This window comes from Pantoea sp. X-Soil-TKNS-1211 (assembly GCF_059730495.1).
Map to the genome: position 1 here is coordinate 2,462,280 of NZ_AP035953.1, position 114,772 is coordinate 2,577,051.

113 protein-coding genes, 2 tRNA genes and 1 pseudogene (2 of these 116 only partly in view) are annotated in these 114,772 nt (G+C 53.1%); 55 read left to right on the forward strand and 61 right to left on the reverse strand.

Going from position 1 to position 114,772, the window contains the following annotated elements; all coding sequences use genetic code 11:
* Both rssB and rssA read right to left on the reverse strand, forming a co-directional pair.
* Positions 1-134 carry the beginning of a two-component system response regulator RssB gene (gene rssB, locus AC6I8W_RS11775; RefSeq protein WP_497835160.1) on the reverse strand. It extends 883 nt beyond the left edge of the window, so 134 of the gene's 1,017 nt are visible here — the first part of the coding sequence; it begins with the start codon at positions 132-134; its stop codon lies off the left edge, out of view.
* A 102-nt stretch (positions 135-236) separates the two neighbouring features.
* Positions 237-1,142: a patatin-like phospholipase RssA gene (gene rssA, locus AC6I8W_RS11780; RefSeq protein WP_497835161.1), complete on the reverse strand. Its 906-nt coding sequence runs from the start codon at positions 1,140-1,142 to the stop codon at positions 237-239.
* A 94-nt stretch (positions 1,143-1,236) separates the two neighbouring features.
* Between rssA and AC6I8W_RS11785 the strand changes: the two genes are divergently transcribed.
* From AC6I8W_RS11785 to AC6I8W_RS11800, 4 genes are all read left to right on the forward strand, one after another.
* Entirely contained in the window at positions 1,237-1,692 is a 456-nt protein-coding gene (locus tag AC6I8W_RS11785; RefSeq protein ID WP_497835162.1) for a YchJ family protein, read from the forward strand.
* A gap of 57 nt (positions 1,693-1,749) precedes the next feature.
* Positions 1,750-2,598, forward strand: coding sequence for a formyltetrahydrofolate deformylase (purU, locus tag AC6I8W_RS11790; RefSeq protein ID WP_013509355.1), 849 nt, complete (start codon positions 1,750-1,752; stop codon positions 2,596-2,598).
* A gap of 144 nt (positions 2,599-2,742) precedes the next feature.
* A tRNA-Tyr gene (locus tag AC6I8W_RS11795) sits at positions 2,743-2,827 on the forward strand.
* A 42-nt stretch (positions 2,828-2,869) separates the two neighbouring features.
* Positions 2,870-2,954, forward strand: a tRNA-Tyr gene (locus tag AC6I8W_RS11800).
* Between the two features lie 14 nt (positions 2,955-2,968).
* Here the strand turns inward: AC6I8W_RS11800 and AC6I8W_RS11805 are convergent.
* A complete protein-coding gene (locus AC6I8W_RS11805; protein WP_497838173.1) occupies positions 2,969-3,862 on the reverse strand; it encodes a LysR substrate-binding domain-containing protein in 894 nt (297 codons plus the stop codon).
* Between the two features lie 105 nt (positions 3,863-3,967).
* Here AC6I8W_RS11805 and AC6I8W_RS11810 point away from each other — a divergent pair, with 105 nt between their 5' ends.
* Both AC6I8W_RS11810 and xthA read left to right on the forward strand, forming a co-directional pair.
* Positions 3,968-4,597, forward strand: coding sequence for an NADPH-dependent F420 reductase (locus tag AC6I8W_RS11810; protein WP_497835163.1), 630 nt, complete (start codon positions 3,968-3,970; stop codon positions 4,595-4,597).
* A 113-nt stretch (positions 4,598-4,710) separates the two neighbouring features.
* Positions 4,711-5,517 carry an exodeoxyribonuclease III gene (xthA, locus tag AC6I8W_RS11815; protein WP_497835164.1) on the forward strand — a complete coding sequence of 269 codons (807 nt, stop codon included), beginning with the start codon at positions 4,711-4,713 and terminating at the stop codon, positions 5,515-5,517.
* A gap of 33 nt (positions 5,518-5,550) precedes the next feature.
* Here xthA and AC6I8W_RS11820 read toward each other — a convergent pair whose 3' ends face one another.
* From AC6I8W_RS11820 to AC6I8W_RS11835, 4 genes are all read right to left on the reverse strand, one after another.
* On the reverse strand, positions 5,551-5,850 hold the full coding sequence (locus tag AC6I8W_RS11820; RefSeq protein ID WP_497835165.1) for a YnjH family protein: 300 nt from the start codon (positions 5,848-5,850) through the stop codon (positions 5,551-5,553).
* Positions 5,850-7,778 (reverse strand): DNA topoisomerase III, encoded by a 1,929-nt coding sequence (locus tag AC6I8W_RS11825; protein WP_497835166.1) that lies wholly within the window; start codon positions 7,776-7,778, stop codon positions 5,850-5,852. The genes AC6I8W_RS11820 and AC6I8W_RS11825 overlap by 1 nt, the downstream gene beginning before the upstream one ends.
* Before the next feature lie 22 nt (positions 7,779-7,800).
* Positions 7,801-8,844, reverse strand: a complete 1,044-nt coding sequence (selD, locus tag AC6I8W_RS11830) for a selenide, water dikinase SelD (protein WP_497835167.1) — start codon at positions 8,842-8,844, stop codon at positions 7,801-7,803.
* A gap of 152 nt (positions 8,845-8,996) precedes the next feature.
* On the reverse strand, positions 8,997-9,548 hold the full coding sequence (locus AC6I8W_RS11835; protein WP_497835168.1) for an NAD(P)H nitroreductase: 552 nt from the start codon (positions 9,546-9,548) through the stop codon (positions 8,997-8,999).
* Positions 9,549-9,717: 169 nt separating this feature from the next.
* Between AC6I8W_RS11835 and sppA the strand changes: the two genes are divergently transcribed.
* The 3 genes from sppA (at position 9,718) to pncA (ending at position 13,423) form a co-directional block, all read left to right on the forward strand.
* Entirely contained in the window at positions 9,718-11,580 is a 1,863-nt protein-coding gene (gene sppA, locus AC6I8W_RS11840) for a signal peptide peptidase SppA (protein ID WP_497835169.1), read from the forward strand.
* 204 nt (positions 11,581-11,784) lie between these two features.
* Positions 11,785-12,798: an asparaginase gene (gene ansA / locus AC6I8W_RS11845; protein WP_497835170.1), complete on the forward strand. Its 1,014-nt coding sequence runs from the start codon at positions 11,785-11,787 to the stop codon at positions 12,796-12,798.
* 16 nt (positions 12,799-12,814) lie between these two features.
* On the forward strand, positions 12,815-13,423 hold the full coding sequence (gene pncA, locus AC6I8W_RS11850) for a bifunctional nicotinamidase/pyrazinamidase (protein ID WP_497838174.1): 609 nt from the start codon (positions 12,815-12,817) through the stop codon (positions 13,421-13,423).
* Positions 13,424-13,459: 36 nt separating this feature from the next.
* Here pncA and AC6I8W_RS11855 read toward each other — a convergent pair whose 3' ends face one another.
* Both AC6I8W_RS11855 and msrB read right to left on the reverse strand, forming a co-directional pair.
* Complete coding sequence (locus tag AC6I8W_RS11855; protein WP_497835171.1) at positions 13,460-13,741, reverse strand: YeaC family protein; 282 nt, start codon at positions 13,739-13,741, stop codon at positions 13,460-13,462.
* A gap of 2 nt (positions 13,742-13,743) precedes the next feature.
* Complete coding sequence (msrB, locus tag AC6I8W_RS11860) at positions 13,744-14,154, reverse strand: peptide-methionine (R)-S-oxide reductase MsrB (protein WP_497835172.1); 411 nt, start codon at positions 14,152-14,154, stop codon at positions 13,744-13,746.
* Positions 14,155-14,493: 339 nt separating this feature from the next.
* Between msrB and gapA the strand changes: the two genes are divergently transcribed.
* Both gapA and AC6I8W_RS11870 read left to right on the forward strand, forming a co-directional pair.
* Positions 14,494-15,492 (forward strand): glyceraldehyde-3-phosphate dehydrogenase, encoded by a 999-nt coding sequence (gapA, locus tag AC6I8W_RS11865; RefSeq protein ID WP_480364031.1) that lies wholly within the window; start codon positions 14,494-14,496, stop codon positions 15,490-15,492.
* Between the two features lie 83 nt (positions 15,493-15,575).
* Positions 15,576-16,451 carry a D-hexose-6-phosphate mutarotase gene (locus AC6I8W_RS11870; RefSeq protein WP_497835173.1) on the forward strand — a complete coding sequence of 292 codons (876 nt, stop codon included), beginning with the start codon at positions 15,576-15,578 and terminating at the stop codon, positions 16,449-16,451.
* A gap of 22 nt (positions 16,452-16,473) precedes the next feature.
* On the opposite strand, the gene AC6I8W_RS11875 is transcribed toward AC6I8W_RS11870, so the two are convergent.
* Together AC6I8W_RS11875 and AC6I8W_RS11880 are read right to left on the reverse strand one after the other, a co-directional pair.
* A complete protein-coding gene (locus tag AC6I8W_RS11875) occupies positions 16,474-17,325 on the reverse strand; it encodes an aldo/keto reductase (protein ID WP_497835174.1) in 852 nt (283 codons plus the stop codon).
* A gap of 86 nt (positions 17,326-17,411) precedes the next feature.
* A complete protein-coding gene (locus AC6I8W_RS11880) occupies positions 17,412-18,161 on the reverse strand; it encodes a MipA/OmpV family protein (protein ID WP_497835175.1) in 750 nt (249 codons plus the stop codon).
* A gap of 409 nt (positions 18,162-18,570) precedes the next feature.
* Here AC6I8W_RS11880 and yeaG point away from each other — a divergent pair, with 409 nt between their 5' ends.
* From yeaG to AC6I8W_RS11910, 6 genes are all read left to right on the forward strand, one after another.
* A complete protein-coding gene (yeaG, locus tag AC6I8W_RS11885) occupies positions 18,571-20,505 on the forward strand; it encodes a protein kinase YeaG (RefSeq protein WP_013509371.1) in 1,935 nt (644 codons plus the stop codon).
* 91 nt (positions 20,506-20,596) lie between these two features.
* The gene (locus AC6I8W_RS11890) at positions 20,597-21,874 is read left to right on the forward strand and encodes a YeaH/YhbH family protein (protein WP_497835176.1); all 1,278 of its coding nucleotides are present in this window, start codon (positions 20,597-20,599) and stop codon (positions 21,872-21,874) included.
* A gap of 230 nt (positions 21,875-22,104) precedes the next feature.
* A complete protein-coding gene (locus AC6I8W_RS11895) occupies positions 22,105-23,832 on the forward strand; it encodes a potassium/proton antiporter (RefSeq protein ID WP_497835177.1) in 1,728 nt (575 codons plus the stop codon).
* 77 nt (positions 23,833-23,909) lie between these two features.
* The gene (locus AC6I8W_RS11900; protein WP_497835178.1) at positions 23,910-24,143 is read left to right on the forward strand and encodes a DUF1480 family protein; all 234 of its coding nucleotides are present in this window, start codon (positions 23,910-23,912) and stop codon (positions 24,141-24,143) included.
* Between the two features lie 378 nt (positions 24,144-24,521).
* Positions 24,522-25,988 (forward strand): undecaprenyl-phosphate galactose phosphotransferase WbaP, encoded by a 1,467-nt coding sequence (gene wbaP, locus AC6I8W_RS11905; protein ID WP_497835179.1) that lies wholly within the window; start codon positions 24,522-24,524, stop codon positions 25,986-25,988.
* A 116-nt stretch (positions 25,989-26,104) separates the two neighbouring features.
* Positions 26,105-27,298, forward strand: coding sequence for a multidrug effflux MFS transporter (locus AC6I8W_RS11910; protein WP_497838175.1), 1,194 nt, complete (start codon positions 26,105-26,107; stop codon positions 27,296-27,298).
* On the opposite strand, the gene dadX is transcribed toward AC6I8W_RS11910, so the two are convergent.
* Complete coding sequence (dadX, locus tag AC6I8W_RS11915; RefSeq protein WP_497835180.1) at positions 27,291-28,361, reverse strand: catabolic alanine racemase DadX; 1,071 nt, start codon at positions 28,359-28,361, stop codon at positions 27,291-27,293. The two genes, AC6I8W_RS11910 and dadX, sit on opposite strands and share 8 nt — an antisense overlap.
* 21 nt (positions 28,362-28,382) lie before the next feature.
* Positions 28,383-29,684: a D-amino acid dehydrogenase gene (locus AC6I8W_RS11920; protein WP_497835181.1), complete on the reverse strand. Its 1,302-nt coding sequence runs from the start codon at positions 29,682-29,684 to the stop codon at positions 28,383-28,385.
* Between the two features lie 503 nt (positions 29,685-30,187).
* Between AC6I8W_RS11920 and AC6I8W_RS11925 the strand changes: the two genes are divergently transcribed.
* Entirely contained in the window at positions 30,188-31,723 is a 1,536-nt protein-coding gene (locus AC6I8W_RS11925) for a SpoVR family protein (RefSeq protein WP_497835182.1), read from the forward strand.
* 63 nt (positions 31,724-31,786) lie between these two features.
* Here the strand turns inward: AC6I8W_RS11925 and fadR are convergent, their stop codons facing one another.
* The gene (fadR, locus tag AC6I8W_RS11930) at positions 31,787-32,506 is read right to left on the reverse strand and encodes a fatty acid metabolism transcriptional regulator FadR (RefSeq protein ID WP_497835183.1); all 720 of its coding nucleotides are present in this window, start codon (positions 32,504-32,506) and stop codon (positions 31,787-31,789) included.
* Between the two features lie 210 nt (positions 32,507-32,716).
* Here fadR and nhaB point away from each other — a divergent pair, with 210 nt between their 5' ends.
* Positions 32,717-34,246 (forward strand): sodium/proton antiporter NhaB, encoded by a 1,530-nt coding sequence (gene nhaB, locus AC6I8W_RS11935; protein WP_497835184.1) that lies wholly within the window; start codon positions 32,717-32,719, stop codon positions 34,244-34,246.
* A 120-nt stretch (positions 34,247-34,366) separates the two neighbouring features.
* The gene (gene dsbB, locus AC6I8W_RS11940) at positions 34,367-34,897 is read left to right on the forward strand and encodes a disulfide bond formation protein DsbB (protein ID WP_497835185.1); all 531 of its coding nucleotides are present in this window, start codon (positions 34,367-34,369) and stop codon (positions 34,895-34,897) included.
* Between the two features lie 35 nt (positions 34,898-34,932).
* On the opposite strand, the gene ycgN is transcribed toward dsbB, so the two are convergent.
* The 3 genes from ycgN to AC6I8W_RS11955 form a co-directional block, all read right to left on the reverse strand.
* Complete coding sequence (gene ycgN / locus AC6I8W_RS11945; RefSeq protein WP_497838176.1) at positions 34,933-35,379, reverse strand: cysteine cluster protein YcgN; 447 nt, start codon at positions 35,377-35,379, stop codon at positions 34,933-34,935.
* Positions 35,380-35,443: 64 nt separating this feature from the next.
* A complete protein-coding gene (locus AC6I8W_RS11950) occupies positions 35,444-36,103 on the reverse strand; it encodes a fumarylacetoacetate hydrolase family protein (RefSeq protein WP_497835186.1) in 660 nt (219 codons plus the stop codon).
* 249 nt (positions 36,104-36,352) lie between these two features.
* Complete coding sequence (locus tag AC6I8W_RS11955) at positions 36,353-36,628, reverse strand: YcgL domain-containing protein (RefSeq protein WP_021183021.1); 276 nt, start codon at positions 36,626-36,628, stop codon at positions 36,353-36,355.
* 153 nt (positions 36,629-36,781) lie between these two features.
* Here AC6I8W_RS11955 and minC point away from each other — a divergent pair, with 153 nt between their 5' ends.
* The 3 genes from minC to minE are packed head-to-tail and all read left to right on the forward strand — an operon-like array spanning position 36,782 to position 38,605.
* A complete protein-coding gene (gene minC, locus AC6I8W_RS11960) occupies positions 36,782-37,486 on the forward strand; it encodes a septum site-determining protein MinC (protein ID WP_497835187.1) in 705 nt (234 codons plus the stop codon).
* 33 nt (positions 37,487-37,519) lie between these two features.
* Positions 37,520-38,332, forward strand: a complete 813-nt coding sequence (gene minD, locus AC6I8W_RS11965; protein ID WP_013509388.1) for a septum site-determining protein MinD — start codon at positions 37,520-37,522, stop codon at positions 38,330-38,332.
* A 3-nt stretch (positions 38,333-38,335) separates the two neighbouring features.
* Positions 38,336-38,605, forward strand: coding sequence for a cell division topological specificity factor MinE (gene minE, locus AC6I8W_RS11970; protein WP_013509389.1), 270 nt, complete (start codon positions 38,336-38,338; stop codon positions 38,603-38,605).
* 54 nt (positions 38,606-38,659) lie between these two features.
* On the opposite strand, the gene rnd is transcribed toward minE, so the two are convergent.
* The 5 genes from rnd to yoaA all read right to left on the reverse strand — a co-directional run bounded on the left by rnd (position 38,660) and on the right by yoaA (position 45,085).
* On the reverse strand, positions 38,660-39,781 hold the full coding sequence (rnd, locus tag AC6I8W_RS11975) for a ribonuclease D (protein WP_497835188.1): 1,122 nt from the start codon (positions 39,779-39,781) through the stop codon (positions 38,660-38,662).
* Positions 39,782-39,882: 101 nt separating this feature from the next.
* Positions 39,883-41,556 carry a long-chain-fatty-acid--CoA ligase FadD gene (gene fadD, locus AC6I8W_RS11980; protein WP_497835189.1) on the reverse strand — a complete coding sequence of 558 codons (1,674 nt, stop codon included), beginning with the start codon at positions 41,554-41,556 and terminating at the stop codon, positions 39,883-39,885.
* 211 nt (positions 41,557-41,767) lie between these two features.
* Positions 41,768-42,361: a Slp family lipoprotein gene (locus tag AC6I8W_RS11985; protein ID WP_497835190.1), complete on the reverse strand. Its 594-nt coding sequence runs from the start codon at positions 42,359-42,361 to the stop codon at positions 41,768-41,770.
* 61 nt (positions 42,362-42,422) lie between these two features.
* Positions 42,423-43,121: a tRNA (adenosine(37)-N6)-threonylcarbamoyltransferase complex dimerization subunit type 1 TsaB gene (tsaB, locus tag AC6I8W_RS11990; protein ID WP_497835191.1), complete on the reverse strand. Its 699-nt coding sequence runs from the start codon at positions 43,119-43,121 to the stop codon at positions 42,423-42,425.
* A gap of 53 nt (positions 43,122-43,174) precedes the next feature.
* Positions 43,175-45,085, reverse strand: a complete 1,911-nt coding sequence (gene yoaA / locus AC6I8W_RS11995) for a DNA repair helicase YoaA (protein ID WP_497835192.1) — start codon at positions 45,083-45,085, stop codon at positions 43,175-43,177.
* A 123-nt stretch (positions 45,086-45,208) separates the two neighbouring features.
* Between yoaA and AC6I8W_RS12000 the strand changes: the two genes are divergently transcribed.
* Complete coding sequence (locus AC6I8W_RS12000) at positions 45,209-45,553, forward strand: RidA family protein (RefSeq protein ID WP_497838177.1); 345 nt, start codon at positions 45,209-45,211, stop codon at positions 45,551-45,553.
* 13 nt (positions 45,554-45,566) lie between these two features.
* Here AC6I8W_RS12000 and AC6I8W_RS12005 read toward each other — a convergent pair whose 3' ends face one another.
* Positions 45,567-45,752, reverse strand: coding sequence for a YoaH family protein (locus AC6I8W_RS12005; protein WP_480364055.1), 186 nt, complete (start codon positions 45,750-45,752; stop codon positions 45,567-45,569).
* Between the two features lie 111 nt (positions 45,753-45,863).
* Between AC6I8W_RS12005 and pabB the strand changes: the two genes are divergently transcribed.
* From pabB to pdeD, 4 genes are all read left to right on the forward strand, one after another.
* Positions 45,864-47,222: an aminodeoxychorismate synthase component 1 gene (pabB, locus tag AC6I8W_RS12010; protein WP_497835193.1), complete on the forward strand. Its 1,359-nt coding sequence runs from the start codon at positions 45,864-45,866 to the stop codon at positions 47,220-47,222.
* A gap of 1 nt (position 47,223) precedes the next feature.
* A complete protein-coding gene (locus tag AC6I8W_RS12015) occupies positions 47,224-47,802 on the forward strand; it encodes a CoA pyrophosphatase (RefSeq protein WP_497835194.1) in 579 nt (192 codons plus the stop codon).
* A gap of 185 nt (positions 47,803-47,987) precedes the next feature.
* Positions 47,988-49,352, forward strand: coding sequence for an L-serine ammonia-lyase (locus AC6I8W_RS12020; protein WP_497835195.1), 1,365 nt, complete (start codon positions 47,988-47,990; stop codon positions 49,350-49,352).
* Positions 49,353-49,590: 238 nt separating this feature from the next.
* Positions 49,591-51,153 carry a cyclic di-3',5'-guanosine monophosphate phosphodiesterase PdeD gene (gene pdeD / locus AC6I8W_RS12025; protein WP_497835196.1) on the forward strand — a complete coding sequence of 521 codons (1,563 nt, stop codon included), beginning with the start codon at positions 49,591-49,593 and terminating at the stop codon, positions 51,151-51,153.
* Between the two features lie 108 nt (positions 51,154-51,261).
* On the opposite strand, the gene AC6I8W_RS12030 is transcribed toward pdeD, so the two are convergent.
* Positions 51,262-52,821, reverse strand: coding sequence for a TerC family protein (locus tag AC6I8W_RS12030; RefSeq protein ID WP_497835197.1), 1,560 nt, complete (start codon positions 52,819-52,821; stop codon positions 51,262-51,264).
* Between the two features lie 2 nt (positions 52,822-52,823).
* On the opposite strand from AC6I8W_RS12030, the gene AC6I8W_RS12035 reads away from it, so the two are divergent.
* From AC6I8W_RS12035 to AC6I8W_RS12055, 5 genes are all read left to right on the forward strand, one after another.
* The gene (locus AC6I8W_RS12035; RefSeq protein ID WP_497835198.1) at positions 52,824-53,009 is read left to right on the forward strand and encodes a hypothetical protein; all 186 of its coding nucleotides are present in this window, start codon (positions 52,824-52,826) and stop codon (positions 53,007-53,009) included.
* A 322-nt stretch (positions 53,010-53,331) separates the two neighbouring features.
* Positions 53,332-54,294, forward strand: coding sequence for a PTS mannose transporter subunit IIAB (gene manX / locus AC6I8W_RS12040; RefSeq protein WP_497835199.1), 963 nt, complete (start codon positions 53,332-53,334; stop codon positions 54,292-54,294).
* A 62-nt stretch (positions 54,295-54,356) separates the two neighbouring features.
* Positions 54,357-55,154, forward strand: a complete 798-nt coding sequence (locus tag AC6I8W_RS12045) for a PTS mannose/fructose/sorbose transporter subunit IIC (protein WP_497835200.1) — start codon at positions 54,357-54,359, stop codon at positions 55,152-55,154.
* A gap of 15 nt (positions 55,155-55,169) precedes the next feature.
* On the forward strand, positions 55,170-56,015 hold the full coding sequence (locus AC6I8W_RS12050; RefSeq protein ID WP_497835201.1) for a PTS mannose transporter subunit IID: 846 nt from the start codon (positions 55,170-55,172) through the stop codon (positions 56,013-56,015).
* An 87-nt stretch (positions 56,016-56,102) separates the two neighbouring features.
* On the forward strand, positions 56,103-56,561 hold the full coding sequence (locus AC6I8W_RS12055; RefSeq protein WP_497835202.1) for a DUF986 family protein: 459 nt from the start codon (positions 56,103-56,105) through the stop codon (positions 56,559-56,561).
* Here the strand turns inward: AC6I8W_RS12055 and rlmA are convergent.
* The 5 genes from rlmA to AC6I8W_RS12080 form a co-directional block, all read right to left on the reverse strand.
* Complete coding sequence (gene rlmA / locus AC6I8W_RS12060; RefSeq protein ID WP_497835203.1) at positions 56,558-57,364, reverse strand: 23S rRNA (guanine(745)-N(1))-methyltransferase; 807 nt, start codon at positions 57,362-57,364, stop codon at positions 56,558-56,560. The genes AC6I8W_RS12055 and rlmA overlap by 4 nt on opposite strands.
* A 139-nt stretch (positions 57,365-57,503) precedes the next feature.
* On the reverse strand, positions 57,504-57,713 hold the full coding sequence (gene cspE, locus AC6I8W_RS12065) for a transcription antiterminator/RNA stability regulator CspE (protein ID WP_001062678.1): 210 nt from the start codon (positions 57,711-57,713) through the stop codon (positions 57,504-57,506).
* A 77-nt stretch (positions 57,714-57,790) separates the two neighbouring features.
* Positions 57,791-57,871, reverse strand: coding sequence for a DUF2627 domain-containing protein (locus AC6I8W_RS12070; RefSeq protein ID WP_139810977.1), 81 nt, complete (start codon positions 57,869-57,871; stop codon positions 57,791-57,793).
* 529 nt (positions 57,872-58,400) lie between these two features.
* Positions 58,401-59,411 (reverse strand): MBL fold metallo-hydrolase, encoded by a 1,011-nt coding sequence (locus AC6I8W_RS12075; RefSeq protein WP_497835204.1) that lies wholly within the window; start codon positions 59,409-59,411, stop codon positions 58,401-58,403.
* Positions 59,412-59,429: 18 nt separating this feature from the next.
* Complete coding sequence (locus AC6I8W_RS12080; RefSeq protein WP_480364064.1) at positions 59,430-59,702, reverse strand: YebO family protein; 273 nt, start codon at positions 59,700-59,702, stop codon at positions 59,430-59,432.
* A 210-nt stretch (positions 59,703-59,912) separates the two neighbouring features.
* Between AC6I8W_RS12080 and AC6I8W_RS12085 the strand changes: the two genes are divergently transcribed.
* A complete protein-coding gene (locus AC6I8W_RS12085) occupies positions 59,913-60,149 on the forward strand; it encodes a YobH family protein (protein ID WP_013509409.1) in 237 nt (78 codons plus the stop codon).
* A 42-nt stretch (positions 60,150-60,191) separates the two neighbouring features.
* On the opposite strand, the gene kdgR is transcribed toward AC6I8W_RS12085, so the two are convergent.
* The gene (kdgR, locus tag AC6I8W_RS12090; RefSeq protein ID WP_497835205.1) at positions 60,192-60,983 is read right to left on the reverse strand and encodes a DNA-binding transcriptional regulator KdgR; all 792 of its coding nucleotides are present in this window, start codon (positions 60,981-60,983) and stop codon (positions 60,192-60,194) included.
* A 190-nt stretch (positions 60,984-61,173) separates the two neighbouring features.
* Between kdgR and AC6I8W_RS12095 the strand changes: the two genes are divergently transcribed.
* Complete coding sequence (locus AC6I8W_RS12095; protein ID WP_497835206.1) at positions 61,174-62,556, forward strand: MFS transporter; 1,383 nt, start codon at positions 61,174-61,176, stop codon at positions 62,554-62,556.
* A 78-nt stretch (positions 62,557-62,634) separates the two neighbouring features.
* On the opposite strand, the gene htpX is transcribed toward AC6I8W_RS12095, so the two are convergent.
* From htpX to AC6I8W_RS12115, 4 genes are all read right to left on the reverse strand, one after another.
* On the reverse strand, positions 62,635-63,516 hold the full coding sequence (gene htpX / locus AC6I8W_RS12100) for a protease HtpX (protein ID WP_480364067.1): 882 nt from the start codon (positions 63,514-63,516) through the stop codon (positions 62,635-62,637).
* A gap of 222 nt (positions 63,517-63,738) precedes the next feature.
* Positions 63,739-65,778, reverse strand: coding sequence for a carboxy terminal-processing peptidase (gene prc, locus AC6I8W_RS12105; protein WP_497835207.1), 2,040 nt, complete (start codon positions 65,776-65,778; stop codon positions 63,739-63,741).
* Between the two features lie 19 nt (positions 65,779-65,797).
* Positions 65,798-66,481: an RNA chaperone ProQ gene (proQ, locus tag AC6I8W_RS12110; RefSeq protein WP_497835208.1), complete on the reverse strand. Its 684-nt coding sequence runs from the start codon at positions 66,479-66,481 to the stop codon at positions 65,798-65,800.
* 96 nt (positions 66,482-66,577) lie between these two features.
* Positions 66,578-67,078 (reverse strand): GAF domain-containing protein, encoded by a 501-nt coding sequence (locus AC6I8W_RS12115; protein ID WP_497835209.1) that lies wholly within the window; start codon positions 67,076-67,078, stop codon positions 66,578-66,580.
* Between the two features lie 215 nt (positions 67,079-67,293).
* Between AC6I8W_RS12115 and yebS the strand changes: the two genes are divergently transcribed.
* From yebS to rsmF, 3 genes are all read left to right on the forward strand, one after another.
* Complete coding sequence (gene yebS / locus AC6I8W_RS12120; RefSeq protein WP_497835210.1) at positions 67,294-68,538, forward strand: membrane integrity lipid transport subunit YebS; 1,245 nt, start codon at positions 67,294-67,296, stop codon at positions 68,536-68,538.
* Positions 68,507-71,146, forward strand: a complete 2,640-nt coding sequence (locus tag AC6I8W_RS12125) for a PqiB family protein (RefSeq protein ID WP_497838178.1) — start codon at positions 68,507-68,509, stop codon at positions 71,144-71,146. Before yebS ends, AC6I8W_RS12125 begins: the two co-directional genes overlap by 32 nt.
* 80 nt (positions 71,147-71,226) lie before the next feature.
* On the forward strand, positions 71,227-72,645 hold the full coding sequence (gene rsmF, locus AC6I8W_RS12130; protein ID WP_497835211.1) for a 16S rRNA (cytosine(1407)-C(5))-methyltransferase RsmF: 1,419 nt from the start codon (positions 71,227-71,229) through the stop codon (positions 72,643-72,645).
* A gap of 3 nt (positions 72,646-72,648) precedes the next feature.
* On the opposite strand, the gene AC6I8W_RS12135 is transcribed toward rsmF, so the two are convergent.
* Positions 72,649-73,296, reverse strand: coding sequence for a metallophosphoesterase (locus AC6I8W_RS12135; protein ID WP_497835212.1), 648 nt, complete (start codon positions 73,294-73,296; stop codon positions 72,649-72,651).
* 534 nt (positions 73,297-73,830) lie between these two features.
* On the opposite strand from AC6I8W_RS12135, the gene AC6I8W_RS12140 reads away from it, so the two are divergent.
* Positions 73,831-74,109: a hypothetical protein gene (locus tag AC6I8W_RS12140; RefSeq protein ID WP_497835213.1), complete on the forward strand. Its 279-nt coding sequence runs from the start codon at positions 73,831-73,833 to the stop codon at positions 74,107-74,109.
* Positions 74,110-74,155: 46 nt separating this feature from the next.
* Here the strand turns inward: AC6I8W_RS12140 and AC6I8W_RS12145 are convergent, their stop codons facing one another.
* The 6 genes and pseudogenes from AC6I8W_RS12145 to copC all read right to left on the reverse strand — a co-directional run bounded on the left by AC6I8W_RS12145 (position 74,156) and on the right by copC (position 76,759).
* The gene (locus AC6I8W_RS12145; RefSeq protein ID WP_497835214.1) at positions 74,156-74,323 is read right to left on the reverse strand and encodes a hypothetical protein; all 168 of its coding nucleotides are present in this window, start codon (positions 74,321-74,323) and stop codon (positions 74,156-74,158) included.
* Between the two features lie 82 nt (positions 74,324-74,405).
* Positions 74,406-74,591: a hypothetical protein gene (locus tag AC6I8W_RS12150; protein WP_497838246.1), complete on the reverse strand. Its 186-nt coding sequence runs from the start codon at positions 74,589-74,591 to the stop codon at positions 74,406-74,408.
* A gap of 6 nt (positions 74,592-74,597) precedes the next feature.
* Positions 74,598-74,693: pseudogene (locus AC6I8W_RS12155) on the reverse strand (integrase); the annotation flags it as partial.
* Positions 74,694-75,119: 426 nt separating this feature from the next.
* Positions 75,120-75,467 (reverse strand): YebY family protein, encoded by a 348-nt coding sequence (locus tag AC6I8W_RS12160; RefSeq protein ID WP_497838179.1) that lies wholly within the window; start codon positions 75,465-75,467, stop codon positions 75,120-75,122.
* A 33-nt stretch (positions 75,468-75,500) separates the two neighbouring features.
* Entirely contained in the window at positions 75,501-76,382 is an 882-nt protein-coding gene (gene copD, locus AC6I8W_RS12165) for a copper homeostasis membrane protein CopD (RefSeq protein WP_497835215.1), read from the reverse strand.
* Positions 76,382-76,759 (reverse strand): copper homeostasis periplasmic binding protein CopC, encoded by a 378-nt coding sequence (gene copC / locus AC6I8W_RS12170; RefSeq protein WP_497835216.1) that lies wholly within the window; start codon positions 76,757-76,759, stop codon positions 76,382-76,384. Before copC ends, copD begins: the two co-directional genes overlap by 1 nt.
* 152 nt (positions 76,760-76,911) lie before the next feature.
* On the opposite strand from copC, the gene AC6I8W_RS12175 reads away from it, so the two are divergent.
* Together AC6I8W_RS12175 and exoX are read left to right on the forward strand one after the other, a co-directional pair.
* Positions 76,912-77,142, forward strand: coding sequence for a DNA polymerase III subunit theta (locus AC6I8W_RS12175; protein ID WP_480364082.1), 231 nt, complete (start codon positions 76,912-76,914; stop codon positions 77,140-77,142).
* Positions 77,143-77,145: 3 nt separating this feature from the next.
* Complete coding sequence (gene exoX, locus AC6I8W_RS12180; RefSeq protein WP_497835217.1) at positions 77,146-77,814, forward strand: exodeoxyribonuclease X; 669 nt, start codon at positions 77,146-77,148, stop codon at positions 77,812-77,814.
* Here the strand turns inward: exoX and AC6I8W_RS12185 are convergent.
* Positions 77,808-79,865: a S9 family peptidase gene (locus AC6I8W_RS12185; protein WP_497835218.1), complete on the reverse strand. Its 2,058-nt coding sequence runs from the start codon at positions 79,863-79,865 to the stop codon at positions 77,808-77,810. The two genes, exoX and AC6I8W_RS12185, sit on opposite strands and share 7 nt — an antisense overlap.
* A 120-nt stretch (positions 79,866-79,985) precedes the next feature.
* Positions 79,986-80,639 (reverse strand): tellurite resistance TerB family protein, encoded by a 654-nt coding sequence (locus AC6I8W_RS12190; protein ID WP_497835219.1) that lies wholly within the window; start codon positions 80,637-80,639, stop codon positions 79,986-79,988.
* Between the two features lie 162 nt (positions 80,640-80,801).
* Here AC6I8W_RS12190 and purT point away from each other — a divergent pair, with 162 nt between their 5' ends.
* The gene (purT, locus tag AC6I8W_RS12195) at positions 80,802-81,980 is read left to right on the forward strand and encodes a formate-dependent phosphoribosylglycinamide formyltransferase (protein ID WP_497835220.1); all 1,179 of its coding nucleotides are present in this window, start codon (positions 80,802-80,804) and stop codon (positions 81,978-81,980) included.
* Between the two features lie 38 nt (positions 81,981-82,018).
* Here purT and AC6I8W_RS12200 read toward each other — a convergent pair whose 3' ends face one another.
* From AC6I8W_RS12200 to AC6I8W_RS12220, 5 genes are all read right to left on the reverse strand, one after another.
* Positions 82,019-82,657, reverse strand: a complete 639-nt coding sequence (locus AC6I8W_RS12200; RefSeq protein WP_013509450.1) for a bifunctional 4-hydroxy-2-oxoglutarate aldolase/2-dehydro-3-deoxy-phosphogluconate aldolase — start codon at positions 82,655-82,657, stop codon at positions 82,019-82,021.
* Positions 82,658-82,815: 158 nt separating this feature from the next.
* Positions 82,816-84,246, reverse strand: coding sequence for a dihydroxyacetone kinase phosphoryl donor subunit DhaM (gene dhaM / locus AC6I8W_RS12205; protein WP_497835221.1), 1,431 nt, complete (start codon positions 84,244-84,246; stop codon positions 82,816-82,818).
* A 31-nt stretch (positions 84,247-84,277) separates the two neighbouring features.
* On the reverse strand, positions 84,278-84,901 hold the full coding sequence (gene dhaL, locus AC6I8W_RS12210) for a dihydroxyacetone kinase subunit DhaL (RefSeq protein ID WP_497835222.1): 624 nt from the start codon (positions 84,899-84,901) through the stop codon (positions 84,278-84,280).
* 73 nt (positions 84,902-84,974) lie between these two features.
* Positions 84,975-86,039, reverse strand: a complete 1,065-nt coding sequence (dhaK, locus tag AC6I8W_RS12215) for a dihydroxyacetone kinase subunit DhaK (protein ID WP_480364090.1) — start codon at positions 86,037-86,039, stop codon at positions 84,975-84,977.
* A 51-nt stretch (positions 86,040-86,090) separates the two neighbouring features.
* A complete protein-coding gene (locus AC6I8W_RS12220; RefSeq protein ID WP_497835223.1) occupies positions 86,091-86,819 on the reverse strand; it encodes an MIP/aquaporin family protein in 729 nt (242 codons plus the stop codon).
* Positions 86,820-87,268: 449 nt separating this feature from the next.
* Between AC6I8W_RS12220 and dhaR the strand changes: the two genes are divergently transcribed.
* Entirely contained in the window at positions 87,269-89,254 is a 1,986-nt protein-coding gene (gene dhaR, locus AC6I8W_RS12225; protein ID WP_497835224.1) for a dihydroxyacetone kinase operon transcriptional regulator DhaR, read from the forward strand.
* 118 nt (positions 89,255-89,372) lie between these two features.
* Here the strand turns inward: dhaR and zwf are convergent, their stop codons facing one another.
* A complete protein-coding gene (zwf, locus tag AC6I8W_RS12230; RefSeq protein ID WP_497835225.1) occupies positions 89,373-90,848 on the reverse strand; it encodes a glucose-6-phosphate dehydrogenase in 1,476 nt (491 codons plus the stop codon).
* 364 nt (positions 90,849-91,212) lie between these two features.
* Here zwf and AC6I8W_RS12235 point away from each other — a divergent pair, with 364 nt between their 5' ends.
* The 4 genes from AC6I8W_RS12235 (at position 91,213) to AC6I8W_RS12250 (ending at position 96,402) form a co-directional block, all read left to right on the forward strand.
* The gene (locus tag AC6I8W_RS12235) at positions 91,213-92,091 is read left to right on the forward strand and encodes a MurR/RpiR family transcriptional regulator (protein ID WP_497838180.1); all 879 of its coding nucleotides are present in this window, start codon (positions 91,213-91,215) and stop codon (positions 92,089-92,091) included.
* A gap of 106 nt (positions 92,092-92,197) precedes the next feature.
* A complete protein-coding gene (pyk, locus tag AC6I8W_RS12240; RefSeq protein WP_480364095.1) occupies positions 92,198-93,640 on the forward strand; it encodes a pyruvate kinase in 1,443 nt (480 codons plus the stop codon).
* A gap of 86 nt (positions 93,641-93,726) precedes the next feature.
* Positions 93,727-94,959 (forward strand): MFS transporter, encoded by a 1,233-nt coding sequence (locus tag AC6I8W_RS12245; RefSeq protein ID WP_497835226.1) that lies wholly within the window; start codon positions 93,727-93,729, stop codon positions 94,957-94,959.
* 504 nt (positions 94,960-95,463) lie between these two features.
* Positions 95,464-96,402, forward strand: coding sequence for an omptin family outer membrane protease (locus tag AC6I8W_RS12250; RefSeq protein ID WP_497835227.1), 939 nt, complete (start codon positions 95,464-95,466; stop codon positions 96,400-96,402).
* Between the two features lie 55 nt (positions 96,403-96,457).
* On the opposite strand, the gene lpxM is transcribed toward AC6I8W_RS12250, so the two are convergent.
* From lpxM to znuA, 3 genes are all read right to left on the reverse strand, one after another.
* A complete protein-coding gene (gene lpxM, locus AC6I8W_RS12255) occupies positions 96,458-97,432 on the reverse strand; it encodes a lauroyl-Kdo(2)-lipid IV(A) myristoyltransferase (RefSeq protein WP_497835228.1) in 975 nt (324 codons plus the stop codon).
* Between the two features lie 126 nt (positions 97,433-97,558).
* A complete protein-coding gene (gene mepM / locus AC6I8W_RS12260) occupies positions 97,559-98,893 on the reverse strand; it encodes a murein DD-endopeptidase MepM (RefSeq protein ID WP_497835229.1) in 1,335 nt (444 codons plus the stop codon).
* A 14-nt stretch (positions 98,894-98,907) separates the two neighbouring features.
* Entirely contained in the window at positions 98,908-99,876 is a 969-nt protein-coding gene (gene znuA / locus AC6I8W_RS12265; protein WP_497835230.1) for a zinc ABC transporter substrate-binding protein ZnuA, read from the reverse strand.
* A 77-nt stretch (positions 99,877-99,953) separates the two neighbouring features.
* On the opposite strand from znuA, the gene znuC reads away from it, so the two are divergent.
* Together znuC and znuB are read left to right on the forward strand one after the other, a co-directional pair.
* A complete protein-coding gene (gene znuC / locus AC6I8W_RS12270; RefSeq protein WP_497835231.1) occupies positions 99,954-100,709 on the forward strand; it encodes a zinc ABC transporter ATP-binding protein ZnuC in 756 nt (251 codons plus the stop codon).
* On the forward strand, positions 100,706-101,527 hold the full coding sequence (gene znuB / locus AC6I8W_RS12275) for a zinc ABC transporter permease subunit ZnuB (protein ID WP_497835232.1): 822 nt from the start codon (positions 100,706-100,708) through the stop codon (positions 101,525-101,527). Before znuC ends, znuB begins: the two co-directional genes overlap by 4 nt.
* Here the strand turns inward: znuB and ruvB are convergent.
* The 6 genes from ruvB to aspS form a co-directional block, all read right to left on the reverse strand.
* The gene (gene ruvB, locus AC6I8W_RS12280) at positions 101,500-102,504 is read right to left on the reverse strand and encodes a Holliday junction branch migration DNA helicase RuvB (RefSeq protein ID WP_497835233.1); all 1,005 of its coding nucleotides are present in this window, start codon (positions 102,502-102,504) and stop codon (positions 101,500-101,502) included. The two genes, znuB and ruvB, sit on opposite strands and share 28 nt — an antisense overlap.
* Before the next feature lie 8 nt (positions 102,505-102,512).
* Positions 102,513-103,127 (reverse strand): Holliday junction branch migration protein RuvA, encoded by a 615-nt coding sequence (gene ruvA / locus AC6I8W_RS12285; protein WP_013509467.1) that lies wholly within the window; start codon positions 103,125-103,127, stop codon positions 102,513-102,515.
* 90 nt (positions 103,128-103,217) lie between these two features.
* The gene (ruvC, locus tag AC6I8W_RS12290; RefSeq protein ID WP_084875399.1) at positions 103,218-103,745 is read right to left on the reverse strand and encodes a crossover junction endodeoxyribonuclease RuvC; all 528 of its coding nucleotides are present in this window, start codon (positions 103,743-103,745) and stop codon (positions 103,218-103,220) included.
* Positions 103,746-103,782: 37 nt separating this feature from the next.
* Positions 103,783-104,526, reverse strand: coding sequence for a YebC/PmpR family DNA-binding transcriptional regulator (locus AC6I8W_RS12295; RefSeq protein ID WP_497835234.1), 744 nt, complete (start codon positions 104,524-104,526; stop codon positions 103,783-103,785).
* Between the two features lie 145 nt (positions 104,527-104,671).
* Entirely contained in the window at positions 104,672-105,103 is a 432-nt protein-coding gene (nudB, locus tag AC6I8W_RS12300; protein WP_480364105.1) for a dihydroneopterin triphosphate diphosphatase, read from the reverse strand.
* Positions 105,103-106,884, reverse strand: a complete 1,782-nt coding sequence (aspS, locus tag AC6I8W_RS12305; RefSeq protein ID WP_497835235.1) for an aspartate--tRNA ligase — start codon at positions 106,882-106,884, stop codon at positions 105,103-105,105. Before aspS ends, nudB begins: the two co-directional genes overlap by 1 nt.
* 221 nt (positions 106,885-107,105) lie before the next feature.
* Here aspS and AC6I8W_RS12310 point away from each other — a divergent pair, with 221 nt between their 5' ends.
* The 3 genes from AC6I8W_RS12310 (at position 107,106) to cmoB (ending at position 109,713) form a co-directional block, all read left to right on the forward strand.
* Positions 107,106-107,927 carry a DUF72 domain-containing protein gene (locus AC6I8W_RS12310; protein ID WP_497835236.1) on the forward strand — a complete coding sequence of 274 codons (822 nt, stop codon included), beginning with the start codon at positions 107,106-107,108 and terminating at the stop codon, positions 107,925-107,927.
* A gap of 92 nt (positions 107,928-108,019) precedes the next feature.
* Positions 108,020-108,748: a carboxy-S-adenosyl-L-methionine synthase CmoA gene (cmoA, locus tag AC6I8W_RS12315; protein WP_497835237.1), complete on the forward strand. Its 729-nt coding sequence runs from the start codon at positions 108,020-108,022 to the stop codon at positions 108,746-108,748.
* Positions 108,745-109,713 carry a tRNA 5-methoxyuridine(34)/uridine 5-oxyacetic acid(34) synthase CmoB gene (cmoB, locus tag AC6I8W_RS12320; protein ID WP_497835238.1) on the forward strand — a complete coding sequence of 323 codons (969 nt, stop codon included), beginning with the start codon at positions 108,745-108,747 and terminating at the stop codon, positions 109,711-109,713. Before cmoA ends, cmoB begins: the two co-directional genes overlap by 4 nt.
* A 3-nt stretch (positions 109,714-109,716) precedes the next feature.
* Here the strand turns inward: cmoB and AC6I8W_RS12325 are convergent, their stop codons facing one another.
* Positions 109,717-110,337, reverse strand: a complete 621-nt coding sequence (locus tag AC6I8W_RS12325; protein ID WP_497835239.1) for a LysE family translocator — start codon at positions 110,335-110,337, stop codon at positions 109,717-109,719.
* A 175-nt stretch (positions 110,338-110,512) separates the two neighbouring features.
* Between AC6I8W_RS12325 and AC6I8W_RS12330 the strand changes: the two genes are divergently transcribed.
* Positions 110,513-111,610 carry a glycerol dehydrogenase gene (locus AC6I8W_RS12330; protein WP_497835240.1) on the forward strand — a complete coding sequence of 366 codons (1,098 nt, stop codon included), beginning with the start codon at positions 110,513-110,515 and terminating at the stop codon, positions 111,608-111,610.
* An 82-nt stretch (positions 111,611-111,692) separates the two neighbouring features.
* Here the strand turns inward: AC6I8W_RS12330 and AC6I8W_RS12335 are convergent, their stop codons facing one another.
* The gene (locus AC6I8W_RS12335; protein ID WP_497835241.1) at positions 111,693-112,541 is read right to left on the reverse strand and encodes a hypothetical protein; all 849 of its coding nucleotides are present in this window, start codon (positions 112,539-112,541) and stop codon (positions 111,693-111,695) included.
* Between the two features lie 493 nt (positions 112,542-113,034).
* Here AC6I8W_RS12335 and AC6I8W_RS12340 point away from each other — a divergent pair, with 493 nt between their 5' ends.
* Complete coding sequence (locus AC6I8W_RS12340) at positions 113,035-113,223, forward strand: ribbon-helix-helix protein, CopG family (protein WP_480364113.1); 189 nt, start codon at positions 113,035-113,037, stop codon at positions 113,221-113,223.
* Positions 113,224-113,314: 91 nt separating this feature from the next.
* On the opposite strand, the gene cutC is transcribed toward AC6I8W_RS12340, so the two are convergent.
* Positions 113,315-114,067 carry a copper homeostasis protein CutC gene (cutC, locus tag AC6I8W_RS12345; protein WP_497835242.1) on the reverse strand — a complete coding sequence of 251 codons (753 nt, stop codon included), beginning with the start codon at positions 114,065-114,067 and terminating at the stop codon, positions 113,315-113,317.
* Positions 114,068-114,153: 86 nt separating this feature from the next.
* Here cutC and AC6I8W_RS12350 point away from each other — a divergent pair, with 86 nt between their 5' ends.
* Positions 114,154-114,772, forward strand: the 5' portion of a protein-coding gene (locus AC6I8W_RS12350; RefSeq protein WP_497835243.1) for a MalY/PatB family protein. It continues 527 nt past the right edge of the window; only the first 619 of its 1,146 coding nucleotides appear in the window; the start codon lies at positions 114,154-114,156; its stop codon lies off the right edge, out of view.

The following is a 114,772-nucleotide window of genomic DNA, read 5'->3' on the forward strand; positions in this document are numbered from 1 at the left end:
GTCAGTCCATCGAGACCGTCTCCGGCCTGCATGGTTTGTGCGCCGAGACTGATTAAGAAGTTATCAAGCAATGAACGGAAAACGACCTCATCTTCGACAATGAGTATCTTTTTGCCGATTAGCGGTTTTTCCATTCTCTCCCCCTGCGTACCAGACATTTCAATAGTGGTTCATAAAACGCAGTTGTGCCTTTCAGAATTAACCGAAGTCACAACACCTGTGAATGAACAACCTGACTATCTGCTACGGACCAGCGGCAATAGTTCATCCATTTTCTTCTCGACGGCGGCCTTGCCTGCCGCAATGGCCTCTTCAGCCCGGTGAAAGTCCAGCGTAGAAATTTGCGGACAGAAGGGTTGAATCAGCACATCCGGCGGATCGCCTGCCATACGATTACGTTTCAGGCGATTTTCCAGCACCTGGATGGAGGTCGACATAATCTCCATGGCACCAGGCGTTTGATTTGCACGACGCTGGGCTAATCCCAGTAGTCGCTGGCGTAGTTTTTTGCCCCAGCTTAATGCCTCTGCTGCTGCCTGTTCTTCCCCGCTTTGCGGCGTCACTGATAATAAATCCTGCTGCATCAGATGCGCATCATGCTGAAGATCGACAGCAATCACGATGTCAGCACCCAGCGCGCGCGTCAGAGAAATCGGCACCGGGTTGACCACCGCACCATCAACCAGCCAGTACCCATTGTAGCCAACGGGTGGTAATAAGCCTGGCATACTGCACGACGCACGTACCGCCTGATGGAGATCACCTTCGGTCAACCACAATTCACGACCGGTACTAAGATTGGTCGCCACCACCCCAAAAGGCTTATCGCATTGCTCAATAAACTCATTGGGTATCAGCTGCCGAACATGACTGAATACCCGGTCGCCACGCAGCAGCCCACCGCGTTGCCAGGAAAGGTCCATCAGACGAATGACGTCCCAGTAGCGAAATGCGCTGACCCAGCGCTCCATCATGCCGAGACGACCATTGACATACGCCGACCCTACCAGCGCACCAACCGAACAGCCTGCTACCACATCAATCTCGACCCCGGCTTTTTCTAATGCATTGATGACACCAATATGCGACCAGCCTTTGGCGGCACCTGAACCCAGGGCCAACCCGATCCTTACCTTTCTCATCTCACCTCGGGATTAACCTGGTACGTAGCTTCGCATCGGACAGTCAGCTACCATAGCGCACAATCTTTAACTTTAATCACTTTGTGGAGATGACGTGTCCGAAACGTGCCCCTGCTGTAGCGGAAAGCAGTATAGCCTATGTTGCCAACCCTTTCTGACCGGGCAGGCCAATCCCGTAAGCGCCGAACAGTTGATGCGTTCACGCTACACAGCTTACGTAGAGAAAAACGCGGCGTGGCTGGTCGCAACCTGGCACCCCAGCCAACGAGTGGCCGAACTGGAGACGTTATTATCTGAAAGTTTTTCCAGCACCGAATGGCTGGGCCTGAATGTAACCCGTTGTAATAACGGAAGCCATCAGAATGAAGCATTTGTGACGTTTTTTGCGCGATACCTCGAAAAAGGACGTGTATCGGCCATCTATGAATGTTCACGCTTTCTTCGTGAGGATCAACGCTGGTACTATGTAGACGGAACAACGCCTCCGTTGGGGCGAAACGATCGCTGTCCTTGTGGCTCCGATAAAAAATACAAAAAATGTTGTGGCTGATGTGGATATCTGCCCAACAGCATTACCATTCATCGCTTTGACAGGACTCCTTCCGAGATGCAAGCGCAAACCATGCAACGAAAAGTTTTACGTACCATTTGCCCCGATGCGAAAGGTCTGATCGCCAAAATCACCAACATTTGTTACAAGCACGAACTCAACATCGTGCAAAACAACGAGTTTGTCGATCACCGTACCGGGCGCTTTTTTATGCGCACAGAGCTTGAAGGGATTTTCAACGACAACACCCTGCTTGCGGATCTCGACAGCGCCTTACCGGTGGGGTCGGTTCGTGAACTAAATAGCGCCGGTCGTCGCCGTGTGGTGATTCTGGTGACCAAAGAGGCGCACTGCCTTGGCGACCTGCTGATGAAAAGTGCCTTTGGTGGTCTCGATATGGAGATCGCTGCGGTGATTGGCAACCACGAAACGCTGCGTTCACTGGTTGAACGCTTCGATATTCCGTTTGTGCTGGTCAGCCACGAAGGTCTGACGCGTGAAGAACACGACAACCGCATGGCGGACGAGATCGACCGTTATCAGCCTGATTATGTGGTACTGGCGAAATATATGCGAGTCCTGACGCCCGCATTCGTGCAGCGCTACCCGAATCAGATTATCAACATTCACCACTCCTTCCTGCCGGCATTTATCGGTGCACGTCCATACCATCAGGCCTATGAGCGTGGCGTGAAAATCATTGGTGCCACCGCGCATTATGTCAATGATAATCTCGATGAAGGTCCGATCATTATGCAGGATGTGATCAATGTGGATCACAGCTACACCGCTGAAGAGATGATGCGCGCCGGTCGCGACGTTGAGAAGAATGTGTTGAGCCGCGCATTGTATAAAGTGTTGGGTCAACGCGTATTTGTCTACGGCAACCGCACGATCATTCTTTAACCATCCGGACGCTGAACTGAGCAAGGCTTCAGCGTCACGGGCAAAAAGTGGGCAGTCGATTCATAAATTTAGCGTGGGCGCTTTACAGACTGAACGCATTTGGTATTATGCGCCCCGCTTTCAGGCGTATTGATTCAGGCCAGTGGTGGGATTCCCGAGCGGCCAAAGGGAGCAGACTGTAAATCTGCCGTCACAGACTTCGAAGGTTCGAATCCTTCTCCCACCACCATTTGAATCGCCGCGACCTGTTGCCACAATATGCCTTATCCCTGGTGGGATTCCCGAGCGGCCAAAGGGAGCAGACTGTAAATCTGCCGTCACAGACTTCGAAGGTTCGAATCCTTCTCCCACCACCATCAAGTACCTTCCCTTATTTATTTGCAAACTCTTTCCTCACTGCATCAACAAAACAACGTATCTTCGTCGTTTGTTTACGCGCCGACGGCACCAGCACATGCATCGGGCGTGACGGACCACTGTAATCCGGCAGCACCCGCACCAGACGCCCTTTATTGATTTCCTCTTTCAGTACATCTTCCGGCCCCAGAGTCACACCATAACCTTCAAGTGCAGCATGCATCAGCGCTTTCCAGTCATTGGATCGTAACCGCCCTTCCGGTCTGACTTCTTCAATCTTTCCCGCTCTATGAAATATCCAGCGGCAGGGCATGGCGGATGACCAGTAGCCATAGACCAGGCAGGCGTGGTGTTGCAGTTCTGCCGGCGTTCGTGGCATACCATGCAGCGCAATGTAAGACGGGGCCGCGCAGGCAATCAAGCGATAGGGTGCCAGCGGCCAGGCTACCATAGTACTGTCTGCCAACTCGCCAATACGGATCAAAACCTCCGCCTCTTCCTCCGCAGCATTGATGATTCTGTCACTCAACGTCAATTCGACCTGTACTTGCGGCCAGGCGGCGAGGTAGCGGGTGATAAAGGGAGAAAGTGTATATGCACCAAAGGTCACAGGCGCATTCACCCGGATAATGCCGGAAGGCGTGGCCTGCATATTCAGTACCACCGCATCCGCCTCCTCAACTTCGCTCAGCACGACACGGCAACGTTCATAGTAGCGGCGTCCGATATCGGTCAGATGCTGGCGTCGTGTCGTACGATTGATCAGCGCGGTACCTAAGCGAGCCTCCAGCGCAGCAATATGTTTGGCAACCATCTGTGGTGACATCTCCAGCGCATCAGCGACAGCAGCAAATGACCCCAACTCTGCGGCTTTGACGAATACCTTCATCCCGGCCAATTTATCCATCATTCCCTCCTTTCAGTTGTTTTTAAAACAACATGAATACGATTTATCTTCTTATGGGAGGGAATCATAGTACAACTCACGACTGAAAACCTGATGGAGTGAGAAATGAAGATAGGAATTATTGGTGCCGGCTTCGTTGGCCGGGCGATAGCTAAATTAGCGATTCAGGCCGGGCATCAGGCGATGCTCAGCAACTCTCGCGGTCCACAGACCCTGTTTAGCCTGCGGCCGATGATCGGTTGTGAAATCGGAACAGCCAGCGAAGCAGCACACTTTGGCGATATTATTATTATCGCGGTGCCTCAAACCGCGATTGATACCCTTCCGGCGGCTGAAATCGGCAACAAACCCGTACTGGATGCCGTTAACTACTATCCCGAACGTGACGGTGACATCGCCGTCCTGACTTCGCGTGAAACAACCACCAGCGAGTTACTGGCCCGTTATCTACCAGAGGCCCGTGTTACCAAAGCCTTTAACGCAATACCCATGACCCAACTGGAGAGTGATGGCCAGGCGGCTGCCACACCCGGACGCCGTGCCTTACCCGTGGCTGGTGACGATGCGGAGGGTAAAGCACTGGCCGTGGCGCTATACGACGCATTTGGTTTCGATGCCGTTGATGCCGGGCCGTTAGCTGAAGGGTGGCGTTTTGAGCGTGGCATGCCGTCTTACTGCGTGCGTATGAATCAGCAACAACTGATAACCGCGCTGGCGCAGGCATCCAGAGTTTGAAGCACAACGGCGTGATTTATCGCGCCGTTACACAATGGCGAATCTGACCATGACATTTCACGCAAAACTCGCTACCATCCCGCCATACTTTAGCGGATAAAAATGGCAGCGAAATGAAATTTGTCTCATTTAACATCAATGGCTTGCGTGCTCGCCCTCATCAACTTGAGGCGCTGGTGGAACAGCATCAGCCGGACGTTATTGGCCTGCAGGAAACCAAGGTCCATGACGACATGTTCCCGCTCGAAGAGGTCAGTAAACTCGGTTACCACGTGTTTTATCACGGGCAAAAAGGCCACTACGGCGTCGCGCTTCTGACCAAAGCTGCACCGGTCGCGGTGCATCGCGGTTTCCCAGGTGATGGCGAAGACGCACAGCGCCGTCTGATTATGGCTGAAGTCCCCAGCCCGATTGGCGATATCACGGTGATCAACGGTTACTTCCCACAAGGCGAAAGCCGTGACCATCCGATCAAGTTTCCGGCAAAAGAGAAGTTTTACCGGGATCTGCAAAGCTATCTGCAAACCCAGTTGGCCGTGGATAAACCGGTGCTGATTATGGGCGACATGAATATCAGCAGCACCGATCTCGACATCGGTATCGGTGAAGAGAACCGCAAACGCTGGCTGCGCACCGGTAAATGTTCGTTCCTACCGGAAGAACGTGAGTGGATGGACCGTCTGTTGAACTGGGGGCTGGTGGATACCTGGCGTGCTCAATACCCCGAAACTGCTGACCGCTTCTCCTGGTTTGATTACCGCTCCAAAGGCTTCGATGATAACCGCGGTCTGCGTATCGACCTGCTGCTTGCCAGCCAGCCGTTGGCGTCGCGCTGTATCGCCAGCGGTATCGATTATGATATCCGCAGTATGGAAAAACCGTCCGATCACGCGCCAGTGTGGTCAACGTTTGAACTGTGATGAGATGGCGTGGCCTGTGTCAGGCCGCGCCCTTTATTTGATGATCTTCCAGATTAATGGATTGGTACCCATCACTTTCTCATCACGTGAACATTGCAATAGCACACCCTCGGCCTTAACCACCGCACCTTCAGAATAGCTGCGATTTTCATAGGTACAGCACTGCAAGCAGTTGCTTTGCTGATTATTTTGCCCCTGCGTCCAGACTTCTGGCGGCATATCTACCACCACGTCAGTATTGCCGATATTACGGCCCGTATCAGGGGTACGATTCGCCTGCGCCGCGCTGCTAAACAGCAATACGCCGCTTAGCAACACCATCAAATAACGCATCACTCGGTCTCCTTCATTTTGCGCCGCGCGGGTTTGCGGCTGCGTTTTTTCTCACTCGCGCTTCCGCTCGCGGCAATGCCTCGAAATGCCTGTAGCGATGGTTGCTGGCGCGCCTGACCAATCAGGCCAATCAAGGTACTCACCAACGGCTGCATAAACTCATCGTAGCGACAGGATTTTTCACTAATACGGGTGAGCGTCGACTCCCAGTGGGCCGTCATATCAGGCCGTGCCGCCATTTCCGGCAGTGCGTGGATCAATGCCCTGCCCGCCTGCGTCGAATGAATATAGCGGCCCTTTTTCACCAGGAAGGTGCGCCGGAACAGCAATTCAATAATGCCGGCGCGCGTCGCTTCCGTTCCTAAACCATCGGTCGCACGCAGCACTTTCTTTAGATCTTTATCCTGCACAAAACGGGCGATACCGGTCATGGCCGAAAGCAAGGTTGCGTCAGTGAACGGACGGGGTGGCTGTGTCTGCTTAGCCAGTACTTCACCGCGCTCGCACAGCAATTCGTCACCTTTACTCACCACCGGTAACGGTGTGCCGTCGTTCTCTTCATCGCGTTCCTTGCTACCGAGCAGCGCTCGCCAGCCCGCTTCCGCCAGAAAGCGCGCTTTGGCTACGAATTTGCCACCGGCAATGTCGAGATCGATAACGCACTTGCGAAACACCGCGTCGGGACAGAACTGCATCAGATACTGGCGCGCAATCAGGCCATAAATATTGGCTTCGTTTTCACTGAGGTTAACCTTGCTGGCACGCGCGGTCGGGATAATGGCATGGTGGGCATCGACTTTTTTGTCGTCCCAGCAACGGTTGCGCTGTTCCGGGTTGAAATCCGTCGGTGGCGTCATATCCGGCTGATGGGCCTGAATAGCGTTCAACACCGCATGACGTCCGGCAAAATGTTCTTCCGGCAAGTAGCGGGAGTCCGAACGTGGATAGGTGATCAGCTTGTGGGTTTCATACAGCCGCTGGCAGCAGTCGAGCACGTTTTGTGCACTAAGGCCAAAACGTTTTGCGGCCTCGATTTGTAGCGCCGATAGCGAGAATGGCAGCGGCGCGATTTCTGATTCCCGTTTATCGTTATACGCGGTGACCAGCGCAGGTTGGCCGTTGATGCGCTCCAGCACATGATCCGCCAACGGGCGATGCAGCAAGCGTCCCTCTTCATCCTGCCAGGGTTCACAGGCATCACTGGGCACCCAACTGGCGACAAAGCGTTCATCCTTGGGCGTGACAATATGCGCTTTGACTTCGAAGTAGTCCTTGGGGATAAAGTTCTCGATCTCTTCATCACGCCGCACTACCAACCCCAGCACCGGGGTCTGTACCCGACCAACCGACAATACACCGTCATAGCCCGCGTTACGTCCCAGCAGCGTCCAGGCACGGGTCATATTGATGCCATATAACCAGTCGGCCCGGGCGCGTGCCAGCGCCGAAACGCACAGCGGAATAAACTCACGATTTTCGCGCAGACGGCCAACCGCGCGCTCCACCGCCTGCGGATTGAGATCGTTGATTAAACAACGCTGCACTTTCTGGCGTTTTTCCGCGGGCAATTGCAGGTAATCAATCACCTCGTCTACCAGCAATTGTCCTTCGCGATCCGGGTCTCCGGCGTGCACCACTTCGCTCGCCTGCGCCAACAAGCCTTCTATCACTTTGAGTTGTTTCGCCACTGAGGGGCGCGGTTGGAGCCGCCACTTCTCAGGGATAATCGGTAAGTCGGCGAGATTCCAGCGCGCATAGCGGCTGTCGTAGCTGTCGGGTTGAGCTTGTTCCAGCAAATGCCCGACACACCAGGTGACGACCTGGTCATTGCCGCACGCGATATAACCATCGCCACGTCGATGGGGTTTAGGCAACACGTCGGCGATGGCACGTCCGAGGCTCGGTTTTTCTGCAATAAACAAACGCATGAATGGCGTCGATCCTTAAACGTCAGTTGACTACGGTAATCAAGGGATAATCAGGTTCGGCGTCATACAGCGCACCAATGGCGGTGGGCGTCACGCCGGCCAGGGTAGCACAGCGATGAAAGGCTTCGATTTCAGAAGGCTGTACCGCCACCAGCAAACCGCCCGAGGTTTGCGGATCACACAGTAACGCGCGTGTCGCGTCATCCATCGGCGAAACATGCTGGCCGTAGCTGGCGAAGTTACGACTGGTGCCACCGGGAACCGCACCGGCGACGATATACTCATCCACGCCGGGCAGACGCGGCACCTGTGCAGCGATGACTTCGGCGCGTAAAGCGGAGCCATGACAGATTTCACTTAAATGCCCCAACAGACCAAAACCAGTGACATCGGTCATCGCCGTGACCCCGGCGAGATGAGCAAACTCCGCACCCACTTTGTTGAGCTGACACATCACTTCCGCAGCCAGCGTGTGATGTTCCGGTCGCAGCAGGCCTTTTTTCTCAGCGGTGGTCAGGATACCAATGCCGAGAGGTTTCGTCAGGAACAACTGGCAACCTGCCTGAGCCGCGCTATTTTTCTTCAAACGCGCCACATCGACGATACCCGTCACCGCGAGGCCAAAAATCGGCTCCGGTGAATCAATTGAATGCCCTCCCGCCAGGGCGATACCCGCCGCCTGACACGCCGCACGTCCCCCTTCAACTACCTGCTGCGCTACCTCCGGGCTGAGCACATTCACCGGCCAGCCAAGAATGGCGATCGCCATGATCGGCTTACCGCCCATGGCATAAATATCGCTGATGGCATTGGTGGCAGCGATACGGCCAAAGGTGTGGGGATCGTCAACGATCGGCATAAAAAAGTCAGTGGTGCTGACGACAGCGCTGCCGTTACCCAAATCATAAACGGCGGCATCGTCACGGGTTTCATTTCCCACCAATAAATGGGGATCGTGGAAGGTGCCCAGTTCACTACGCAGGATGGTTTCCAGCACCTGGGGCGAAATTTTGCAGCCACAGCCAGCACCGTGGCTGTATTGGGTCAGGCGAACAGGTTCATTCATAGCGGGTTCCTTATGCACTGGCAGATAGCGCTATGTTAGCCTGGCTGCCAGCCGGTGGTAAGGGGCGCGCGGTCACAGCTCGATCAATCGCACACGCGATGTGCAATTTTTGCAACGCCGCTCAGCCTGCCGCAGAAACCCGTCAGTGTCTGTCAGAAATAACTGACAAATTCCGCCGTGTCAGGGGGCAGAACCGTCGTGCTGGATTTTAGCTGCGGGGTCCCGAGATACAGGAAACCGACAATGGCATCCTGTTCACGGCAGCCGAACGCTTCACGCACCTGCGGATGATCGGTCCAGGGTCCACTTCGCCAGATGCCGTTGAAGCCTTGCGCAGCGGCGGCCATTTGCATCGCCATCACTGCACAGCCTGCTGAAATCAACTGTTCCCAGCGTGGCACTTTCGGGTGTTGTTCACAACGCGCGACCACCGTGATGATCATCGGCGCACGGAACGGTGACGAGCTGGCTTTTTCAATGGCCTTGTCATCCATTTCGCTGGCACGCGCAGCTTGCTCCAGCAGTTTGCTCAGACGATCACGCCCCTCTTTCTCAACAATGATGAAACGCCAGGGTTGCAGAGAACCGTGATCCGGCGCGCGCATCCCGGCGTGCAGGATGTTTTCCAGCACCTCACCAGCCGGTGCAGGGTCAGCCAAACGTGACGCTGAACGGCGATTAACTAATAAATCAAGTGCATCCATTTTCTTCTCCCTTGAAATAAAACGATGTCTAATCCTGGCATACCACGATCTTTTGTAACAGTCTGGCGCGATTTCCTGCTGACTTTTCACACGCTGCTCTTTAGGATGTGGTCGATATCGAGGCGGCTGGCGTGCTGGCTGTCTTCGGCTACGTGAATATGGAGAGTCTATGCGCACATTGTGGCGAATTATTGCTGGCCTGTTCCGCTGGGGCTGGCGGGTGCTGAATTTTATTCGGGAATTTATTCTTAATTTATTTCTGATTGTGTTGATCCTCGCCGGTGTGGGGATCTGGTTACAAGTGAGTGGTTCCGGCAGCAGTGAGCCAGTCCAGCAGGGTGCATTGAAAGTCGATCTGACCGGGGTGTTGGTGGATAAACCGTCCGTCAGCAACCGTCTGAGTCGGATTGGCCGTCAGTTACTGGGTACCAGCAGTGACCGCCTCCAGGAAAACTCGCTGTTTGATGTGGTTGATGCGATTCGCCAGGCGAAAGGCGACAAAAACATTACCGGTATCGTGCTGGATCTGCGTGATTTTGCCGGGGGCGATCAGCCATCACTACAATATGTCGGCAAAGCGCTGCGTGAATTCCGCGACAGTGGCAAACCGGTCTACGCGATTGGTGATAGCTACAGCCAGGCACAATATTATCTGGCCAGTTATGCCAACAAAGTTTATCTCTCGCCACAAGGCACCGTTGATCTGCACGGTTTCGCTACTAACGGCCTGTACTACAAAACGTTGCTCGACAAGCTGAAAGTGAACTCACATGTGTTCCGCGTCGGCACCTATAAATCGGCGGTGGAGCCTTTCCTGCGTGATGATATGTCGCCGGAAGCTCGCGATGCCGATAGCCGCTGGATCGGTCAGCTGTGGCAAAACTATCTGAACACCGTCTCCGCTAACCGTCAGATTACCCCGGAGCAGTTGTTCCCCGGTGCCGCGGGCATCATCAGTGGTTTGCAGGCGGTACAGGGCGATACAGCCAAATACGCCCTGAACAGCAAACTGGTGGATGCCCTGGAGAGCCGTGCCACTGCCGATCAGGAACTGATCAAAACCTTCGGCTGGGATAAGCAGAACAACGATTATCGTAACGTCAGCATTTACGATTACACCGTTAAGCAACCCACGCAGCAGGACGGCAATATCGCTGTGGTGATGGCGAGCGGCGCAATCATGGACGGTGAAGAGACCGCCGGAAACGTTGGCGGCGATACCACTGCCGGGCAGATCCGCGATGCACGTCTGGATCCGAAGATCAAAGCGATCATTCTGCGCGTCAATAGTCCTGGTGGCAGCGTGACCGCGTCAGAAGCGATCCGCGAAGAACTCGCTGCTGCCCATGCGGCAGGTAAACCGGTGGTGGTGTCGATGGGCGGTATGGCAGCATCTGGCGGGTACTGGATCTCCACCCCGGCGGATTACATTGTGGCGAACCCCAGCACTCTGACCGGCTCGATCGGTATCTTTGGGGTGATCAATACCGTGGAGAACAGCCTGAGCACTATTGGTGTGCATACCGATGGCGTTGCCACCTCACCGCTGGCTGATGTTGCTACCACCAAAGCGTTACCGCCGGAAGTGCAGCAATTGATGCAACTGACTATCGAGAACGGCTATCGCAACTTCGTTGGTTTAGTAGCAGCCTCGCGGCATAAAACGCCGGAGCAGATCAATGAGATTGCCCAGGGTCATGTCTGGACCGGAAGCGATGCCAAAGCCAACGGTCTGGTGGATGCGCTGGGTGACTTTGATGACGCGGTCAACAAAGCTGCTGAACTGGCGAAAGTCACCACCCCGCAATTGAGCTGGTATCAGGATGATCCGGGTATGCTGGATCTGTTGCTGAATCAGATGAGCGCCTCAGCCAGCGCCATCATGCCGGAGGCGTTGAAAGTGTGGCTGCCTGCGCCGATGCTGGATGTGATGAGCGCGATGAAAAAACAGCCTGGACTGTTTGATAACCTTAACGATCCACAAAATCGTTACGCTTTCTGCCTGAACTGCGGCGACACAGACCCTAAATAATTCGTGTTGCAGGAAGGCGGCACGCGAGTGAATCCCCAGGAGCTTACTCAGGTAAGTGACTGGGGTGAATGAGCACGGCCAACGCACCTGCAGCGCGAAGTATGACGGGTGTGAGATAATCTTTACAGCCCGACCGCTGGTCGGGCTGCTTTTCCCCGGTAATCCCCTTATACTGCGCGTTTTACGGCAAGTCTGAGTTCATTCATGCAAAAGAAAAATATCTATGTAGCCTACACGGGCGGAACCATCGGTATGCAGCGTTCGGCACACGGCTACATTCCGGTTTCTGGCCATTTACAGCAGCAGCTGGCAAATATGCCCGAATTTCATCGTGCGGAGATGCCCGATTTCACCATCCACGAATACCAGCCGTTGATGGATTCTTCCGACATGACGCCAGAAGACTGGCAGTCCATCGCGAATGACATCCAACAGAATTACGATCAATACGACGGCTTTGTCATTCTGCATGGCACCGACACCATGGCGTTCACCGCCTCGGCCCTCTCCTTCATGCTGGAGAACCTTGCGAAACCGGTGATTGTGACCGGCTCGCAGATTCCGCTGGCAGAATTACGCTCAGACGGTCAGCAAAACCTGCTTAACTCGTTGTATGTGGCGGCGAATTATCCGATCAATGAAGTCGCGCTATTCTTTAATAACACGTTGTTCCGTGGCAACCGCACCACCAAAGCACACGCCGATGGCTTCAATGCATTTGCTTCGCCGAACCTGTCGCCGTTACTGGAAGCCGGTATCCATATTCGCCGCCTGAATACGCCACCCGCCCCCAAAGGCACAGGTGAGCTGATAGTTCATCCGATCACCCCGCAACCGATTGGCGTAGTGACGATTTATCCGGGCATTTCTGCTGAGGTGGTGCGTAACTTCCTGCGTCAGCCGGTAAAAGCCCTGATCCTGCGCTCTTACGGCGTCGGTAACGCACCGCAAAATGCGGAGTTTCTGGCTGAACTGCAACAGGCCAGCGAGCGTGGCATTGTGGTGGTAAACCTGACGCAGTGTATGTCCGGTAAGGTGAATATGGGGGGGTATGCCACCGGCAATGCGCTGGAGCACGCTGGGGTGATCAGTGGCTTTGATCTCACGGTGGAAGCAACATTAACAAAACTTCACTTTTTACTGAGTCAAAACCTCACCAGTGCGGAAATTCGTGCCAAAATGCAACAGAATTTACGTGGCGAACTGACTGAAGACTGATACGGAGCGAGATGTGATGAAGCGGGCATTGATAATCATCGATATACAGAACGATTTTTGCCCCGGCGGCCCCATGGCCGTGCGTGAAGGTGACTTAACCGTTGCCGTTGCGAATCGCTACGCACGTGAGTTTCGTGCTCGGGGCGAGTGTGTAGTGGCATTGCAGGACTGGCATCCGGATAATCATGGCAGCTTTGCCTCGGTATCAGGCGAACCGGTCTATACCTTAGGGGAACTGAACGGCCTGGCGCAGATCTGGTGGCCGGATCACGGCATTCAGGGATCGGCTGGCGCTGATTTTCACCCTGATCTGGATCGCACGTTGATTGATGCAGTATTCCATAAAGGCGAAGATGTTGACGTCGACAGCTACAGCGCCTTTTTCGATAACGGCCACCGGCGTAAAACTGAGCTGGACAGCTGGTTGCGCGAGCGCGACATCAGCCATCTGGTGGTGCTGGGGTTAGCAACCGATTATTGCGTCAAATATAGCGTGCTGGATGCGCTGGAGCTGGGTTATCAGGTTGAGGTGGTGGAAGAAGGCTGTCGTGGGGTTAATCTCAACCCTGAGGATAGCGCCATTGCCATCGAGCAAATGCGTAACCAGGGTGCGGTCATTATCTGAAAAATCAGGGCTGGTTAACCAGCCCTGCCAGGGTGATCAGTGCAGGTTTATGCGGGTCACATCCGTCTCAATACCGAACTCTTCTTTCAGTTCTTTTTTCGACTTCATCACCATCTCACCGCCTTTGCCAACAGTCATGTGCTGCGGCGCATCATTGTGACGCGCCTGCCATAGCATCACCAGTTGCAGGCAGTTTTCACGCTGTTCGGGCGTCAGCGCTACGCCATCTGGCCACTTGCCGGTTTCCACCGCCGTAGCCAGACGCTGGTAAACTTCTGGCGTCATCGCCGCCAACATCGCTTCCAGTTCCTGTTTCATGCTTACCCCTGTTGTTGATTGCCCTGCTCATCGGTAAAGTTGAGCGAAGCCGAGTTCACACAGTAGCGCTCACCCGTCGGCTGTGGCCCATCCGGGAATACATGCCCGAGATGTGCATCGCAGTTGCCACAGCGGATTTCAACGCGGTGCATACCGTGCGAATCATCTTCCAGGTAACGGATAGCGTCATCCTTAACCGGCTGATAGAAGCTCGGCCAGCCGCAGCCAGAATCATACTTGCTTTCAGAGAGAAACAGCGGCGCGTTACAAACCAGGCAGTGGTAGATGCCCTCCTGCTTGTTATGCAGCAGAGCACCGGTAAAAGGGGGTTCGGTTCCACGCTGCTGGGTTACATAGCGCTGCATTTCCGACAACTGCGCGATTTTTTCCGCGGATGCGGTGTCTTTAGCCATTTTGGGATTCCGGAGTGTCATTCTGAAAAAATCGACTAGTATTCTAACAAATGAATAACATCATCCGGGTCTTTTTTCGTGCGAACACATCCGTCCTGTGGATGACAACACGGATTTGTGATGCCGATCACCCTTTAGAACACACATCCCTTTATAGTCGGCGATCGGCAAATCTGGCTTTGGAATAACCCCTGTTGCGCAAGCGTTTGCGCAACGAATAATTCCTGTAAGTGGAATTGACCTGTCGCAACAATTGACACGATTCCGCTTGACGCCTGGTAAGGTTTTTGTAATTTTACAGCCAACCTTTTATTCACTAACAAATAGCTGGTGGAATATATGACTATCAAAGTAGGTATCAACGGTTTTGGCCGTATCGGTCGCATCGTTTTCCGTGCTGCGCAGCAGCGTTCTGACATCGAAATCGTCGCGATCAACGACCTGCTGGACGCCGATTACATGGCTTACATGCTGAAGTATGACTCTACGCACGGTCGTTTTGACGGCACCGTAGAAGTTAAAGACGGCGCGCTGATTGTTAACGGTAAAAAAATCCGTGTTACCGCTGAGAAAGACCCGGCTAACCTGAAATGGGACGAAGTGGGCGTTGACGTAGTTGCAGAAGCAACCGGTATCTTCCTGACCGACGAAACCGCACGCAAACACATCGCAGCCGGTGCCAAGAAAGTGGTTCTGACTGGCCCGTCTAAAGATGACACCCCGATGTTTGTTCGTGGTGCTAACTTCGACAAATATGCTGGCCAGGATATCGTTTCTAACGCTTCCTGCACCACTAACTGCCTGGCACCGCTGGCAAAAGTGATCAACGACAAGTTCGGTATCGTTGAAGGTCTGATGACCACTGTTCACGCCACCACTGCTACCCAGAAAACCGTTGATGGCCCGTCTCACAAAGACTGGCGCGGCGGCCGTGGCGCTTCTCAGAACATCATCCCGTCTTCTACCGGTGCGGCTAAAGCAGTAGGTAAAGTTCTGCCAGAACTGAACGGCAAACTGACCGGTATGGCGTTCCGTGTTCCGACCCCGAACGTCTCTGTGGTTGACCTGACCGTTCGTCTGGAAAAAGCGGCTTCTTACAAAGAAATTTGTTCAGCAATCAAAGCCGCTGCTGAAGGCGAAATGAAAGGCGTTCTGGGCTATGTTGAAGACGACGTGGTTTCTACCGATTTCAACGGTGAAATCCTGACTTCAGTATTCGATGCTAAAGCCGGTATCGCGCTGAATGACAACTTTGTGAAACTGGTTTCCTGGTACGATAACGAAACCGGTTACTCCAACAAGGTTCTCGATCTGATTGCTCTGGTTTCTGCTAAGTAAGCTAACCAGCACAACCGATAGATCAAACAAGGGGCGACTTAGGTCGCCCTTTTTATTTGGCTAGCTTAAGAGAAGGATTTTGTATGCAAGAGTCGCTTTTTTCGCTACCCGTAGTGCAGCAGATCACCCCTTATCTGTCTCAGCGTCAAATTGGTGAACTGCCCGTTATTATTGTCAGCCATCCCCGCGTGCGCGCAGCCATTACCTTGCAAGGTGCACATCTCCTCGCCTGGCAACCCAGTGGACAACAGCCGGTCCTCTGGCTCAGCGAGAAGACGCCGTTTGCCACCGGTAAAGCCATTCGTGGTGGTGTACCGATCTGCTGGCCGTGGTTTGGCCCGGCCGGCGAACCCGCGCACGGTTTTGCCCGTAATCAACCCTGGAAGCTATCCGCGCATGACGAGAATGAAGACGGCGTCATTCTGACCTTTGTGCTGGAAAGTAATGCACAAACCTTAAAACTCTGGCCGCACGAATTTACTCTGCTCGCGCGCTTCCGTATTGGTGCCCATTGCGAGATTGAGCTGGAAGCGCATGGCGATTTTGAGGCGACTGCGGCGCTGCACAGCTATTTCGAGGTCACTGATATTGCTCAGACCGAGGTTAGCGGGCTGGGTAACCGCTTCGTTGATAAAGTGAATGATAGTGCGGTCGGCGAATCGGATGGTAAGCAGACCTATCCGGGCCGTATTGACCGTGTTTTCACCGCGCCAGAAGATTACAGCGTCATTCATGATAAAGCGGGTAATCGGCAGATTGAGGTTTATCACCACTACCAAAGTGACGTTGTCACGTGGAATCCAGGTCCGGAGTTGTCGTGTAGTATGGCTGACATGGCGAATGACGGTTACAAAACCATGGTGTGCGTAGAAACGGCACGCATTAATCAGCCGTTAGTGAGCGCCGGTGAATCCCCTGCCCGTCTCGCTACCACTTTCCGGCTGCGCAGCAAAGCCTGATGAGAGCGGCGCACCTGCGCCGCTAAACCACATCCAGCGGCAGTTTATCCTGCGGCGGTGGGAATGCCTGATTTAAGATCGCCAGCTGTTCGCCACTCAATACCAGGTTAAGCGCTGCCGCATTTTCCTGCACATGGGCCACACTGCTGGCTTTCGGGATAGCGATCACCCCTTCTTTGCGGATTACCCATGCCAGTAACAGTTGCGCTACGCTAATGCCCTGCTGTTGTGCAATCTGCTGCACGCGCGGGTCACTGAACAGCGCCTGACGCAGGCGTCCGGCCTGGGCCAGCGGGCAATACGCCATTATTGGTACATCCCGCAGCTGGCATTCAGGCAGTAAATCATACTCAATACCACGGGACGCCAGATGATAAAGTACCTGATTGGTCACGCAAGCTTCCCCACCCGGCTCTCCCCACAGTTCCTGCATATCCTCAGTGTCAAAGTTTGAGACTCCCCAGCGGCGAATCTTGCCCTGTTGTTGCAACGTTTCCATGGCACGAATGGTTTCTTCCAACGGGATATTGCCGCGCCAGTGCAACAGATAAAGATCCAGATAATCCGTCTGTAAACGGCGCAGGCTACGCTCGCAGGCGTCGATCGCATCGACTTCACCCGCATTCCACGGATAGACCTTCGATACCAGCCAGGCCTGATCGCGTCGCCCTTTTAGCGCCTCGCCTACCACAATTTCGGCCCCCCCTTCGGCATACATTTCTGCGGTATCAATCAGTTTAAGCCCCAGGTCGAGGCCCGCCTGCAACGCGGCGACTTCCTGCTGGTGTGTTGCCGGATTTTCCCCCATGTACCAGGTTCCCTGGCCAATCGCCGGAAGGGGCGATTCTCCTTTGAACTGAACTGTCTTCGTCATAGAACCTCCAAATGAACCATAATGGTGCGCCACATTGGTGCAAAACAATAAAAATGCCCCACTCAAGGGCATTTCATCGTAACCAATCAGAAGCTGTAACTGATACCTGTCCAGAGCGTGACTTGTCCGCTCTTATTCACCATTGGACTGTCTTTGATATCGCTGCCAAATTGGGTGTAACGGCCGGACACCGTGGCGTTCCAGCTCTGGCTAATCTGGTAGCTGGCGTTCATTTCCAGGTAGGGCGACCAGCTGTCATCCGGCTGATAACGCGCAATGCCAGTGCGGGCGCTTTCCTGTGATGAGACGCCATAGTAGTAGCGGTTTTGGTTGGCGCTGTTCCACAAGGCACCGATGCCCGGTGTCAGGCTGAACGCACCAAAATCGAAACGATATAACCAGGTCAAATCCCACATCACACCGTTGCTGTTGTTGAGGACATCCCCTAACAGCGCGGTGCGTAAGATGCCCCATTGTGAGATATGACGATAGCTGGCACCCGCCATCAACGTCATGCGACGCTTGTCCAGCCGCTTCATATCGCTCAGATCATTGTCTTTCGGGTCATACTGCTGCGGCGAACCGAGAACCGTTAATGACAGTTGGTCCTGCGGATCCTTCCACAAGTAGTAACCGGCCTGCAGGCTGTGGAACCAGAAATTATCTCCTTCATAATTTATCACCGGCACCGGTATATAACGGTCCTGCCCTCCGCGGTAGGGGGATTCGGCGTAAATAACCGATGCCCCGAGAGATAAGGGATCGGCATACGTGCTGAAAGCCGCAAAATAGCAGGGTGAGAGCAGAGCAAGCGCTTTAAGTTTGAAATGGTTCACAATTTATTCAGTCCATAAATATAACAATCACACGCAGAGTCTAACCAATTTCTCCACATGGTTTAACTTTTAATGAGGGTTGTTGTTCACCGCAGCAGAATTGTCTGAAACCATCAAGACCGCTGCGATTTAAGAGGTTAGACACTTAAGCCTTATGAGACTTTGTTATTGATATATCGCTAAATAAGGAGAAGAAACGGAGGAAATTTCTTAAATGCCTTCTACAGTTAAAAGTAAGACGAGACTTTTTGTACGAGCAGAGTGACCATAAGAATTGTGTATCCCGATAAAAAATCGTCAGGTTGGCATAAGGGTTGCTGTACTCAATAGAGAATATCTTCCGGGAGCTGCAAGAGCATCTTAATTACGCTCCTTTACCTGTGCTAAAAACGAAAGGACGGGCATCGCTATGAATATATTCGATCACTATCGTCAGCGTTATGAAGCTGCCAAGGACGAAGAGTTCACACTGCAGGAATTCCTCGCAATTTGTAAGCAGGATCGCAGTGCATACGCCAACGCTGCAGAGCGACTATTGATGGCCATTGGTGAGCCGGTGATGGTTGATACTGCTCAGGAGCCACGCCTTTCCAGAATATTCTCGAATCGCGTCATTGGACGCTACCCTGCGTTTGAAGAGTTCTATGGCATGGAAGAAGCGATTGAACAAATCGTTTCTTACCTGAAACATGCTGCGCAAGGGTTGGAGGAGAAGAAACAGATTCTTTATCTTCTGGGTCCGGTAGGTGGCGGTAAATCATCCCTGGCTGAACGCCTTAAATCGTTGATGCAGCGCGTACCGATTTACGTGTTGAGCGCAGATGGCGAGCGTAGCCCGGTCAATGACCATCCGCTTTGCCTGTTTAACCCACAGGAAGACGCGAACATTCTCGAAAAAGAGTATGGCGTACCACGTCGTTACCTCGGCACCATTATGTCGCCGTGGGCGGCGAAGCGCCTGCACGATTTCGGCGGCGATATTACCCGCTTCAAAGTGGTTAAAGTATGGCCGTCAATCCTCGAACAGTTGGCGATTGCCAAAACTGAACCGGGTGACGAAAACAACCAGGATATCTCCGCACTGGTCGGGAAAGTGGATATCCGCAAACTGGAAAACCACGCGCAGAACGATCCCGATGCCTATGGCTACTCCGGCGCCTTGTGCCGCGCTAACCAGGGCATCATGGAATTCGTGGAGATGTTTAAAGCACCGATTAAAGTGCTGCATCCTCTGCTGACCGCCACGCAGGAAGGTAACTACAACGGTACCGAGGGTATTTCGGCGCTGCCGTTTAACGGCATCATTCTGGCGCACTCCAACGAATCAGAGTGGGTCACCTTCCGTAACAACAAAAACAACGAGGCGTTTCTTGACCGTGTTTACATCGTCAAAGTGCCTTACTGCCTGCGGGTTTCCGAAGAGATCAAAATCTACGAGAAACTGCTTAACCACAGTGAACTGGCAACCGCGCCATGCGCACCAGGTACACTGGAAACCCTGGCCCGTTTCTCCATTTTGTCGCGTTTGAAAGAGCCGGAAAACTCCAGTATCTACTCGAAAATGCGCGTCTATGATGGCGAAACGTTGAAAGATACCGATCCTAAAGCCAAATCCTGGCAGGAGTATCACGACTACGCTGGCGTGGATGAAGGGATGAACGGTCTCTCAACCCGCTTTGCCTTTAAAATTCTGTCGCGCGTGTTCAACTTCGACCATGCGGAAGTGGCCGCCAACCCGGTTCACCTGTTCTATGTGCTGGAACAGCAGATTGAACGTGAGCAGTTCCCGCAGGAGCAGGCGGAGAAATATCTGGAGCATCTGAAAGGCTACCTGATTCCGAAATATGCCGAATTTATCGGCAAAGAAATTCAGACCGCCTATCTGGAGTCCTACTCCGAATACGGTCAGAACATTTTTGATCGCTATGTCACCTACGCCGACTTCTGGATTCAGGATCAGGAATACCGAGATCCAGATACCGGACAACTGTTTGATCGCGAATCGCTGAACGCTGAGCTGGAGAAAATCGAGAAACCTGCCGGGATCAGTAACCCGAAAGATTTCCGTAACGAGATTGTCAACTTTGTACTGCGCGCCCGTGCGCATAACAGTGGACGCAATCCGAACTGGACCAGCTACGAAAAACTGCGCACGGTTATCGAGAAGAAAATGTTCTCGAATACCGAAGAGTTGCTGCCGGTGATTTCGTTCAACACTAAAACCTCAACGGACGAACAGAAAAAACACGATGATTTTGTCGACCGCATGATGGAGAAAGGTTATACCCGCAAACAGGTACGCCTGCTGTGCGAATGGTATCTCCGTGTGCGTAAATCGTCATAATTAGGTTTGTAAGCTAAACGGCGTTACGACGCCGGAAGAGGAAGGTCGGGCAAGCCCCGACCTGGCTTGCACTGTAGTTTGGGGGAATTTTATGGCCTATTTCATCGATCGGCGTCTGAACGGCAAGAATAAAAGCGCGGTCAATCGGCAGCGCTTTCTGCGCCGTTACAAGTCGCAAATCAAGCAGTCGATCTCCGAGGCCATTAATAAGCGTTCGGTTACCGACGTGGAAAGCGGCGAGTCCGTCTCCATTCCGATTGAAGACATCAACGAACCGATTTTCCATCAGGGCCGCGGCGGCAGTCGTCATCGCGTCCATCCCGGTAACGATCACTTTGTGCAGAACGACCGCGTCGAACGCCCCCAAGGTGGCGGCGGAGGCGGTGGTGGCGGCCAGGGCAATGCCAGTCAGGATGGTGAAGGCCAGGACGAGTTCGTCTTCCAGATTTCGAAAGATGAATACCTTGATCTGCTGTTTGAAGACCTTGCGCTGCCTAACCTGCGGAAGAATCAGCATCGTCAACTGAATGAATACAAAACCCATCGCGCTGGCTTCACCTCTAACGGGGTGCCTGCCAACATCAGCGTGGTGCGCTCACTGCAAAACTCACTGGCACGTCGTACCGCCATGACGGCCGGCAAACGCCGTATGCTGCATGAACTGGAAACGACGCTTAGCGAGGTGGAGAAATCCGAGCCAGCGCAGTTGCTGGAAGAGGAACGGTTGCGTAAGGAGATCGCCGAACTGCGCGCACGTATTGAACGCGTGCCGTTTATCGATACCTTCGACCTGCGTTACAAAAATTTTGAGAAACGTCCTGAACCGTCAAGCCAGGCGGTGATGTTCTGCCTGATGGACGTTTCAGGGTCAATGGACCAGGCCACCAAAGATATGGCGAAACGTTTTTATATTTTGCTCTACCTGTTCCTGAGCCGAACGTATAAAAACGTCGATGTGGTCTATATCCGCCACCACACCCAGGCGAAAGAAGTGGATGAACAGGAGTTCTTCTACTCACAGGAAACCGGGGGCACCATCGTTTCCAGCGCCCTGAAGCTGATGGATGAAGTGGTGAAAGAGCGTTATGACCCGTCACAGTGGAACATTTATGCTGCACAGGCATCGGATGGTGATAACTGGGCGGACGATTCCCCGCTGTGCCATGAGATTCTGGCGAAAAATCTCTTACCCGTGGTGCGCTATTACAGCTATATCGAGATAACGCGTCGCGCGCATCAGACCTTATGGCGTGAGTATGAGCATTTACAGGTCATGTTTGATAACTTCGCTATTCAGCACATCCGCGAGCCGGAAGATATTTATCCGGTATTTAGGGAGCTTTTCCACAAGCAAGTGGCAGAATCCTGATAAAAACAGCCGGTCACTGACCGGCTTTTTACTCTCTGCGCCCCCCTAAATCCCTCTACACCATGCAGATTTTGCTGGCAAATTTAACTACAGATGCCTCAACACCTGCCGATATTAAAAAATATGTCATTTTCCGCTGACAAGCTATTGATAAGGCATTATCTTTTGTCCTTGTCCGCGTGAAACCTACGCACGTCATCTTGATTGCCACCCGCCGCAGGAGAAAGCCGTTGAATGCCAGCATGGTTTACAGTTTGTTCATTATTGGTTCAGTGCTGGTCGCAGCAAGTATTCTGCTTAGCTCCTTCTCATCGCGCCTTGGCATACCGATTCTGGTGATCTTCCTCGCGCTGGGGATGCTGACGGGGGTTGATGGTATCGGCGGTATCGCTTTTGATAACTATCCGGTGGCCTACCTTGTTTCTAACCTGGCGCTGGCGATCATCCTGCTTGATGGTGGCATGCGCACCAAAGCCAGTTCATTCAAAGTTGCGCTCGGCCCGGCGTTATCGCTGGCGACTGTTGGGGTGATGATCACTGCCGGATTGACCGGGCTGGCCGCAGCCTGGCTGTTCCATCTCGATTTGATGCAGGGTTTTCTGATTGGTGCCATTATCGGTTCCACCGATGCTGCGGCGGTGTTCTCCCTGCTCGGCGATAAAGGATTGAACGAACGTGTCAGCGCGACGCTGGAAATCGAATCCGGCAGCAACGACCCGATGGCGGTGTTTCTGACCATCACCCTGATCGACATGATCCAGCAGGGACAAACTGGCCTGAGCTGGATGTTTATCGTGCACCTGGTGCAGCAGTTCGGTCTGGGAATTGTGCTGGGTCTGGGTGGCGGCTGGGCTTTGCAGCAGTTAATTAACCGCATCAACCTCGCGCAGGGGCTTTATCCGTTGCTGGCGCTGAGCGGTGGTATTATCGTGTTTGCCCTGACTACGGTGATGGAAGGCAGCGGGATTCTGGCGGTGTATTTATGCGGCTTCCTGTTAGGTAACAGTCCAATTCGCAACCGTCATGGCATCCTGCAAACCTTCGATGGCATGGCATGGCTGAGCCAGATTGGCATGTTTATCGTGCTGGGTCTGCTGGTGACACCGTCAGATTTGTGGCATATCGCCATTCCGGCGATGCTGCTGTCACTGTGGCTGATTCTGGTGGCACGCCCTCTGTCCATTCTGGTTGGCCTGCTGCCGTTTAAAGGCTTTACCGGACGCGAACGTATTTTTATCAGCTGGGTTGGACTACGAGGTGCCGTGCCAATCATCCTGGCGGTATTCCCGATGATGGCGGGGCTGGAGAACTCCTCGCTCTACTTCAACATTGCCTTCTTCGTGGTGCTGGTCTCGCTGATGCTCCAGGGCACATCCCTCGGTTTTGCGGCGCGCAAAGCCAAAGTGGTGGTGCCACCGACCGCCTCACCCATCAGCCGGGTCGGTCTGGATATTCATCCTGAGAACCCGTGGGAGCAATTCGTCTATCAACTTAGCGCCGATAAATGGTGTATTGGTGCCGCCCTGCGCGATTTGCAGATGCCGCGCGAAACGCGTATCGCTGCACTATTCCGTGACAACGTCTTAATGCATCCCAATGGCAGCACGCGCCTGAAGGAGGGCGACGTGTTATGTGTGATTGGTCGCGAACGCGATCTCCCTGCCCTCGGCAAAATGTTCAGTCAGTCTCCACCGGTAGCGCTCGACCAGCGTTTCTTTGGTGACTTTATTCTGGATGCCGATGCCCGCTTACGCGATGTGGCACAAATTTACGGGCTGGATCTGGATGAAGACACCAACGATCAGCAATCATTAGGCCAACTGGTGATGTCATTGCTGGGCAGTACGCCGGTGGTCGGAGACCAGGTTGAATGGAACCAGCTCACCTGGACGGTGGCGGAGAAAGAGGACAACCATATCCTGAAAATTGGTGTGCGCCCGGCGGAAGAGAAGGAATAATCCGAGCATATTCGATTCGTAAAGCGCGCAGGAGCGACTATGATCACTATTCCACCCTGCTCAAACGGGAGAATACGATGGGACATGTGGTTAAGATTGGTCGTTACGAGATCATCGATGCGGAACTGAACGCAGAAAAGCTCGACACCGTCAGCATCCCCTGCCTGACAAATCCCGGCCTGAGTTATCAGCTCGATGGCTGGGATCATGAGACCAGTGTACCGGCGTGGATTGATGGAAAGCCCGTCGATTTGGAGATCGGACACTATGACAAGCAGCAAGACCGCTGGGTATTAAAGAAACCTGCCTGAGTTAATTTATCACCGCCATGCGCTCCATATGGCGGTAATTCCTAAAAGCAGTCTTAAAATGAAGCGGTATACCCGATATTTTTTTGATTTTATCCTTTCTATTCAGATCGTTACAGCTCTTTTTTCGCAGGCAATTCTTTTCTTTTCAGACTATGTCCATATTAACGCCATCAAATATCTCCTGCATACTCATAAACGTTGCTGCAGAATTTTGTGACGACAATCACGTCACAAACGGTCCTTATCGTGCAGCGCTTATGGCAACGCTGATTTATATCTCGCTGAAATCACGCCCTTTCTTTTTTCAGCGGTCCACACCTGAGCGCGTACTTGATTCTGGTCAGGCCATCTTTTACTTAAGAAAAGAGAGCAGGTTTTATGGCAAGTACATTGGTAATAAACAATGCAGCCCGCTCATGGAGCGGCTTGCGAAAAAATATTATTGCGAAAATAGCCCTAAGCATTTCTGATTTAATTGCACTGAATCTGGCACTTTTTTTATCCGCCGCCACCATCCAGGGAATTTGGGGAGAACTGGACACCTTTATTCCACCGCAGCAAATTGAATACCGCTTCGTGGCTCAGCTCGGTCTTTCACTGCTTTGCACTTTATGGTTTTGGGTGCGCCTCCGTCATTACACCTATCGCAAGCCGTTCTGGTTCGAACTGAAAGAAATCGTCAAAACCCTGTTTGTTTTCTCCTTACTCGACCTGGCGCTGATAGCCTTCTCAAAGTGGGACTTCTCACGCATGGTCTGGCTGTTCAGCTGGAGCTATGCCCTGATACTGCTGCCGCTGATGCGTGCCGGGGTAAAACGCGCCATTAATCGCGCCGGTCAATGGCAAAAAGAGACCATCATTATCGGTTCAGGGAAAAACGCCCTCGAAGCCTATGCAGCCCTGCAAAGTGAAGAGATTCTTGGTTATAACGTGCAGGCGTTTATCGCCCTCGAAGACGACAAGCGCCCGGAACATGTCAATGGCGTGCCAGTCATTACCTGGGAAGATATTAACTGGCAAACCATGGATCGTGATAACACCCAATTTATCGTCGCCACCGAGTTCGAACAGCAGGTGGTGCGTGATAAATGGCTGAAGTTCCTCTCAAAAATGCAATGCCGTTCGGTTTCCGTCATCCCGACACTGCGCGGTGTACCGCTGTATGGCACGGATATGTCGTTTATCTTCAGTCATGAAGTGATGATCCTGCGCGTCAGCAATAATCTGGCAAAACGTTCTTCGCGTTTCCTCAAACGCAGCTTCGACATTATCGTCGCGTCATTGTTGCTGCTGTTCCTCGCACCGGTGTTTGCTCTGCTGTGCTGGATGGTGAAACGCGATGGCGGCAACGCTATCTATGGTCACGAGCGCGTGGGTTTTGAAGGCAAGAAGTTTCACTGCCTGAAATTCCGCTCAATGGTAACGAATTCACAGGAAGTGCTGCAAAACTTACTGGCGACCAGTGAAGAAGCACGTGCCGAGTGGGATCGGGACTTCAAACTGAAAAACGACCCACGCATCACCAAAATTGGCGGATTCCTGCGTAAAACCAGCCTCGATGAACTGCCGCAGCTGTGGAACGTGATCCGCGGTGAAATGAGTCTGGTGGGTCCACGTCCGGTGATTGAAGCCGAACTGGAGCGTTACGCCGGTGATGTGGATTACTACCTGATGGCGAAACCGGGGATGACCGGATTGTGGCAGGTGAGTGGACGTAACGATATCGACTACGATACCCGCGTCTACTTTGACTCCTGGTATGTGAAGAACTGGGCGCTGTGGACAGACATCGCCATTCTGTTTAAGACCGCTGGGGTGGTTCTGCGTCGCGACGGCGCCTATTGATACCCTCGACGCGATGTCTGTTGCAGTCTGGCAGACATCGCCTTTTTTAATCCTTTCCTTTTCCCGTCTTAATCATTACCCTTCCCGCTCGATTAACAGGATGTTTCTGGTTTGTGATGCAAAAATTTACCCTGCTGCTTTTAAGCCTGGTGCTGCTGGCACCGCTCGGCATTGATCTCTATCTGCCAACGTTACCGCAAATTGCCGAAGGGCTAAACAGCCCGGTGAGTCTGATCCAGACCACCATCCCACTGTTCTTACTGGTGATGGGAATCGGCCAACTGATCACCGGGCCGTTGGTTGATAACTTTGGCCGAAAACCCATTGCGTTGATTGGGCTGGCTCTCTACATCATCGGTAGCGCCGTGGCAGCCACCGCCACCGTCTGGCCGATGTTTGTCCTGGCACGCTTAATTCAGGGCTGTGCAGTGTGTTGTACGGCCGTGGTGGCCTTCAGCGGCGTACGCGACCGACTGAGCGGTGAGGCTGCGGCTCGCGCGTACGGCTTCCTCAATGGCGCACTCAATATCGTTCCCGCACTGGCACCCTTGCTGGGTGGCCTGTTGGCCGATGCCTGGGGCTGGCGTGCCCCCTTCTGGTTCCTGAGTGCCTACGCCATGGTGATTACGGCGATCGTGCTGCGGTGGCTGCCAGAAACCCGCCCTGCCAATACGCTGCGTGTTGCCGGATTGCCATTGGCACAGTATCTCGCCATCGCCCGTGAACCCCGTTTTCTTGCCTTCGCCTTTGCTAACGCTGGGGCACTCGGCATGGTGCTGACTTATGTATCGCTGGCACCCCATGTGCTGATGACCGAGGGTGGCTTAACGCCGCTCCAGTTTTCATTCGCCTTTGGTGCCAATGGATTCTGGATCATGCTGGTGAGTGCCTTTGTGAATAAAACCATTCGTAAAGCCGGACGTCCGTTCTGTCTGGCGATGGGCTTTGTCGCGATGCTGGTCGGTGCGCTGCTACTCACCGCAGGCATGACGCTGCTGCCTGCGACCTGGCAAACACATTGGTCGTTGTACATGATCCCTGTCGCCATCTCCGTCGCCGGTTTGGCGTTTACCGTCGGTCCGGCCACCAGCTATGCGCTGGAACCGTATCAGCAGCAGGCAGGTGTCGCCGCTGCATTACAGGGATTTATTCAGATGGCGTGCGGTGCAGGCGGCAGTCTGTTGGTGGTGGCGTTCCCACTGGCGGAGAAATCCGCGCTGGCGCTGATGATGCTGGCGGGTGCAGCGCTGGCGCTTATTGCCTGGCGCTGCAGTAAACGTATGCACGGTTCACTAACCGCAGTTAAATGATTTCCACCGGAACGCGTGGTGCCAGGGCGCACATCAACTCGTAGCCCACCGTTCCGGCCGCTTTTGCCACGTCATCGATTTTCACTTGTCCGCCCCACAATTCAACTTTCGAACCAATCCCCGCCTGCGGACAAGGTTCGAGATCGATCATAATCATATCCATCGAGATCGCCCCTACGGTACGCGTCAGGACCCCGTCCACGCTCACCGGCGTCCCCGTTGGTGCGTGGCGCGGATAGCCATCGGCATAGCCACAGGCCACCACACCAATGCGTTGTGCAGCGGATGCATGATAGCGATAGCCATAACCTACCCCATCACCAGCCTGTAATTGTTGAACACCGATGATTTCACTGGTCAGCGTCATCACTGGTTGGAGTCCGGTGCTGGCAATATCCTGCCAGTTGCCACTCGGCGAAGCACCATACAACACAATCCCCGGGCGAACCCAGTCGAAATGCGCTTCCGGATGCCACAGGGTAGCCGCCGAGTTCGACAACGAGCGTGGGCAGTTCAGCCCCTCCGCTGCCCGTTCAATGCGTTTCATCGGCTCGATGATTCCCTGCGGATTCTCTGCATCGGCGAAGTGCGCCATCAACGTCATCTCGCCGACATTTGGCAACGCCCGCAGCGCCTGCCAGGCGGCATTCACCTGCTCAGGGCGGAAACCGAGGCGATTCATGCCACTGTTCACTTTCACGTAAATATCGATCGGCGCAGCGAGTTGCGCCTGTGCCAGCGCCTGGATCTGCCAGTTGCTGTGCACGCTGGTCGTCAGGCGATAACGATCAATCAGTTGCAGATCTTCCGCACGGAAGAAACCTTCCAGCAGCAAAATCGGTTTTTTCCACCCCTGCTCGCGCAGCAGGATGGCTTCTTCCATGTTCAGTAGCGCGAACCCGTCGGTCTCAGCCAGGCTTTGCCAGACACGGCGGATACCGTGACCATAAGCGTTAGCCTTCACCACGGACCAGACGCGTGATGTGGGTGCCGCCTGACGAACGACGGCGAGATTATGTCGCAGCGCCTGTTGATTAATGGTGGCGACAATCGGACGTGACATGCTCTTGCTCTCCCTGAATGCTCAACGCGCTGCGTCAGCGTTACGCAACGGCGACGTGTTTGGCTCAAAACCCGGTAAATAACGCAGCACTGACAAATCGTCAGAGGCGATGGCCGGCTTCTGCCCGGAAATCAGATCGGCCAGCAACTGGCCGGAACCACAGGCCATCGTCCATCCCAGCGTACCATGTCCGGTATTAAGATAGAGATTTGAGATCGGTGTACGTCCGACAATCGGTGTACCGTCCGGCGTCATTGGACGCAAGCCGCTCCAGAACGTAGCCTGTTCAATATAACCGCCTTCAGGATAGAGATCGCTGACCACCATCTCCAGCGTTTCACGCCGTGCCGGCAACAGTTTGGTGTTAAAACCAACAATTTCCGCCATACCGCCCACGCGGATACGATCGTCAAAGCGCGTGACGGCAACTTTATAAGTTTCATCCAGAATGGTGGATACCGGGGCGGCATCCGCATTTTTAATCGGAATGGTCAGCGAATAGCCTTTCAACGGATAGACCGGAATGGTGACGATATCTTTCAGCAGCGCGGTCGAGTAAGAACCAAACGCCACCACATAAGCATCGGCTTTGATCACCTCATCGCCGTACTTCACACCGTAGATACGGTTACCTTCACGTAGCAGGTGATCCACCGGGGTATCGAAGCGGAAGGTGACGCCTGCGGCTGCGGCCAGTGCCGCCAGGCGCTGTGTAAACAACTGGCAATCGCCAGTTTCATCGTTTGGCAGGCGTAAACCGCCGGTCAGTTTATGGGCCGTCGCCGCCAGCGCCGGTTCGACACTTGCCAGTTCGTGGGACTCCAGTAGCTGGTAAGGCACCCCCGCCTCTTTCAGCACGGCAATATCTTTGCTGGCACTTTCGAATTGCTGACGAGTGCGGAACAGTTGCAACGTGCCGCCCTGACGGCCTTCGTAAGCAATGCCGGTTGATTCACGTAAGGCTTTAAGGCAGTCGCGGCTGTATTCCGCAATCCGCACCATCCGGCTTTTATTTTCCTGATAATGGCGCATATCGCAGTTGCGCAGCATGTTCCACATCCATTCCAGTTGGAAACGGCTGCCATCGAGGCGGATCGCCAATGGCGCATGACGCTGGAACATCCATTTAACCGCTTTGAGTGGCACGCCCGGAGCCGCCCAGGGAGCCGCATAGCCGGGAGAAATCTGTCCGGCATTGCCTGCACTGGTTTCCAGCGCCGCCCCGGGCTGACGATCAATGACAGTCACCTCATGTCCGGCCTGAGCCAGATACCAGGCGCTTGCGACGCCGACCACACCACTTCCCAGAATCACTACGCGCATAAGAGCCTCGCCACCATCACAAAAGCATAATTAACCACATATTAAGCCTGGCACAGCATAACCAGACAGCGGACATCACCTCACATCTGACAGTGTCATTTCACATGTTTTTTACCTTCCTGGTAACTAAAATCATGTCCTCACGACAAAATCAGGATTTTTTATGCTGAAAAGTCATAAATCAGCAATTTATGATGCAGGAATCAGTCATTTTCACTTTTTTCAGGAGAAAGCGCCGCAGTCATATATTGCTCTTATAATCAGCACTTTATGCTGCAAAGTGAACAATTAACCACATTTGAAGTTATGAAATCATTCGCGTGGATTTTTTGAATGATTTTGTGCCAAAAGAATTCGTTTGAGTTCCGGTTTCGGATAAGCGACAGTGGACTATCATTGATGTGTTCGCTCAGTTTTTTGGGCTGTCTTTCTCAGGATGAAGCCTTAAACGTTCGTGACAGGTGATATTCCGTTGCCTGCCACTCTGAAAACAGAGGTGCGCTATGACGACAATCTTTGACGAGCCAACCAGGAACAGTAAACGACTCAGTGACGGGCCTGACTGGACATTTGAGTTACTTGATGTCTATCTGGCAGAAATTGACCGCGTAGCCAAACTCTATGGGCTGGATACTTATCCGCACCAAATTGAAGTCATCACCTCCGAGCAGATGATGGACGCTTACTCCAGCGTGGGTATGCCGATCAACTATGCCCACTGGTCCTTCGGTAAGAAATTCATTGAGACCGAGCAACGTTATAAGCACGGGCAGCAAGGCCTGGCTTATGAGATCGTGATTAACTCCAATCCTTGTATCGCCTATCTGATGGAAGAGAACACCATGACGATGCAGGCGCTGGTGATGGCGCACGCCTGTTATGGTCACAACTCGTTCTTCAAAAATAATTATCTGTTCCGCAGCTGGACCGATGCCAGTTCGATTGTCGATTATCTGCTGTTTGCGCGTAATTACATCTCTGACTGCGAAGAGCGTTATGGTGTCGAAGAGGTCGAACGCTTACTGGACTCGTGCCATGCCCTGATGAATTACGGCGTGGATCGTTATAAACGCCCGCAAAAAATCTCCTTACAGGAAGAGAAAGCACGGCAAAAAAGCCGTGAAGAGTATCTGCAAAGCCAGGTTAATACGCTGTGGCGTACCCTGCCGCGTAAAGAGAAAGAGTCGGTGCAGGTTGAGGCCGCTCGTTATCCTTCTGAACCGCAGGAAAATTTACTCTATTTTATGGAGAAGAATGCGCCGTTGCTGGAACCGTGGCAGCGTGAGATGCTGCGCATCGTGCGTAAAGTTAGCCAGTATTTCTACCCACAAAAGCAAACCCAGGTGATGAATGAAGGCTGGGCAACTTTCTGGCATTACACCATCCTCAACCATATGTATGACGAGGGGAAAGTGTCGGAACGCTTTATGATGGAGTTTCTGCACAGCCATACCAACGTGGTGTTCCAGCCACCCTACAACAGCCCGTGGTATAACGGCATCAACCCGTATGCGCTCGGTTTTGCGATGTTCCAGGACATCAAACGGATTTGTCAGTCACCGACGGAGGAAGATCGTTACTGGTTCCCGGATATCGCCGGTTCCGACTGGCTGAAGACGCTGCACTTTGCCATGCGGGAATTCAAGGATGAAAGCTTTATCAGCCAGTTCCTGTCCCCCAAAGTGATGCGCGATTTCCGCCTGTTCACCGTGTTGGATGACGACCGCAACAATTATCTGGAGATTGCTGCGATTCATGATGAAGCGGGTTATCGAGCAATCCGCCAGCAACTGTCTGCGCAGTACAATCTGAGTAATCTGGAACCTAACATCCAGGTTTACAACGTTGATCTGCGCGGTGATCGCTCGCTGACGCTGCGTTACGTACCACAGCAACGTTCGCCACTGGATAAGAGCCGCCGCGAGGTACTGAAGCACGTGCACCGCCTGTGGGGCTTTGATGTCATTCTTGAGCAGCAAAATGAAGATGGCAGCGTAGAGCTGCTGGATCGCAGCCCGGCACGGGGTCCGGCGCTGTAATGACGACAAAAAAACCGCCATCATTTTGATGGCGGTTTTTTATTGTGCTAAGGCTGCGTTTAATTAACGCTTACTTCCCAAATCGTCCGGCATACTTTTCTGCATGCCGTGCCAGATTTCACCGCTACGACGTCCGTATTCACGCACACAATCCACAATCTGTTCCTGTGTCGGTTTAACCCCACAAAGATCAGCCAGTTGCTGATAGAAATTGCGCGCCGACTGACGTGCTTCCGGATTGGAGAAATAGTGGCGACCTACGCGGGTGTAAAGACCTTTCAGGCCATTGAGAATCAGACCGTAGATCGGGTTACCGGAGGCGAAAGCCAGACCACGGAACACACGATAGTCCAACTCGGTGTAAGCTTCGGCCTGATCGTCAGAACTCAGCGCGGTTTCCAACACATCGCGCGCTTTGTCAGGATGATGGCGCAATGCACGGCTGATAAAGATCGAAGCGATATTGGTACGCACCGACAGCAAATTATCAATCAGCTGCGGTACGCTGTCATGATCGAGCCTTGCCAGCGTTTCGAGAATGTTTAAGCCTGATGTTTCCCAAAAATCATTCACACGCGTGGGTTTACCGTGCTGAATAGTCAACCAGCCATCACGTGCCAGACGCTGTAAAACTTCACGCAGCGTGGTACGGGTCACCCCAATCAGTTCAGAAAGCTCACGTTCAGCAGGCAGAATCGACCCCGGCGGAAAACGACTGTTCCAGATGCTTTCAATAATATACTCTTCAGCAAATCCTGCAGGGCTTTGCGCCTTAATCACCATAGCATTTATTTCTCGTTGCTTTCTTTGTCGTAATTAGACTCATCATACCAGAGGGGCTATAGCGGATATAGCCTGGCAACGGATTAAAAGCGCGCGCTGTCGCAAAATTCTGCATTAACCAATGAACCCATTATCAACATTTGCGTATAGCGGTTGAGCGCATTACCCTTGGCAAAATTTTATAACATGGCATGACTTCAGGGAGAGCCAATGGAACTCACTTACGCGCAGGCATTTCGGCGCAATTTTCTTGGGCAGTCGCCCGATTGGTATAAGCTCGCAATCATCATTTTTCTGGTCATTAACCCACTGGTATTCTTTTTTGTTAGCCCGTTTTTAGCTGGCTGGCTATTGGTGGCAGAGTTCATCTTTACCCTGGGTATGGCATTGAAATGTCATCCGTTATTACCGGGAGGCCTGTTGGCTATTGAAGCCATCATGATTGGTATGGCCAGTGCAGAACAGGTTAAAGCGGAACTGGCTGGCAATATTGAGGTATTGCTACTGCTGATTTTTATGGTGGCAGGTATCTTCTTTATGAAGCAGCTGTTGCTGTTTGTATTTACGCGTATTCTATTGTCAGTACGCAGCAAGGCACTGTTAGGTCTGACATTTTGTTTGGCAGCGGCTTTCCTCTCCGCTTTTCTCGATGCACTCACTGTGCTGGCGGTGGTGATTAGCGTAGCGGTGGGATTTTACGATATCTATCATCGCGTGGCTTCTGCCAATCTGCCCGAACATGAAGAAGTTATTCAGCGTGAAACATTAGAAAAATTCCGCGCATTTCTGCGTAGTCTGATGATGCAAGCCGGTGTGGGTACCGCACTCGGGGGCGTGATGACGATGGTCGGTGAACCGCAGAACCTGATTATTGCTCACGCAGCAGGGTGGAACTTCACCGATTTCTTCTTACGGATGGCACCCGTCACAGTACCCGTACTACTGTGCGGTATTGTCACCAGCCTGTTGGTTGAGCATTTCCGTCTCTTTGGCTATGGCGAAACACTGCCTGACGGGGTACGCGCAATCCTGCTTGAGAGCGATAAGAAAGCCCGAGTACAGCGTACGCGTCAGGAGTCGCTGAAGCTTTTGGTACAGGCATTGATCGGGGTGTGGTTAATCATTGCTCTCGCCTTTCACCTCGCTGAGGTTGGCTTGATTGGACTGTCGGTGATTATTTTGGCCACATCACTCTGTGGGATTACCGATGAGCACACTTTAGGGCAGGCTTTTACCGAAGCCCTGCCGTTTACCGCCTTATTGGCCGTGTTCTTTGCCATCGTTGCCGTCATCATTGAACAACAGCTGTTCCAGCCATTAATTCACTTTGTGTTACTGGCTGACCCGGAGTCACAATTACGCTGGTTCTACGTCTTTAATGGCGTGCTATCGTCCATTTCGGATAATGTTTTTGTTGGTTCGGTTTACATCAATGAAGCCAAACATGCCTTGCAGAGCGGAGCCATTGACCTTCGACAATTTGAGCTACTGGCAGTTGCGACCAATACGGGTACCAACCTGCCTTCCGTTGCAACTCCCAACGGCCAGGCTGCATTTTTGTTTCTGCTGACCTCTGCACTGGCCCCGCTCATCCGCCTCTCTTATGGTCGTATGGTGTGGATGGCGCTGCCGTTCACCGTGGTACTTTCTCTGGTTGGTTTTTACTGCATTACTGAGTGGCTGGTGCCACTGACAGATTATATGATGCAGCACAATTGGATTAGCGCCACACAACTCTGAGGTTTTTTGGCCTGGATCAGGATAAGTCATTTTTATACATGATTTTTTCCTGCGTCCGGGCTGGCATGGTCACGCTTTTGGTTTACACTGCGAAACATTAATGGCTACAGGAAAGGCAATATGTTGCGATATTTGAACCAATGTTCGCGCGGACGCGGAGCCTGGTTATTGTTGGCACTGACGGCACTGGCACTCGAACTGACCGCGCTCTTTTTTCAACACGTCATGGGATTACAACCCTGTGTGATGTGTATTTATGAGCGTTGTGCGCTGTTTGGCGTGATGGGTGCGGGTATTGTCGGAGCTATTGCGCCGAAAACCCCGTTGCGCTGGGTGGCGATTGTCATCTGGCTGTACAGTGCGATTCAGGGGGTAAGACTCTCCTACGAACATACGATGATCCAGCTGCATCCGAACCCGTTTGTTACCTGTGATTTCGCTGCGCGCTTCCCGACCTGGCTGCCACTGGATAAATGGCTACCGGCAGTTTTTGTTGCCCGTGGTGACTGCGCCGCCATTGACTGGAGTTTCCTTGGCTGGAGCATGCCGCAGTGGATGATCGCCATTTTCGCGGCTTATCTGGTGGTCGGTCTGCTGGTCCTGATTGCTCAGCCCTTCAAAGCGAAACGCCGCGATCTGTTTGGCCGTTGAGCAAAATAAAACAGGCAGCTTCCGCTGCCTGTTTTTTATCCGTTGCGATCCGGTCGATCGATAATATGGTCTTCCCAATCCTGCACTTCGCTTTCGCGCACCGCGATATAACGCACCGAGATGCGCTGCGCATGCATTGCTTTCTTTGATCCCGCCACCAAAGGATGCCAGCCCGGCAACGTCTTACCTTCACCCAGCAGACGATAGGCGCAGGTACGCGGCAACCAGTTGAAGGTGGTGAGATTCTCACGCGTCAGCTTGATGCAATCTTCTTCATACTCAAACCGCCGCTCGTAGTTGCGACACTGACAGGTTTTGATGTTGAGCTGATTGCAGGCAACGTTGGTAAAATAGATTTCATCGGTATCCGCATCCTGCAATTTATTCAGGCAGCACTGACCACAGCCGTCGCACAGCGATTCCCACTCCGCGTCGTCCATTTGGTCCAGGCGTTTTGTCTGCCAGAAAGGTAAGTCTGTCATGATGGCGGTCCGAGTTAGCATAAAGACCGCACCTTATAAAGGTTCAGGTGCGGTGATGCAAGTTTTACAGCACGCGCGTGGTAATACCGTGACCGGCCAGCGAGATTTCCAGTTTGTCACCAGAACGCATCGGCCCCACCCCTTCCGGGGTACCGGTGAGCACCACATCGCCCGCGCGCAGCGTGAAATACTGGCTCATATAAGCAATCAACGGCAGGATTTTGTGGATCATATCCGAGGTTGTGCCATGCTGACGCACTTCGCCATTCACCACCAGCTTCAGCTCAATATTTTGTGGGTCGCCACTAAATTCAGCCGCCGGGATAAAACCAGACAGCGGGCAGGAATTATCAAAACCTTTGGATTTCTCCCACGGTTGGCCCGCTTTCTTCAGCCCTGCCTGCACGTCACGCAACGTCAAATCCAGCGCCACGCCATACCCGGCGATGGCTTTTGCTACATGCTCTTCATTCGCCTGCTTCAACGTAGCGCCAATCAATACCGCCAGTTCAACTTCGTGATGCACTTCACCGAAGTTACCCGGAATGGACAGTGGCTGACGCAAATCACACAGCGCAGTTTCTGGTTTGATAAACACCACCGGCTCAGTGGGCGTTGCGCTGCCCATCTCCTTAATGTGCTTAGCATAATTGCTGCCAACACAGACCACTTTACTGACCGGGTAATCCAACAAAGCGCCCTGCCAGTTACGATGCTGATACATGCTATTCCCCTGCTTTAGTTTGAGTGTGACGCCAGTCCGACTGGCGCGTTGTGTTTGCTTCAGTGCCGGAACGCGGCGGCTGAGGGTCAATATATTAAGCTGGTTTGCGACTGTGGGCTGTGCGGAAATTGTCAAAAGACGTTAATCGAACTCGCTTTATTGCCTGCAATAATGGGTTTAGCGCAGGCAAATAAATAAAACGATCTCCGCCGATGATTAAATCTGGATATATTTACAGATGAATCCGAATTAATCTTTTTTTCCCTGCTGAAGATGTATGTTCAGCAGACTTTCCGGTGGGGGTGGCAATTGTAAATAATAGCCCTGATCGCTCAACGCCTGCTTTACTTTATTGATATCCGCATTAGCCAGTTTGCCGCGTTTTTCCAGCGACAGCACCATTGCAAGCTGAGGTTTGCCGAAGCCGCGTAGCAATTCTTCCGGCACGCGGGAAAAATCGTCTTTTTTTTCAACATAAAGATAAGTTTGGTCGCGCTGCGGGCTTCTGTAGATCACACAAAACATATTTTTTACTCGAATTAACTGATGGCGTCACTTGCCTGAATATAGCAGTAACTATAACATGCTTGCTGAACTTCGAATATTGACCACGTGGTGTTAATGATGATTTTATCGGCATTCATCAGGTGGTAGTGAAAACAGGACGAGTCAGGACAGATGTCGCAAATGCCAATCGAATTCAAGGGAAGCAGTTTTACCCTGTCAGTCGTTCATCTGCACCATTCGCAACCTGAGGTGATTCGTCAGGCGTTGCAGGACAAAATCGATCAGGCGCCAGGCTTTCTGAAAAATGCGCCCGTGGTGCTGAATGTGTCGGCATTGAACGGCGACATCAACTGGAAGCAGATGCAACAGGCCGTGAGCGCGACAGGTTTACGCATCGTTGGCGTCAGTGGTTGTAAAGATGATGCGCTGAAAAAGATGATTGCGCGTGCCGGTTTGCCGGTGCTGTCTGAAGGGACCGATCGTAAGAAGCGCACTGAAACGCCGGTGGCTGCACCCGTGGCAGCTCCTGTCGTGGCTGAAACCGTCAATAAAACCCGCATCATCAATACGCCAGTACGTTCCGGCCAGCAAATCTATGCGCGCAATACTGATTTGATTGTCACCAGCAGCGTCAGTGCCGGTGCCGAGCTTGTTGCCGATGGCAACATCCATATTTATGGCATGATGCGCGGCCGCGCGCTGGCAGGAGCCAGCGGGGACCGCGACTGCCAGATTTTTTGCACCAACCTCGCCGCAGAGTTGGTCTCCATCGCCGGGGAGTACTGGATCATGGATCAGATTCCGGCAGAATTTTTTGGTAAAGCTGCGCGCCTGTGCCTCAAAGAGGGCGCGCTTACCATTCAGACACTTAATTAGGCCCCTTTTCTTTCGTTAAGGAAATCAACATTTATGGCACGCATCATTGTAGTTACATCCGGTAAAGGGGGCGTTGGCAAGACCACGTCAAGCGCGGCCATCGCCACTGGACTCGCGCAGAAAGGCAAAAAAACCGTGGTCATCGATTTTGATATCGGTCTGCGTAACCTCGACCTGATCATGGGCTGTGAACGTCGTGTCGTTTATGACTTCGTCAACGTGATTCAGGGCGATGCCACATTGAATCAGGCGCTGATTAAAGATAAGCGCACCGAGCAGCTCTACATTCTGCCTGCGTCGCAGACCCGCGACAAAGACGCCCTGACCCGTGAAGGCGTTGAGAAAGTACTGAACGACCTGGCAGCGATGGATTTTGATTTTGTGGTGTGTGATTCGCCTGCCGGTATCGAAACCGGTGCATTGATGGCGCTCTATTTCGCCGACGAAGCGATTATCACCACTAACCCGGAAGTTTCTTCTGTACGTGACTCCGACCGTATTCTTGGCATTATCGCGTCTAAGTCTCGTCGTGCAGAAAATGGCGAGGAAGCAGTGAAAGAGCACCTGCTGCTGACCCGCTACAACCCTGGCCGTGTGAGCCGTGGTGATATGTTGAGTATGGAAGACGTACTGGACATCCTGCGAATTCCGCTGGTTGGCGTAATTCCTGAAGATCAATCAGTACTGCGTGCCTCTAACCAGGGTGAACCCGTGATCCTTGACGCCACCTCAGATGCCGGTAAAGCCTATGCTGATACCGTAGACCGCCTGCTTGGCGAAGAACGCCCCTTCCGCTTTATTGAAGAAGAGAAGAAGGGTTTCCTGAAACGCCTGTTCGGGGGATAACCAATGGCATTACTTGATTTCTTTTTATCCCGTAAGAAGAACACAGCCAACATCGCCAAGGAAAGGCTGCAAATTATTGTGGCTGAACGCAGAAGGGGCGACAGTGAGCCCCATTATCTGCCGCAGCTTAAGCGCGATATTCTGGAAGTGATTTGCAAATATGTGAAGATTGACCCAGATATGGTGACCGTTCAGCTGGATCAGAAAGGGGATGATATCTCGATTCTGGAGCTGAACGTTACGCTACCGGAGACGGAAGAAGTCACCAAATGACGCGAGCGGTCTCCTGATTTTCCCCTGCGCCGTTTGCAGGGGAAAAATCTGCGTTTAATGCGTCTGCAAAATCTCGTCGATGCGCGCCTTCAGCAAATCGCCACGCCAGCCTGCGATCAATTCTGGTGTGCGTGAGGCATTTTTCAATCCCCAATGTACGCTCAACACCTGATTGATTTGACGGCGTGAAGCCAGCAGTTCCTGGCTAAAACCGCTCTCTTCGCTCACCTGCTGCACCAGCGCTTTAATGGCTTTAAAGGTTTGCTTATATTGCGGGTGATCAATCAGATTACCCAGCGGTTGTGGCAACGTGCTTTCATCCTGCACCTGCGCTTCAGCCACCATCGCGACCAACGCTTTACCGTGGAAGCGGATTTCATGACCATTCAGGCCTAAATGGTCCAGTTCACCGAGGCTGCCTGGCATAAAGCGCGCCACTTTCCACAGGTTCTCTTCGCGCACCACGAAGTTCACCGCCATATCCTTCTGTCGCGCAATATTCAACCGCCATGCGGCAAGGCGCTGTAACGCCGCCAACTGCCGGGGACGCAATTGCCAGGCATTGGTGATATCACGCCAGGCATCTTCGGGAGCCAGCACATCCAGACGACGCTGACATAAGATATCGCATTCGCTCAGCGCGGCAGCCATATTGCCGGCCGCTTCCGTTTGCGCCACCAGTTGATGGGCAATCGGCAACAGATAAGCCACATCCGCCGCTGCATATTCACACTGCCGTGCCGTCAGTGGGCGGGCCAGCCAGTCGGTACGTGCTTCGCTTTTATCCAGCTCGATTTGGTTAAAGTGCATCACCATCGCGGCAAAACCCCATGACAGAGGCTGACCGGCAAAAGCCGCCAGAATTTGGGTATCAACCATGGGGTCCGGCAGGCAGGCAAAACGATGCAAGAACACTTCGAGATCTTCACCGCCCGCGTGCAGAAATTTTGTTACCTGGGTATCACGCAGTAGCGCAACAAACGGAGTCCAGTCGCTAATGTTGAGAGGATCGATCAGAACCAATTGCTCGCCATCATACAGCTGGATCAACCCCAGTTGCGGATAGTAAGTACGGGTGCGAACAAATTCAGTATCCAACGCCACAGCAGTATGCTGACGTGCTTTGTCGCATACCGCCGCCAGTTGGTCATTTTGGTCGATCAGGGAATAATTCACGTTATGTTTTCGCTGCAGCCTGGTTCGCACAGCGCTCCATGTTAAAAGCAATAAAAACGCCGGACTGTGCCGGCGTTAACCTATGAGCGAGGTGTGCGTACCTACCCTTCCCGCTTCACCTCATCACGCAATTCACGACGTAAAATCTTGCCAACATTCGTTTTGGGCAACTCGTCGCGAAACTCGATAATCTTCGGCACTTTGTAGCCGGTGAGCTGACGACGACAGTGATCCAGCACTTCTTCTTTGGTCAAGGTGGGATCTTTTTTCACGATACACACTTTCACCGCTTCACCGGAAAGATCGCTCGGCACACCAATCGCGGCGGCCTCACGCACTTTCGCATGCTGCATCAACACATCTTCGATTTCGTTAGGATACACGTTAAAGCCCGACACCAGAATCATGTCTTTTTTACGATCGACGATGCGGATAAAGCCTTCGCTGTCCACGGTAACAATATCACCAGTATGCAGCCAGCCATTTTTTAACACTTCTGCGGTCGCGTCCGGATGTTGCCAGTAACCCACCATCACTTGTGGACCGCGTACGCACAACTCGCCAGGTTCGCCCGGCAGAACATCATGATCCTCTTCATCGACAATACGTACATCGGTAGAAGGCACCGGTAAACCGATACTGCCGGTATGACAGGTAATGTCGTACGGATTCACTGACACCAGCGGCGAACATTCCGTCAAACCGTAACCCTCCAGCAGGTAATGGCCGGTGAGTTTCTCCCAGCGTTCAGCCACGGCTTTCTGCACCGCCATACCGCCACCTGCGGACATGCGCAGGGTAGAGAAATCCAGCTTATTAAAGTTGGCATCGTTGAGCAGCGCGTTGAACAGCGTATTGACGCCAGTAATGGCGGTAAACGGGAACTTTGCCAGCTCCTTGACGAAGCCCGGAATGTCGCGTGGATTGGTGATCAACAGGTTCTGCCCACCGAGATCAAGAAACAGCAGGCAGTTCACCGTCAGCGCAAAGATATGGTACAGCGGTAGCGCGGTGACTACATTCTCCTTGCCCGGTCGCAACAGCTTGCCATAGGTGGCTTTAGCTTGTTCGAGGTTAGCCTGCATATTACCGTGCGTCAGCATCGCGCCTTTCGCCACCCCAGTTGTGCCACCGGTATATTGCAGAAACGCCAGGTCATCATTCGCCACATCAGGTCGCTGATGAACCAGTTGCTCGCCCTGCTGTAATGCCTGGCGGAAGGGAATCGCTCCCGGCAGATGGTATTTCGGCACCAACTTCTTCACGTAACGGACGACAAAGTTAACCAATGTGCCCTTAATCGGAGCCAGCTGATCCCCCATGCGGGTTAACATCACATGTTTGACTTGAGTCTCCGCCACCACTTTTTCGAGGGTGTGCGCAAAGTTCGAGACAATGACAATCGCACTGGCACCGCTGTCGTTGAGCTGATGCTTTAACTCGCGCGGCGTGTAGAGGGGATTAACGTTCACCACCACCATGCCTGCGCGTAGCACGCCAAACAGCGCCACCGGATACTGCAACAGGTTAGGCATCATCAGCGCCACCCGATCGCCCGCCTGGAGCTTCAGTCCCTGTTGCAACCAGGCGGCGAACGCCCGACTTTGCTGCTCCAGCTGGCGGTAGGTCATGGGTTGGCCCATGTTAACGAAAGCGACCTGATCGGCATAACGCGTTGCTGCATGCTCAAAAAGATCGATCAAAGAGGTATAACGGTCTGCAGTAATTTCCGCTGGTACATCCGGCGGATAGCGTTTCAGCCAAACCTTAGTCAAAGATTCACCCCGAGATTCTTGTTGCGTAGCCATCGCAGCCTCTGCCATCAGTGTTATTAACAATATTTTAACTGATTGTACCAGTTTGCCGGTGTCGACCTGTTCAGGTTGCGAGGCTCATCACTAAATTTCGCGCTTCGGTTGCGCACTCAATAAAAAGGCCCGTTCGCGTGCGCCGCGATCGGGCCGTAAGGAACTGATATAGAATAATTTATTCAGTCAGAATGGTTTCCACCTGCGCCGGACCGCTACTGTACATGCCCCAGTATGGATTAGGTCCCCAATATCCGGGATGATGGCGCGTCGGTCCGTAAAAAATCCACGGATCAATCGGTTGTGGTGGCGTCATAACCTGCTGCGTTAAATGCCAGCGTTGATAGCCTTTTACATCGATGACGACAAAATTGTAGCTGGCCTGGCCGATGGTGCCTTTTTCCGTCCCTTTGATATTGCCCAGTACGGTGACGTATTGGTTTTTCACATCAGTCGGATCGACAAATCCGTGAATGTCGGCAAAAATGCGGCCAACCGATGCCGATCCAAGACGCGGGCGGGCGCTGTCATCCAGCGGTTGGGTGGCGATTTCCAGACGCGTCAGGCCATTGAGATTGGTGACGTTCACCACTTTACCGCCAAAACGTGACTCCTGGCCGACATACAGCTGCGGCGCATTCATCACCCGTAATAAATCTTGCTGTGGAAGCTGCGAACTCCCTTTAATCGAATCTGGCACCGAAACACAACCGCTGATCAACAGCACGCAGGCTAACAGAGCGCCAGATATCCCTTTACGACTCATTGGCATAGCACTTCTCCTGTTATTTCTCAGATTAGACTGAGCGCGTAGCGATAAGTTGCGCGGCCCCTTAACGTCCCGGTAATTTTTTCCATGCCACTTCATTACGCAGGTAGACTGGCTCGGCATGTTCCACCGCCACGGTTTCACCCCGTTGCCAGGCCGCGAGCGCCAACGGCAGCATATCCTCGGCTGCAGGTAGCAATACCTCGCTGGCAACCAACTGTGCGCCCGGCGTGGTTAACAGCTGCGGATAGGCCTGCCAGCCAGTACCCACCGTGGTCCATTCCCCCTCCAGGCTGGCGATACGTGCCTGAGCGGCTTCCGGTGACAGCACAGCTTCGGTGTCTTCGCCTTGCCACTCGCCGTTGGTATCACGCTGATATTCCGCCCAATACACTTCCCCCATGCGCGCATCAATCGCTGCCAATACCCGCGTGGCACCACTCAGTCGCCACGCGCCTTGTGCCATGGTCGCTAGCGATGAGATGCCAATCATCGGCAGATTCGCCCCCAGTGCCAGGCCCTGGGCGATACCGATACCGATACGCACGCCGGTAAAACTGCCCGGTCCACGGCCAAACGCCAGCGCATCCAGTGCGGTCAGTTCGAGTTGTTGCGCCTGCAACAACGCCTGCACCAGCGGCAGAATACGTTGGGTATGGTCACGCGGGGCGATTTCGAAACGGGAATCAAGCTGTTGTTGATTCAGCAGCGCGGCAGAACAGGCTTCTGTCGCCGTGTCCAGGGCTAAAATTCGGGCGGACATAACAACCTCGGGAGATTCAAAATGGCGCGCATCTTAACACAGGCTGACACAAATTAGTGACTCTCCTGCTCGCGAACAAAACGGATGGCGCAGTCAAGATCGCGGGTACGTGGCGTGGGTGGCAAACTGTTGAGAAACAGCGCGCCATAGGGACGTGACACCAGACGCTGATCGCAAATGACCAGCACCCCACGATCGTCGGTATCACGGATCAAACGCCCCACCCCCTGTTTCAGGGTAATCACTGCATCGGGTAACTGTACGTCGTTAAACGGTTCACCACCGCGCAGACGACAATCCTCCATACGCGCTTTCAGCAACGGATCTTCCGGTGAGGTAAACGGTAGTTTATCGATAATCACCAGCGACAGCGCATCGCCCCGCACATCCACCCCTTCCCAGAAGCTGCTGGTGGCCACCAGTAAAGCATTACCCGCTTCAAGAAACTGTTTCAGCAACTGACCTTTACTGGTTTCTCCCTGCACCAATACCGGGAGGGTCATGGAGGCGCGGAATTCCGCCGCCAGTTCACGCATCATCATATGTGAGGTACATAAAAAGAAGCAGCGGCCTTTGTTGGCATCGATCAGCGGTTTCATCATCTGCGCCAATCGGCGTGCACCACCGGGGCGGTTTGGCTCAGGCAGGTTGCGCGGTACGCACAGCAACGCCTGGCGCGCATAATCGAACGGGCTATTGAGGATCAGCGTTTTCGCTTTATCCACACCCAGGCGGTGAGAGAAATGGCTCATCTGCTCATTCACCGCCAGCGTGGCGGAGGTGAAAATCCACGCAGCTTTGCGGTTATCCATGACTTCACGAAAACGCTCGGAGACAGAGAGTGGCGTCAGTGCAAGGGTGAAATGGCGGCTGGAACATTCATACCAGTAGCTGAAGCCCGGTTCATCAATGGCACGTAAGCGTTTCAGTCGGGTGCGGTAGAGGGCCGCACGCTCAAAGGCAGCATCCAGCAGCGCAGACCGCCCGAGCGACAATTTAATCACGTCGTAACAAAGTTCCAGCGCATCATCCAGCAGGGTCAACATACGCATCACATTATTGTCGCTCAGCAAGTCACGCAAGTTGCCGCGAAACCCGGGTTCTCCCAGCGTCAGACGGAAATCCTGGGTGCACTGCGCCAGACGGTCAGCAGATTTTTGCAACTGCTGCACATCACGCACTTCGGTACGGTACGCAATAATGATGTCTTTAACTAAATCGAGTAATTGGCGACTGGAGAGCTGCTGGCCGAAATACTGACTGGCGATATCCGGCAACTGATGCGCCTCATCGAAAATCATCACATCAGCCTCGGGGATTAGCTCACCAAAACCCCCTTCTTTCACCGCCAAATCAGCGAGGAAAAGATGGTGGTTCACCACCACCACATCAGCATCCATCGCCCGCTTACGGGCTTTAACCACAAAACACTCTTTATACAGCGGGCAATCACTGCCGAGGCAGTTGTCGTTGGTGCTGGTGACATAGGGCCATAGCGGGCTGTCTTCTGCTACGCCAGCACAGCTACTGATATCGCCATCCACGGTTTCCGATGACCAGCCACGCAGCGTAACCAGATCGCCCAGCGCCTGGACGCTGAGATCACCGCCGCTTTGCGTTTGCTGTTCCATACGCTCAAGGCAGAGATAGTTGGAACGCCCTTTCAGCAACGCCGTTTTGCCTTTGAACTTGAGCGCTCGTGCAATGGTGGGGAGATCGCGGTTATACAGCTGATCCTGCAACGCTTTGGAACCGGTGGAGATGATCACTTTTTTGTCAGCACGCAACGCAGGGGCGAGATAAGCATAAGTTTTGCCGGTGCCGGTGCCCGCTTCCACCACCAGTTCACCGCCGCTTTTCACTGCTTCCGCAACGGCCTGCGCCATCTCGCGCTGCGCTTCGCGGGGTTTAAAGCCAAGGATAGCCTGCGCCAACGCGCCTTCAGCTGCAAAATCGTCTGCCACACATCCTCACCGATTACTCATAAGTACTGTAATTATGTCAGGATTCTTTTGATGCGACCACAACAGATGACAGCACCCCCGCGGATATGGCAGGCTAGCGCTGCGATAAATAAGGAGAAAATGATGACCATTACGCGTATTGATCCAGAGCACCGCATGTCGGAAGCAGTGATCCATAATCAGACGGTGTACTACACCAGCGTGCCGGAGAATCTTGATGAAAATGCGGAGGCGCAAACCGCCAACGCGCTGGCAGTGATCGACGCCATTCTGACCCGCGTCGGTTCAGATAAAAGCAAAATTATCGACGCCACGATCTTCCTGGTCGATAAAGCCGATTTCCCGGCGATGAACCGTGCCTGGGATGCCTGGGTTTCACCGGACAATGCACCGGTGCGTTGCACCGTGCAGGCCGGTTTGATGAATCCGAAATATAAAGTCGAAATTAAGATCATCGCCGCGTTATAAACCCATTCGGGCGTCAGATGTCCTCTTCGTCGTCTTCAAAACGCGCCCGAATTTGCTCTCCCTGATGACTCTGGCGAATTTCGTGCGCCACCTGCGCAATCGCCTGACCACTGGCCATACCGCCTGCCATCAGTTCCTGAATGCGTTCCACCGCCTGCTGCTGCTGTTCGTGAGATAATGCCGGAAGACCTGAAAACATAACTCGCTCCTGGGAAAAAGGGGATGCATTATTCCATGCGGAACAAACAGGTGCCAGCAACAAAAAAATGTGTCAGGCTAACGTCTTTGTTGCTGTTATCTGATTTGTCTCATGATCGTAAAAACCCTCGCTCTCAATTATACGCCGGATATGCTGACACAGCTGTTTTCTCCCCTTGCTCATCAGCCGTGGGCGATGCTGCTGACCTCGGGCCTGGCCGATCATGCCGATAACCGTTTTGATATTTTAACCGCCGATCCACGCGTTACCCTGACTACCCAAGGGAGCATGACCGTAATCGACTTTCAGGACAGCATCCAAACCTCGTCGGACGATCCCCTGCGCTTGCTTCAGCAGCAGTGCGACGCACTGGGTGTGCAACCTGCGGTTGACCCTGATTTGCCTTTCCAGGGTGGCGCGCTGGGCTTATTTGGTTATGATCTGGGACGTCGTTTCGAAACCTTGCCTGAGCTGGCGCAGCGTGACCTCAACACGCCGGATATGGCTGTCGGGATTTATGACTGGGCGTTGATCGCCGACCACCAATTGCGCCGTCTGACGCTGGTGTCGCTGGATGATGCCGACGCGCGCTGGCAGTGGTTACAAGCACAAAGCGCCCCAGTGCCACAACCTTTTGCCCTGACCAGTGACTGGCAATCCAATCTGAGTTTCGCGGACTACGCCCGGCGTTTTGCCACGGTGCAGGCCTATATTCAGGCAGGCGATTGCTACCAGGTCAATTTGGCTCAGCGCTTTCAGGCCAGCTATCAGGGTGATGAGTGGCAGGCTTTCCAGCGTCTGAATGAAACCAATCGCGCCCCCTTCAGCGCCTTTCTGCGGCTGCCGCACAGTGTGATTCTTAGTCTGTCACCCGAGCGCTTTCTTTCCCTACAACAACGGGTGATTGAAACCCGACCGATTAAAGGCACGCGTCCACGCATGACAGATCCCATTGCCGATCGTCAGCAGGCGGAAGAACTGGCGCATGCAGAGAAAGATCGTGCGGAAAATTTGATGATTGTCGACCTGCTGCGCAATGATATCGGGCGCGTCGCCGAACCCGGTAGCGTTAGCGTGCCGGAGTTATTTGTCGTGGAGCCTTTCCCCGCAGTGCATCATCTGGTGAGTACCGTGCGTGCGCTGCTGCCAGCGCGGCTTGCCGCCACTGACCTGCTGCGCGCCTGTTTTCCCGGTGGCTCCATCACTGGCGCACCGAAGATCCGTGCTATGGAGATCATTGAGGAGCTTGAACCGCAGCGCCGCAATGCCTGGTGCGGCAGCATTGGTTACATCAGCCTGTGCGGCCGGATGGATACGAGCATCACCATCCGCACACTGATCGCCGAAAACCAGCGGTTATACTGCGCGGCAGGCGGTGGACTGGTGGCCGACAGCGACGTCACCGCTGAATATCAGGAGACGTTGCATAAAGTGAATCGCATTCTCCCCAGCCTGCGGGAACTGGCCTGATATGAACCACGACCTGACCCTTGAGCAATTTCTCAGCCGCTTTGTGTTACAAGCGCCCATTGCCCCGGCAAAAACCGCCATCAACGGTCGGCGCGCTGCCGTGCTTGTCCCGGTGATTAACGATATCGAACCGGGGTTGTTGCTGACGCGCCGTTCCTCCCGGTTACGTAAACATGCCGGTCAGGTGGCTTTTCCTGGGGGGATGCAGGATGCCAGCGATGGCTCACTCATCCATACCGCCCTGCGTGAAGCACAGGAGGAAGTCGGCATTCAGCCGGATCAAGTACAGGTGGTTGGCGTGCTGCCCGCAGTAACCAGTAGCACCGGCTTTGCCGTCACGCCGGTGATCGGCATCATTCCCGCCGGGCTGCCATTGGCGATTAACCCTGATGAAGTCGAAAGCGCCTTCGCCATGCCGCTGGCGGAAGCTTTACGTCTCAGTCGCTACAGCGGCCTGACACTGCGGCGTGGTCATCGTCAGCATCAGGTGTGGCTTTCCTGGTACGAAGATTATTTTATCTGGGGCATGACTGCGGGCATTATTCGCGCGCTTGGTCAGCAAATTGCCTTGCCGGGTTAATGTATTCCCTCCTTGCCATTTCTTTCTGCATTGGTTTTGCCTCCTGCAATGGATAACTATTTCTGTGCTGTATAATTAGTTTATTTCATGCGAAAAGCTGCTCCTGATACCGCGCGTGCGATTACTATTAGCCGCATAAAACGGCCTGAGCCGTAGAAAAATAAGCTTTGTGAGGAGTGTCACCGGTGATTAGTGTTTTTGACATGTTTAAAGTGGGGATCGGCCCCTCCAGTTCGCATACCGTCGGCCCAATGAAAGCGGGCAAACAGTTTGTCGATCTGCTGGCCGAACAGGGTAAGTTGCAGGACGTCACGCGGGTTGCGGTGGACGTTTACGGCTCCCTGTCGCTCACGGGTAAAGGTCATCACACTGACATCGCCATCATCATGGGTCTGGCCGGCGCAGCGCCCGCTACCGTCGATATCGACAGCATTCCCGCGTTTATCCAGGATGTTGAGCAACGCGAACGCCTGTTGCTGGCGAACGGCGCACACGAAGTCGATTTTCCGCGTGAAGGAGGCATGGTGTTCCGCAGCGAGAACTTGTCGTTGCATGAAAATGGCCTGACACTCTTTGCCTTCGCCGGTGATCTGCTGATCCTGAGCAAAACGTATTACTCGATCGGCGGCGGTTTTATCGTTGATGAAGAACATTTTGGTCAATCGGTGCTGGAGCAGGTCTCCGTACCGTATCCGTTCCACTCTGCCAAAGAGTTGCTCGGCCATTGGCGGGAGAGCGGTCTGTCGCTGTCAGGTCTGGTATTGAAGAATGAGCTGGCGCTGCACAATCGCGATGAAATCTTTAGCTATTTCGCCAACGTCTGGCAGACCATGCAGGCTTGCATTGACCGCGGCCTGAATACCGAAGGTGTGCTGCCGGGACCATTGCGTGTGCCGCGCCGTGCCGCTTCACTGCGCCGTTTGCTGGTCTCCTCTACCAAACACTCCAACGATCCGATGAACGTGATTGACTGGGTCAATATATTTGCGTTGGCGGTCAATGAAGAGAATGCTGCCGGTGGGCGCGTCGTCACCGCCCCAACCAACGGGGCCTGCGGTATCGTGCCTGCGGTGCTGGCGTACTACGATCATTTTATTGAAAGCGTCACACCTGACATTTATATCCGTTATTTCCTCGCCTCCGGTGCCATTGGCATTTTGTATAAAATGAATGCATCCATTTCCGGTGCTGAAGTGGGTTGCCAGGGGGAAGTGGGTGTAGCCTGCTCGATGGCAGCTGCCGGACTGGCTGAACTGCTGGGTGCCAGCCCGGAGCAGGTGTGTGTAGCCGCTGAAATTGGCATGGAACATAACCTCGGTCTGACCTGCGATCCGGTCGCGGGTCAGGTACAGGTGCCCTGTATCGAACGCAATGCCATTGCCTCTGTAAAAGCCATCAATGCAGCGCGCATGGCGCTTCGCCGCACCAGTGAACCGCGCGTCTCACTGGATAAGGTGATCGAGACAATGTATGAGACCGGTAAAGATATGAATGCGAAATACCGTGAGACTTCGCGCGGCGGCCTGGCCATTAAGGTACAGTGTGACTAACCCCATCGCACAGTTGCTTTATTCGGTGAGCAAAAAAACACCGATTGAACACTTTTATGCAACTGCTGCTACCTCCAACCTGCTAAACCAGATAGAGTAATTTACGCGCGGCCCTCGTTGGCCGCGCCGCTTTTTCAGTACCGCTTTTTTTCCTGAGCCGTGCTAAACCTGGCCGCCGCTATGCCGATAACCCATAAGTTCTTTGGCTTTATTCTTAGTCTTTGCAAGGTGGTTACTGATGCTCATAGCCCAGCAATTTGTTGGTCAATTTCGCCGTAAGCGATTGCTTATTGCGTTAGTGATCGCCGCGCTGGTTTTAGTTCTAACGCTGACTTTTCGCTATATTGAAGAGAAGTCACGTATTGAGCAGCAGTCTCTGGATTTTGCCTCTCGCGCCATCGAACGTTTTGATCGCATGTTTTCGCCGCTGGATGTCTCCGCCAATAACACCCTCGGTCTGGTTGGGGTAACCTGCCCACAGGTCCGTTTTCCGCTGATCGAAAAAATCGCTGCACTGCAAACCGTGCGCTCGATTTTATTGGTGGAGAATGACACGCTGTATTGCTCCAGTATTTACGGACCGCAAAATATTTCTTTTAGCCAGACGTATCCCGAGTTAGCGATTAATAATGAGCGCATGATGCTCACCACCGACGATTATCTGTTAAAAGGTTCCCCGGTATTGCTGCTGTGGACACCCAAGTCACTGGATAATCGGGAAGGTTTATTGCAGGTGATTAATATTGAGTTAATGACCAATTACCTGCTCGAACCGCAATTACCGTGGGTGGAACGTGCCATTTTTAACGTCGGTGGACAAAGCCTGGAATATGGCAATCCGCTGATTGAACCAACGGTGCCATCGGAAGATGAAGTCGCCTATGAGCAGGCCTCACTACGCTATCCCTATACCATCACGCTGTACGGCCCCTCACCGGCACGTCTGGCGTTGAGCACCCTGCCATCGCAGCTGCCGCTGGCGGTGCTGCTCAGTTTATTGATGGGCTATATCGTCTGGCTGGCGACCGCCAACCGTATGAGCCTCAGTTGGCAAATCAGTTATGGCATCACCGCCAATGAATTTATGGTTTATTGTCAGCCACTGATTAACGCCAAAAGTGGTGAGTGTGATGGTATCGAGCTGCTGCTACGCTGGCATAATCCTCGCCAGGGCTGGATCGCGCCGGACGTGTTTATTCCGCTGGCCGAGCGACAGAACCTGATTGCCCCCCTGACACGTTTCGTCATTGCTAAAGTGGTGGATGAACTACCGAATCTGCCCCACTGCCCTTCTTTCCATATCGCGATCAATGTCGCCGCCAGCCACTTTCACGATCGGGCGATTGTTGAAGATCTGCAACGTATCTGGTGGCCAGCTAACCCGTTGCCAAAACTGGTGGTGGAGTTGACCGAACGTGATGCACTACCGGTGATAGATCAGGCGGTGGTGGCCCAACTGCATGAGATTGGCGTCCGTCTGGCTATTGACGACTTTGGCACCGGGCACAGTTCCCTGGCCTATCTGAAAGATCTCAAACCGGATGTACTGAAGATCGACAAGATTTTTACCGCCGCGATTGGCACCGATGCCATTAACGCGACCGTTACCGATATGGTGATTTCACTGGCGCAACGCCTGAATATCGCGCTGGTGGCCGAGGGTGTGGAAACGGCTGAACAGGCACATTATCTACGCGAACGCGGTGTTGACCATTTGCAGGGGTATTTCTACGCGCGTCCGATGCCGATAGAAGACTTCCCTGCCTGGCTGGAGCAACATCAGGCACAGCTGAGTGCGTAGCGGCGCGATTTATCGCGCTTGTTTTGGCACACCGGGAGCAAAATACGCGCGATAAATCGCGCCGCTACAACTGAATGAAAAAAAATGGCACCCGCAGGTGCCAATTTTTTATGCTTCGTCATCCTCGTGCGGCTTGTCTTTTGTCACGCGCACCAAATCGACGCGGTAGTCTGTCGCTTCGAGAATCTGGAAATGCAGCGGCGGCAGATCAATCACCTCACCCGGCAGCGGCAACTGGCCTTTCTGGTCAATCAACAGACCGGCCAACGATGCGTGATCATCCTCAGCTTTCACCAGTTCGTGATAGTCCAGCAGCTGTTGTAATGAGTGCAGATCGGTACCGCCCTTCACCAGCCAGCCTTCACCGTCGGCAATAATATCCGGCGTTTCGTCTTCGTCAGGGAACTCACCGGCAATGGCTTCCAGCACGTCCAGCGGGGTGATCAAACCCTGTACCACGCCGAACTCGTTGGTGACAATAACAAAGCTGCCCTTCGCACGACGCAGCACGCCCAATAAATTGATCGGGTCGAGCGTTTCCGGCACCACAATCGGCGGGGTGTTAGCGGCGAAGGTGGCGACATCCATACCATGTTCCAGCGCCACCAGCAGTTCCTTAGCACGTACCACGCCGATAATCTCATCCAGCTCGCCACGACATACCGGAAACAGGCTGTGGGGCGTGTCCAGTAACTGGATGCGAATTTCATCAAGCGGACGTTCCACATCCACCCACGAGATTTCACCGCGCGGCGTCATAATGCTACGAATAGAACGTTGTGCCAGCGTCAGTACGCCGTTGATCATATAACGTTCTTCATCTTTAAAGGCTTCCTGCGGCATCGCTTCCACCAACGCCTGTTCTTCAGTCGTCGCCGCCTGTTTACGCTGACGACCGCCCATCAGACGCAGAATCGCTTCTGCGGTGCGCTCACGCATCGGACGATGTGCCTGATGGCGGATAAAGTTACGACGCGCAATCTGGTTAAACAATTCGATCAGGATCGAGAAGCCAATCGCCGCATACAGGTAGCCTTTCGGAATATGGAAGCCAAAACCTTCCGCCACCAGTGACAAACCGATCATCAGCAGGAAGCTGAGACACAACACCACCACTGTCGGGTGTGCGTTAACAAAACGGGTCAGCGGTTTGGAGGCCAGCAGCATCACGCCCATCGCGATCACTACCGCCGTCATCATCACGGGCAGATGGTTCACCATCCCCACAGCAGTGATCACCGCATCCAGCGAGAACACCGCATCCAGCACCACAATTTGCGTTACCACCGCCCAGAAACTGGCATAGCTGCGATTACCCTGATGCTCCAGATTGCGGTTCTCCAGCCGTTCATGCAGCTCCATCGTTGCCTTAAACAACAGGAATAAACCACCCGCCAGCAGGATTAAATCGCGCCCGGAAAAGCTGAAATCGCCTACGCTGAATAGGGGCCGCGTTAATGTCACCATCCATGAGATGAGCGACAACAAGCCAAGTCGCATCACCAGCGCCAGCGACAGGCCGATCAGACGCGCTTTATCACGCTGTTTTGGCGGCAGTTTGTCGGCCAGGATAGCAATAAAAACCAGGTTATCGATGCCAAGAACAATTTCCAGCACGACAAGCGTTAGCAAACCCGCCCAGATGGAGGGGTCGAAGAGAAATTCCATCAATGACTCCTTACCAGGGACGAATGCGCGCGAAAGCGGGCCTGCGCCATAAGGCGAGACAACAGATCGTTAACGAAGTGGATTACGCCGCAAGGCGTGGATGCATGCGCCAGCAGGCGCTGAGAAGAGGTGAAGCGACGTCGGTGACGGTCCATAAAGGTGAGCTAATGCCCGGTACTCCTGAATAATAAACAGAACGTTAATGTATCAGTTACATCACTGGCGTCAAAAAATTTTCTTACATTTACAAATGGTAACAGCTTGAAAAAAGGAGAGATAAAAGCACGAATTAACACCGTTGCGCTCTGAATTACTGACAAACATCACATAAATTATTTTTTCACTCACTAAAATAAATCGCGACCTTATCGCTGTGTAGCGGAAAGTTTTGGATTTTTAATCGATGTTTTTCTTCATCTTCGACCGAAACGATCCACAGGAAACAACAACGGTAATTTTCATCGATTCCCGGCGAAGCCAGAGAATCTCTCATGCGAACGGAGGTAGCAAGTGACCATTGCTATTGTAATTGGTACACATGGCTGGGCGGCAGAACAGCTACTTAAAACAGCAGAAATGCTGTTGGGTGAGCAGGAAAATGTCGGATGGATTGATTTCGTTCCCGGCGAAAATGCAGAAACGCTAATTGAAAAGTATCAGGCGCGACTGGCAACAATGGACACCTCGAAAGGTGTGTTGTTCCTGGTCGACACCTGGGGTGGCAGTCCCTTCAACGCGGCAAGCCGCATCGTGGTGGATAAACCGGATCATGATGTGATTGCGGGTGTCAACATTCCGATGCTGGTCGAAGCCCTGATGGGACGTGATGATAATCCCTCACTGGAGGAGTTAATTCACATCGCGTACGAAGCCGGTCGCGAAGGCGTCAAAGTACTGAAAACCAAAACGGCTGAACCTGAACCTGCCGTCCCCGTTGCCAAAGCAGCACCGCAACCACAAAGACCGCTGGCCCCTGGCGAGCATATGAAGATTGGTCTGGCCCGCATTGATGACCGTCTGATTCATGGTCAGGTTGCGACCCGCTGGACCAAAGAAACCAACGTCACACGCATTATTGTTGTCAGTGATGAAGTCGCCAATGACCACGTACGTAAAACGTTACTCACCCAGGTGGCGCCACCCGGTGTGACCGCACACGTGGTGGATGTGGATAAAATGATTCGCGTCTGGAATAACCCGAAATATGGCCGGGACCGCGTCATGCTGCTGTTCACCAATCCGACCGATGTGGAGCGTATCGTTGAACAGGGCGTAGACATTAAATCCGTCAATATCGGCGGGATGGCGTTCCGCCAGGGTAAAACCCAGGTCAACAACGCAGTCTCAGTCGATGAGAAGGACATCGTGGCATTCCGCAAACTGAATGACCGTGGTATCGAACTGGAAGTGCGCAAAGTTTCTAACGACCCGAAACTGAAAATGATGGACCTGATTGCGAAGGTAAATCCGTAATTCGCCATCTGTGCCTGCTCGCGCGGGCGAATACTTTGTGACCTTTGCTTAGGAGAAATGCAATGGAGATAACCTCGCTACAAATCATCTTGATATTTATTGTGGCTTGTATCGCCGGGATGGGATCGATTCTTGATGAGTTCCAGTTCCACCGTCCGTTGGTAGCTTGTACCCTGATCGGTGCCGTGTTAGGTGATATGAAGACCGGTATCATCATCGGCGGTACGCTGGAAATGATCGCCCTGGGTTGGATGAACATCGGTGCCGCAGTCGCACCCGATGCCGCCCTCGCCTCTATCATCTCTACCATTCTGGTTATTGCCGGTGGACAAAACGTCGGCGCCGGTATTGCACTAGCCATTCCGCTGGCGGCGGCCGGTCAGGTGTTAACCATCATCGTTCGTACTATCACCGTGGCCTTCCAACACGCAGCTGATAAAGCGGCAGAGAAAGGCAACTTGTCGGCAATTTCATGGATTCACGTTTCTGCCCTGCTGTTACAGGCGATGCGTATCGCCATCCCGGCATTAATCGTGGCTATCTCGGTCGGTACCAGCGCCGTTCACACCCTGCTGAACTCTATCCCGGAAGTGGTCACTAATGGCCTGAACATCGCCGGTGGCATGATCGTGGTGGTTGGTTACGCGATGGTGATCAACATGATGCGCGCGGGCTATTTGATGCCGTTCTTCTACCTCGGCTTCGTCACTGCCGCATTCACCAACTTCAACCTGGTGGCACTGGGCGTGATCGGCGTGGTCATGGCGGTACTGTACATCCAATTGGCCCCGAAATATAACCGTGTTGCGGGCGCTGCGACAGGTCCTGCGCAAAACGACCTCGACAACGAACTTGATTAAGGAACAGGTGACATCATGGTTGATACAACTAACACTCAAAAGAAACTCACTCCTGGCGATGTCCGTGGCGTGTTCCTGCGCTCCAACCTGTTCCAGGGGTCGTGGAACTTTGAACGTATGCAGGCGCTGGGCTTCTGCTTCTCGATGGTGCCGGTGATTCGCCGACTTTATCCAGAAAATAACGAGGACCGTAAACAGGCCATTAAACGCCACCTGGAATTTTTCAATACCCACCCTTATGTGGCGGCGCCGGTTCTCGGCGTGACGATGGCGATGGAAGAACAACGCGCAAATGGTGCCGCGATTGATGATGGTGCCATCAACGGCATCAAAGTCGGCCTGATGGGACCACTGGCGGGTGTCGGTGACCCGATTTTCTGGGGTACGGTACGTCCGGTGTTCGCTGCCCTCGGGGCGGGGATCGCCATGAGCGGCAGCCTGCTTGGCCCACTGCTGTTTTTCCTGTTGTTTAACATTGCGCGCTTACTGACCCGTTACTACGGCGTGGCCTATGGTTATCGTAAAGGGGTCGATATCGTTAGCGATATGGGCGGTGGTTTCCTGCAAAAACTGACCGAGGGGGCGTCAATTCTCGGCCTGTTTGTCATGGGGGCGCTGGTTAATAAGTGGACACATGTGAATGTGCCACTGGTAGTATCGCGTATCACCGACCAGACCGGCAAAACCACCGTCACTACCGTTCAGTCGATTCTCGACCAACTGATGCCAGGGCTGATCCCACTGCTGTTAACCTTTGGTTGTATGTGGCTGCTGCGCCGCAAGGTCAACGCGCTGTGGATTATCGTCGGCTTCTTTGCGATTGGTATTTTCGGTTACTGGATCGGCTTACTCGGTCTGTAAAACCTTGCCGGGGGCCATGTGCCCCCGGTTGTTTTACAGGAGTGACCTGAGCGCCAACGCTGAGGTCACTCCTGTTAAGGAATCATCATGTCACTGACTGACACCCTGATTGCACTGCTTATCGTTGGCTTGTTGTTGTTTGCAATCTACGATGAGGTCATTCTGCCCCGACGCAACGGACCAACCAAACTGCGTGTGGCGCTACGCCGTCGCCATAAAATCGACAGCGCCATCTTTATCGTATTGTTGTTGATTTTGCTGTGGAATAACGTCAGCCACCAGGGACCGCAACTCACCACAACCTTGCTCATGGTGCTGTGTTTTATGGCGTTCTGGCTGTTCTGGTTGCGCAGCCCGAAATTGTTGATGAAGAATGACGGCTTCTTTTTTGCCGGTGTCTGGATTGATTATCACCGCATTCAAAGTATGAACCTGTCCGAAGACGGCATCCTGGTGATGCAGCTTGAGCAACGTCGTTTGCTGATTGCTGTTAAACAACTCGATGATTTAGAAAAGATTTACCACACGCTGGTGGACGCGCGTTAATCGCGCTGCCAGAGCGTCAGCGTAAAGTCAGCCTCACACTCAAAGGCGGTGGCCGCTGCCAGGCTTTGCCATACGTCCTCACGCGCACGCCAGGCAAATGGCGTCATCTGCAATAAGGTGGTGGCCGCTGAGCCGCTGAGCGTCATGCTATAGCGCAGGTTTTCTTGCTCTATCTGATGAAAGCCGGCATACGCCTTCTCTTCCGTCGTATGCAGCTGCACTTCACGGTAAATCAGCGCCTTGAACTGCTCCAGATGGTGGGGACCGGGTGTGACCGTCAGCAAATAACCACCAGACTTCACCACACGACTCAGCTCCTCTTCATTGCAAGGCGCATAGATACGCACGATGCCGTCGAGTGACGCTTCAGCGAACGGCATCCGTTGGCTGGAGGCGACACAGAATTTTATTGTTCGGTAACGTTTCGCCGCCATGCGAATCGCCGCTTTTGCCACATCCAGACCATAAACCTGCGCCTCTGGCAAAGCAGCGGCCATAGCTGCGGTGTAATAGCCTTCACCACAACCGATATCCAGTAGTTGTGCTGATGCCGTTGGCAGGCGCTGTGCAAGCCATGCTGACACGCGATCACGCAGTGGTTGATAGTATCCGGCATCAAGAAATTCACGGCGCGCCAACAGCATTTCCGGGCTGTCGCCGGGCTGACGTGAGCTTTTATGCTGAACCGGCAGCAGATTGACATACCCTTCTTTGGCCAAATCAAACTGATGACCGGCATCACAGCGGTAGCTGACGCTTTGCAGCAGAAGTGGCTGATGACAAAGTGGGCAAATCAAAGACATAGATAACTCCGGGTTAGCGATTCGCGGCGCAGTGTACCCTGGTCATCTGTTAACAGAAAGGATAAAGAAAAGCCCCGGTCACAGACCGGGGCTTTAGGATTCGTTTCAGTGGTGCATGACACCGAGCCTGGTGACGAAATCAGATAGCAGTGACGTTGACTGCAGCCGGACCTTTCTGGCCGTCCTGGATTTCGAATTCAACATTTTGGCCTTCGGCCAGAGTTTTAAAACCATTGCCCTGGATTGCAGAGAAGTGTACGAACACATCTTTGCTACCGTCAGCAGGAGTGATAAAACCAAAACCTTTAGACTCGTTGAACCACTTAACCTGACCTTTAATTTTTGCCATTTTGCAAATTCCTTAGAGTGTTTATTTTGCCCGAAGGCAGACGTACAGAAAAACCAGAGACATTACTGCATGAGGCACTAATTTAAGGTTTCGGCAAGGAAGCGGTATTCAACGTCAACGTCTTTACTCGTAACTTCTTTACTGAAGATGCCATACATAAACAGAACTGTACCTCGTTTGACCCACGAATCGTTATCACATATCCGCAAATTAATGGCAAGCCATTTTTAAACGGTGATCGACTTGCCGCACATAATTGCTGGCGAAGGCACAAACTTCATCAGCCCACTCCCTTCTTTCCGTCACCAGACCTGCACAAAAAAGGGTTATTGATCAGTAGCGTTACAGCCAAAAATTGTTGTAGTTCAGTGGCTGAATTTTGTCCAATACAACGCTATTTAAATTGATAATCATACGCAAAAAATATTGCACAAATATGGCATAGATAATGAATTCCACCAAAATATTAACGTCTGGCGCAACATATGTGCATCGTGCAAATCCTGTACAATCGTTTTTATCAGGTACAGGTTATTAATAGTTTTGCACCAAAATCAGGAAAATATATTCAACCTTGCCCCAAATATACGCATCCAATCCGTTTGGCAGTTATCTCATTTTTTTCTAACATCAAAACAAATAAATGTTAAAAAAATGCCCTCACACGATGAATTTAACAAAATGCGCTTAGGACAAATCTGAATCGATATTCAGCAGGCTCCGACTTTCCCCTATTCTCCACGGCGCAAAGTCGCTACTGCTCTCGTTTGCAGCACTAAGCGCCTGAGCCAGTACCGCAGGAGGTTCATCCAGCGATTCGTCCGCCAGTTCAAAGACCCCCCAGTGTATTGGGATCGTAACCGGACGGCCGATTTGTTGCCACAATTGTACCGCCTGATCAGGATCCATGTGTTGCCCACGCATGAACCATTTTGGTGCGTAAGCCCCAATTGGCAAGGCGGCCAGATTAAAAGGCCCCAGTTTTTCTGCAATCAGACACAGGTTGTCGCTATAACCTGTGTCACCAGCGAACCAGAAATTGAGCGCTGCATAGCGTATGACCCAGCCACACCATAAGGAACGATTGCGATCGAAAAAGGTGCGCATACTCCAGTGGCGAGCGGGTACCGCAGTAAATTGCAAGCTACCCAGCTCAATACTTTGCCACCAGTCAAGTTCGGTGACATGGCGCACACCGCGACGCTGACACCATTTACCCATGCCTAACGGCACCAGAAAACGTGCCTGGGGAAATTGCCGGGCGATGTGTTTAACTGTTGGGCGGTCCAGATGATCATAATGATTGTGCGAGATCAGCACATAATCCAGATGCGGTAGCTGCGCCACACTTAATGGCGCTGGTGTTTTGCGTTGTGGTCCCGCAAAGGGTAAAGGGGATGCGCGATGTGAAAGCGCAGGATCAATCAACAGATAGCGCTGATCCAGACGCAGTAACAAGGCAGCATGACCGAGCCACCAGATGCGGTCGTCTGTGCCGGTTAAATCCACCGGCCGACACCAGTCGCTAATAAACGCCGGATAACCCGCCTGCGGCGGAAAAGGTAATCCCTGCTCTTTACGCTCACGTTGCCAGCGTTGTAGATCTCCCGGTTGCCTCAACTCTTCTTCCGGGTTACGAAAACCCTGCGGTGTATGGTGCGTTTTCGCTGCATCGTACCAGGGATTTTGCCAGGCCATTACCACTCCATCCGTCGATTAACGCTCTGGGATCAGACGAATAAAATCACGTTTTTCGTCTTCTTCCTCTGCATCTTTCGTTGCTGTGTCAGGCTGTGCATCCGCCAGGCGGCGCAACAACGCATTTTGCTTTTTCTGTTCTTCCAACAGCGTTTCCAGCAACTGTATCTGCTCGCTGGCACGCACGCTGGCCCGGTTGACAAAGAACCAGGCGATAAAGGCCACAACGATAATGATGGCCAGTACACCGTAGCTGAACAATGGACTGGAATTTGCGGCTAACTCATTCATAACTGCCTCAGATTACTGATTAACGTCAAATACTCACTTAGCGAGTGATTCTACTCTTTGCGACGGGAAAAGATAATGGGGACCGACTGAATGCAGATTTTCCTGTACAGCATCTTTCAGTTATCTCTGATCGACCCACTGAGGCAAGCTGCTACTATAGTGATGGCAGCAGCATCTGGACAGCTGCGTTATGTATCACATGGAGACTAAATGAAACTATTCATCCGGGCGATTGTAGTGATCGCCGTTATCTGGCTGGCGATGTTATTCACAGGCTATGGTGTGTTGACCGGCAGCAATAAAAACGCTGCCGGGCTGGGCCTGCAATGTAGTTATCTCACCGCACGAGGCATGATCACCGCGCAGTACCTGCATACCGATAGCGGCATTGTCGGCGTGACCGACTGCCCGATACTGAAGAAAAGTGGCGAAGTGGTCGATAATTAATTACTGAATAAACGGGCTGGCAACAGCCCGTTTATTACTGACTCAGAAAGGATATTCGTGGTAGCCCATCTGTTCTGAAACCGCGCGTGCGGCACGATGCAGCATCGCCACGTATTCGTTTTTCCCCTCTTCGGAGAACCGAATGGTGGGGAATGAGATGCTAAGACCCGCAATCACTACGCCGAATCGATCAAATACCGGCACGGCAATACAACGCAACCCCTCTTCCTGCTCTTCATTATCTTCGCCAAAACCCTGCACTTTTACCTGATCGAGCACCTTAAGCAGTGCCTCAGCGCTAACGATGGTATTGGCAGTGCTGCGACGAAATTCCACTTCACTGAGGATTTCCTGCACTTCGCTACGATCGCGCCATGCCAGCAGCACTTTACCAATCGCGGTGGTATGCAGCGGGTTACGGCGACCAATGCGTGAATACATGCGCAGATTGTAGAGCGAATCGATTTTATGGATATAAACGATACTGTCTTCTTCCAGCGCACCGAGATGGATGGTCTCTTTGGTCAACCGCGACAGTTCACGCATCTGCACATCCGCACTGCGAATCAGATCAACGTTCTGCAATGCCTTCGCACCCAATTCGAATAACTTGAGCGTTAGCGAATATTTTTCCGTTTCCCCTTCCTGAGCGACATAACCCAGCGACTTCATGGTTTGCAAGAAGCGATAAACGGTGCTTTTTGACATCATCACGCGCTGGGACAGCTCCGTAATGCCGTGGTCGCGCTCTTCGCCCAGCGCCTGCAAAATACCAAACACCTTCATCACCGATGAGACGGAATCAGGCTGCTTATCATTATCAGCGTTCGCCATCGCGTATCCTTTTTTGAGGTTGTTTCAAAAAAAACGGAACAATGGCGTCAGTATATTCGCTTCGAGCCTTCAGCGGCAATCGATAGCACTCAGCGACACATTCCCTGATACTTTTTGTCACTCTATGCGGTGCTTTCCGTTACAGAATTGATTAGCATGATGATATTCACTTCCTTCACTTATTCTCCCTATGTCCGCAAGCTCACTTCAGGATGGTTTACCCGTTCCACAGCGTTATGGCGCCATTATCACCATTGCGCTGGGTATTATGATGGCGGTACTGGATGGCGCGATTGCCAATGTCGCTCTACCTACCATTTCACGTGAATTACACGCCAGCCCGGCGGAATCGATCTGGATTGTCAACGCCTACCAGATCGCTATCGTTATCTCGTTGCTTTCACTTTCGTTTCTGGGTGACATGCTTGGCTATCGACGTGTTTATCAGGCAGGTCTGGCGCTGTTCATCGCTACGTCGCTATTCTGTGCGCTCTCTTCATCGCTAAATATGCTGACGGTGGCTCGCGTATTGCAGGGGTTTGGCGGTGCCGCGTTGATGAGCGTTAATACCGCCTTGATACGTATTATTTACCCGCAGCGTTTTCTCGGGCGTGGCATGGCGATTAACTCGCTGATTGTCGCGGTATCAACGGCAGCTGGCCCGACGGTGGCCGCAGCTATTCTCTCCGTAGCCAGCTGGAAATGGCTGTTTCTGATCAACGTACCGCTCGGTATCATTGCGCTGTGGCTAGCCCTACGTTTCCTGCCAGATAACCAGCAGAAGGCGAAGCAGCAGAAATTTGATGTGACCAGTGCAGTGATGAACGCCCTGTTTTTTGGCTTACTGATCTCGGCACTGAGCGGCTTCGCCCAGGGGCAAAGCCACTGGCTGATCCTCAGCGAATTGGTCGCGCTGCTGTTGGTAGGCGTGGTGTTTATTCGTCGTCAGTTAGCGATGCCAGTGCCGCTGTTGCCGGTGGATTTACTCCGCATCCCCATCTTCACCCTTTCGATCTGTACATCAATCTGTTCATTTTGCGCCCAGATGCTGGCAATGGTTTCGTTACCCTTCTTTCTGCAAAACGTGCTGGGACGGGATGAAGTGGCAACCGGCCTTCTGCTGACGCCCTGGCCGCTGGCGACGATGGTGATGGCACCCATTGCCGGCCGCCTGATTGAGAAGGTCCACGCGGGCTTGCTGGGTGGCCTGGGACTGGCGATGTTTGCTGCCGGATTGTTCCTGCTGGCCTTGTTGCCTGCCCAACCGGGTGATATCGATATCATCTGGCGCATGATGCTGTGTGGTGCCGGTTTTGGTCTGTTCCAGTCACCGAACAATCACACCATCATCTCTTCCGCGCCACGTAACCGTAGCGGGGGTGCCAGCGGGATGCTGGGCACGGCACGCCTGTTGGGACAAAGCAGCGGTGCCGCATTGGTGGCATTGATGTTTAACCTGTTTAGCGAGAGCGGCACGCACGCCTCGTTGATTCTGGCGGGTGCCTTCTCTACTGTCGCCGCAGTGGTGAGTATGGCGCGCATGACGCAATCGCGGGAGACGGCGGAGTCATAAAACCGTAGCGGCGTAATTTATTACGCCTTGCCGAAAAGGCACGTTTGCGCGATAGATCGCGCCGCTACAGAAACCGCGTTATTTCAGGTAGGCACCGCTACGCAGCGCTTCAATACGCTTATCCAGCGGTGGATGTGACATAAACAACTCGCTCAGCGACTTACCTTTACCATTGATACAGAACGCCATCATGCTGCTCGGCTCCTGCGGTTCATAACTGGTTTTCAGGCGCTGCAACGCGGCAATCATTTTCTCACGACCTACCAGTTTCGCTGAGCCGGCATCAGCATGGAACTCACGATGCCGTGAGAACCACATGGTAATGATGCTGGCGAGGATACCGAACACCAGTTCCAGCACGGTAGCAACCGCAAAATAGACCAGCGGGTTGCCGTTGCTACTCTCTTCACCATCGCGGTTGCCAGACAGAAAGCCTGAAGCCACCTGGGCAATGATACGCGAGATAAAGATGACGAAGGTGTTCACAATCCCCTGGATTAGCGTCATGGTGACCATGTCACCATTGGCGATATGGCTGATTTCGTGTGCCAGTACCGCTTCCGCCTCATCGCGGCTCATGTTCTGCAACAGCCCGGTTGAGACCGCAACCAGCGACGCATCACGGCGCGCGCCCGTTGCAAAGGCGTTGATATCCGGCGCGTGATAAATCGCCACCTGCGGCATCGCAATGCCAGCCTGCTGTGCCTGGCGACCAACGGTATCCATCAGCCAGCGTTCTGTCTCGTTGCGGGGTTGTGCAATCACTTCACCGCCCACCGAGCGTAACGCCATCCATTTAGACATCAGCAGTGAAACAAACGCACCGCCGAAGCCAAACAGACCTGCCATAATCATCAGACCCTGAACACTGCTTGACTGGATTCCTGTCAGACTGAGAATCAATCCGAATACCAACATCACCGCCAGGTTGGTGATCAGGAAAAGCGCAATACGCATCATAAACGTTAATCTTCCTCAGTTGTGCACGCGCTTATGCGCGGATATACATCCTAGGGTCATTACGTAGCATTTCAAGCAACCTTAATGTTTAAGTGTCTAAAAAGACATAACTTTACATTTAGTAACCCCATGCTGTCAGGCATGGCACCAGGACACTTAAGCATAAAATCACAGACAAAAAAAAGCACCGCGTTATGCGGTGCTTGTTCTCTGTCCGTTCGGTTATTTACTGCCTGCTGGTTGCGGCTGGGATTTTTCCAGCTGCGCCAAATCGTTGGCAATTTTCACCGTTTCGTCGAGGTAAGGATCCGGTTCTTTGTAATCCTTCGGCAGATCGTCAAGGCTCTTCAGCGGTGCTTTGCCTTCTGCCTGATAACGCGCATTGATACGCTCCAGACGCAGTGCATCTTCGTCATGGTTCTCTTTCTCGCGTTGGACCAGATTGAGTGACACGATATTGCGTTTATCTTTGGTCGCATTGAAGCGCGCAATATCTTTCATGATGTACTGGAATTCGCGGTCTTTCGCAATACGATCCTCATGTTCCTTGGTCAGCTGCGCCACCAATGGGGTGATATCACCGGTTTTGGTGTAGGTCGCCGCATTGATGCTGTCCCACGGTAAGGCATTGTCTTCGAACTTCTCACCGGTTTCCGCCGCTTCCACGCCAGTTGGCATCAGCAGATCCGGGGTCACCCCTTTACGCTGCGTGCTGCCGCCATTGATACGGTAGAACTTCTGAATGGTGTACTGTACCGAACCCAGTGCAGGCCATTCCGGACGCAACATCTGATCATAGATGCGGTTCAGTGAACGGTACTGCTGAACAGTGCCTTTACCGAAGGTCGGTTCACCGACAATCAGGGCGCGGCCATAGTCCTGCATGGCAGCCGCAAAGATCTCTGATGCAGAAGCACTGAAACGATCGACCAGCACCACCAACGGACCTTTGTAGTAGACAATGCCGTCGTTATCGCTGTCTTCACGTACGCGACCGTTGTTGTCACGCACCTGCACCACCGGACCGCTTGGAATAAACAAGCCGGAAAGGGATACCGCTTCAGTCAGTGCTCCGCCGCCGTTGGTACGCAGATCGATGACGATGCTATCCACATTCTGCTTTTGCAGTTTTTGCAGCTGTACTTTTACGTCATCTGTCAGGCCAACGTAGAAGCCCGGAATATCCAGTACCCCGACTTTCTCGTTACCGACAGTATGAACTGTACCTTTCACTGCGCGGTCTTCCAGACGGATCTTCTCGCGCGTCAGCGTTACGGTTCGGGTTTTGGTGCCTTTACCGGCAGGCAGGATCTCCAGGCGCACTTTGCTGCCTTTCGGTCCTTTGATCTTCGCCACGACATCATCCAGACGCCAGCCGATCACATCTTCCATCGGTTTGCCTGGCTGGCCAACACCGACGATACGATCGCCCACGCTGATCGATTTGCTCTTGGCTGCCGGACCACCGGCAACCATTGAGTTAATCACCGTGTAATCGTCATCCATCTGCAACACTGCGCCAATGCCTTCCAGCGACAGGCTCATTTCAGTGTTGAACTGCTCGGTATTACGCGGCGACAGATAATTGGTGTGCGGGTCGATTTCGTGCGCAAAGGCCGTCATCGCCAGCTGGAATACGTCTTCGCTGTTGCTTTGTGCCAGACGACGAATAGCAAAGTTGTAACGCTTGGTCAGCGTCTCACGAATCTCTTTGTCATCTTTGCCAGCCAGCTTCAGGCTCAGCTCATCGTACTTCACTTTGGCGTCCCACAACGCATTCAGCTCATCAGTGCTTTTCGGCCATGGGGATTTGCCACGATCGATATCGATGGTGTCATTGCCAGCAAAATTCATCGGGCGATTCAGCACGCTTAGCGCGTATTGATAGCGCTCAAAGCGGCGTTTCTGCGCCAGATTGTATAAATCGTAAAATACATCCAGTTTACCGCTGCGCAACTCATCGCCGAGGGTGGTCTTCTTATCAGCAAACTGCGCGATATCCGAAGCCAACAGCACGTTATGGCTGTAATCGAGCAGATTCAGGTAGCGATCAAAAATTTTCGCTGAAAAATCCTGATTCAGGTCGAACTGACGATAGTGAGAACGGGTAAAACGCGAGGTGACGCGTTCACTGACGGTGGGATGCTGTGGTTCTTCGTGCAACTGCGGAATCTGGTCAGCGCGGGTAATGTTGTCAGCGCCGAAACTGGGGCCTGCCAGCAGCAGGCCCGCGATCATACCGATCTTTAAAAAATTGTTCATGCCAGGGTCAGCCTCCGTTTCAGAACTGCAAATGTTCTGCGCGCACAATCATTGCCATGCCGGAAGCGAGCTGTACCCGAACGCCATCTTTAGTAATTTCAAGAATGGTTGCGTCCATCGCACTTTTGCCTGCTTTAACTTTAATATTCTGGCCGGGTTGCAAAGTTGAGGTATCAGTGATGGGTTTAGCTCGCGGCGGGCGAGGTGCAGCATTACGTTCAGAAGACGCGGCACGCGGTGCCTGCGGACGCGGTTTACGCGGCGCATCGCCATCTGACGCTTTACGCGGTGCTGGTTTACGCGGACGACGCGGTTCGCCAGACTCTTCGCCTGCTTCACGCTTCTTCGCTTTTTGCTGTTCGCGCTGTGCCTGCACACGTGCTTTCGCTTCTTCCAGCTGTTTGCGCGCATGTTCTACGTGTTGCTCATCCAGCACGCCACAGGCATTGCCGTCGAGATCAACACGAATGGCACCTGCTTTAATGCCGTACAGGTAACGCCAGCTTGAGGTATAAAGACGCAGAGCCGAACGCAGTTGCGTCTTGCTCAGGCCCATATCGCCCTGAACACGCTCGACCAGATCCTGAAAGATACCGATCTTGAGCGGACGCGCTTCACCTTCGGCGCTAAAGCAGTGCGGAAAACGCTCCGCCAGAAAGGCGATGACTTCTTTACTGCTATTCAACTTAGGTTGATTTTCCATGAAATTTCCTGATTACAACGGGTTTGCCGACCAGAGCAGGCATGAACAGGCGACATTATAATGACAACATCGCCAAATGCTATGTGATCCAGTCGATTAGCTGCGCGTCAGTTGAATAAATTTTTCAATATCGCTGCCCGCCAGCACTTCACAAAGCCCGTCAGTAAGGGCCACCAGCCCCGCTTCATCCTCACTGTCGAAGCGAGAATAAACCGTACTGTCGATGTCCAGCACACCGACTAACGTGCCATTCACTTTCAGAGGAATCACGATTTCTGCATTGCTGGCGGCGTCACAGGCAATATGACCAGGGAAAGCGTGCACATCTTCTACGCGCTGCACTTTCTCTTCTGCAATCGCCGTGCCACAAACACCTTTGCCCACAGGAATACGTACGCAGGCAATTTTGCCCTGAAAAGGACCCAGTACCAGCGTATTCACTTCAGTCAGCAAGTAAAATCCTGCCCAGTTCACGCCATCCAGGCGTTCAAACAGCAGCGCACTGCAATTACCCAGCGCAGCGAGGAAAGAGGTTTCGCCCGCCAGCAGTGCGCGAGCATCGCGATTTAAATCCTCGTAAAAGGCTTTTTTGTTCATTGTTTAACCATAATCCACGACAGCAGAGCCGCTATGTCACTCAGTTGTTAAAATAAGCACTAATAATCCAGCCTCACAAGGTGAATCATTGTGTTAGTTACTATACCCTTAGCTTGCTGTGGATCGAACTTAATGCCACCACAGACGTCTCAGTCAGCGAATGCTGCCTGACATGCCGGTAACTGTAACGAACGATGGGCCACTTGCGTCACCCTATGAAAATTCACGCTATCAGCCAGACGTTGCCCCACGCACGTTATCAGCGTTGTCCGCAATGCGATACCCTTTTTTCCTTACCGGATGTTAAATCGCATCAGGCGGCCCACTGCCCGCGCTGCCATGCACGAATTCAGAGCGGTTTTGACTGGTCAATGACGCGTCTTACCGCAATGGCCGTCACGATGTTGGTGCTAATGCCCTTCGCCTTTACCTTACCTCTGGTGGACATTCGTTTGCTCGGGATGCGTATCAACGCCAGTCTGCTGGAAGGTGTGATTCAGATGACGCAGCAAGGTGATGTGCTGACGGCTTCTATTGTGACGTTCTGCACCATTGGCGCACCGGTCACCCTGGTAGCGGGTATCAGCTATTTAGGTATCGGTCATGCGCTGGGGATGAATTTACGCCCGGTGTTACTCATGCTGGAGAAATTGAAAGAGTGGGTGATGCTGGATATCTATTTGGTGGGGGTCGCAGTGGCATCCATCAAAGTCCAGGATTATGCCACGCTGGAGATAGGCTATGGCATGGTGGCGTATATCTCACTGACGATCCTCAGCATACTAACCCTGATCCACCTGAACGTTGAACAGCTATGGGAACATTATTACCCACAGTCCGTGCCAACATCGCCGCCCGAGCAATGGCAGGTTTGCCTGAATTGCCATCACACCGGCGTGGCTGACCATCGCGGACGCTGCACCCGCTGCCATACGCCGCTGGATTTTCGCCGCCGCCATAGTCTGCAAAAATCCTGGGCCTCGCTGATAGCCTCCATCGTGTTGTTGATCCCGGCTAACCTGCTGCCAATTTCAGTGGTATACGTTAACGGCGCGCGGCGGGAAGATACCATTTTCTCGGGTATTCTTGGTCTGGCCTCAGGCAATATCCCGGTGGCAGCCGTGGTATTTATTGCCAGTATTCTGGTGCCATTTACCAAGGTGTTGGTGATGCTGACGTTACTGCTCAGTATTCACTTTAAATGTGAACAGGGGTTGAAAACCCGCATCCGCTTGCTACGCGCCGTGACCTGGGTGGGCCGTTGGTCGATGTTGGATCTGTTCGTCATTTCATTAACCATGTCGCTGGTCAATCGCGATCAGCTGCTGGCTTTTACGATGGGACCCGCCGCGCTCTACTTTGGCGCGGCAGTAATCCTGACCATTATGGCTGTAGAGTGGCTCGACAGCCGCTTGATTTGGGATGCTCATGCAACAGGAAACGCCGACTACACCGACTAGCGCTAATCTGCGTAATAAACGCAAGATTTCGCCGTTCTGGTTACTGCCCATTATTGCCCTGCTGATTGCCGCCTGGCTGTTGTGGACCAATTATCAGGAGCGCGGGACCATCATCACCATTAACTTCCAGAGCGCGGACGGCATTGTGCCGGGGCGCACGCCGATTCGTTATCAGGGCGTGGAAGTCGGTACAGTGCAGGGTATCGTGCTGAGCGATGACTATCGCAGCATCCAGATTAAAGCCAGTATCAAAAGCGATATGCGGGATGCACTGCGCGATAACACGCAGTTCTGGCTGGTCACGCCCAAAGCCTCTCTGGCGGGGGTTTCCGGCCTGGATGCGCTGGTGGGGGGTAACTATATCGGCATGATGCCGGGCAGCGGTAACCCGCAGGAACATTTTACCGCGCTGGATACGCAACCGAAGTATCGCGTCAATACCAGCGAATTGCTGATTCATCTGCACGCGCCGGATCTCGGCTCACTCAATACCGGCTCCCTGGTTTACTACCGCAAAATCCCGGTTGGCCGGGTTTATGACTACAGCATCAACAGCAATACCGATGGCGTAACCATCGATGTGTTGATCGAGCGTCGTTTTATTAATCTGGTTAAAAAGCAGAGCCGCTTCTGGAACGTTTCTGGCGTGGATGCGGATGTCAGCCTGAGCGGGGCCAAGGTGAAGCTGGAAAGTCTGGCTGCGCTGGTGAACGGTGCCATCGCCTTTGATTCACCGGATGAAGGCCAGCAGGCTGCCACCGATGAAAACTACACGCTGTATCCCGACCTGGCCCAAAGCCAGCGTGGCGTGAAGGTCAGCCTTGATTTACCCAGTGGTGATAACCTGAAAGCCGACAGCACCCCCTTGATGTATCAGGGCCTCGAAGTCGGCACCTTAACTAAACTCAATTTACTCCCTGGTGGTAAAGTTACCGGTGAGTTGACCGTCGATCCCTCCGTTGCTGGTTTGATGCGAAGCGGTACACGTATTGAGATGCGTTCACCGAAAATCAGCCTCACTGATACCAACCTCAGCAGCCTGTTGACCGGTAATACCTTCGAATTGATCCCGGGAGAGGGTCAACCGCAGGACCATTTTAGCGTGCTGCCCGCCAGTGAATCGTTGCTGCAAAAGCCTGATGTCCTGACGCTCAAACTGAACGCCCCGGAGACCTATGGTATTGATGCCGGACAACCGGTGATGCTCTATGGGATGCAGATTGGTCAGGTGATCTCGCGGCAACTGGATGAAAAAGGCATCAGCTTTGTGGTGGCAATTAACCCGGAATATCGCCACCTGGTGCACGCTGACAGCAAATTTGTCGTCAACAGTCGTATCAACGTTAAATTTGGTCTGGATGGCATGCAGGTACTGGGTGCCAGCGCGCGTGAATGGGTGGACGGCGGAATCCGTCTGATTCCGGGGGCGAAAGGCAATCCGGATGACAGCTATCCATTGTATGCCGACGCCGAGCGGGCGGAAGAAGGCATCATTGGTGAACAACCGCCTGCGACCTTGAAACTCACGGCCACCAGCCTGCCCGATGTTCAGGCCGGGTCCGTGGTGCTGTACCGTAAATTTCAAGTGGGTGAAGTGGTCGATGTGATACCGCGTGCCGATGCATTTGACATTTCGATACATATCGAACCGCAGTACCGCAAACTATTGACCAGTGAAAGCGTATTCTGGGCTGAAGGTGGAGCCAAAGTTCAGCTCAATGGCAGTGGCTTGACGGTACAAGCTTCCCCGCTGAATCGTGCACTAAAAGGGGCAATCAGCTTCGATAATCTGAGCGGTGCACAGGCAGCCAAAGGGGTCAAACGCGTCTTATACCCATCGGAAACTGCAGCGCGTGCCGTGGGTAGCCAGATTACGTTACACACCTTTGATGCCAGCAAGCTTTCTGCCGGTATGCCCATTCGCTATCTCGGTATCAATGTCGGTCAGGTTGAATCACTGTCGCTCAGTGCTGATAACAATCAGGTGGTGGCGAAAGCGGTGCTGTATCCTGAATACGTTCAGGACTTCGCCCGTATCGGCAGCCGCTTCTCCGTGGTCTCCCCGCAGATTTCGGCCGCAGGTGTCAATCACCTCGAAACTTTACTGCAACCGTATGTCAACGTCGACCCTGGCAAAGGGGTGCAGGCACGGACATTCGAGCTTCAGGACAGCACCATCACCGATTCCCGTTATCTTAACGGCCTGAATATCTTTGTAGATGCTACCGAAGCCGGCTCACTCTCGGTCGGCACGCCGGTGCTGTTCCGTGGTGTGGAAGTCGGTACGGTCACTGGCACCTCACTGGGTAATATGGCGGATCGCGTCCAGGTGGCACTGCGTATCAGTAAGAAATATCAGCATCTGGTGCGCAACAATTCGGTGTTCTGGCTGGCATCCGGCTATAACCTGAATTTCGGTCTGATTGGCGGCGTGGTAAAAACCGGTACTTTCCAGCAGTTTATTCAGGGTGGTATCCAGTTTGCCACGCCACCGACGGTGCCACTGGCACCCCAGGCGGGCGTAAACAAACATTTCCTGCTTCAGGATGAAGCGCCGAAAGACTGGCGCAATTGGGGCACGGCAATCCCCGACCCTGCACAACCTTAAGCAAATCGGGCAGCCTGGCTGCCCGATTCTTTTTCACGTGTTACACTTCGCGCTCTGTTTGTTTTCCCCGGAAGAAACCTGTGTCCGATCGCTTTCCTGAAGATTTTCTTGCGCTGATGCGTACCAGCCTGACCGACGATGCTGAAATGCAACGTTTTCTCGCCATCAGTCAACAACCCCTGCGTCGTAGCCTGCGCGTGAACACCTTAAAAATTAGCGTGGCCGATTTTCTCGCGCAAACGGCGGATTATGGCTGGCGGCTTACGCCGATCCCCTGGTGTGCGGAAGGATTCTGGATCGATCGCGATGATGAATCACTGCCGCTGGGTAGCGTGGCAGAACACCTCAGCGGGTTATTTTATATTCAGGAAGCCAGCTCCATGCTTCCCGTGAAGGCATTGTTTGATGCTGCCCCTGATGCACATCAGGTAATGGATGTCGCCGCAGCGCCGGGTTCAAAAACCACGCAAATGGCAGCATTGATGCGCAATCAGGGTGCCATCCTTGCTAATGAGTATTCCGCCAGTCGGGTCAAGGTGTTGCACGCTAACATCAGCCGCTGCGGCGTCAGTAATGCTGCTCTCACCCATTTCGATGGCCGCGTCTTTGGTGCGGCGTTACCAGAACAGTTTGATGCCATCCTGCTGGACGCCCCCTGCTCCGGGGAAGGCGTGGTGCGTAAAGATCCCGATGCGCTGCGTAATTGGACTCTGGCCAGTACGCAAGACATCGCCGCCACCCAGCGCGATCTCATTGATAGCGCCTTTCATGCATTGCAACCCGGTGGCACGTTAATCTACTCCACCTGTACCCTGAATCAGCTTGAGAACCAGCAGGTGATTAGCTGGTTGCAGCAACGCTATCCTGATGCGGTCGAAATTTTACCGCTAACGGACCTGTTCAGCGGCGCAGAACAGGCACTTACGCCAGAGGGTTTTCTGCACGTATTCCCACATATTTTTGACAGCGAAGGATTTTTTGTCGCACGCTTACGTAAAACCGCCAGCCTGCCGGCGTTACCGACACCCAGTTATAAACTGGGTAAACTCCCCTTCTTCCCTGCCAACAGAAAATTGATCGCAGAAGTCCAGCAGGCCGCCGCGAAGGTCGGTATACGCTGGGACGAAAATTTCCAGTTGTGGCAGCGAGATAAAGAGTTGTGGCTGTTCCCGGCTGCGCTGGAAAACTGGCTGGGGAAAGTACGCTTTTCACGCATTGGCCTGAAACTCGCGGAGACATTCCCGAAAGGGTATCGTTGGCAACATGAAGCCGTGGTGGCGTTGGCACAACCAGACAATGCGCTGTCGTTTGCGCTAACAGAAGCAGAAGCGGAAAGCTGGTATCGCGGTCAGGATATTCATCCGGACAACTTACCGGATCGCGATGAAGTGATTGTTACTTATCAGCGGCAACCACTGGGTCTGGCAAAAAAAGTCGGAAATCGCATCAAAAATAGTTATCCCCGCGAGTTAGTTCGTGATGGTCGCCTGTTTCGCTAACCGCTATTGCAGCTGTACCAACGTCAATCGGTTGCCAAATACAGCACCGGTATCAATGTAGTGTTGATTGGCGACGTTAAGCGGCTGCTCAAGTGGGGTATGACCAAAGTAGAAATCGCTGGCACCGTCAATGATCGCCGTGTTGCCACGTTGATGGCGTCCCAGCCGGTCACGGCTCCAAACCACCTGATGCCAGTCTACTTCCTGCCCCAGCTCATAGTGGCTGGCAGGATAATCAGCATGGGCAATCACCACGACACGATCCCTAAGCTGAAGATGCAAAATCAAAGGCAATTCAGCGCATCGCTTTAAAGCGTGACGGGCAGCAATCAAATCGCTACCACGAAGGTGCCAAAACCATTCACCACCATTCATTACCCATAACATCGGGTCTTTGCCTTGCAGTGCCTCAATGGCCATCTGCTCGTGATTACCGCGTACGCAACGAAACCACGGTTCTTTCAGTAACTCAAGGCAGCCGGGACTATCCGGGCCACGATCAATCAGGTCGCCGACAGAGAGTAATAAATCCCACTGTTTATCAAAATGATGCAAGATTAGTTGCGAATCAAGCTGGGTACGACATCCGTGCAAGTCACCGACTACCCAGATATTGCGCCATGCTTTTGCATCGACCGTTTGATAAAACATAATGGTCTCCTGAAAGCTGGTTTACTGGAAGTTTAGTGATTACGGCATAAAGTATAGCCTGGCGGCCTGTAACCATCGGAGGGAAGCGTGAACAGTCGTAAACAGTTTATTGGAATTCTGGTGGTGATCTTCATCGGCAGTCTGTTGCTGCTGGAAACCCTTGCGCGGCTGGTGCATCTGTTGGTGGTAGGATAACGGCCTTTGGTCAGATTCAACAGCGGCCGCATCCTGCAGCCGTGAGGAATGCCCCTTCCGGCGCTTATCTCCGGCACTCATTGAAGGTGTTAGCTCTGTGAGGGACGGCGGATACTCTAAACCTTCGGACTATTCCGAACAAGTTAAATGATATTAACAATCATTCTCATAGAGAACTTATCTCAAATAACCACAATTTACTTATAAATCAAACTTTTAATTAGGTTTCTTTCAGAAGCACCCGCCAGAACTATGTCAGAGATTGGTTAGCATTCACAGACACATCCGCATCGCTTCTTTTGCCAGACTTGATATACGGTTGTTCAAAGGAGTAAGCCGATGAAAGATTATTATAAAATCGATCTCGAAACCTTCATGCAGAACAATAAGGTTTTGATTAGCGAAATCAGAAGCAAAGCGCCAGTTTATGCCGATGATATGGGGCTGGATGAAGTGCAGTACATTAACCGTGAGATCAAACGCGCCCATCTGGATTATGTCGAGAGCATGGGAATCAAAGATCCTTACGAATACTATGTATCCCAACATGAAGAAGATCGTCAGCTCGCTGAGCAGCTGATCACTCAGCATCGCAACGCACTGCATGCCGCCCGCTGATTCACGTACCATCTGCCACACCGAGGGCGTGGCAATGTGTTGTTAGCTACCGCGTGATAAAGAAAATGGCAGCCATAAAGGCGAAAAATAATACCGCGAAGGTAATAAATCCATGCCGGGGTGATTTTGCCCGGCCCACCAACGCAGAAATAAACACGCACAATAAGGTTAAGGTGCCAATCATCACCCAGAGAAGATATTGTGTATTTGCCATCGAGAGTCCTTGTAAGTCGGCAACATTATTTTAGCGCCACTCTTATACCATTTTTTCGCCACAGGGACATGTCGCTGAGCAATTAGCCTGTCTGATAATCCTTGCAACGAATTACTTTCAATGCTTCAAGTTGCTTAAGACGTGCGCTCACTTTGTTGTTTGCATTCGCTTTAGCCACACCGTTTCCGATGCCAAAGTCACCCACGAACCCGATTACCGTTAAAGCATCAAACTCACCGGTTTTGTCGATTTGTTGTTGTGTAAGCACACCCGTTTAGTTCCACGCACTTTTTGAGATTTCCGGGGTTTCAGCCATCAGCCTGTACCCTTCCGGCGTCAGGTTACTCAGGGATTCATGGGGGCGCTCGCTGAAACTCGTGATTTACGCGGGATTCAGTTCGGGGCACATCCACCGACTTTCCTTGAGATCAGAAGCCTTGCCAGTCGATTATATGAAGTAAAGAAAGGAGAGGAATTCGTTATGGTTTAAACCGGATACCGGGAGTTCGGACGAATTTCGGACAAAAGAAAATAATTTTTATAAATCATAGGTATAAAAAAAGACCGAATACGATTCCTGTATCCGGTCCAGGGAAATGGCTCTTAGAGAGCCGTGCGCTAAAAGTTGGCATTAATGCAGGCGAGGTCGCCTTGCCTTTTAAAGGTAGACCACGGGTGATTATTTTCCAGCCAACTGTCACCAGGGGGGCGGAAAGCTGTCGACTCTGTGATCGCGGAGGCAGAATACTCAAAGGAATGAGACGCAGCAGGCTCTGCCGCGCCATAAAGCAGGATCTTACTTGTCGCAGAGTGACTGAGCGCGGGCGATAATCGGCTCCAGGCTCATTTTCTGTCCGGGATGGGTTTTATCATCAGCCTGGATGGAGCTGATTGATTGAGTGGTGCCCCGACCCGATTTTTGGTTTGCTTCCGCTTTATCATTTAACGGGTACTGTAACAAGGTGCTGGGATTGATAGCGAAAAGTGCTCCCCCCTTCTCACAGCTCAACATCACTTCTTCCCGCGTGAACGGCCACTTGTCTTTACCAATCTCAAAACGGCTGATGGTGATAATCTGCGCTGCCATCGCCTGGCTGCAAAGTGCCATCAGCACACAAGCTGGAATCAATTTCTTCAGCAAAATGTCGACCTCATACATTCAATCGGTATAGATGATTCAGGCTGGTGCCAACGTAGCAAACACGCTAACCAACCCAATTACAGCGATCGCCAGCAGCAGCTCAAGCTGCGTCAGGCGAATGAATATTGTTGATGCATCGCTTCCGGCCAGACGAAAACGGGGTACCAGCCAGTAGCGGTTAATCACGGCAATCGTGACCATTAACATAACCAGCATCACCTTGGTGATCAGCAGAGTGCTCCACCACGTGGGCGGCCATTGCAGCGGGTCACCAGCAATCAGCAGACTATTGAACATCCCGGTCAGCAGCGCTAATGCCACCGCTAAGTGACCATAGCGAGAGAAGCGCATCATGCTGCGGATCGCGTCAGTCCGATGGGCGATGTTGCGTGCGTCACGCATCAGTAGCAGCAGTGGTAACAACCCACCACTCCAGAATGCAGCAGAGATCAGATGTAATGCGTGGTTTGCCTGCTGTAAGATTCCCAGCCAACCATCACGCATGGCGGCATGACCCACACCGGCCAGTGCGATAAGTTGTAGCAATCCGCTCAGCAACAACATCTGCTGACACAACCTGCCGCGCAGCAATAACGCCAGCACGCTCAGTAGCGCGAAGAGGATTTCCCAACGCCACACCTGACCAAAACGGGTACTCAGTACCGCCCGCCAAATAGCACCATCACACACATTGTGCCAGTCACCGCTCATCAGCCCGGTCTGGATCGCCAGCATCAACACCGCCGCCAGCAAACTCATCAGCGCACTAAGTGCCAAAATGCCCCGCAGACGCAACGCCAGCACCGGACGAAAGCGTACCGGTGCCAGCAGCGCGGTGTAGAACGCGCTGCCAGTCAGCAATAATACCGACAAAAAGTGAATCGCCCGCAGGCTGATCCACAACGTGGTCAGAATCATCACTTCACGCTAAATTGGTAACTACCTTTGGTTTTATGACCATCAACCGAGAGCACGTGCCAGTTAACCTGATAGCTTCCTGTTGGTAGCGTCTGGCTTAGCGGTACAATCAGTTGCGCGTGCTGCTTATCGTTAAGCTGGATTTTCCCGACCGGTACGCTCTGATTCTGCGCATTACGGATTTCGACGCCACTAAACGCCGGTTCAACATCTTCGGTGAACGTCAGGGTTAACGACTTGGGTGACGTCTCAACGGTCGATTTATCTGCCGGGACCGGCGTTTTAAGGTGAGCATGCGCCAGCGCAAACTGACTGAAGGCCAGCGCAGATGACGCCAGCAACAGCGCCGCTACGCGGCTGAAAGTAGTCTTCTTCATCAGATCATCCTCTTTATTACGGCAATCCGCCGCAAGCGTGGCAGCAGGATACGCTGCTGCTCCGCAGGTGTCGATACCTGCAATGCGATCCCTTTTCCCTTGATCCTGAACGGGGAAAACATTACTTTTGCCCTGTTTATCGGGAGAAAAGCATGAGTGAAAACCTTGCCCTGCTGTCGCAGGAAGAAAAAGACAAAGTGAATGTCGATCTGGCAGCCGCCGGTGTCGCGTTTAAAGAGCGCTACAATATGCCGGTCGTGGCGGATTTGGTGGAACGTGAGCAGCCAGCAGCGCTGCGTGACTGGTTTCGCCAGCGATTGATGCAATATCGCCAGGCGTCGCTCAGCCTTTCTCGTCTGCCTTACGAACCGAAACAGAAATAATCTATGTTACGCGTGATCGATACCGAAACCTGCGGTTTGCAGGGGGGCGTGGTTGAAGTGGCTTCGGTGGATGTGATTGACGGCCAGATCCTCAATCCGATGAGTGATTTAATCTGCCCGGACCGTCCGATCAGCCATCAGGCGATGGCGGTGCATCGCATTACTGAAGCCATGGTCGCTGACAAACCGTCCATTGAGCAGGCGATCGGCCGTTACCACGGCAGCCCCCATTATGTCGCGCACAACGCCAGTTTTGATCGCCGTATGCTGCCGGAAATGCCAGGACAATGGATTTGCACCATGACCCTGGCACGTCAACTGTGGCCTGGTCAGAAATACGGCAACCAGGCCTTGCGGCACAGCCTGAAACTGGACGTCACACCGCCCCCTAATCTGCATGCTCACCGCGCGCTGTACGATTGCTACGTCACCGCTGCCCTGCTGATTCGCATCATGGAAAAATCTGGCTGGAATGCTGAGCAGATGGTCAGCCGCTGCCAGCCAACGCCGGTGGCTGATGATGTGTTCCCGTTCGGCAAATATCGCGGGCAAAGTATCGGCAGCATTGCGCGCAAAGATCCTGGTTATCTGCGCTGGGTGCTGGAAAACGTGCGTGATCTGCGCCCACCATTGCGGCAGGCGCTACGCAAGTACGTTAAGAATGATCAGTAATCGTGACGGTCTGGCAGCACGCCCTGCGCCAGGCCAATCAGGAAAGTAAACTCTTGCGCCACTCCTTCATAGGATTTGAAGCGGCCCGATTTACCACCGTGACCAGAATCCATATCGGTGCACAGCAGCAACAACGTATCGTTAGTTTTTAACTCGCGCAATTTTGCCACCCATTTGGCTGGCTCCCAGTACTGCACCTGCGAATCGTGCAGACCGGTAGTCACCAGCAAATGTGGATAGTCCTGTGCTGCCACGTTATCGTACGGGCTGTACTGGCGGATGGTATGGTAATACGCTTCCTGCTCTGGATTGCCCCATTCATCATATTCACCGGTAGTGAGGGGAATGGTGGGATCGAGCATGGTAGTCACCACATCCACAAACGGCACCTGCGCCACCACGCCGTGATAGAGTTGCGGTGCCATATTGATCACCGCCCCCATCAGTAATCCCCCGGCACTGCCACCCATCGCATACAGGCGTTGCGGATGTCCAAACCCCTTCGCCACCAACGCTTCTGTCACATCGATGAAATCGGTGAAGCTGTTCATCTTGTTATGCAGTCGGCCATCGTCGTACCACTGCTGTCCCAGTTCGCCACCACCGCGTACATGGATAATCGCATAGACAAAACCCCGCTCCAGCAAGCTGATCCGGCTGGTGCCAAAACTGGCATCCATGCTGCTGCCATAGGCACCATAACCATAAACCAGCATCGGGTTGTTGCCCGCCTGGAAGTGTTGACGATGGTAGACCAGTGAAACCGGGACCTCGGTACCGTCGCGTACAGTGATCCAGTGATGTTCGCTTTTGTAATCGTCTGGATTGAATCCCGGCACCGGTGTCTGTTTCAGTACGCGTCGTTCACCGCTTTCCATATTGAGTTCAAATAACGTCGTCGGCGTGGTCATTGACGAATAGCCATAACGCAGCGTATCGCTGTCCGGCGTGGGGTTGTAGGCCAGCCAGGTAACATAGGTAGGATCGTCAAACGCGATACCGGTGCTCTCACCGCTTTCCCAATGGATCTGTCGCAGGCTGGTCACCCCACGCGACCGTTCCTCGACCACCAGCCAATGTTTAAATAGTTGAAAATCTTCCAGTACTACCTGATCGCGCGCCGGAATCAGTGTTTGCCAGCGATTTTCCGCCAGCCAGGCGCTACGGTATAAGCCGAAGTTCTTACCCTCGCGGTTTGAACGAATATAAAACTGATGGTTGTAGTGATCGACGGTATATTCGTGGTCGCGACGACGAGGACAAAATACCTGCGGCTGCGCGTCAGGGTATTCAGCATCAATCAGCTGAATTTCGCTGGTGGTGGTGCTAAACAGCGCAATCAGAATGAAATGTTCAGAGGTGGTCTTATGCACGCTGAGATGGAAAGTATCGTCCTTCTCTTCGTAGACCAGTTGATCATCTGATTGCGGGTGCCCCAACTCGTGGCGCCACACCTGATAAGCCAGCAAGGTCTTGGGATGCTTACGTACGTAATAGATGGTACGCGAATCATTAGCCCATGCGAGGCTGGACGACGCGTCACTAAGGACCTCAGGATACCAACTGCCACTGACCAGGTTGCGGAAGCGGATACCGTACTGGCGGCGGGAAAGAAAATCTTCCGCCAGCGCCATCACCTGGTTATCCGGGCTAATGGCCAGCGCGCCCATGGTGTAAAAGTCGCTGTGCGATGCACGCTGATTGCCATCGAGCAGCAATTGCCACTCGGCATCCGCCGCCTGCGGCTGGCGGAAGTACGCCGGGTATTCATTGCCGCGCTCATAACGGCTTTGGTAGCGATAGCCATTTTTCACGTATGGCACCGAATGATCCTGCTGCGGAATACGGTCAATAATCTCTTTCAGCACCCGGTCCTGGAGAGGCGACTGGTTCGCCATCATCGCTTTACCGTAGTCATTCTCGGCGTGCAGATAGTCAAGCACCTCGGGATTCTCCCGATCGTCATCACGGAGCCAGAAATAATTGTCGGTGCGCGTTTCCCCGTGTAGGGTCATTTGGTGAGGGATTTTTTTTGCCTGAGGCTGATTCATAACGGTTCATTTCCCTGAAGAGACAACATCCTGCAAGCGTGGCACCGATCGCGCAGGAAGCCAAGCCATTGAGTACAAGGAAAATGTAAAACAAGGCCACATACGTGGCCTGTGACGGGATTAACTGGCAGGCAAAGCGGCCTTTTCTGCCGCAAGATCTTTTTGCATTTCGTCACGCACATCCTGCGGGATCTTTAAGGCATCACCCAGCGCCGCCAAATAACTACGTTCCATAAAGTGGTCGACATCAATGGCCGCGCAGCTGAGAAAATAGAGTTCCAGCGCCTCTTCTTCATTTTTCACATCGGCCGCCAGCCAGTGTGGATCAAGGGGGCGATTCATCGCCTGCTGAATTAAGGCTTCGGCTTGCGCACCATAACCCGCCTGGTGAATATTTTGCTCAATCGCCGCGCGTTCGCGATCGTCAATATGGCCATCACTCTTGGCCGCGAACACCAGGGCAGTGACCAGACGTTCGGCACGTTGATCAAGCGGCGTTTGTACCTGACCAAAGCCTGGTTCATCCTGATGGCTTTCTCGCACCCGTTGCTTATATTTATTCCACAGCACGGCTCCCGCCGCTGCCCCGCCACCAATAATCAGCGCTTTTCCGCCATATTTGGTCAGCAGCTTGCGCGAGGATTTGCTGGCAATCAGCAAGCCTGCCAGCCCACCTAACGCACCAGGTGCCAGCATGTCGCTTAATCCGCTACCTTTACCGCCGCTTCCCTGCTTTTTCAGTACCGATTGAATTTGCTGCAACCAGTTATTCATCGTTTAACTCCTGTTTAAGATCCGGGTTTCACATGCTGCCGCAGTGGATGTCAGGAAACGTCAGAACGGCGCAAAGTAAGGCAAACCTTATTGCGCTAAAAGATGAGAACGCAAACGTTTTCGTATATACTGCGCGCGCATTTTGACTGCTAAGGTGAAATTATGACGACTCTCGGAACCGCGCTGCGTCCTGCCGCAACGCGTGTCATGCTGTTAGGTTCAGGCGAGCTGGGTAAAGAAGTGGCATTGGAGTGCCAGCGTCTGGGTGTGGAAGTGATTGCCGTGGATCGCTACGCCGATGCGCCTGCCATGCATGTTGCCCATCGCAGCCATGTGATTAACATGCTGGATGGCGATGCATTGGCCGCCCTGATTGCCCAGGAAAAACCCGATTTCGTGGTGCCGGAAATCGAAGCCATCGCCACCGAAAAACTGCTTGAACTTGAACAGCAGGGACAAAAGGTGGTGCCCACCGCACGTGCCGCACGCCTGACCATGAATCGCGAAGGGATCCGTCGTCTGGCCGCTGAAGAACTGGCACTGCCGACCTCCACCTACCAATTTGCCGACAGCAAAGAAAACTTTGTTGCCGCTGCCGCCGCGATTGGTTTTCCCTGCATCGTCAAGCCGGTGATGAGCTCATCCGGTAAAGGTCAGAGCTTTATTCGTGACGCCAGCCAGCTCGACAAAGCCTGGGATTACGCGCAACAAGGTGGCCGTGCCGGTGCCGGTCGCGTGATTGTTGAAGGCGTGGTGAAGTTTGATTTCGAAATCACCCTGCTGACCATTAGCGCCGTTGATGGCATTCATTTCTGCGCCCCGATTGGTCATCGTCAGGAAGATGGCGATTACCGTGAATCCTGGCAACCACAGCAGATGAGCGATTTGGCCCTGCAACGTGCGCAGGCTATTGCTGAAAAAGTGGTCACAGCGCTGGGCGGCCACGGCCTGTTTGGCGTGGAATTGTTCGTGTGTGGCGATGAGGTGATCTTTAGCGAAGTTTCACCGCGCCCGCACGATACTGGCATGGTGACGTTGATTTCTCAGGATCTGTCAGAGTTCGCGCTGCATGTGCGTGCTTTCCTCGGTTTACCGATTGGCGGTATTCGCCAGTATGGTGCCGCGGCCTCGGCAGTGATTCTACCGCAGCTGGAGAGCACCAATGTCCGCTTCGTGAATGTTGAGGCGGCGCTGGGAGCAGGTTTGCAATTACGCCTGTTCGGTAAACCAGAAATCGCCGGTCAGCGCCGTCTCGGCGTGGCACTCGCCACCGGTGAAAGCACCGATGACGCCATTGCCCGCGCCATTAAGGCCGCTGCTGCGGTGAAAGTCGAAGGTTAATACCTGATGCGGTGAGCACTCCGCTCACCGCTCATCAATTATTTCGCTCCCGCTACCGCTTCGCGCGCCAGATGGGTAATACGCTCCCAGTCTCCCGCTTCCAGCGCATCGTTTGGCACCAGCCAGGAACCGCCGATACACAGCACGCTTTTCAGCGCCAGATAGTCACGATAGTTAGCCGGTGAGATACCGCCAGTCGGGCAGAATCGTACCTGAGGGAAGGGTCCACCAATTGCCTGCAACGCTTTGACGCCACCGTTGGCTTCCGCCGGGAAGAATTTAAACTCGCGCAGACCGTAGTCCATACCCGTCATCAACTCAGATACGGTGCTGATGCCAGGGATTAACGGCACCGGGCCTTCCACGGCCGCTTTCAACAGCGGCTCGGTGATACCCGGACTGATCACAAACTGCGCACCCGCGTCGGTGACTTCTTTCAGTTGCTGTGGATTGATGACCGTGCCCGCGCCCACAATCGCTTCCGGGACTTCTTTGATCATTGCGCGCAGTGCATCCATCGCCACCGGCGTACGCAGGGTCACTTCCAGCACGCGCACACCGCCTGCCACCAACGCTTTGGCCATCGGCACGGCGTGTTCAAGTTTGTTTACCACAATGACCGGCACAACCGGTCCGGTGGTCAGGATCTGTTCTGCACTTGTTTTCCAGTTTTTCATCACGTTTCCTAAGGGTTTTCAGTCAGGCCATTCAGGCCTGCGGGATGTTCCTGAGCATTACCATACAAGATCGGCGTGACTCACGTCCATCGGCGGCGCCAGGTTTTTGAAACTGTGGTTCAATTTAGGATGATGAAAATACAGAACTTGATTCCCGGTCAGGGCGCAATTGCCATGATCTCGCCGGAATCTGTCGCCAGACGCACCCGCGCGCCATCCTGCCATGCCTGGCTGCGCTGTCCGTTACTATCGATATACACCGCTATGCCACGGGCAACAGCCAAAATCGCCGCATGTGATTGACTATCGATGGCGGTAAAACAGATCCCCTGGGTTGCGGCGCTATCCAGTGCCATGATTTCTGAAGGTAAGAGAAAATTAGCGATAATCAGCCCGGGTGCATGCATTTGCGGTGGTGTAAACAGTGGATGACCGAGCAGCAAGCGCAAAACCCGGATACCAACATCATAAACATCGATATATCTTTCGCGTAAATACGTGTCCTCAATCGCGCGGTATTCCTCTGCCATCTGGCTAATGACCTGGAGCCACAGTTGCTCGATTGGCGCGGGTTGCTGTTCCAGCCGTTCAAGCGCGGTGTCATACAATTCAGTATCTTCCAGCATCATCTGGTGGGCGGAAAAAATCGCCGCCTCATTTTCCGACAGCTGCTGTTCCGTGGTGAGGATCAACTGATCCAGTTCCTGTTTTGCCAGAGAAATGGCGTGGTCGAGCCGGGCGATTTCGACCTCCTTTGCATCCAGCGCCCGCGTCGGCAACTGCGGCAGGTCACGTTTGACGCGACATAACGTCACGTCCAGCGCTGTGGATTTATTTTTTGCCGGGTTACTTTGCACTGCGGGGCTGTCGCCAAATTGCGTTGCCGCCAACGCGGCAAAGGCGTCGATCGCCTGCTGCGCCTGTGGACCACGTGCCTGCAACCTAATGACATCGCCACATTTGATACCTAGTCGCACTAGATTGTTCATGCTCCTGCCATTCAGCACCCGGTCACCGTTGGCAATGTCGACCTCTGCATCAAATTGATTCAGGCAGCGAGCAATCACCGATGCCGGACGCGCATGAATACCGGTCGGATTGGTGATCGTCCAGGAGAAGCTTTTGCTGTCGCTAGCGGTCTCGGTCGGTATCTCCGTTTGTTGAGGCGCTGATAGCCAGTCGCTCTGCCCCAACTGGGCGTATTTTGCTGCCAGCGCCTGATGTGCCTCGGTCATAACCTGACCGATAGATTGTCCTGATGCTGCCGCGACCGCTGCCGCAACCGTCCCTTCCACCAGCGGCGCGGCACAAATCTGCACCCGCGCCATCTTTTCCTCGCCGAGCAACTCTTTCGCCATATCGGTACTGAGAATGGCACTTCCCATATCGACCATCACCAGTACATCATCATCCAACACGTCTTCAATCGCTGCCATCACTGTGACAGGATCCGTTCCTATCGGGTTATCGGGGTCATCAATACCCGCTGCCAGCGCGAATTTCACCTTTCCCTGTGTCATTTGTGACGCCAGTTCAATGACGCCTTCAGCCAGCTTCCTGCTATGTGAAACCACCACAATATTGACCATAGTTTGACAACCTTATTAAGGACCGCAGTTGTTAACCAACCACCTCACAAAGTGTTTTAAACAGCAGATAACTGGAGGTGGCACCCGGGTCCTGGTGTCCAATCGATCGTTCACCCAGATAACTGGCGCGCCCTTTCGCAGCTCTCATCGGAATGGTGCTTTTCATCGCGGCTTCCGCCGCCTGCAAAGCAGCGTTCAATGCCGTCGCCAACGGGGCATCCTGCTGGTTTTGCAACGACGCAACAATGGCGGATAGCGTATCCACCATGGTTTTATCACCGGGGTGCGCCATACCGCGTGCGACAATGCGGTCCGTACCTTCGCGGTACAGGTGATATAAATCTGTCACCGTCAATTCTTCTTTCGCCATGACACATTCGGCGGCTTTCAGGAAAAAGGTACCGTACAGCGGTCCGCTGGCACCGCCAATACTCGACAACAGCACCATCCCGGTATTTTTCATAATGGTGCCAATGTCCTTATCCTCCAGCGTCGGCAGTTTCTCTTTCACCTTTTTGAAGCCGCGATTCATGTTCAGGCCGTGATCGGCATCGCCAATTTCACGGTCCAGATTGGTCAGGAACTCTTGCTGCTGTTCAAAAACCGTTGCTGAGGCATCCAGCCAATCAATCACCTGTTTTTTGCTTACGACCATTGTTATCCCCCGGAGAGTGATGTCATCCAGTGTCCGTGCGGCCCGTCGTCACCAACCAGGCCGCGACACCGCGTTACATTTTCCAGCGTAGCGCTGGGGTACTGACTGGAAAATCCCACAACGTCAGCATCTCTTCATCGACTTTTAACAGCGTGATCGATACCCCCTGCATGTCAATTGAACTACAGAACGTACCCACCAGGTTGCGGGCGATATGGATGTTGCGCGCGGTAAGAATTTCAGCCGTCTTACGATACACCGCATACAATTCCGATAACGGCGTGCCTCCCAGGCCATTGACCAGCACTATCACGCTGTCCTGCTCATTCAGCGGTTCGGTGGTTTGGCTGTTTTCTACCCACTCGCCTTTCTCACCATCCCACTGTCGCAGTACGCGACTGTAGGGCGTATTGTCGAGAATTTCGTTAAGCATCTCTGTGACCAACGTATCGCAGTCGCTGTACTTCTCGCGACGGATACCCGGTTCACCGTGGATACCGATACCAAATTCGATCTCATCGTCGGCTAAGTCAAAACTTGCCCTGCCGGCAGCCGGGACGGTACAGGCCGACAATGCCACGCCAATTGAGCGCCCGCGGTTGCCGATACGCGTCGCAAGTTGTACACATTCATCCAGGCTGTAGCCCTCTTCAGCCGCCGCACCCAATATTTTTTCTGCCAATACTGTGGTGGCGACACCACGACGTCCGGCGGTATACAGACTGTCTTTGACCGCCACATCATCGTCAATGACCGCCACCTGCACGGGAATACCTTCGCCATGTAGTAACTCTGCGGCCGTTTCAAAGTTGAGGATATCGCCGGTGTAATTTTTAATCAGCAGCAGTATCCCGTTAGCGTTGTTGACCTTCTGCGCGCATTCATACATCTGATCGGGTGTTGGCGAGGTAAAAATATGTCCGGGACAAGCACCATCCAGCATGCCAAAGCCGACAAATCCACCATGCATCGGTTCGTGGCCCGACCCACCACCGGAAATCAGGGCGACTTTAGGTTTATCGGTGCGACGACAGACGTAAAAAGGTTCGATATTGACCGTTAATTCCGGATGCGCCAGGGCAAAGCCTTCAAGTTGTTCCCTGACAACATCATCAACCTTGTTGATTAACTTTTTCATCAATCTTTCCTCGTCATGGCCCCCTGGCTTGCGCGGCCAGGAGGACGACTGTTATGGGGTAGATAAGAGAGGTAATAAGAATTTGTATAATAGAGAGCCGACTGCACCGCCAATTAATGGACCAACAATAGGCACCCAGGCATAGCCCCAGTCGGAGCCACCTTTGTTTTTGATCGGCAACAACGCATGCGCAATACGCGGGCCAAGATCACGCGCCGGGTTGATCGCATAGCCGGTAGGACCGCCTAACGACAAACCGATACTCCACACCAGCACGCCTACCGCATACGGCCCAAACCCCCCAGCGATGCCGTTGTGCGAGTTGAAAATCGCCAGCACGCCGAATACCAACATCGCGGTACCGATAATTTCAGTCACCAGGTTCCATTTATAGTCACGGATAGCAGGACCGGTACAGAAAGTGGCGAGAATTAAGCCGGGATCATCGGAAACATCATAATGGCGCTTGTAGGTTAGCCAGACCAGAATTGCACCAAGAAACGCCCCAACCAACTGGCCGAGCATGTAAACCAACACCATACCTGACGCAATACCGCCCTGAAGCCAGACAGCTAATGTCACTGCCGGATTGAGATGTGCACCACTGATCCAGCCGACAGCGTAAACCGCGACCGTCACCGCAAAACCCCACCCTGCGGTAATGACAATCCAGCCGCTACTTCCTCCTTTGGTTTGTTTTAAGACCACGTTGGCCACCACACCGTCGCCAAGCAGAATCAACAGCATGGTGCCGACCATTTCTGATAAAAAGATGTTCATCTTCCTTTCCTTTTATTAACAGGTGATATAGCTGGTCGTCTTATGCAAGAACATGTTGAGAATAGGAAGGGAGAAAAAGGCTGTAAAAAATATTTTTTTGTTCATTTCAGAAACGATATTTCTTCTGACAAGGTTGCAAAAAGAAACAGCAACATGGATGAAAATAGCGATATTTGACCGCGATCAAACTGTATTCAAAGATGTGACACGTTTCACACCAGCCCTTTTCATAAATATAAAAACTTATTAAATACAGTGAGTTGATTTAAAGTAAAGTTAGTCTTCAATCTGCAAAATCATTTCCAGATCGCTGTCACAAATTGGCACGCTGATTTACCGGTAAGAATGAAAATACACTACACATAGCGCTATGCTTTACACGGATGATCTGCACTTTACCCGGCAGACTCGATTATTAGCTGGACCCTTTTTCAGCAGGAAGGCAATGCATGCGTCTCAATATGAAAGCGATATGGCGGGCGTTCATCGCCAAGGATCCAGAATTATATAATAACCTCACCAGCCTGGACCGCCCTGACATCAAACCCTGGTTAAAGGAATCCTGGTTACGTTGTCGACGTCTGCTGCGTCACGATCACTGGCCACAACAACTTTATGCGAAAGGTATTACCTTCGAGTCGCTGTGCCGTAACCAATCCGAGATGCTGAATATCTCATCACCCATCATTGAGGACATTTTTGAATATCTTGATGCGCCGGATTGCGCCATCTTTGTCACTGACGAAACTGGTTGCACGCTGAAGTTTTACGCCACGCCGTCCATGGCGATCAGGCTGGCACCGCTCGGTATTCGGGAAAGCATTTATTGGCGCGAAGGCATGATGGGAAATACCGCCATCTCTAGTGCGCTGTTGTTGCATGAAACCCTCAGCATCAAAGGCTACGAACACTTTAACCGACATCTGCACCCTTTTGAGATCTGTGCCGCGCCCGTGTTCGACAGTGACAGCAGGCTGATGGGGGCGGTCGGGGTTATTTTACTCACTGGACACGAGAACGCCCCGGCGCTGGGACTGGCGCTGGTGCATTCCATTGAGCAACAGATCACCGCTAAACTGAATACTGATTTGATTTTGACCGAGTCCAATCAACATCTTAGCGAAGTTCACGCCCTGCTGGACGGCGTGGAGGAAGGAGTGCTGGCATGGGACAATAAAGGCACTATCCTGTATCTCAATATCAATGGTAGTGATCTGTTTGGGGTCAAAAGTAAAAAAATTCTCGGCAAAAACATCCACGATATCATCAAGCTACCACAAAGCATTCTCACTGCCGTCGCCCACAATCGTGAGGTTGATTTGTTTGAAACCGCCATCGAATTTGATGGGGCCTTCATTTCCCTGGCGATTTCACTGAAGATCGTTAAAGGCCCCAATAATGCGTCGGATCGCTATATTGCCCTGCTGCATCCGATTGATCGCATTCGCGAACTGGTACACCGCCATAGCGGCATCGGTGCGCGGCTGACGTTTGAGGATCTCGATTATGTCGGCACCTCAAATACCATTCGCCGCGTGGTGCGCCTGGCACAACTGGCGGCAAAAGGTCGTGGTTCGGTATTGCTGCATGGTGAGGAAGGTCTGGGCAAATCCTACCTGGCACAGGCCATCCATAACGCCAGCGAACGTCAGGATAAGCCCTTTATCACCATCAATTGTCAGGCCATACCACGCGAAACCATGAGTAGCGAGTTTCTTGGTGGCATCGTCAATGGTGACAAGCATGTGATTTCAAAATTTGAACTGGCCAAAGGGGGAACTCTATTACTGGAGAATGTGGAATATCTGACCACTGAAGTGCAAACCGCGCTGCTACAACTGCTGAAAACCGGGTTACTGAGCAAAGCCAACCAACTGCTGGTGCCGCTGGATGTGCGACTGATTACCACCACCACCGTTGATATTAACCAGTATGTGGATGAAAACCGTTTCCGCCGCCATTTATTGTATGAATTGCAGTCGTTCGATATTCATATTCCACCATTACGTGAACGCAGCGAAGATATTCCGCCGCTAATCAAACGTTATCTGAAAATAATGAGCCGTGAAGTCGAGAAGAACCTGACGTTATCCGAGGATGCGCTGCAACTGCTGACGCGCTACGGTTGGCCGGGTAATAACCGCGAACTGCGTAACGTTCTTGAGCGTGCTTTCAGTTATAGCGATGGCGCGGTGATTCGGGTGAAGGATATTCCCCTGACGCTGATTGAACGCATACGCGATCTGGCGACTGTCCCGTCGACGAATGGTTTGCACAGCCTCAACGATATGGAGCGTGATGCACTGATCAAGGCTGCCGTTCACTGCCAGGGCAAAGCGATTAAAATTACCCAGGCACTGAAGATCAGCCGCACCTCACTCTGGCGTAAGCTGAAAGCCTTTAATATTCATCTGGAAGATTATAAGACCCGGTAAAATAGGCATTCCGTAGCGGCACGATTTATCGTGCGATCCGTGCTTGATGGGGAAAATCCGCGCGATAAATCTCGCCGCTACCGATTTACACTGCAGTAGCGGCGGATTCTACGGGATGTTACTCGAACTCGTTCCAGGAACGGCCATCACGGGTGATCATCGCCACAGAGGCAACCGGTCCCCAGGTGCCTGCTTGATACGGTTTTGGTGCATCGGCGTCAGCGCTCCATGCATCAATGATGGAATCAACCCAAGTCCACGCCGCTTCCACTTCATCACGACGCACAAACAGTGCCTGGATCCCACGCATGGTTTCCAGCAGCAGACGCTCATAAGCATCCGCCAGATGCGACTGGTTGAAGGTTTCTGAATAGCTGAGGTCCAGTTTGGTGGTTTGCAGTTTGTGTTTGTGATCCAGACCTGGCACCTTGTTGAGGATCTCGATATCCACACCTTCATCCGGTTGCAGACGAATAGTCAGCTTGTTCTGCGGCAGTTCAGCGTAGGAATCTTTGAACAGGTTCATTTCCGGGTTCTTAAAGTAAACCACCACTTCAGAACATTTGGTCGGTAAACGCTTACCGGTGCGCAGGTAGAACGGCACCCCCGCCCAACGCCAGTTGTCGATATCAACACGGATGGCCACGAACGTTTCGGTTCCGCTCTGCTTGTTAGCACCCTCTTCTTCCAGGTAGCCCGGCACTTTTTTACCTTGCACGAAACCGGCGGTGTACTGACCGCGTACGGTTTTCTCACGCACGTTGGTCTGGTCAATACGGCGCAGCGAGCGCAGCACTTTCACCTTCTCATCACGAATCGCGTCGGCGCTCAGATCAGAAGGCGGTGACATGGCAATCATGGTCAGGATTTGCAGCAGATGGTTCTGAATCATGTCACGCATCTGGCCCGCTTTATCGAAGTAGCCCCAGCGACCTTCGATACCGACTTCTTCCGCCACGGTAATCTGTACGTGGTCGATGGTGCGGTTGTCCCAGTTGTTAACAAAGATTGAGTTGGCAAAACGTAGCGCCAACAGGTTCAGTACCGTCTCTTTACCGAGATAGTGGTCGATACGGAACACCTGGCTCTCTTCGAAGTATTTACCAACGCTGTTGTTGATCTCTTGCGAGGTTTCCAGCGAGGTGCCCAGCGGCTTCTCCATCACTACGCGAGCCGGTTTGGCATTCAGCTTGGCAGCACCCAGACCATCACAGATCGCACCAAAAGTGCTCGGTGGCATGGCGAAGTAGTTAATAGTGACGCGATTTTTCTGGTCGAGCATTTTGCCCAGACGAGAGAAATGCGAGGTGTCGTTGACGTCGAGGTTACAGAAGTCGAGACGGCTGCTGAGTTTGTCCCACAGCGCTTCGTCGATCTTCTCTTTCATGAAGGTTTCCAGCGCTTCACGTACCACTTTGGTGTAAGCGTCTTTATCCCACTCCGCGCGGCCCACGCCAATAATGCGTGTGGTTTCGTGAATCTGACCGGCTTTCTCCAACTGATACAGTGAAGGCAACAGTTTCCGGCGTGCAAGATCGCCTTTGGCACCGAAAATCACCAGATCGCATGCCTGGGCTGTTTGAGTTACCGCCATTTTCCTCTCCTCGTTGCAGGATATACCCGGTCGAGCGTCCTCATTTACCGGGTCCTTATTGTAATTTTCTTACAGCACAATGTACTTTTTTCCCGGTTCCAGGACAACCGGAACGGGGTGTTGCATCAGATAACTCTGCACGCGATTTGCGACTAACGTGTGTTGTCACGTGCGCTTTTGACGCTTTTTTCTGTTTCGCTATTTGTCGGGGAAAACCCATCGCGCGTCAAAGTATGACAAAAAAATCGCGTTTACATTTATCCGCTACTGCGTGCGGTCGCAGTTTACACGGTATATTGTGGTAAACAGAGCGCCCTTTCATCCAGGCATGAAATTGGCAAAAGTGGTGAGTGGTCATCGGGTTATCAATATGCTGGAACAGATTCAGGCGCAATTACCGGCGCTGAGCAAATCAGAACGGAAAGTCGCAGAGCAGATCCTTGCCGCACCGCAGGAGGCCATGCATTCCAGCATCGCCACTCTGGCGCGCGCCGCACAGGTCAGCGAGCCAACGGTGAATCGTTTTTGCCACCGCATGGGTACGCGGGGTTTTCCTGATTTCAAACTACAACTGGCGCAGGGTCTGGCGAAAGGCCCGAACTGGGTCAGTCGTGGCGTGGAAGAAAATGACAGCGTTGAAAGCTATAGCCATAAAATTTTCGATTCAACGCTGGCCGGGTTAAGTCGCGTCCGCCAACAGCTGGATATGGCGGTGATTCACCAAGCGGTCAGCGCACTGACGCGGGCAAATAAGATTGCGTTTTTTGGTCTGGGTGCCTCCGCCGTGGTGGCGCATGACGCCACCAATAAGTTTCTGCGTTTTAATCTGCCGGTCATCTGGTCAGAGGATATTGTGATCCAGCGCATGAGTTGCATAAATAGTGGACCAAATGACGTTTTTGTTCTCATATCACATACTGGTCGAACCAAAAATATGATAGAACTGGCTCGCCTGGCGCGTGTAAACGCTTCCACCGTTTTGGCTATCACCTCTCCCGGTTCACCGCTTGCGGCAGAAGCGACGCTGGCGTTAACGCTCGATGTCCCGGAAGATACTGATATCTACCTGCCGATGGTTTCCCGCCTGGCACAATTGACTCTGGTCGATGTCCTGGCAACGGGTTTTATCCTTGAGCGGGGCGCCTCTTTTCGAGAAAATCTGAAACGGGTGAAAGAGGCGTTGAGAGATTCGCGCCTGGAGAAGCATGTGCAGCAGGAAATCAATGCACAGCAAAATAATTAACATCGCATTCACATGTGAGTCGAATCACAGCCCCTCGATCATATAGAATAGTGACCACAACGTGTCCAGATGACAGGGACACGATACTTAGTCAACGGAGTCCTTCATGTCCAGACGTCTCAGAAGAACCAAGATCGTAACAACCCTCGGCCCGGCAACCGATCGCGATAACAACCTCGAAAAAATCATTGCGGCGGGTGCGAACGTTGTACGACTAAACTTCTCCCACGGAACCCCGGAAGATCACCAACTGCGCGCGAACAAAGTGCGCGAGATTGCGGCCAAACTGGGTCGTCATGTTGCCATTCTTGGCGATTTACAGGGTCCCAAAATTCGTGTTTCAACCTTCAAAGAAGGCAAAGTGTTCCTCAATGTCGGCGACCGTTTCCTGCTGGATGCCAGCCTGGGTAAAGGTGAAGGCGACAAAGAAAAAGTCGGTATCGACTATAAAGGTCTGCCTGCTGATGTGGTTCCCGGCGATATTCTGCTGTTGGACGATGGCCGCGTGCAGTTGAAGGTGCTGGAAGTTCAGGGCATGAAAGTGTTCACTGAAGTGACCGTCGGTGGCCCGCTTTCCAACAACAAAGGCATCAATAAACTGGGCGGTGGCCTGTCAGCGGAAGCGCTGACCGAGAAAGATAAAGCCGATATCCTCACCGCTGCGCAAATTGGCGTCGATTATCTGGCCGTCTCTTTCCCGCGTTGTGGCGAAGATATGAATTACGCGCGTCGTCTGGCGCGTGATGCCGGTTGCGATGCCAAACTGGTCGCCAAAGTAGAGCGCGCGGAAGCGGTTGCCACTCAGGAAGCTATGGATGACATCATTCTCGCGTCTGATGTGGTGATGGTGGCCCGTGGTGACCTGGGCGTGGAAATTGGCGATCCGGAACTGGTGGGTATCCAAAAAGCGCTGATCCGTCGCGCTCGTCAGCTGAACCGTACCATCATCACCGCCACACAGATGATGGAATCGATGATCACCAATCCGATGCCAACCCGTGCAGAGGTTATGGACGTGGCGAACGCCGTGCTGGATGGCACCGATGCCGTGATGTTGTCAGCAGAAACCGCTGCGGGTCAGTACCCGGCCGAGACCGTCGCTGCCATGGCAAAAGTGTGTCTGGGCGCGGAGAAAATCCCGAGCGTCAATGTGTCTAAACACCGTCTTGAAGTGCAGTTTGACAACATTGAAGAAGCCATTGCGATGTCGGCGATGTATGCCGCGAACCATTTGCAAGGCGTCACCGCGATTATCACTATGACCGAATCTGGCCGCACCGCATTGATGACTTCACGTATCACTTCAGGTCTGCCGATCTTTGCCATGTCACGTCACGAGCGTACGCTGAATCTGACGGCGCTGTATCGTGGTGTGACGCCGGTCTACTTTGACAGCAACAATGATGGTGTTGCCGCCGCGCATGATGCCATTAACCTGCTGCGTGACAAAGGTTTCCTCGTTACAGGCGACCTGGTGATTGTCACTCAGGGTGATGTGATGGCGACCACGGGCACCACCAATACCAGCCGTGTTCTGCGCGTAGATTAATTACGTTCACTGACAGCGGCTGTAACATTATGGACAACGCGACTGCTTCGGCAGTCGCGTTTTATTTTCTCTGACAAGGAGGCCAGATGGCCCGCTATCGACCCATAACTCAACTTACCGGACGCGTGCTGTTGTTTCCGCTGGCGTTGGTGTTGTTCGAGTTCGCCACTTATATCGCCCATGACATGATCCAGCCCGGCATGTTACTGGTGACCCGCGAATTCAATGTTGGTCCGGAATGGGTGTCAACCTCGCTGACCGCCTATCTGATGGGTGGCGTGGTGTTGCAATGGCTGCTCGGTCCGCTCTCCGACAAATATGGCCGACGTCCGGTGTTGCTGTTCGGCATTCTGTTCTTTGCCGCCGCCTGTATGCTGACCACCCTGGTTCAGAACATCGAACAATTTATAACGTTACGCTTTATTCAGGGCATCAGCCTGTGCTTCATCGGCGCAGTCAGCTATGCGGCGGTCCAGGAGGCGTTCGCTGAAGCCCTGGCCGTGCGCATGATGGCGCTCATGGCTAATGTCGCGCTGCTCGCCCCTCTGGCTGGCCCACTGGCCGGGGCAGCCTGGCTCAGTATCGCTGACTGGCGCAGCATGTTCTGGTTGTTTGCCGCCTGTAGCATCGTGGCATTTGTGATGCTGTGGCGCATCATGCCGGAGACCGCTGGCGATCGCAGCCATTCGATTGCTCTGCCTACGCTGGCGCGTGGCTATGGTCGTCTGGCGCGTGACCGTCAGGTGATGTATGGCTCTTTCGCCATCGGTTTGGTGTTTATCCCCATCCTTACCTGGGTGGCGCTGTCGCCGGTGATCCTGATGCATGATGAAGGATTATCCCGTCTGCATTATGCCCTGCTGCAATTGCCGGTATTCCTCGCGATGATTGGCGGGAACCTGACACTGGGCAAACTGGCCGGTCGGGTGCCGATAGAACAGCCGGTGAAATTTGCCGCCTGGCCAATCTTAATTGGCCTGAGCATTGCGTTGCTGGGAAATCTTCTCAATAGCCACAGCTATCTGCTACTGACAGCCGGTTTGAGTCTGTACGCCTTTGGTGCGGGTATGGTTAACGCGGGGTTGTATCGCCTGACGCTGTATGCCAGCAACGAAGGGAAAGGCAGCATTGCCGCGATGCTGGGAATGATCAGTATTCTCACCCTCGCCATTGGTATCGAACTGGCAAAAAGTGGTTATTTCAGCGGCGGCACGCCGTGGTTCAGCGCGATTAACTTTATCAGTGGCGTCATGTGGTTCGGACTGGTGACACTGTTTCTGCGTGAGCGCAAACGCCGCAGCCATGTCACTGAGGTGTAATCAGTCAGGCGTTGAATGGATGGAGTTAAGCATTCAACGCCTGTGATTGATCATATTTTCAGCAAATAATTTCACTTAAGATAAATGATGAAAAGATTTCATGCGGATTAACTGAACTTTATTTTCGCCTGAATTTTCACCAGATTTATCATTAACTCAAATAGCCCGTTAATATGCTTCAAAAATTAAGATCGTTATTTAACGTCTGCCTGCAATTAATTTGCGTAAGAAATTAATGTCTCTCGCCCGGTTGACAAGGCTTATCCGATCTTACCTGTCTGAAATCAGCTAACCCGCTGCTTAACCACACAATTATTAAGCCTGCCGATCATCACCATCGGGCGATCGGCTATTATCGTCACAATGAAAAATTATATTAGTTAATTCTGCTGAACTCTGACACCCCTTTTTCTTATCGAAAAACTTACACTTGTCTGACATTTTTCTGCGCATTAGTCTGTGCCCGCTGTTTAAGGATTAACGAAATTCAACACGGGATATAAAATGAAAAAAACTGCTGTTGCAGCAATGATGATGGCTGCACTTTCAGGGAGCGCTTACGCTGAGTCTGCGCAATTCATGCCAAACTTTTCAGCGGACAGCGTCAGCGTTGCCACCTCCATCGGGATGCTGGGCGGGAAATCGAAAGAACTGGTGTATGACGCCAGCAACGCGCGTAAAATTAGCCAACTTGACTGGAAAATTAAAAACGTCGCGATTCTGAAAGGCGATTTCTCCTGGGATGCATTTTCCTTCCTGACGCTGAACGCGCGTGCCTGGACCTCACTGGCTTCCGGCTCCGGTCATATGGATGACTACGACTGGCAGAACGCCAATCAGTCAAACTGGACCGATCACTCTTCTCACCCCAGCACCGATGTCAATTATGCCAACGAATACGATCTGAATGTGAAAGGTTGGTTCCTGCAAGGCGATGATTACAAAGTAGGTGCGGTGGCGGGTTATCAGGAAACGCGTTTCAGCTGGACCGCCACCGGTGGTGCTTACAACTACGATAATGGCGCATTGCAGGGCAACTTCCCGAACGGTCAGGCAGGCATTGGCTACAGCCAGCGCTTCTCCATGCCGTACATTGGGTTGGTTGGTCAGTACCGCATCAATGATTTTGAGTTCAACGCTCTGTTCAAATTCAGCGACTGGGTTCGTGCTCACGATAACGACGAACACTATCTGCGTGATTTGACCTTCCGTGAGAAAACCTCGAACTCACGTTACTACGGCGCGTCAGTGGATGCAGGTTACTACGTCACTGAGAACGCTAAAGTATTTGCTGAATTCACTTACAGTAAATATGAAGAAGGGAAAGGCGGCACTCAGGTGATTTATACGCCGACCGGTGAGTCAGCCTCTTATGGTGGCGACGCAGCGGGTATTTCCAACAAAAACTATACCGTTACCGTTGGTTTGCAGTATCGCTTCTAATCCCTGCCAACAGGGATAAACCTGTCGGGAGAGGGGCTCCCGGCAGGTTTTTCAGTTATTTGCGTGGGTAAAGATCTTTACGCACGTAGGGTTCAATATCCCCCTCTTTGCGCGTCTTCAGTAATTTCAGAATCCAGGTGTATTGCTCAGGATGAGGGCGGACAAAAATTTCCACTTCCTCATTCATACGCCGCGCCAGGGTTTTATCATCAGCATCCAGCAAGTCATCCATCGGGGGGCGGACATAGACCTCAAGACGATGCGTTTCGCTGTTATACACCGGAAACAGCGGCACCACACGGGCACGACACACCTTCATCAGCCGCCCAACAGCAGGCAAGGTCGCTTTGTAGGTTGCAAAAAAATCGACAAACTCGCTGTGTTCAGCACCGTGATCCTGGTCCGGCAAATAATAGCCCCAATAGCCCTGGCGCACGGAGCTGATAAACGGTTTGATACCGTCGTTACGCGCATGCATGCGGCCACCATAACGACGACGCACCGTGTTCCATACGTAATCCATCAGCGGATCGCTCTGGTTATGGAACATCGCCGCCATCATTTGGCCTTCTGATGCCAGCAACATCGCCGGGATATCGACCCCCCAGCCATGCGGGACGAGGAAAATAACGTTTTCGTTATTAGCCTGTAACTGCTCGATGATTTCACGGCCATACCAGTCAACACGTTGGCGCACGCGAGCCGGATTGCGGATGCCTAATTCGGCCATCATCACCATCGCCTGCGGCGCAGTGGCAAACATCTGGTCGACGATGGCCTCGCGATCCGCTTCGCTCAGTTCAGGCAGACAGTAATAAAGATTAATCAATGCGCGGCGGCGCGCGCTTTTCGCCAGCTTACCGGCCAGTTTGCCCAACCCACCCAGAACCGGATCGCGAACTTTGGCAGGCAACATAGCCATGCCAGCCAGCGCCCCAATCGCCAGCCAATTGCCCCAGTATTTTGGCTTCAAAAATGAACGTTGAAACTCGGGGATAAACTCAATGTTATTTTTTTTACGGGTTTCCATGCACTCGCCTCTGACAATGACCGGTCAATAATAGTGACGATGACTAATTTTGCAATCTTCGTGCGTCAGATAGCAAAAAACCGACGAAGAATCCGTCGGTTCTTATTCACTACTCGCGATAATGCGTTATTTCAACGCCAGTTGCGGCAGGTAGGTCTTCACGTTGGCAAGATAGGTAGTGCGATCTTTACCGGTCAGCCCCTCCATCCGCGGCAGCTTCGCCGTCAGAGGATTCACTGCCTGGTTGTTAATCCAGATTTCATAGTGCAGATGCGGTCCGGTGGAACGTCCGGTATTACCGGAGAGCGCGATGCGGTCGCCACGTTTAACTTTCTGACCCGGTTTTACCAACACTTTGCTCAGATGCATGTAACGCGTCATATACTGACGGCCATGACGAATCGCCACGTAATTACCGGCTGCTCCACCATTCTTCGCCACCATCACTTCACCGTCGCCCACCGCCAGAACTGGCGTACCAATTGGCAGCGCGAAGTCGACACCACGGTGCGGCGCAATGCGCCCGGTTACCGGATTCAAACGGCGCGGGTTGAAGTTCGATGATACACGGAACTGTTTCACCGTCGGGAAGCGCATAAAACCACGCGCCAGACCAGAACCATTGCGATCATAGAATTTGCCGTCTTCGGCGCGGAACGCATAGTAATCCTTGCCACCGGTACGCAGACGGACACCCACCAACTGGCTTTGTGCGCTCTTACCGTTCAACATTTCGCGTGACATCAACACGCTAAACTGATCGCCAGCACGCAGCTTGCGAAAATCCATCTGCCACTGCAACGCCTTGATCACATTGCTGGTTTCAGTACTGGTTAATCCAGCGCTGCGGGCGCTGGCAGCAAAACTGCCGCGTACTTCACCGGTCAACACGCTGTTCTGCCACTCACCCTTTTGCAGCTCTTGCTGCATCTTAAAGTTGCCATTGGTCTGGCGCTCATAAGTACGGGTTTCACGACGATCCATTTCCCAACTAAAGGTCTGCAATTGTCCGTCGGCGTTCAGGGTCCAGCTCAGTTGCTGGCCAACGCGCAGACCGCGCAGATCTTTATCACTGCTGACCAGAGCATTGATATCGCTGAGATCGATACCGTACTGATTCAGCGCGCTGCTCAGGGTGTCCCCGGAAGAGACGGTGTAATCATGGACGTTCGGATTGTCCGGCACGTCTTTATCGATATCGTCAGCAGGGATATCTTCTTCCGGCTCCGGCTCAGGTGCCGTCTGATCGATCGGCTCACTGGCTTCCGGCAACAGATGCGGTGATTCGAACTTGTCCAGTGTGATGCTTTTGACAACCGGCGTATCGTCACTGGGATGGTAAACATAAGGCCGCCATACAGCGACGGCCAGAGTGATAACGGTTAATGACCCCAGCATAACGCGGTGGGGGCGCGGCAAATTATTAAATGCGAGGGCGACAGAGCGGGCTATCTGCTGCACTTTTACCTATTCCTCTATGCTCCATTCAGGCAGCTTGCATACTGGCTCGACAACTGTGAGAGGAATTTCACATAGCTGTCTTTGGTTAAGCTGATTCCCATGCCCAACGGATCCAGGGTGCCTTTACGCACATTGGTTCCTCGTGACACTGCATCGATGACTGCTGGCCTGAATTGTGGTTCAGCGAAAACGCATGTCGCTTTCTGCTCAACCAACTGTGTTCGTATCTGATTTAAACGCTGTGCGCCCGGTTGGATCTCAGGATTGACGGTAAAATGCCCTAATGGTGATAAACCGTAATGTTTTTCAAAGTAGCTATAAGCATCGTGAAAAACGAAGTAACCCTTGCTCCTCACCGGCGCGAGCTGCGCGCCAATGTGTTTGTCGGTATCCGCTAATTCTGCTTCAAACTGCTGCAGGTTTGCGTCTAATTTGGCCTTACTTTGTGGCATAAGTTCCAATAATTTCCCATGGATTGCAACCGCTGATTGCCTTGCTATCTCTGGGGACATCCACAAATGCATATTAAACTCACCGTGATGATGATGTTCATCAGACGCGTCTTGTTGACCAGACTTTACTGATTGCTGACTTAATTCGTCAGCGTGCTCGTGTTCGTCATCATCTACGCCGCGAATCAAAAGCGGCTTAACCCCTGCAATATCAGCAATTTCGAGATTTTTATTCGCCGGAAGTTGTGCCGCTGACTTGGTCAGAAAGGCTTCCATTTCAGGGCCGACCCAAACCACTAAGTCCGCGTTTTTAATACGTTTTACATCTGAAGGGCGTAGTGCATAATCATGCTCAGAAGCGCCATCCGGTAACAGCACTTCCACCGGGGTGACACCATCAGCGATCGCGGCGGCAATAAATCCTATCGGTTTAATTGAGGCAACCACCGCAGCAGAGGTTGGCAGAGCAAAAGCAGCAGCAACCGCTACCGCAGGAAGGGTAAAAGCAAGGCGCTTTTTAATGTGTAACATAATGCGTCATTCCATCGTGACCTGTTGATGGAGTGTGATATTATAACATCCGAAATTCTGTGCAACCTGTAAATATCATGCCTTCACTTGTTACGCTCGAAAACATCTCTGTGAAATTCGCTCAGCGTCCGGTACTTGCGGGCATTAGCCTCAAACTGGAGCCGGGTAAAATTTTAACCTTGCTTGGCCCTAACGGTGCCGGGAAATCAACCCTGGTGCGCGTCGTGCTGGGCCTGCTGACGCCCGATAGCGGTGAAGTGAAACGCGACGCCAATTTGCGTATTGGTTATGTGCCACAAAAACTGCATATTGACCCCACTCTGCCGATTAGCGTCGAACGCTTTATGCGTTTATCACGCGGCAGTCGTGCCGACGCCATCCTGCCAGCACTGAAGCGCGTGCAGGCGGGCCATCTGTTGCATGCGCCGTTGCAGAAATTATCCGGCGGCGAGACCCAGCGTATCCTGCTGGCCCGTGCGCTGTTAAGCGATCCGCAGCTACTGGTGTTGGATGAGCCGACGCAAGGAGTGGATGTTAACGGCCAGGTCGCGCTGTATGACCTGATTGACCAACTGCGCCGTGAACTGAACTGCGGCGTGTTGATGGTCTCGCACGACCTGCATCTGGTGATGGCAAAAACTGACGAAGTGCTGTGCCTGAATCATCATATCTGCTGTTCCGGCACGCCGGAAGCGGTATCCCAACACCCGGAATTCATTGCCATGTTTGGTCCGCGCGGTGCGCAGCAACTGGCAATCTATCGCCATCATCATAATCATCGTCACGATTTACAGGGACGCATTGTTCTGCGCAAAGGAAATGGCCCGTCATGATTGAACTGCTTTTACCTGGCTGGCTGGGTGGTGTCTTTCTGGCACTGGCCGCTGGCCCACTGGGTGCTTTTGTCGTCTGGCGTCGTATGTCCTATTTTGGGGACACTCTGGCGCATGCGTCATTGCTCGGCGTGGCATTCGGCTTGCTGTTTAACGTTAACCCCTATTATGCGGTGATCGTGGTAACAGTCTGCCTGGCGCTGGGGCTGGTGTGGCTGGAACGTCGTCCTCACCTCGCGATTGATACCCTGTTGGGCATTATGGCCCACAGCGCGCTGTCGCTGGGCCTGGTGGTAGTCAGCCTGATGTCCGGGGTGCGGGTGGATTTAATGGCCTATCTGTTCGGCGATCTGCTGGCGGTCACACCGCAGGATCTGTGGATGATGGGCGGTGGCGTGGCGATTGTGCTGGCGGTGATGGCGTGGCAGTGGCGTTCATTGCTGTCGATGACCATCAGCCCGGAGCTGGCGCAGGTTGACGGTGTCAATATTCAACGCACACGTCTGATGCTGATGCTGGTCACCGCACTGACCATCGGTGTGGCGATGAAGTTTGTCGGCGCGCTGATTATTACCTCGCTGCTGATCATCCCGGCAGCTACCGCGCGCCGCTTTTCCCGCTCCCCTGAGCAGATGGCGGGTTTTGCGGTGATTATCGGTATTCTCGCGGTGACCGGCGGCTTGAGCTTTTCAGCATTGTACGACACGCCAGCCGGTCCTTCAGTGGTACTTTGTGCAGCCGTGCTGTTTATCATCAGCATGGCAAAAAAAACCGGCGTCCTGACGTCGGTTTACTCTTCGCGCGTAATGCCGAAGTGACGATACGCATGCTGCGTTGCCATACGGCCACGCGGCGTGCGCTGAATAAAGCCCTGCTGGATCAGGTAGGGTTCAATCACATCTTCAATGGTTTCACGCTCTTCACCGATGGCGGCAGCCAGGTTATCCAGCCCTACCGGCCCGCCCATAAACTTATCGATAATCGCCAATAGCAGTTTACGGTCCATATAGTCAAACCCCTGACTGTCGACATTCAGCATATCCAGCGCACTGGCGGAGACCTCACCACTCATATTGCCATTGGCGCGGACTTCAGCGAAGTCACGCACACGGCGCAGCAGGCGGTTCGCAATACGCGGCGTACCCCGCGCACGCCGTGCGATTTCCAGCGCGCCCTCTTCGCTCAGCGTCAGACCGAGGCAGGCGGCGCTACGGCCCACAATATGTTGCAGATCGGCCACGTTATAGAATTCGAGGCGCTGCACAATGCCAAAACGATCGCGCAGCGGTGAAGTCAGCGAACCGGCGCGCGTGGTGGCACCAATCAGGGTAAAGGGAGGGAGATCGAGTTTGATCGAGCGTGCTGCCGGGCCTTCGCCAATCATTATATCCAGTTGATAATCTTCCATCGCCGGATACAGCACTTCCTCCACCACTGGCGACAGGCGATGGATCTCATCAATAAACAGCACATCATGCGGTTCAAGGTTGGTCAGCATCGCAGCCAGATCGCCTGCTTTCTCCAGCACCGGTCCCGAGGTAGTCCGCAGATTGACGCCCATTTCATTGGCGACAATATTGGCCAGCGTGGTTTTGCCAAGGCCTGGCGGGCCGAAAATCAACAGATGATCGAGCGCATCACCCCGCAACTGCGCGGCCTTGATGAAGATCTCCATCTGTTCTCGCACCTGTGGCTGGCCAACATACTCCGCCAGTAGCTTAGGACGAATGGCACGGTCGAGGTTCTCTTCTTCATTCACACTGCTGGCAGAGACCAGACGATCGGCTTCAATCATGCATTACCTCAAATGGCTGCGCGCAGGGCTTCGCGGATCAGGGTTTCGCAGTCCGCATCGGGTCGACCAATTTTGCTGACCATGCGGCTGGCTTCCTGCGGTTTATACCCCAGCGCTACCAGTGCCGCAACCGCTTCCGCTTCGGCGTCGTTGTTCTCTGGCGCCGCAGACGGCGTGGTCAGGGTAAAGGCATTATCGCCACCAAACAGGTCGCCATGCATGCCTTTGAAGCGGTCTTTCATCTCCACCACCAGACGTTCGGCGGTCTTCTTCCCGACACCGGGCAACTTCACCAGCACCGCAATCTCTTCTTTCTCGACTGCGGTAACGAACTGCTGGGCTGACATACCCGACAGGATCGCCAGCGCCAGTTTGGGACCCACGCCATTCACCTTAATCAGCTCACGGAACAGCGCGCGCTCCTGCTTGCTGTTAAAACCGAACAGCAGCTGCGCATCTTCGCGTACCACGAACTGGGTGAAGATGATGGCTTCCTGATTGAGTTCAGGCAGCTCATAGAAGCAGGTCATTGGCATATGCACTTCGTAACCGACACCGTGCGCTTCAATCAACACCAGCGGCGGCTGTTTTTCCAGAATATTGCCTCGTAGACGACCAATCACCTGAACGCTTCCTTATTTGTATAAACCCATATGACGGTTATTTATAACATAAAAAAGGCTGGATGAATATCCAGCCCATTATCGAATGCGTTAGCCCGATCGCAACCTGCCACGCGTCAATACCAGCTTGCTGTCGCTCATGCGCGCGGCATTCTGGCTGACATGACAGTGGGTGATGGCAATCGCCAACGCATCGGCGGCATCGGCCTGCGGATTGGCCGGAAGCTTCAGCAAAGTACGCACCATATGCTGCACCTGGCTTTTCTCGGCGCTGCCGATACCGGTCACCGTCTGCTTTACCTGGCGTGCTGCATATTCAAACACTGGCAGGTCGAGATTCACTGCCGCGACGATCGCCGCACCACGCGCCTGCCCCAGTTTGAGCGCTGAATCGGCGTTTTTCGCCATAAACACTTGTTCGATGGCAAAAAAGTCCGGGGAAAACTGGGTGATGATTTCGCTGACGCCAGCATAAATCAGCTTGAGACGGGAAGGCAGGTCGGTCACGTTGGTGCGGATACAGCCGCTGCCCAGATAACTGAGCTGGCGGCCGGTCTGACGAATAACACCGTAACCGGTGACGCGCGAGCCGGGGTCGATCCCGAGAATTATCGCCATAGCGCGTCTCCGGCAGGTTGTGGTTGAGAAAACGCCATTACAGCGTTTCCGCCACCTCATCGGAAATTTCACCGTTGTGATAAACTTCCTGCACGTCATCACAATCTTCCAGCATATCAATCAGACGCAGCAGTTTTGGTGCGGTTTCTGCATCCAGTTCGGCTTTGGTTGACGGGATCATGGTGACTTCAGCTTCATCAGCTTTCAGGCCTGCCGCTTCCAGCGCATCACGTACTTCACCCAGTTGTTCCCAGGCGGTAAACACGTCAATTGCGCCATCATCGTAACTCACCACATCTTCCGCACCGGCTTCCAGTGCCGCTTCCATCAGGGCATCTTCATCCTGACCTGGCGCATAGGAGATCACGCCTTTTTTACTGAACAGATAGGCTACGGAACCATCGGTACCGAGGTTGCCACCGGTTTTGGTGAAGGCATGACGCACCTCGCCCACGGTACGGTTGCGGTTGTCGCTCAGACACTCAATCATCACCGCTGAACCGCCCGGACCGTAACCTTCATAAATGATGGTTTCCATATTGGAATCATCTTCGCCGCCCACGCCACGCGCAATCGCACGGTTCATGGTGTCACGGGTCATGTTGTTGGACAGAGCTTTGTCCATTGCCGCGCGCAGACGCGGGTTGGAAGTGGCATCACCACCACCCAGTTTCGCAGCGGTCACCAGCTCGCGAATGATTTTGGTGAAGATTTTACCGCGCTTGGCATCCTGAGCGGCTTTCCTGTGTTTGGTATTCGCCCATTTACTATGTCCGGCCATATAACTCGTTCTCCGATCTAAATCTTGTGCAGGTTAGCTATCTAACCTGAGCGTTCAATATTTGTGGTGCCGTTCTGTCAAACCCGCACCAAATTCAATAAATTTTAACCAATGTGCCGCCGGAAAAACGCGCGGCGACGGGCATTCAGAGAAATTCTTCAATTGCCTGTCGGTTACTCCAGGACTTGGTCAGGGCTGCTGCATCAGCGGGTGCCAGCCAGCGTGCGGCGAAGTGTTCGCTGAGGACCACCTCGCGCTCGGTGGGCAGTGCCAGCCGGAACCAGTGTTCGCGGTTGTGGGTGGTGCCCGGTGCGTAGCGATGGCGATAGTGCGGGAAGATTTCGAACTCGATTTGTTTGTGGCAATCCACCAGCGTCAGCTGTTCGCTGACCACATCAATCGCCAGTTCTTCCTGCACTTCACGCTGTGCGGCCTGAAGCGGCGTCTCCCCCGCTTCGAGGCTGCCGGTGACCGATTGCCAGAAGCTCTCGTCATCACGGCGTTGCAGCATCAACACCCGGCCCGAGTCCTGAGCAAAAATCACCACCAGAACCGAGACCGGATGCTTATAGCCCATTATTTATTCTCAAGCTTGTCTTTCTTCGGTGCCAGCTGAATCCCCAGATCCGCCAACGCTGCCGGATTGGCCTCGCTTGGCGCTTCGGTCATCAGACAGGCTGCCGCGGTGGTTTTCGGGAAGGCGATAACGTCACGGATGTTGTCGGTGCCGGTCAGCAGCATGGTGACACGATCCAGACCAAATGCCAGGCCCGCGTGCGGCGGGGTGCCGTACTTCAGCGCATCCAGCAGAAAGCCGAACTTCTCGCGCTGTTCTTCTTCAGCAATGCCGAGGATGCTGAACACCGCCTGCTGCATATTGCCGTTATGGATACGTACCGAGCCGCCACCTACTTCATAACCGTTGATCACCATGTCATACGCATTGGCAATCGCCTGCTCCGGGTTAGCGGCCAGCTCTGAAGCCGTCATCTCTTTCGGCGAGGTGAACGGATGGTGCATCGCAGCCAGACCGCCTTCGTCATCCGCTTCGAACATCGGGAAGTCGATCACCCACAGCGGTGCCCAGGCTTTGTCATTGGTGATTTGCAGGTCGCGACCCACTTTCAGACGCAGCGCGCCCAGCGCATCGGATACAACTTTGGCACGGTCAGCACCGAAGAAGATCACATCGCCATCCTGTGCGCCGGTGCGCTCCAGAATCGCGGCCACAATCTCCGCGTTCAGAAACTTCGCCACCGGACTTTGCACGCCTTCGAAACCTTTGGCTAGTTCGTTGACCTTCATCCACGCCAGGCCTTTCGCGCCGTAGATTTCAACGAACTTGCCGTATTCATCAATCTGCTTACGGCTCAGGGTAGCACCACCCGGTACGCGCAACGCAGCCACGCGGCCTTTGGCATCGTTCGCCGGGCCAGAGAACACCTGGAACTCGACGTTTTTCAGCAGGTCAGCAACATCCACCAGCTCCATCGGGTTACGCAGGTCGGGTTTATCGGAACCGTAACGACGCATTGCTTCAGCGAAGGTCATTTGTGGGAAGCTGCCCAGGTCAACGCCTTTGATATCAAGCCACAGTTCACGGATCAGACGTTCCATCACTTCACGCACCTGCTCGGCGGTCATAAAGGAGGTTTCCACGTCGATCTGGGTGAATTCCGGCTGGCGGTCAGCACGCAGGTCTTCGTCACGGAAGCATTTAACGATCTGATAGTAACGGTCAAAACCGGACATCATCAGCAGCTGTTTAAACAGTTGGGGTGACTGCGGCAGCGCGTAAAACTTGCCTTTGTGTACGCGGCTTGGCACCAGATAGTCGCGAGCACCTTCCGGCGTAGCTTTGGTCAGCATCGGGGTTTCGATATCGAGGAAACCTTCGCTGTCCATAAAGCGACGTACGAAGCTGGTGATTTTCGCGCGGGTTTTCAGACGCTGCGCCATCTCCGGACGACGCAGGTCGAGGTAACGATATTTTAAGCGTGCTTCTTCGCTGTTGACCTGGTTGGAATCCAACGGCAGTGGCTCAGCACGGTTAATGATGTTCAGCGCGTGGGCAAAGATCTCGATCTCACCGGTCGCCATGTCACTGTTTTTATTCTTCTCATCACGTGCACGTACGGTACCGGTGATCTGAATACAGAATTCGTTACGCAGCTCAGACGCCAGCTGGAAAGCCTCCTGACGATCGGGATCGAAGAACACCTGCACGATGCCTTCACGATCGCGCATATCGATAAAAATCAGGCTGCCCAGATCGCGACGGCGGTTTACCCAGCCGCAAAGAGTGACTTGCTGACCCACATGAGACAGATTGAGCTGTCCGCAATATTCTGTACGCATAACGTATCCTTTTAACTTCGCCGCTGCAGCTGACAGCATCAGGCCGCGTAACCTTCTGAGATGCTGCCGCAAAAAAGGCGGCTATTATAATGGAAAAAGCCAGACAGGATAAGTAGAGCCGCGCCAAAGCCGACAAAACATCTGCTTTTGTCACAGGTTGTTATCCCATGGTTGCGAAAACAGGGTAACCTGTGGTCGATTTTACCGTCTGGAGTTGTTTTTTGACGCTACGTATTGGTTTGCCTCAGTGGCAACATCCACACTGGAAACAATTTGGCCTGGAGACGCTGGCAGATTACGCGCAGCTGTTCGATTGTGTCGAAGGTAATACCACGCTATATGCGTTGCCCAAACCGGAAGTGGTGATGCGCTGGCATGATATGACCCACGACGATTTCCGCTTCTGCTTTAAATTCCCCGCCAGCATCAGCCACCAGGCCGCATTACGCAACTGCGATGACCTGCTTAATGAATTCTTTCGTCTGCTGGACCCGTTAGCCAACCGCATCGGCCAATACTGGTTGCAACTGCCTGCCGCCTTTTCTCCGGCACAGCTCCATGATCTGTGGCAGTTTCTCGATAGTCTGCCACGCCGCTTCAGCTATGGCGTGGAAGTGCGCCATGCTGCGTTCTTTGCCAAAGGGGAAGCGGAACGCGCCCTGAACCGTGGCCTGCAACAACGTGGGGTGAATCGGGTGATCCTCGATAGCCGCCCGGTTCATGCTTCCCAATCGCAAACCGCCGCCGCCATTGAGGCGCGCAGAAAGAAGCCGCGCGTACCGCCGCATGCGATACGAACCGGCCAGCAGCCGATGGTGCGGTTTATCGGTAGCGATAGCGTAACTGAAAGCCTGCCGTTGTTTCAGCCGTGGCAGAGCAAGTTGCCGGAATGGCTGGCGGAGAGCGATCCATTACTGTTTATCCATACCCCGGATATGGGCGAGGTTTTCCCGCTAATTCAAGCGCTGTGGCCGCAGTTGCAACAGCTGGAGCCGCACTTGCCCACCCTGCCCGTATGGCCGCAGCAATCGAGCCTGTTCTGATCGCCCAGGCTACACTCATGGGAAACGGGTGCAGCCTGCGGCAGTTTCTGCCAGAATAGCGCCCTTTCCGTTTTCTCTCCGGATATTTCATTATGTCTGACCGCGATACGCTATTTTCCGCGCCCATTAATAAATTGGGTGACTGGACCTTTGACGAGCGCGTGGCTGAAGTCTTTCCTGATATGGTTCAGCGCTCGATTCCCGGTTACTCCAACATCATTTCGATGATTGGCATGCTGGCAGAACGCTTTGTGCAGCCCAATAGCCAGGTTTACGATCTCGGCTGTTCACTCGGTGCCGCTACCCTTTCGGTGCGTCGCAACATCCATGTACCTGGTTGTCAGATCATTGCGGTCGACAACTCACCCGCGATGGTGGAACGCTGTCGTCGTCATATCGACGCCTTCCGTGCCGATACGCCGGTACAGGTGTTAGAAGCGGATATCCGCGATATCCCCATCGAAAACGCCTCGCTGGTGGTGCTGAACTTTACCTTGCAATTCCTTGAACCGGATGCGCGCGTACTGCTGCTGGAAAAAATCGCTCAGGGTCTGAATCCGGGTGGCGCGCTGGTGCTGTCCGAAAAATTTAGCTTTGAAGATGCTGAAGTCGGCGAGTTGTTGTTTAACATGCACCACGACTTTAAGCGTGCCAATGGCTACAGCGAGCTGGAGATCAGCCAAAAGCGCAGCATGCTGGAAAACGTGATGTTGACCGACAGTGTGGAAACGCACAAAAACCGGCTGAAGCAGGCCGGTTTTGGTCATGCGGAGCTGTGGTTCCAGTGCTTTAACTTTGGCTCACTGGTGGCGTTGAAATGATTGATTTTGGCAGGTTTTATCAACAAATCGCCACCGGCCCGCTCGCCAGTTGGCTGGAAGTATTACCGGCGCAGGTTGCAGCCTGGCAGCGTGAAAATTTGCACGGCCATTTTCGCAACTGGGAAAAATCGGTCGAACACCTTCCGGCGCTGGTGCCGCAGAAACTCGATTTGTTACACAGCGTCAGTGCCCAACAGGATGACTTAACCGAACGTCAACGCGCCGGGATTGAAAAGCTGCTGCGTAATTTGCTGCCGTGGCGTAAAGGGCCGTATTCCCTGTATGGCACCGAGATCGACACCGAATGGCGTTCGGACTGGAAATGGCAGCGCGTGTTGCCGCATATCTCCCCGTTAGCTGGCCGTACCGTGTTGGATGTCGGCTGCGGTAGCGGTTACCACATGTGGCGCATGGTCGGTGCCGGCGCACAGTTAGTGGTGGGTATCGACCCGATGCAGCTGTTCCTGTGCCAGTTCGAAGCGGTGCGTAAACTGCTGGGAGACGATCGCCGCGCACACCTGCTGCCACTCGGTATTGAGCAGCTTCCGGTGTTGCAGGCGTTCGATACCGTGTTTTCCATGGGTGTGTTGTATCACCGTCGCTCCCCGCTGGACCATCTGTTGCAGTTGAAAAATCAGTTAGTCAGCGAGGGCGAGTTGGTGCTGGAAACGCTGGTGATTGAAGGTGATGAGAACGCGGTGCTGGTGCCCGGTGAGCGTTATGCGCAAATGCGCAACGTTTACTTTATTCCGTCTGCTGCTGCGCTGAAAAGCTGGCTCGAGAAGTGTGGCTTTGTTGATGTGCGCATTGTCGACTACGCCATCACCTCGGTGGAAGAACAACGGCGTACCGACTGGATGACCAGTGAATCACTGGCAGAATTCCTCGATCCCAACGACAGCAGCAAAACGGTGGAAGGTTATCCGGCACCGCTGCGCGCGGTGCTGGTGGCACGCAAACCGTAAAGCTTAACGCCGCGACAGCGCCAGCTTCGCGGCAAAACCGATAAACACGCAACCGGTCAGGCGATCCATCACTTTAATCACCGCCGGGCGGCGCAGGTGAGCCGCAAAATAATGACTGCCGCCAATCAGCACCGCATTCCACACCAGGCCGATCGCCATATGGGTCAGCGCCATCAACGTACACCACAACGGCACCGAGGCACCTGCCGGAATAAATTGCGGCAGAAAAGTGACATAAAACACGCCCACTTTCGGGTTCAACATATTACCCAGCAATCCGCGGGCAAAGCAGGCGAAAAAGCTTTGCTCTTTGGTGGCGCTGAACTGGTCTGCTACCGCCTGCGTGCGCGGATTCAGCAGCAGTTTCACCCCCAGCCACAGCAGATACGCCGCCCCCACCCACTTCAGCAGGTTATAAGCCATTTCTGACGCCAGCAGCAACGCGCCCAACCCCAACCCCACCATCACGCCCCACGCCAGACAACCTAAAGTCACACCTAACGCGGTGGCCGAGGCACGTTGCCAGCCCTGTGCTGCGGCAGTACGCAGCACCAATGCGGTATCGAAACCCGGTGTTAAGGTGAGAATGGTGATGGCAAACAGAAATGAAATCAGTAACGTCATGGCGCGCTCCCGGTGAATTGGTCCTCATATTAACGTGGTGTATCCGGGAACACGATAGTTACCTTCCGTAAGTAACTGAGAATGATTATCAACTTGCCACCAAAGGTTAAATTGCCGTCATTTATCTATGTCAGTGTGATGCCAGTCTCTTTTCTAACCCAAAGGAGTTATGGCTATGAGCAAGTTTATTTTCTCTTCACCACGGAAGTATGTACAAGGCGCTGGCGTACTGGATGAACTGGGTGCGTATATCGCTGAGCTGGGTCAGCACGCTTTTCTGGTGGCCGACGATATCGTCTGGCAACTGATTGGTGAGCGGACGCAGCACACCTTAAAAGCCGCCAGTGTTGAATTCAGCCGCCAGGCGTTTAAGGGCGAGGCCTCCAGCAATGAGATCAACCGTCTGACTCAACTGGCGCAGTCTCTGGGCAGCGACGTGATTGTCGGGCTGGGCGGCGGTAAAACGCTGGATACGGTGAAAGCGGTGGCAGATGAGCTGAAGCTGCCGGTCGCCATCGTCCCGACGGTCGCCTCCACCGATGCACCTTGTAGCGCGCTTTCCGTGATCTACTCCGACAGCGGCGTGTTTGAGAGCTACCGCTTCTACAGCAAAAACCCCGACCTGGTGCTGGTGGATACCGCTGTCTGCGCTGCGGCACCCGCACGCCTGTTCGCCTCCGGCATTGCCGATGGCCTCGCCACCTGGGTGGAAGCACAGGCTGTCGTACGTTCCCATGCCAAATCGATGGTCAATGGCGATCCGACCATCGCCGGGCTGGCTATCGCCCGGGCCTGTGAGGAGACGTTGCTGACGTGGGGTTTCAGCGCCTGGACTGCCGTGACAGAGAAGCGTGTAACCCCTGCGGTTGAGGCGGTGGTGGAAGCCAACACCCTGCTCTCTGGCCTGGGCTTCGAAAATGCGGGACTGGCGGGTGCGCATGCCATTCATAACGGCTTTACCGCTATCGAGGGTGATATCCATCACCTGACCCACGGCGAGAAAGTGGCTTACGGCACACTGACTCAGATGGTGCTGGAACAGCGCCCGGATGAGGAAATTGCGCGCTACATCCGTTTCTATCGTTCGATCAACATGCCCACCACGCTGAAAGAAGTGCATCTGGAGAATGAAAGCTGGGAGAATCTGGTACGCGTAGGTGCGCTAGCCAATAGCGAGGGGGACACGCTAAAAAACCTCAATCCGCATCTTTCGCCGGAAGATATCGCTAACGCCATCCTGGCAGTCGATGCCTTCAGCAAAACGGTGAAATAACGCACATTTCGTAGCGGCGCGATTTATCGCGCAGGGGTTCATAACCGTGCGCGATAAATCGCGCCGCTACACTTCGGTGGCATCATTGTTCCTCCGTTGGCTTATCCCAATACTGGTATTTATAAGCCGAACTCAGGTGACGTTCGATAGTGCCCTTCTCAAACACCTCAGTTTCATGCAGATAGCTAAGCGTGCAGTTGCCGACATCATCCCACAGCTGGCATTCATCGACGGAACGGATGGTACTGACGGGCGTGCTGGCGGTACCATTCAGACGTAATTCACGCCATTGGTTATCGTAGGTGTAGGTATCTTTGCTGCGTGCGCTGGTGGCGCTGGTCACCAGACCTTGTGGATTCCAGTTGTAGACACTTTCCCCATTGGTCAGTGCATCACTGCCACGCGCGATACTGCGTTCCAGCCGAAAGTGCTTGTCATAGCGATAAGTGGTGTCGGTGAAACCCTCTTTACCCATGCTGGTAAATTTATCGGAGGAGCTGATAATGTTACCCCGCTGCCCCATCTGCCAGTTAATAGTTCCCTGGCGATTGTCCACCACCACCTCTTTGCCTTCTTTCAACACTTTGACCAGATAAGCGTATTCCGCGACCCAGCCTCCCTGCACCCGCGCAATGTGCTGCTCCATGTTGAGTACCACGTTGCTTTCGCTTTTATCGTAGGTGATATCCGCCACCATCAAATCGCCGCAGGGGTCAAACTGGCCCAGAATCCGTTTTTGCGAATCCACATCTTTGCCAAACTCACCGGCAATCACCTGGCGTACCGCGCCTTTGGCGTTACCACCCAGCATGATCCAGTTGTTGCTATTGGTGATATTTTTGCTCAGCGGGGGACATTGCGTGCTGACGGCCAGCGCAGCGCCACTGAGCGGAAAAAGCAGCAGTAAAACGGCACAAGGAATGGATTTCATGATGGTTATCCGTGAATAGCCTTAACTCCAATGTAAGCATCTTTTTCCTCGATGCGCTATGGCCCGGTAAAAAGTTGCTGCTGCCATGGAGGAGACTGATCGCGTTGATTAACTGCACGAAATTGAATGATGTGCGGTGCCGGGTGCCTCCCGGTGAGCCGGATCAGCCCTAATCCCGGCCCGCATGACACGTCAGAAACCTTGGCTTTGCCCCGCCGCACAGGGGGATTCACCGCATAAGACCTAAATTACGCAGCGCAAAAGTTTATTTATACTTTGATTTAGTTACTTAACTCCATTCTCGCAACGGAAATTTCACATTCGTGATCTCTGCTGCATTTGAACTCTTATGAACAAAGTCAAGCCCGATTAAGCAACTATAGTTTGGTTAATCATGAGATTACTCTCAAGGACGATCTTCTACACTCCCAAAGCAATCTTAATAAAACCAGTATTACCCTACCTTATCTGACGCGATACTAAGGGGTTGAGCATGATTCAATCAGCAAGTGATATTCAGAAGCGCAGTGACGAAAAACGTGGTGTTAAACCTAAAACCTATAAACTTCCGTTGCAAACTATCGATCGTATCGAGTTGCTGGCCAGTGATACCGGGGTATCACAAGCGGCTATCATCGCGACGGCCATTGATATTTATGAGCAGTCGCTGAAGCGCTTTTGATAAAAAGAACCCCAGCAAGAAGGCTGGGGTTTGGTACTTGCAAACATCACGTCATGCTATCGGCGTGCTGCGCGGCAAAAATGGTGCGATTTCAGGCGACCCGGACGCTGTTCATTTGCATCATGCTTTTCATGGCTTCCACCACATCACCATCAACGCAATAACGACTGAATTCATCAGTTTCCGCTTCTGAACACATCGATACACCGGCTTTACGGTAGCGCATCGGGGAAGCGACTAAGCGGCTGGCGGAACTGTGTACCTCCCGCAAACCACTATCAAGAAACTTTTGCAGGTTGCTTAAACGAACACCAGCACCTGCCATAATGATTGGACCCCTGCTGTGTTCATTAAGTTCCCGTAATAATGGAATTCCGGTTTCCGCACTTTGCTGCTGCCCCGAGGTTAGAATGCGCGCTAATCCTAAATCACTCAGGACTTCAAGCGTGCGTTTAGGGCTATGGCACAAATCAAAGGCTCGATGGAATGTCACGGCCATCCCTTCACACAGCGCCATAATTTGCCGCATCCGGGGGATATCAACATGCGCATCTTCATCCAGCATACCAATTACCAGCCCCGGAAAACCCAGCTCACGCATTAACGCCACATCCGATTTCATGGTTTCAAACTCACGATCGGTGTAGCAAAAATCGCCGCCACGGGGCCGGACGATCGGATGTACCGGAATGGTGATTTCACGTCGTACAGCTTCCAGCACCCCGGCTGATGGGGTTAACCCGCCTTCGCGTGGCGCGCTGCACAGCTCCAGACGATCAGCACCGGACAGCTGCGCAGTCATTGCACAGTCGATGCCATAGCAGCATATTTCCAGTTTCGTCATACTTTTCTCCTTTACATGACATCTGGCTCGGGAAGATTGCTTAAGTTAGTCTGCTCATTGGAGACAGTTTACGTGGAAAACTCACTATGGCATTCAATTTTGACCAATGGATAGACCGGCGTCACAGCGATAGTTTGAAATGGCACAAATATGGCGATCAGGATGTGCTGCCATTATGGGTAGCCGATACCGATTTTCGCTCCCCCGAATGCATTATCGCTGCGATAAAACACCGTGCTGAGCACGGCGTTTTTGGTTATGGTGACACGCCAGACGGATTGATTGATATCACAATTTCCCGCCTTGAGCAGCGCTATGGCTGGCGTATCCAACCGGAGTGGATCGTCCTGCTGCCTGGCGTGGTAAGCGGCCTCAATCTTTCGGTCCGCGCATTTACCGACTCCGGGCAAAGTACCGTGGCACCTGACCCGATTTATCCGCCGTTTCGCGCGGCCGCCAGGCTGGCTGAACGCGGACAGGTACACCTGCCGCTGCGATTAGAAGGTCAGCGCTGGCTTATGGATTTACACACTGCCAGTGAAAGATTGCAGGGCAATGAACGGCTGCTGATGCTGTGTAATCCACAAAACCCCGGCGGCACCGCCTATCGCCGTTCTGAATTGCTGGCGCATCTGGCGTTTGCCCAACAGCATGATTTGATCGTCTGCTCCGATGAAATTCATTGTGATCTTATCCTCACCCCCG

Excerpts from the sequence above, each read along its gene's own strand:
- rssA (WP_497835161.1), bottom strand. The coding sequence starts at position 1,142 with ATGAGAAAGGTAAGGATCGGGTTGGCCCTGGGTTCAGGTGCCGCCAAA.
- purU (WP_013509355.1), top strand. The coding sequence starts at position 1,750 with ATGCAAGCGCAAACCATGCAACGAAAAGTTTTACGTACCATTTGCCCC.
- AC6I8W_RS11805 (WP_497838173.1), bottom strand. The coding sequence starts at position 3,862 with ATGGATAAATTGGCCGGGATGAAGGTATTCGTCAAAGCCGCAGAGTTG.
- AC6I8W_RS11810 (WP_497835163.1), top strand. The coding sequence starts at position 3,968 with ATGAAGATAGGAATTATTGGTGCCGGCTTCGTTGGCCGGGCGATAGCT.
- xthA (WP_497835164.1), top strand. The coding sequence starts at position 4,711 with ATGAAATTTGTCTCATTTAACATCAATGGCTTGCGTGCTCGCCCTCAT.
- AC6I8W_RS11820 (WP_497835165.1), bottom strand. The coding sequence starts at position 5,850 with ATGCGTTATTTGATGGTGTTGCTAAGCGGCGTATTGCTGTTTAGCAGC.
- AC6I8W_RS11825 (WP_497835166.1), bottom strand. The coding sequence starts at position 7,778 with ATGCGTTTGTTTATTGCAGAAAAACCGAGCCTCGGACGTGCCATCGCC.
- selD (WP_497835167.1), bottom strand. The coding sequence starts at position 8,844 with ATGAATGAACCTGTTCGCCTGACCCAATACAGCCACGGTGCTGGCTGT.
- AC6I8W_RS11835 (WP_497835168.1), bottom strand. The coding sequence starts at position 9,548 with ATGGATGCACTTGATTTATTAGTTAATCGCCGTTCAGCGTCACGTTTG.
- sppA (WP_497835169.1), top strand. The coding sequence starts at position 9,718 with ATGCGCACATTGTGGCGAATTATTGCTGGCCTGTTCCGCTGGGGCTGG.
- ansA (WP_497835170.1), top strand. The coding sequence starts at position 11,785 with ATGCAAAAGAAAAATATCTATGTAGCCTACACGGGCGGAACCATCGGT.
- pncA (WP_497838174.1), top strand. The coding sequence starts at position 12,815 with ATGAAGCGGGCATTGATAATCATCGATATACAGAACGATTTTTGCCCC.
- AC6I8W_RS11855 (WP_497835171.1), bottom strand. The coding sequence starts at position 13,741 with ATGAAACAGGAACTGGAAGCGATGTTGGCGGCGATGACGCCAGAAGTT.
- msrB (WP_497835172.1), bottom strand. The coding sequence starts at position 14,154 with ATGGCTAAAGACACCGCATCCGCGGAAAAAATCGCGCAGTTGTCGGAA.
- gapA (WP_480364031.1), top strand. The coding sequence starts at position 14,494 with ATGACTATCAAAGTAGGTATCAACGGTTTTGGCCGTATCGGTCGCATC.
- AC6I8W_RS11870 (WP_497835173.1), top strand. The coding sequence starts at position 15,576 with ATGCAAGAGTCGCTTTTTTCGCTACCCGTAGTGCAGCAGATCACCCCT.
- AC6I8W_RS11875 (WP_497835174.1), bottom strand. The coding sequence starts at position 17,325 with ATGACGAAGACAGTTCAGTTCAAAGGAGAATCGCCCCTTCCGGCGATT.
- yeaG (WP_013509371.1), top strand. The coding sequence starts at position 18,571 with ATGAATATATTCGATCACTATCGTCAGCGTTATGAAGCTGCCAAGGAC.
- AC6I8W_RS11890 (WP_497835176.1), top strand. The coding sequence starts at position 20,597 with ATGGCCTATTTCATCGATCGGCGTCTGAACGGCAAGAATAAAAGCGCG.
- AC6I8W_RS11900 (WP_497835178.1), top strand. The coding sequence starts at position 23,910 with ATGGGACATGTGGTTAAGATTGGTCGTTACGAGATCATCGATGCGGAA.
- wbaP (WP_497835179.1), top strand. The coding sequence starts at position 24,522 with ATGGCAAGTACATTGGTAATAAACAATGCAGCCCGCTCATGGAGCGGC.
- AC6I8W_RS11910 (WP_497838175.1), top strand. The coding sequence starts at position 26,105 with ATGCAAAAATTTACCCTGCTGCTTTTAAGCCTGGTGCTGCTGGCACCG.
- dadX (WP_497835180.1), bottom strand. The coding sequence starts at position 28,361 with ATGTCACGTCCGATTGTCGCCACCATTAATCAACAGGCGCTGCGACAT.
- AC6I8W_RS11920 (WP_497835181.1), bottom strand. The coding sequence starts at position 29,684 with ATGCGCGTAGTGATTCTGGGAAGTGGTGTGGTCGGCGTCGCAAGCGCC.
- AC6I8W_RS11925 (WP_497835182.1), top strand. The coding sequence starts at position 30,188 with ATGACGACAATCTTTGACGAGCCAACCAGGAACAGTAAACGACTCAGT.
- fadR (WP_497835183.1), bottom strand. The coding sequence starts at position 32,506 with ATGGTGATTAAGGCGCAAAGCCCTGCAGGATTTGCTGAAGAGTATATT.
- nhaB (WP_497835184.1), top strand. The coding sequence starts at position 32,717 with ATGGAACTCACTTACGCGCAGGCATTTCGGCGCAATTTTCTTGGGCAG.
- dsbB (WP_497835185.1), top strand. The coding sequence starts at position 34,367 with ATGTTGCGATATTTGAACCAATGTTCGCGCGGACGCGGAGCCTGGTTA.
- ycgN (WP_497838176.1), bottom strand. The coding sequence starts at position 35,379 with ATGACAGACTTACCTTTCTGGCAGACAAAACGCCTGGACCAAATGGAC.
- AC6I8W_RS11950 (WP_497835186.1), bottom strand. The coding sequence starts at position 36,103 with ATGTATCAGCATCGTAACTGGCAGGGCGCTTTGTTGGATTACCCGGTC.
- AC6I8W_RS11955 (WP_021183021.1), bottom strand. The coding sequence starts at position 36,628 with ATGTTTTGTGTGATCTACAGAAGCCCGCAGCGCGACCAAACTTATCTT.
- minC (WP_497835187.1), top strand. The coding sequence starts at position 36,782 with ATGTCGCAAATGCCAATCGAATTCAAGGGAAGCAGTTTTACCCTGTCA.
- minD (WP_013509388.1), top strand. The coding sequence starts at position 37,520 with ATGGCACGCATCATTGTAGTTACATCCGGTAAAGGGGGCGTTGGCAAG.
- minE (WP_013509389.1), top strand. The coding sequence starts at position 38,336 with ATGGCATTACTTGATTTCTTTTTATCCCGTAAGAAGAACACAGCCAAC.
- AC6I8W_RS11985 (WP_497835190.1), bottom strand. The coding sequence starts at position 42,361 with ATGCCAATGAGTCGTAAAGGGATATCTGGCGCTCTGTTAGCCTGCGTG.
- tsaB (WP_497835191.1), bottom strand. The coding sequence starts at position 43,121 with ATGTCCGCCCGAATTTTAGCCCTGGACACGGCGACAGAAGCCTGTTCT.
- AC6I8W_RS12000 (WP_497838177.1), top strand. The coding sequence starts at position 45,209 with ATGACCATTACGCGTATTGATCCAGAGCACCGCATGTCGGAAGCAGTG.
- AC6I8W_RS12005 (WP_480364055.1), bottom strand. The coding sequence starts at position 45,752 with ATGTTTTCAGGTCTTCCGGCATTATCTCACGAACAGCAGCAGCAGGCG.
- pabB (WP_497835193.1), top strand. The coding sequence starts at position 45,864 with ATGATCGTAAAAACCCTCGCTCTCAATTATACGCCGGATATGCTGACA.
- AC6I8W_RS12015 (WP_497835194.1), top strand. The coding sequence starts at position 47,224 with ATGAACCACGACCTGACCCTTGAGCAATTTCTCAGCCGCTTTGTGTTA.
- pdeD (WP_497835196.1), top strand. The coding sequence starts at position 49,591 with ATGCTCATAGCCCAGCAATTTGTTGGTCAATTTCGCCGTAAGCGATTG.
- AC6I8W_RS12030 (WP_497835197.1), bottom strand. The coding sequence starts at position 52,821 with ATGGAATTTCTCTTCGACCCCTCCATCTGGGCGGGTTTGCTAACGCTT.
- AC6I8W_RS12035 (WP_497835198.1), top strand. The coding sequence starts at position 52,824 with ATGACTCCTTACCAGGGACGAATGCGCGCGAAAGCGGGCCTGCGCCAT.
- AC6I8W_RS12045 (WP_497835200.1), top strand. The coding sequence starts at position 54,357 with ATGGAGATAACCTCGCTACAAATCATCTTGATATTTATTGTGGCTTGT.
- AC6I8W_RS12050 (WP_497835201.1), top strand. The coding sequence starts at position 55,170 with ATGGTTGATACAACTAACACTCAAAAGAAACTCACTCCTGGCGATGTC.
- AC6I8W_RS12055 (WP_497835202.1), top strand. The coding sequence starts at position 56,103 with ATGTCACTGACTGACACCCTGATTGCACTGCTTATCGTTGGCTTGTTG.
- rlmA (WP_497835203.1), bottom strand. The coding sequence starts at position 57,364 with ATGTCTTTGATTTGCCCACTTTGTCATCAGCCACTTCTGCTGCAAAGC.
- cspE (WP_001062678.1), bottom strand. The coding sequence starts at position 57,713 with ATGGCAAAAATTAAAGGTCAGGTTAAGTGGTTCAACGAGTCTAAAGGT.
- AC6I8W_RS12070 (WP_139810977.1), bottom strand. The coding sequence starts at position 57,871 with ATGTATGGCATCTTCAGTAAAGAAGTTACGAGTAAAGACGTTGACGTT.
- AC6I8W_RS12075 (WP_497835204.1), bottom strand. The coding sequence starts at position 59,411 with ATGGCCTGGCAAAATCCCTGGTACGATGCAGCGAAAACGCACCATACA.
- AC6I8W_RS12080 (WP_480364064.1), bottom strand. The coding sequence starts at position 59,702 with ATGAATGAGTTAGCCGCAAATTCCAGTCCATTGTTCAGCTACGGTGTA.
- AC6I8W_RS12085 (WP_013509409.1), top strand. The coding sequence starts at position 59,913 with ATGAAACTATTCATCCGGGCGATTGTAGTGATCGCCGTTATCTGGCTG.
- kdgR (WP_497835205.1), bottom strand. The coding sequence starts at position 60,983 with ATGGCGAACGCTGATAATGATAAGCAGCCTGATTCCGTCTCATCGGTG.
- AC6I8W_RS12095 (WP_497835206.1), top strand. The coding sequence starts at position 61,174 with ATGTCCGCAAGCTCACTTCAGGATGGTTTACCCGTTCCACAGCGTTAT.
- htpX (WP_480364067.1), bottom strand. The coding sequence starts at position 63,516 with ATGATGCGTATTGCGCTTTTCCTGATCACCAACCTGGCGGTGATGTTG.
- prc (WP_497835207.1), bottom strand. The coding sequence starts at position 65,778 with ATGAACAATTTTTTAAAGATCGGTATGATCGCGGGCCTGCTGCTGGCA.
- proQ (WP_497835208.1), bottom strand. The coding sequence starts at position 66,481 with ATGGAAAATCAACCTAAGTTGAATAGCAGTAAAGAAGTCATCGCCTTT.
- AC6I8W_RS12115 (WP_497835209.1), bottom strand. The coding sequence starts at position 67,078 with ATGAACAAAAAAGCCTTTTACGAGGATTTAAATCGCGATGCTCGCGCA.
- yebS (WP_497835210.1), top strand. The coding sequence starts at position 67,294 with ATGAAAATTCACGCTATCAGCCAGACGTTGCCCCACGCACGTTATCAG.
- AC6I8W_RS12125 (WP_497838178.1), top strand. The coding sequence starts at position 68,507 with ATGCAACAGGAAACGCCGACTACACCGACTAGCGCTAATCTGCGTAAT.
- AC6I8W_RS12135 (WP_497835212.1), bottom strand. The coding sequence starts at position 73,296 with ATGTTTTATCAAACGGTCGATGCAAAAGCATGGCGCAATATCTGGGTA.
- AC6I8W_RS12140 (WP_497835213.1), top strand. The coding sequence starts at position 73,831 with ATGAAAGATTATTATAAAATCGATCTCGAAACCTTCATGCAGAACAAT.
- AC6I8W_RS12145 (WP_497835214.1), bottom strand. The coding sequence starts at position 74,323 with ATGGCAAATACACAATATCTTCTCTGGGTGATGATTGGCACCTTAACC.
- copD (WP_497835215.1), bottom strand. The coding sequence starts at position 76,382 with ATGATTCTGACCACGTTGTGGATCAGCCTGCGGGCGATTCACTTTTTG.
- copC (WP_497835216.1), bottom strand. The coding sequence starts at position 76,759 with ATGAAGAAGACTACTTTCAGCCGCGTAGCGGCGCTGTTGCTGGCGTCA.
- AC6I8W_RS12175 (WP_480364082.1), top strand. The coding sequence starts at position 76,912 with ATGAGTGAAAACCTTGCCCTGCTGTCGCAGGAAGAAAAAGACAAAGTG.
- exoX (WP_497835217.1), top strand. The coding sequence starts at position 77,146 with ATGTTACGCGTGATCGATACCGAAACCTGCGGTTTGCAGGGGGGCGTG.
- AC6I8W_RS12185 (WP_497835218.1), bottom strand. The coding sequence starts at position 79,865 with ATGAATCAGCCTCAGGCAAAAAAAATCCCTCACCAAATGACCCTACAC.
- AC6I8W_RS12190 (WP_497835219.1), bottom strand. The coding sequence starts at position 80,639 with ATGAATAACTGGTTGCAGCAAATTCAATCGGTACTGAAAAAGCAGGGA.
- purT (WP_497835220.1), top strand. The coding sequence starts at position 80,802 with ATGACGACTCTCGGAACCGCGCTGCGTCCTGCCGCAACGCGTGTCATG.
- AC6I8W_RS12200 (WP_013509450.1), bottom strand. The coding sequence starts at position 82,657 with ATGAAAAACTGGAAAACAAGTGCAGAACAGATCCTGACCACCGGACCG.
- dhaM (WP_497835221.1), bottom strand. The coding sequence starts at position 84,246 with ATGGTCAATATTGTGGTGGTTTCACATAGCAGGAAGCTGGCTGAAGGC.
- dhaL (WP_497835222.1), bottom strand. The coding sequence starts at position 84,901 with ATGGTCGTAAGCAAAAAACAGGTGATTGATTGGCTGGATGCCTCAGCA.
- dhaK (WP_480364090.1), bottom strand. The coding sequence starts at position 86,039 with ATGAAAAAGTTAATCAACAAGGTTGATGATGTTGTCAGGGAACAACTT.
- AC6I8W_RS12220 (WP_497835223.1), bottom strand. The coding sequence starts at position 86,819 with ATGAACATCTTTTTATCAGAAATGGTCGGCACCATGCTGTTGATTCTG.
- dhaR (WP_497835224.1), top strand. The coding sequence starts at position 87,269 with ATGCGTCTCAATATGAAAGCGATATGGCGGGCGTTCATCGCCAAGGAT.
- zwf (WP_497835225.1), bottom strand. The coding sequence starts at position 90,848 with ATGGCGGTAACTCAAACAGCCCAGGCATGCGATCTGGTGATTTTCGGT.
- pyk (WP_480364095.1), top strand. The coding sequence starts at position 92,198 with ATGTCCAGACGTCTCAGAAGAACCAAGATCGTAACAACCCTCGGCCCG.
- AC6I8W_RS12245 (WP_497835226.1), top strand. The coding sequence starts at position 93,727 with ATGGCCCGCTATCGACCCATAACTCAACTTACCGGACGCGTGCTGTTG.
- AC6I8W_RS12250 (WP_497835227.1), top strand. The coding sequence starts at position 95,464 with ATGAAAAAAACTGCTGTTGCAGCAATGATGATGGCTGCACTTTCAGGG.
- lpxM (WP_497835228.1), bottom strand. The coding sequence starts at position 97,432 with ATGGAAACCCGTAAAAAAAATAACATTGAGTTTATCCCCGAGTTTCAA.
- znuA (WP_497835230.1), bottom strand. The coding sequence starts at position 99,876 with ATGTTACACATTAAAAAGCGCCTTGCTTTTACCCTTCCTGCGGTAGCG.
- znuC (WP_497835231.1), top strand. The coding sequence starts at position 99,954 with ATGCCTTCACTTGTTACGCTCGAAAACATCTCTGTGAAATTCGCTCAG.
- znuB (WP_497835232.1), top strand. The coding sequence starts at position 100,706 with ATGATTGAACTGCTTTTACCTGGCTGGCTGGGTGGTGTCTTTCTGGCA.
- ruvB (WP_497835233.1), bottom strand. The coding sequence starts at position 102,504 with ATGATTGAAGCCGATCGTCTGGTCTCTGCCAGCAGTGTGAATGAAGAA.
- ruvC (WP_084875399.1), bottom strand. The coding sequence starts at position 103,745 with ATGGCGATAATTCTCGGGATCGACCCCGGCTCGCGCGTCACCGGTTAC.
- AC6I8W_RS12295 (WP_497835234.1), bottom strand. The coding sequence starts at position 104,526 with ATGGCCGGACATAGTAAATGGGCGAATACCAAACACAGGAAAGCCGCT.
- nudB (WP_480364105.1), bottom strand. The coding sequence starts at position 105,103 with ATGGGCTATAAGCATCCGGTCTCGGTTCTGGTGGTGATTTTTGCTCAG.
- aspS (WP_497835235.1), bottom strand. The coding sequence starts at position 106,884 with ATGCGTACAGAATATTGCGGACAGCTCAATCTGTCTCATGTGGGTCAG.
- cmoA (WP_497835237.1), top strand. The coding sequence starts at position 108,020 with ATGTCTGACCGCGATACGCTATTTTCCGCGCCCATTAATAAATTGGGT.
- cmoB (WP_497835238.1), top strand. The coding sequence starts at position 108,745 with ATGATTGATTTTGGCAGGTTTTATCAACAAATCGCCACCGGCCCGCTC.
- AC6I8W_RS12325 (WP_497835239.1), bottom strand. The coding sequence starts at position 110,337 with ATGACGTTACTGATTTCATTTCTGTTTGCCATCACCATTCTCACCTTA.
- AC6I8W_RS12330 (WP_497835240.1), top strand. The coding sequence starts at position 110,513 with ATGAGCAAGTTTATTTTCTCTTCACCACGGAAGTATGTACAAGGCGCT.
- AC6I8W_RS12335 (WP_497835241.1), bottom strand. The coding sequence starts at position 112,541 with ATGAAATCCATTCCTTGTGCCGTTTTACTGCTGCTTTTTCCGCTCAGT.
- AC6I8W_RS12340 (WP_480364113.1), top strand. The coding sequence starts at position 113,035 with ATGATTCAATCAGCAAGTGATATTCAGAAGCGCAGTGACGAAAAACGT.
- cutC (WP_497835242.1), bottom strand. The coding sequence starts at position 114,067 with ATGACGAAACTGGAAATATGCTGCTATGGCATCGACTGTGCAATGACT.